The 112,719-nt window shown below is 56.6% G+C and carries 106 protein-coding genes, 4 tRNA genes and 6 pseudogenes (2 of these 116 cut by a window edge); 63 read left to right on the top strand and 53 right to left on the bottom strand.

From position 1 onward, the window contains the following. The 8 genes from QU606_RS13445 to QU606_RS13410 form a co-directional block, all read right to left on the bottom strand. On the bottom strand, positions 1-322 hold the 5' portion of the coding sequence (locus tag QU606_RS13445) for an NAD(P)/FAD-dependent oxidoreductase (protein ID WP_304998432.1). It extends 926 nt beyond the left edge of the window; 322 of the gene's 1,248 nt are visible here — the first part of the coding sequence; it begins with the start codon at positions 320-322; its stop codon lies off the left edge, out of view. Next, entirely contained in the window at positions 319-1,101 is a 783-nt protein-coding gene (locus QU606_RS13440) for an SDR family oxidoreductase (protein WP_069075213.1), read from the bottom strand. The genes QU606_RS13445 and QU606_RS13440 overlap by 4 nt, the downstream gene beginning before the upstream one ends. Next, positions 1,098-1,523, bottom strand: coding sequence for a nuclear transport factor 2 family protein (locus tag QU606_RS13435; protein WP_024073311.1), 426 nt, complete (start codon positions 1,521-1,523; stop codon positions 1,098-1,100). The genes QU606_RS13440 and QU606_RS13435 overlap by 4 nt, the downstream gene beginning before the upstream one ends. Beyond that, entirely contained in the window at positions 1,516-2,961 is a 1,446-nt protein-coding gene (phrB, locus tag QU606_RS13430; RefSeq protein ID WP_304998431.1) for a deoxyribodipyrimidine photo-lyase, read from the bottom strand. The genes QU606_RS13435 and phrB overlap by 8 nt, the downstream gene beginning before the upstream one ends. Beyond that, positions 2,962-3,891, bottom strand: coding sequence for a MerR family transcriptional regulator (locus QU606_RS13425; RefSeq protein WP_304998619.1), 930 nt, complete (start codon positions 3,889-3,891; stop codon positions 2,962-2,964). Between the two features lie 15 nt (positions 3,892-3,906). Next, positions 3,907-4,872, bottom strand: coding sequence for a DUF523 and DUF1722 domain-containing protein (locus QU606_RS13420; protein ID WP_024073314.1), 966 nt, complete (start codon positions 4,870-4,872; stop codon positions 3,907-3,909). 112 nt (positions 4,873-4,984) lie between these two features. Continuing rightward, on the bottom strand, positions 4,985-5,200 hold the full coding sequence (locus QU606_RS13415; RefSeq protein WP_024073315.1) for a TIGR02450 family Trp-rich protein: 216 nt from the start codon (positions 5,198-5,200) through the stop codon (positions 4,985-4,987). Further along, positions 5,197-6,183 carry an NAD(P)/FAD-dependent oxidoreductase gene (locus QU606_RS13410; protein ID WP_069075212.1) on the bottom strand — a complete coding sequence of 329 codons (987 nt, stop codon included), beginning with the start codon at positions 6,181-6,183 and terminating at the stop codon, positions 5,197-5,199. Before QU606_RS13410 ends, QU606_RS13415 begins: the two co-directional genes overlap by 4 nt. A gap of 225 nt (positions 6,184-6,408) precedes the next feature. Here QU606_RS13410 and QU606_RS13405 point away from each other — a divergent pair, with 225 nt between their 5' ends. Both QU606_RS13405 and hemH read left to right on the top strand, forming a co-directional pair. Beyond that, the gene (locus QU606_RS13405; RefSeq protein WP_024073317.1) at positions 6,409-7,308 is read left to right on the top strand and encodes a TIGR01777 family oxidoreductase; all 900 of its coding nucleotides are present in this window, start codon (positions 6,409-6,411) and stop codon (positions 7,306-7,308) included. Between the two features lie 14 nt (positions 7,309-7,322). Next, complete coding sequence (gene hemH / locus QU606_RS13400; RefSeq protein ID WP_150292368.1) at positions 7,323-8,348, top strand: ferrochelatase; 1,026 nt, start codon at positions 7,323-7,325, stop codon at positions 8,346-8,348. Positions 8,349-8,628: 280 nt separating this feature from the next. On the opposite strand, the gene QU606_RS13395 is transcribed toward hemH, so the two are convergent. Both QU606_RS13395 and algW read right to left on the bottom strand, forming a co-directional pair. After that, positions 8,629-10,725: a TonB-dependent siderophore receptor gene (locus QU606_RS13395; protein WP_277379127.1), complete on the bottom strand. Its 2,097-nt coding sequence runs from the start codon at positions 10,723-10,725 to the stop codon at positions 8,629-8,631. 112 nt (positions 10,726-10,837) lie between these two features. Next, entirely contained in the window at positions 10,838-11,992 is a 1,155-nt protein-coding gene (gene algW, locus QU606_RS13390; protein ID WP_024073320.1) for a Do family serine endopeptidase AlgW, read from the bottom strand. A 102-nt stretch (positions 11,993-12,094) separates the two neighbouring features. Here algW and QU606_RS13385 point away from each other — a divergent pair, with 102 nt between their 5' ends. The 3 genes from QU606_RS13385 (at position 12,095) to cysN (ending at position 15,869) form a co-directional block, all read left to right on the top strand. Beyond that, on the top strand, positions 12,095-12,853 hold the full coding sequence (locus QU606_RS13385) for a Nif3-like dinuclear metal center hexameric protein (protein WP_024073321.1): 759 nt from the start codon (positions 12,095-12,097) through the stop codon (positions 12,851-12,853). A 186-nt stretch (positions 12,854-13,039) separates the two neighbouring features. Continuing rightward, positions 13,040-13,957, top strand: coding sequence for a sulfate adenylyltransferase subunit CysD (gene cysD, locus QU606_RS13380; RefSeq protein WP_024073322.1), 918 nt, complete (start codon positions 13,040-13,042; stop codon positions 13,955-13,957). A 13-nt stretch (positions 13,958-13,970) separates the two neighbouring features. Beyond that, complete coding sequence (gene cysN, locus QU606_RS13375) at positions 13,971-15,869, top strand: sulfate adenylyltransferase subunit CysN (RefSeq protein WP_069075209.1); 1,899 nt, start codon at positions 13,971-13,973, stop codon at positions 15,867-15,869. Positions 15,870-15,985: 116 nt separating this feature from the next. Here cysN and QU606_RS13370 read toward each other — a convergent pair whose 3' ends face one another. The 3 genes from QU606_RS13370 to QU606_RS13360 all read right to left on the bottom strand — a co-directional run bounded on the left by QU606_RS13370 (position 15,986) and on the right by QU606_RS13360 (position 19,355). Continuing rightward, positions 15,986-16,885: an acyltransferase gene (locus QU606_RS13370; protein ID WP_168232466.1), complete on the bottom strand. Its 900-nt coding sequence runs from the start codon at positions 16,883-16,885 to the stop codon at positions 15,986-15,988. Beyond that, positions 16,886-18,985 carry a phosphate acetyltransferase gene (gene pta, locus QU606_RS13365; RefSeq protein WP_024073325.1) on the bottom strand — a complete coding sequence of 700 codons (2,100 nt, stop codon included), beginning with the start codon at positions 18,983-18,985 and terminating at the stop codon, positions 16,886-16,888. Positions 18,986-19,064: 79 nt separating this feature from the next. Then, positions 19,065-19,355, bottom strand: a complete 291-nt coding sequence (locus tag QU606_RS13360; protein ID WP_024073326.1) for a DUF3565 domain-containing protein — start codon at positions 19,353-19,355, stop codon at positions 19,065-19,067. Between QU606_RS13360 and QU606_RS13355 the strand changes: the two genes are divergently transcribed. Then, positions 19,354-19,839, top strand: coding sequence for a peptidylprolyl isomerase (locus QU606_RS13355; protein ID WP_012722137.1), 486 nt, complete (start codon positions 19,354-19,356; stop codon positions 19,837-19,839). The two genes, QU606_RS13360 and QU606_RS13355, sit on opposite strands and share 2 nt — an antisense overlap. 205 nt (positions 19,840-20,044) lie before the next feature. Here QU606_RS13355 and rpsT read toward each other — a convergent pair whose 3' ends face one another. After that, on the bottom strand, positions 20,045-20,323 hold the full coding sequence (rpsT, locus tag QU606_RS13350) for a 30S ribosomal protein S20 (RefSeq protein ID WP_016976313.1): 279 nt from the start codon (positions 20,321-20,323) through the stop codon (positions 20,045-20,047). Positions 20,324-20,576: 253 nt separating this feature from the next. Between rpsT and murJ the strand changes: the two genes are divergently transcribed. The 6 genes from murJ (at position 20,577) to ispH (ending at position 28,111) form a co-directional block, all read left to right on the top strand. Continuing rightward, a complete protein-coding gene (gene murJ, locus QU606_RS13345; protein WP_304998430.1) occupies positions 20,577-22,115 on the top strand; it encodes a murein biosynthesis integral membrane protein MurJ in 1,539 nt (512 codons plus the stop codon). Between the two features lie 119 nt (positions 22,116-22,234). Further along, positions 22,235-23,173, top strand: coding sequence for a bifunctional riboflavin kinase/FAD synthetase (ribF, locus tag QU606_RS13340; RefSeq protein WP_024073328.1), 939 nt, complete (start codon positions 22,235-22,237; stop codon positions 23,171-23,173). Between the two features lie 14 nt (positions 23,174-23,187). Continuing rightward, on the top strand, positions 23,188-26,019 hold the full coding sequence (gene ileS, locus QU606_RS13335) for an isoleucine--tRNA ligase (RefSeq protein WP_304998429.1): 2,832 nt from the start codon (positions 23,188-23,190) through the stop codon (positions 26,017-26,019). Beyond that, a complete protein-coding gene (gene lspA, locus QU606_RS13330; protein ID WP_024073330.1) occupies positions 26,012-26,524 on the top strand; it encodes a signal peptidase II in 513 nt (170 codons plus the stop codon). Before ileS ends, lspA begins: the two co-directional genes overlap by 8 nt. 7 nt (positions 26,525-26,531) lie before the next feature. Next, entirely contained in the window at positions 26,532-26,969 is a 438-nt protein-coding gene (fkpB, locus tag QU606_RS13325; protein ID WP_172831370.1) for an FKBP-type peptidyl-prolyl cis-trans isomerase, read from the top strand. Between the two features lie 194 nt (positions 26,970-27,163). Next, positions 27,164-28,111: a 4-hydroxy-3-methylbut-2-enyl diphosphate reductase gene (ispH, locus tag QU606_RS13320; RefSeq protein WP_024073332.1), complete on the top strand. Its 948-nt coding sequence runs from the start codon at positions 27,164-27,166 to the stop codon at positions 28,109-28,111. On the opposite strand, the gene QU606_RS13315 is transcribed toward ispH, so the two are convergent. Next, positions 28,065-28,646, bottom strand: coding sequence for a GspH/FimT family protein (locus tag QU606_RS13315; protein ID WP_024073333.1), 582 nt, complete (start codon positions 28,644-28,646; stop codon positions 28,065-28,067). The genes ispH and QU606_RS13315 overlap by 47 nt on opposite strands. A 204-nt stretch (positions 28,647-28,850) precedes the next feature. Between QU606_RS13315 and pilV the strand changes: the two genes are divergently transcribed. From pilV to thiO, 5 genes are read left to right on the top strand one after another with little or no spacing between them, the layout of a single operon-like run. Beyond that, on the top strand, positions 28,851-29,336 hold the full coding sequence (pilV, locus tag QU606_RS13310; RefSeq protein WP_041160836.1) for a type IV pilus modification protein PilV: 486 nt from the start codon (positions 28,851-28,853) through the stop codon (positions 29,334-29,336). After that, positions 29,333-30,040 (top strand): PilW family protein, encoded by a 708-nt coding sequence (locus QU606_RS13305; RefSeq protein WP_102624663.1) that lies wholly within the window; start codon positions 29,333-29,335, stop codon positions 30,038-30,040. The genes pilV and QU606_RS13305 overlap by 4 nt, the downstream gene beginning before the upstream one ends. Positions 30,041-30,047: 7 nt before the next feature. Then, the gene (locus tag QU606_RS13300) at positions 30,048-30,578 is read left to right on the top strand and encodes a PilX N-terminal domain-containing pilus assembly protein (RefSeq protein ID WP_024073336.1); all 531 of its coding nucleotides are present in this window, start codon (positions 30,048-30,050) and stop codon (positions 30,576-30,578) included. Between the two features lie 11 nt (positions 30,579-30,589). Then, complete coding sequence (locus QU606_RS13295) at positions 30,590-30,991, top strand: type IV pilin protein (RefSeq protein ID WP_024073337.1); 402 nt, start codon at positions 30,590-30,592, stop codon at positions 30,989-30,991. A 56-nt stretch (positions 30,992-31,047) separates the two neighbouring features. Continuing rightward, positions 31,048-32,157, top strand: a complete 1,110-nt coding sequence (gene thiO, locus QU606_RS13290) for a glycine oxidase ThiO (RefSeq protein WP_041161094.1) — start codon at positions 31,048-31,050, stop codon at positions 32,155-32,157. Here thiO and QU606_RS13285 read toward each other — a convergent pair. Both QU606_RS13285 and QU606_RS13280 read right to left on the bottom strand, forming a co-directional pair. Next, entirely contained in the window at positions 32,144-32,377 is a 234-nt protein-coding gene (locus QU606_RS13285) for a PP0621 family protein (protein WP_024073339.1), read from the bottom strand. The two genes, thiO and QU606_RS13285, sit on opposite strands and share 14 nt — an antisense overlap. Positions 32,378-32,504: 127 nt before the next feature. Next, on the bottom strand, positions 32,505-33,530 hold the full coding sequence (locus tag QU606_RS13280; RefSeq protein WP_024073340.1) for an outer membrane protein assembly factor BamD: 1,026 nt from the start codon (positions 33,528-33,530) through the stop codon (positions 32,505-32,507). A 149-nt stretch (positions 33,531-33,679) separates the two neighbouring features. On the opposite strand from QU606_RS13280, the gene rluD reads away from it, so the two are divergent. The 7 genes from rluD (at position 33,680) to QU606_RS13245 (ending at position 38,895) form a co-directional block, all read left to right on the top strand. After that, the gene (gene rluD / locus QU606_RS13275) at positions 33,680-34,642 is read left to right on the top strand and encodes a 23S rRNA pseudouridine(1911/1915/1917) synthase RluD (protein ID WP_024073341.1); all 963 of its coding nucleotides are present in this window, start codon (positions 33,680-33,682) and stop codon (positions 34,640-34,642) included. Next, complete coding sequence (gene pgeF / locus QU606_RS13270; protein ID WP_069075204.1) at positions 34,639-35,364, top strand: peptidoglycan editing factor PgeF; 726 nt, start codon at positions 34,639-34,641, stop codon at positions 35,362-35,364. Before rluD ends, pgeF begins: the two co-directional genes overlap by 4 nt. A gap of 154 nt (positions 35,365-35,518) precedes the next feature. Beyond that, positions 35,519-38,083: an ATP-dependent chaperone ClpB gene (gene clpB / locus QU606_RS13265; protein WP_024073343.1), complete on the top strand. Its 2,565-nt coding sequence runs from the start codon at positions 35,519-35,521 to the stop codon at positions 38,081-38,083. Between the two features lie 303 nt (positions 38,084-38,386). After that, positions 38,387-38,462 (top strand) — tRNA-Asn (locus tag QU606_RS13260). A gap of 10 nt (positions 38,463-38,472) precedes the next feature. Then, positions 38,473-38,549, top strand: a tRNA-Pro gene (locus QU606_RS13255). A gap of 5 nt (positions 38,550-38,554) precedes the next feature. Further along, positions 38,555-38,630, top strand: a tRNA-Lys gene (locus QU606_RS13250). A 188-nt stretch (positions 38,631-38,818) separates the two neighbouring features. Continuing rightward, positions 38,819-38,895, top strand: a tRNA-Pro gene (locus QU606_RS13245). Between the two features lie 169 nt (positions 38,896-39,064). Here the strand turns inward: QU606_RS13245 and xerC are convergent. Then, entirely contained in the window at positions 39,065-40,384 is a 1,320-nt protein-coding gene (gene xerC, locus QU606_RS13240) for a tyrosine recombinase XerC (RefSeq protein WP_008432853.1), read from the bottom strand. Continuing rightward, positions 40,381-42,267, bottom strand: coding sequence for a MobH family relaxase (gene mobH / locus QU606_RS13235; protein WP_008432854.1), 1,887 nt, complete (start codon positions 42,265-42,267; stop codon positions 40,381-40,383). The genes xerC and mobH overlap by 4 nt, the downstream gene beginning before the upstream one ends. Positions 42,268-42,472: 205 nt before the next feature. On the opposite strand from mobH, the gene QU606_RS13230 reads away from it, so the two are divergent. Together QU606_RS13230 and QU606_RS13225 are read left to right on the top strand one after the other, a co-directional pair. Next, positions 42,473-42,961, top strand: coding sequence for a hypothetical protein (locus tag QU606_RS13230; protein WP_019821334.1), 489 nt, complete (start codon positions 42,473-42,475; stop codon positions 42,959-42,961). A 235-nt stretch (positions 42,962-43,196) separates the two neighbouring features. Continuing rightward, positions 43,197-43,520, top strand: a complete 324-nt coding sequence (locus QU606_RS13225; protein WP_008432855.1) for a hypothetical protein — start codon at positions 43,197-43,199, stop codon at positions 43,518-43,520. A 32-nt stretch (positions 43,521-43,552) separates the two neighbouring features. Here QU606_RS13225 and QU606_RS13220 read toward each other — a convergent pair whose 3' ends face one another. The 5 genes from QU606_RS13220 to QU606_RS13200 are packed head-to-tail and all read right to left on the bottom strand — an operon-like array spanning position 43,553 to position 48,201. Next, the gene (locus tag QU606_RS13220; protein WP_008432856.1) at positions 43,553-45,067 is read right to left on the bottom strand and encodes a conjugal transfer protein TraG N-terminal domain-containing protein; all 1,515 of its coding nucleotides are present in this window, start codon (positions 45,065-45,067) and stop codon (positions 43,553-43,555) included. Next, positions 45,064-45,444 carry a hypothetical protein gene (locus QU606_RS13215; protein WP_008432858.1) on the bottom strand — a complete coding sequence of 127 codons (381 nt, stop codon included), beginning with the start codon at positions 45,442-45,444 and terminating at the stop codon, positions 45,064-45,066. Before QU606_RS13215 ends, QU606_RS13220 begins: the two co-directional genes overlap by 4 nt. An 8-nt stretch (positions 45,445-45,452) precedes the next feature. Next, a complete protein-coding gene (locus QU606_RS13210) occupies positions 45,453-46,814 on the bottom strand; it encodes an integrating conjugative element protein (RefSeq protein ID WP_024073345.1) in 1,362 nt (453 codons plus the stop codon). A gap of 20 nt (positions 46,815-46,834) precedes the next feature. Beyond that, on the bottom strand, positions 46,835-47,776 hold the full coding sequence (locus QU606_RS13205; RefSeq protein WP_008432863.1) for a TIGR03756 family integrating conjugative element protein: 942 nt from the start codon (positions 47,774-47,776) through the stop codon (positions 46,835-46,837). Then, entirely contained in the window at positions 47,773-48,201 is a 429-nt protein-coding gene (locus QU606_RS13200; RefSeq protein ID WP_008432865.1) for a TIGR03757 family integrating conjugative element protein, read from the bottom strand. Before QU606_RS13200 ends, QU606_RS13205 begins: the two co-directional genes overlap by 4 nt. 948 nt (positions 48,202-49,149) lie before the next feature. Between QU606_RS13200 and QU606_RS13195 the strand changes: the two genes are divergently transcribed. The 5 genes from QU606_RS13195 (at position 49,150) to QU606_RS13175 (ending at position 52,738) form a co-directional block, all read left to right on the top strand. Next, positions 49,150-49,482: a DUF2790 domain-containing protein gene (locus QU606_RS13195; protein ID WP_008432869.1), complete on the top strand. Its 333-nt coding sequence runs from the start codon at positions 49,150-49,152 to the stop codon at positions 49,480-49,482. 217 nt (positions 49,483-49,699) lie between these two features. Further along, positions 49,700-51,025 (top strand): OprD family porin, encoded by a 1,326-nt coding sequence (locus QU606_RS13190; RefSeq protein ID WP_008432871.1) that lies wholly within the window; start codon positions 49,700-49,702, stop codon positions 51,023-51,025. Between the two features lie 219 nt (positions 51,026-51,244). Further along, complete coding sequence (locus QU606_RS13185) at positions 51,245-51,520, top strand: metal/formaldehyde-sensitive transcriptional repressor (RefSeq protein ID WP_024073346.1); 276 nt, start codon at positions 51,245-51,247, stop codon at positions 51,518-51,520. An 11-nt stretch (positions 51,521-51,531) separates the two neighbouring features. Continuing rightward, positions 51,532-52,497, top strand: coding sequence for a CDF family Co(II)/Ni(II) efflux transporter DmeF (gene dmeF / locus QU606_RS13180; RefSeq protein ID WP_008437453.1), 966 nt, complete (start codon positions 51,532-51,534; stop codon positions 52,495-52,497). Between the two features lie 43 nt (positions 52,498-52,540). Next, positions 52,541-52,738: a DUF1289 domain-containing protein gene (locus QU606_RS13175; protein ID WP_008437450.1), complete on the top strand. Its 198-nt coding sequence runs from the start codon at positions 52,541-52,543 to the stop codon at positions 52,736-52,738. Between the two features lie 303 nt (positions 52,739-53,041). Here QU606_RS13175 and QU606_RS13170 read toward each other — a convergent pair whose 3' ends face one another. From QU606_RS13170 to QU606_RS13150, 5 genes are all read right to left on the bottom strand, one after another. Continuing rightward, positions 53,042-53,509, bottom strand: a complete 468-nt coding sequence (locus tag QU606_RS13170) for a DUF411 domain-containing protein (protein ID WP_008437448.1) — start codon at positions 53,507-53,509, stop codon at positions 53,042-53,044. A 162-nt stretch (positions 53,510-53,671) separates the two neighbouring features. Next, the gene (locus QU606_RS13165) at positions 53,672-54,724 is read right to left on the bottom strand and encodes a copper resistance protein B (RefSeq protein ID WP_008437443.1); all 1,053 of its coding nucleotides are present in this window, start codon (positions 54,722-54,724) and stop codon (positions 53,672-53,674) included. Further along, entirely contained in the window at positions 54,696-54,941 is a 246-nt protein-coding gene (locus QU606_RS13160; RefSeq protein ID WP_024073347.1) for a hypothetical protein, read from the bottom strand. Before QU606_RS13160 ends, QU606_RS13165 begins: the two co-directional genes overlap by 29 nt. 12 nt (positions 54,942-54,953) lie before the next feature. Continuing rightward, positions 54,954-56,858, bottom strand: coding sequence for a copper resistance system multicopper oxidase (locus QU606_RS13155; RefSeq protein WP_008437439.1), 1,905 nt, complete (start codon positions 56,856-56,858; stop codon positions 54,954-54,956). Between the two features lie 177 nt (positions 56,859-57,035). Then, positions 57,036-57,242, bottom strand: coding sequence for a co-regulatory protein PtrA N-terminal domain-containing protein (locus QU606_RS13150; protein ID WP_019821302.1), 207 nt, complete (start codon positions 57,240-57,242; stop codon positions 57,036-57,038). Positions 57,243-57,628: 386 nt separating this feature from the next. Here QU606_RS13150 and flgB point away from each other — a divergent pair, with 386 nt between their 5' ends. Continuing rightward, on the top strand, positions 57,629-58,042 hold the full coding sequence (gene flgB / locus QU606_RS13145) for a flagellar basal body rod protein FlgB (RefSeq protein ID WP_008437437.1): 414 nt from the start codon (positions 57,629-57,631) through the stop codon (positions 58,040-58,042). A gap of 30 nt (positions 58,043-58,072) precedes the next feature. On the opposite strand, the gene QU606_RS13140 is transcribed toward flgB, so the two are convergent. The 5 genes from QU606_RS13140 to QU606_RS13120 form a co-directional block, all read right to left on the bottom strand. Beyond that, entirely contained in the window at positions 58,073-58,273 is a 201-nt protein-coding gene (locus QU606_RS13140) for a heavy-metal-associated domain-containing protein (protein WP_008437435.1), read from the bottom strand. A 111-nt stretch (positions 58,274-58,384) separates the two neighbouring features. Continuing rightward, the gene (locus tag QU606_RS13135; RefSeq protein ID WP_024073349.1) at positions 58,385-60,742 is read right to left on the bottom strand and encodes a heavy metal translocating P-type ATPase; all 2,358 of its coding nucleotides are present in this window, start codon (positions 60,740-60,742) and stop codon (positions 58,385-58,387) included. A 2-nt stretch (positions 60,743-60,744) separates the two neighbouring features. Next, positions 60,745-60,990 (bottom strand): DUF2933 domain-containing protein, encoded by a 246-nt coding sequence (locus tag QU606_RS13130; protein WP_032899631.1) that lies wholly within the window; start codon positions 60,988-60,990, stop codon positions 60,745-60,747. Between the two features lie 94 nt (positions 60,991-61,084). Next, on the bottom strand, positions 61,085-61,621 hold the full coding sequence (locus QU606_RS13125) for a plastocyanin/azurin family copper-binding protein (protein WP_008437431.1): 537 nt from the start codon (positions 61,619-61,621) through the stop codon (positions 61,085-61,087). Positions 61,622-61,786: 165 nt separating this feature from the next. Further along, a complete protein-coding gene (locus QU606_RS13120) occupies positions 61,787-62,140 on the bottom strand; it encodes a co-regulatory protein PtrA N-terminal domain-containing protein (RefSeq protein ID WP_008437430.1) in 354 nt (117 codons plus the stop codon). 205 nt (positions 62,141-62,345) lie between these two features. On the opposite strand from QU606_RS13120, the gene QU606_RS13115 reads away from it, so the two are divergent. From QU606_RS13115 to QU606_RS13080, 8 genes are all read left to right on the top strand, one after another. Next, on the top strand, positions 62,346-63,041 hold the full coding sequence (locus QU606_RS13115; protein ID WP_008437429.1) for a heavy metal response regulator transcription factor: 696 nt from the start codon (positions 62,346-62,348) through the stop codon (positions 63,039-63,041). Continuing rightward, positions 63,038-64,426 (top strand): copper resistance membrane spanning protein CopS, encoded by a 1,389-nt coding sequence (gene copS / locus QU606_RS13110; RefSeq protein ID WP_008437425.1) that lies wholly within the window; start codon positions 63,038-63,040, stop codon positions 64,424-64,426. The genes QU606_RS13115 and copS overlap by 4 nt, the downstream gene beginning before the upstream one ends. Positions 64,427-64,785: 359 nt before the next feature. Further along, positions 64,786-65,169, top strand: coding sequence for a copper homeostasis periplasmic binding protein CopC (gene copC / locus QU606_RS13105; RefSeq protein ID WP_008437424.1), 384 nt, complete (start codon positions 64,786-64,788; stop codon positions 65,167-65,169). Between the two features lie 3 nt (positions 65,170-65,172). After that, positions 65,173-66,111 carry a copper homeostasis membrane protein CopD gene (copD, locus tag QU606_RS13100; RefSeq protein ID WP_008437423.1) on the top strand — a complete coding sequence of 313 codons (939 nt, stop codon included), beginning with the start codon at positions 65,173-65,175 and terminating at the stop codon, positions 66,109-66,111. Between the two features lie 74 nt (positions 66,112-66,185). After that, positions 66,186-66,527: a hypothetical protein gene (locus QU606_RS13095; RefSeq protein WP_073844967.1), complete on the top strand. Its 342-nt coding sequence runs from the start codon at positions 66,186-66,188 to the stop codon at positions 66,525-66,527. A gap of 99 nt (positions 66,528-66,626) precedes the next feature. Beyond that, positions 66,627-67,883, top strand: a complete 1,257-nt coding sequence (locus QU606_RS13090; protein WP_008437421.1) for a TolC family protein — start codon at positions 66,627-66,629, stop codon at positions 67,881-67,883. Then, positions 67,880-69,364: an efflux RND transporter periplasmic adaptor subunit gene (locus tag QU606_RS13085; RefSeq protein ID WP_008437420.1), complete on the top strand. Its 1,485-nt coding sequence runs from the start codon at positions 67,880-67,882 to the stop codon at positions 69,362-69,364. The genes QU606_RS13090 and QU606_RS13085 overlap by 4 nt, the downstream gene beginning before the upstream one ends. Beyond that, entirely contained in the window at positions 69,361-72,519 is a 3,159-nt protein-coding gene (locus QU606_RS13080; RefSeq protein ID WP_008437418.1) for an efflux RND transporter permease subunit, read from the top strand. Before QU606_RS13085 ends, QU606_RS13080 begins: the two co-directional genes overlap by 4 nt. 105 nt (positions 72,520-72,624) lie before the next feature. Here QU606_RS13080 and QU606_RS13075 read toward each other — a convergent pair whose 3' ends face one another. From QU606_RS13075 to QU606_RS13015, 13 genes and pseudogenes are all read right to left on the bottom strand, one after another. Further along, positions 72,625-73,308: a DsbA family protein gene (locus QU606_RS13075; protein ID WP_008437415.1), complete on the bottom strand. Its 684-nt coding sequence runs from the start codon at positions 73,306-73,308 to the stop codon at positions 72,625-72,627. Then, positions 73,305-73,601 (bottom strand): hypothetical protein, encoded by a 297-nt coding sequence (locus tag QU606_RS13070; protein ID WP_008437414.1) that lies wholly within the window; start codon positions 73,599-73,601, stop codon positions 73,305-73,307. Before QU606_RS13070 ends, QU606_RS13075 begins: the two co-directional genes overlap by 4 nt. Further along, entirely contained in the window at positions 73,598-76,561 is a 2,964-nt protein-coding gene (locus QU606_RS13065) for a conjugative transfer ATPase (RefSeq protein WP_057710724.1), read from the bottom strand. Before QU606_RS13065 ends, QU606_RS13070 begins: the two co-directional genes overlap by 4 nt. Continuing rightward, a complete protein-coding gene (locus tag QU606_RS13060; protein ID WP_057710725.1) occupies positions 76,561-76,989 on the bottom strand; it encodes a TIGR03751 family conjugal transfer lipoprotein in 429 nt (142 codons plus the stop codon). The genes QU606_RS13065 and QU606_RS13060 overlap by 1 nt, the downstream gene beginning before the upstream one ends. Continuing rightward, the gene (locus tag QU606_RS13055; protein WP_057710726.1) at positions 76,967-78,457 is read right to left on the bottom strand and encodes a TIGR03752 family integrating conjugative element protein; all 1,491 of its coding nucleotides are present in this window, start codon (positions 78,455-78,457) and stop codon (positions 76,967-76,969) included. Before QU606_RS13055 ends, QU606_RS13060 begins: the two co-directional genes overlap by 23 nt. Next, complete coding sequence (locus QU606_RS13050; RefSeq protein ID WP_057710727.1) at positions 78,447-79,349, bottom strand: TIGR03749 family integrating conjugative element protein; 903 nt, start codon at positions 79,347-79,349, stop codon at positions 78,447-78,449. The genes QU606_RS13055 and QU606_RS13050 overlap by 11 nt, the downstream gene beginning before the upstream one ends. Continuing rightward, positions 79,349-80,002 (bottom strand): PFL_4703 family integrating conjugative element protein, encoded by a 654-nt coding sequence (locus QU606_RS13045; RefSeq protein WP_134939513.1) that lies wholly within the window; start codon positions 80,000-80,002, stop codon positions 79,349-79,351. Before QU606_RS13045 ends, QU606_RS13050 begins: the two co-directional genes overlap by 1 nt. Next, positions 79,999-80,379 (bottom strand): TIGR03750 family conjugal transfer protein, encoded by a 381-nt coding sequence (locus QU606_RS13040; protein WP_008437403.1) that lies wholly within the window; start codon positions 80,377-80,379, stop codon positions 79,999-80,001. Before QU606_RS13040 ends, QU606_RS13045 begins: the two co-directional genes overlap by 4 nt. Positions 80,380-80,392: 13 nt before the next feature. Next, the gene (locus QU606_RS13035) at positions 80,393-80,731 is read right to left on the bottom strand and encodes a TIGR03745 family integrating conjugative element membrane protein (RefSeq protein WP_008437401.1); all 339 of its coding nucleotides are present in this window, start codon (positions 80,729-80,731) and stop codon (positions 80,393-80,395) included. A gap of 18 nt (positions 80,732-80,749) precedes the next feature. Continuing rightward, positions 80,750-80,989 (bottom strand): TIGR03758 family integrating conjugative element protein, encoded by a 240-nt coding sequence (locus QU606_RS13030; protein WP_008437400.1) that lies wholly within the window; start codon positions 80,987-80,989, stop codon positions 80,750-80,752. Next, positions 80,986-81,294: an RAQPRD family integrative conjugative element protein gene (locus QU606_RS13025; protein WP_178110642.1), complete on the bottom strand. Its 309-nt coding sequence runs from the start codon at positions 81,292-81,294 to the stop codon at positions 80,986-80,988. The genes QU606_RS13030 and QU606_RS13025 overlap by 4 nt, the downstream gene beginning before the upstream one ends. Positions 81,295-81,451: 157 nt before the next feature. Continuing rightward, positions 81,452-81,763, bottom strand: a complete 312-nt coding sequence (locus QU606_RS13020) for a hypothetical protein (protein WP_057710729.1) — start codon at positions 81,761-81,763, stop codon at positions 81,452-81,454. Positions 81,764-81,838: 75 nt separating this feature from the next. Further along, positions 81,839-82,717, bottom strand: a pseudogene (locus tag QU606_RS13015) (3'-5' exonuclease); the annotation flags it as partial. A gap of 925 nt (positions 82,718-83,642) precedes the next feature. Between QU606_RS13015 and QU606_RS13010 the strand changes: the two are divergent. From QU606_RS13010 to QU606_RS12935, 16 genes are all read left to right on the top strand, one after another. Next, entirely contained in the window at positions 83,643-84,641 is a 999-nt protein-coding gene (locus QU606_RS13010) for an ATP-grasp domain-containing protein (protein WP_057710730.1), read from the top strand. A 78-nt stretch (positions 84,642-84,719) separates the two neighbouring features. Next, on the top strand, positions 84,720-85,859 hold the full coding sequence (locus QU606_RS13005) for a trypsin-like peptidase domain-containing protein (RefSeq protein ID WP_057710731.1): 1,140 nt from the start codon (positions 84,720-84,722) through the stop codon (positions 85,857-85,859). Positions 85,860-85,932: 73 nt separating this feature from the next. Then, positions 85,933-87,060 carry a phosphoribosyltransferase domain-containing protein gene (locus QU606_RS13000; protein WP_057710732.1) on the top strand — a complete coding sequence of 376 codons (1,128 nt, stop codon included), beginning with the start codon at positions 85,933-85,935 and terminating at the stop codon, positions 87,058-87,060. Beyond that, positions 87,050-87,808, top strand: coding sequence for a hypothetical protein (locus QU606_RS12995; protein WP_057710733.1), 759 nt, complete (start codon positions 87,050-87,052; stop codon positions 87,806-87,808). The genes QU606_RS13000 and QU606_RS12995 overlap by 11 nt, the downstream gene beginning before the upstream one ends. Further along, positions 87,801-88,895: a cysteine protease StiP domain-containing protein gene (locus tag QU606_RS12990; protein WP_057710734.1), complete on the top strand. Its 1,095-nt coding sequence runs from the start codon at positions 87,801-87,803 to the stop codon at positions 88,893-88,895. Before QU606_RS12995 ends, QU606_RS12990 begins: the two co-directional genes overlap by 8 nt. Next, the gene (locus tag QU606_RS12985; protein WP_057710735.1) at positions 88,895-89,845 is read left to right on the top strand and encodes an HpcH/HpaI aldolase/citrate lyase family protein; all 951 of its coding nucleotides are present in this window, start codon (positions 88,895-88,897) and stop codon (positions 89,843-89,845) included. Before QU606_RS12990 ends, QU606_RS12985 begins: the two co-directional genes overlap by 1 nt. After that, positions 89,842-90,600: an HAD family hydrolase gene (locus tag QU606_RS12980; protein WP_057710736.1), complete on the top strand. Its 759-nt coding sequence runs from the start codon at positions 89,842-89,844 to the stop codon at positions 90,598-90,600. The genes QU606_RS12985 and QU606_RS12980 overlap by 4 nt, the downstream gene beginning before the upstream one ends. Before the next feature lie 2 nt (positions 90,601-90,602). Then, on the top strand, positions 90,603-91,190 hold the full coding sequence (locus tag QU606_RS12975; protein ID WP_057710737.1) for a TerD family protein: 588 nt from the start codon (positions 90,603-90,605) through the stop codon (positions 91,188-91,190). Beyond that, entirely contained in the window at positions 91,190-92,359 is a 1,170-nt protein-coding gene (locus QU606_RS12970; RefSeq protein WP_057710738.1) for a TerD family protein, read from the top strand. The genes QU606_RS12975 and QU606_RS12970 overlap by 1 nt, the downstream gene beginning before the upstream one ends. A 45-nt stretch (positions 92,360-92,404) precedes the next feature. Continuing rightward, positions 92,405-92,854: a tellurite resistance TerB family protein gene (locus QU606_RS12965; protein ID WP_057710739.1), complete on the top strand. Its 450-nt coding sequence runs from the start codon at positions 92,405-92,407 to the stop codon at positions 92,852-92,854. Between the two features lie 44 nt (positions 92,855-92,898). Continuing rightward, complete coding sequence (locus QU606_RS12960; protein ID WP_057710783.1) at positions 92,899-93,900, top strand: TerC/Alx family metal homeostasis membrane protein; 1,002 nt, start codon at positions 92,899-92,901, stop codon at positions 93,898-93,900. A gap of 27 nt (positions 93,901-93,927) precedes the next feature. Continuing rightward, a complete protein-coding gene (locus QU606_RS12955; protein ID WP_046071045.1) occupies positions 93,928-94,503 on the top strand; it encodes a TerD family protein in 576 nt (191 codons plus the stop codon). Between the two features lie 82 nt (positions 94,504-94,585). Continuing rightward, entirely contained in the window at positions 94,586-95,164 is a 579-nt protein-coding gene (locus tag QU606_RS12950) for a TerD family protein (protein WP_046071046.1), read from the top strand. A gap of 164 nt (positions 95,165-95,328) precedes the next feature. Continuing rightward, on the top strand, positions 95,329-96,330 hold the full coding sequence (locus QU606_RS12945; RefSeq protein WP_057710740.1) for a hypothetical protein: 1,002 nt from the start codon (positions 95,329-95,331) through the stop codon (positions 96,328-96,330). Between the two features lie 83 nt (positions 96,331-96,413). Beyond that, positions 96,414-97,388 (top strand): lysozyme inhibitor LprI family protein, encoded by a 975-nt coding sequence (locus QU606_RS12940; protein ID WP_057710741.1) that lies wholly within the window; start codon positions 96,414-96,416, stop codon positions 97,386-97,388. A gap of 137 nt (positions 97,389-97,525) precedes the next feature. After that, complete coding sequence (locus QU606_RS12935) at positions 97,526-98,719, top strand: DUF4236 domain-containing protein (RefSeq protein WP_082628817.1); 1,194 nt, start codon at positions 97,526-97,528, stop codon at positions 98,717-98,719. A 51-nt stretch (positions 98,720-98,770) separates the two neighbouring features. Here the strand turns inward: QU606_RS12935 and QU606_RS12930 are convergent, their stop codons facing one another. Then, positions 98,771-100,015, bottom strand: coding sequence for a VWA domain-containing protein (locus tag QU606_RS12930; RefSeq protein WP_134939511.1), 1,245 nt, complete (start codon positions 100,013-100,015; stop codon positions 98,771-98,773). Positions 100,016-100,344: 329 nt separating this feature from the next. Then, positions 100,345-101,598, bottom strand: a complete 1,254-nt coding sequence (locus QU606_RS12925) for a TerD family protein (RefSeq protein WP_057710743.1) — start codon at positions 101,596-101,598, stop codon at positions 100,345-100,347. A 418-nt stretch (positions 101,599-102,016) separates the two neighbouring features. Between QU606_RS12925 and QU606_RS12920 the strand changes: the two genes are divergently transcribed. Genes QU606_RS12920 through QU606_RS12910 form a run of 3 tightly spaced genes read left to right on the top strand, consistent with a single transcriptional unit; the run spans position 102,017 to position 106,097 of the window. Then, positions 102,017-103,276, top strand: coding sequence for a hypothetical protein (locus QU606_RS12920; protein ID WP_057710744.1), 1,260 nt, complete (start codon positions 102,017-102,019; stop codon positions 103,274-103,276). Between the two features lie 22 nt (positions 103,277-103,298). Then, entirely contained in the window at positions 103,299-104,156 is an 858-nt protein-coding gene (locus tag QU606_RS12915; RefSeq protein WP_046071053.1) for an SH3 domain-containing protein, read from the top strand. 9 nt (positions 104,157-104,165) lie between these two features. Beyond that, positions 104,166-106,097, top strand: coding sequence for a hypothetical protein (locus QU606_RS12910; protein WP_304998428.1), 1,932 nt, complete (start codon positions 104,166-104,168; stop codon positions 106,095-106,097). Here the strand turns inward: QU606_RS12910 and QU606_RS12905 are convergent. Beyond that, a complete protein-coding gene (locus QU606_RS12905; RefSeq protein WP_304998427.1) occupies positions 106,094-109,060 on the bottom strand; it encodes a Tn3 family transposase in 2,967 nt (988 codons plus the stop codon). The genes QU606_RS12910 and QU606_RS12905 overlap by 4 nt on opposite strands. A 3-nt stretch (positions 109,061-109,063) precedes the next feature. After that, on the bottom strand, positions 109,064-109,624 hold the full coding sequence (locus QU606_RS12900) for a recombinase family protein (protein WP_134939510.1): 561 nt from the start codon (positions 109,622-109,624) through the stop codon (positions 109,064-109,066). A 254-nt stretch (positions 109,625-109,878) separates the two neighbouring features. Here QU606_RS12900 and QU606_RS12895 point away from each other — a divergent pair. From QU606_RS12895 to QU606_RS12880, 4 pseudogenes are all read left to right on the top strand, one after another. Beyond that, a pseudogene (locus tag QU606_RS12895) lies at positions 109,879-110,152 on the top strand (CopG family ribbon-helix-helix protein). Continuing rightward, a pseudogene (locus QU606_RS32930) lies at positions 110,152-110,322 on the top strand (type II toxin-antitoxin system RelE/ParE family toxin); the annotation flags it as partial. The pseudogenes QU606_RS12895 and QU606_RS32930, both read left to right, overlap by 1 nt. 109 nt (positions 110,323-110,431) lie before the next feature. Beyond that, positions 110,432-111,618, top strand: a pseudogene (locus QU606_RS12885) (IS256 family transposase); the annotation flags it as partial. A 65-nt stretch (positions 111,619-111,683) separates the two neighbouring features. Further along, a pseudogene (locus QU606_RS12880) lies at positions 111,684-111,803 on the top strand (type II toxin-antitoxin system RelE/ParE family toxin); the annotation flags it as partial. Positions 111,804-111,962: 159 nt separating this feature from the next. Here the strand turns inward: QU606_RS12880 and QU606_RS12875 are convergent. Together QU606_RS12875 and QU606_RS12870 are read right to left on the bottom strand one after the other, a co-directional pair. Further along, positions 111,963-112,152, bottom strand: a pseudogene (locus QU606_RS12875) (hypothetical protein); the annotation flags it as partial. Between the two features lie 17 nt (positions 112,153-112,169). Beyond that, positions 112,170-112,719, bottom strand: partial view of a 2-hydroxychromene-2-carboxylate isomerase gene (locus QU606_RS12870; RefSeq protein WP_134939508.1) — the 3' portion only. It continues 53 nt past the right edge of the window; only the last 550 of its 603 coding nucleotides appear in the window; the start codon falls outside the window, past its right edge; its stop codon occupies positions 112,170-112,172.

The following is a 112,719-nucleotide window of genomic DNA, read 5'->3' as shown; positions in this document are numbered from 1 at the left end:
GCTGGGCAAACAGGCTGTTGAGGTTGTTGCCGTTGTACTCGAAATTCGCGCTCTGGTCGCACACCGAAAAACTCATCTCGGTGGGTTTGAATGTCACGCCGATCTGCCCCAGCAGACGCATGAAGTTGGGGTAGGTCCAGTCGTTGAACACGATAAAGCCCGTGTCCACCGCATAACGTTTGCCCTCGACGGTGACGTTGACCGTGTGGGTATGCCCGCCGATGCGATCGCCCGCTTCGAACAGCGTGATGTCGTGGCGACGGCTGAGCAGGTAGGCGCTGGTCAGCCCGGCGATACCGCTGCCGATAATGGCGATTTTCACAGCTCGTCCTTTTTCGGCGGAGGGCTGCGCAGCATGCGTTTACCGATGATCAGTTGCGCGCGATCTGGCAGTTTCGACAGCGGCCAGAGCGTGGCGATGAACAGCGCCGGGAAGGCGATTTCCAGGGGGCGCTTGTCCAGTTTGGCAAAGATATGCCGCGCGGCCTTGTCCGCCGACCAGCTCAGGGGCATCGGAAAGTCGTTGCGCGCGGTCAGCGGCGTGTCGACAAACCCAGGGCTGATCACGGTGACGTCGATATTTTCCGGTGACAGGCTGACGCGCAGGGATTCGAACAGGTAACGCAGGCCGGCCTTGGACGCCCCGTAGGCCTCGGCGCGGGGCATGGGCAGGTAGGTCACGGCACTGGCGACGCCCACCAGGTGCGGCGTGCGCCCGGCGCGCAGCAGGGGCAGTGCGGCTTCGATGCAGTAGCTGCTGGCGAGCAGGTTGGTGCGCACCACATGCTCGACAATCGACGAGTCGAACTGCTGTGCGTCCACGTATTCGCAGGTGCCGGCATTGAGGATCACCGTGTCCAGCGAACCCCAGGTCGCGCTGATGCGTTCGCCGATTTCACGCACGGTCTGACTGTTGGTCAGGTCGCCCGCCACGATCAGCACCTGGCCGGGAAAGCGCTGGGCCAGGGCCTCCAGCGGCCCCTTGGAGCGCGAGCTGAGTGCCACGTGGGCGCCGCTGTTGAGCAGCTCCACGGCGAGGGAAGCGCCGATGCCACTGCTGGCGCCGGTCAGCCAATATCGACGGGGCGGTGTAAGGCTCATCCCATTCTCCTTTTCAGCCAACGGACCACACGGCCGATAATCGGCAAGTGTTCATAAAGCAGCGCGCCCGCATCGAAATAGTCACGATGGCGGTACACCTTGTTCTCGCGCCACATGAGGTGCGAGCAGCCTTCCACCCGGATCACCTTGCCATCGGCCAGGCGCGGGTGGCAAAAACTCATTTTCCAGCGCAGGTAGCCTTCACCGTCGGCCACCTCGTCGACGCCCTGGAAGTCAAAGCGCAGTTGGCTGATGTTGCCGTACAGCTCGGCAAAGTAACGGTGCAGCGCCGGCAGCCCTTGCACGTCGTGCAGCGGGTCAGTGAAGGCGATGTCCTTGCTGTACAGGCTGTCGAGCAACTGCAGGTTGTGCTTGTCCAGCGTGGCAAAGGCCTGGGCGAAACGGCGCAGGAAGTCACTCATGCTCGGCTCCGACTGCCTGGCGCGATGGCAGGCTGCGGAAAGCCGCCAAGGCGCGTTCGCGCGATTGCTTGAGGTCGACGATGGCGCGGGGGTAATCGGCCACGCCGAACAAGCCGCCGACGGCTGCGGGGTTGTGCACTTCCTTTTTATTCAGTGCCGCCAGCTGCGGTAGCCAGTGCTTGATAAAGACGCCTTCGCTGTCGAATTTTTCCGACTGGCTCAGCGGGCTGAAAATCCGGAAGTAGGGTGCCGAATCGGTACCGGTGGACGAACTCCACTGCCAGCCGCCGTTGTTGGCCGCCAGGTCGCCGTCGATCAGGTGGCGCATGAAGAAGCGCTCACCTTCGCGCCAGTCGATCAGCAGGTTCTTGGTCAAGAACATCGCCACCACCATGCGCAGGCGGTTATGCATCCAGCCGGTCTCCAGCAGTTGGCGCATGGCGGCATCGATGATCGGCAGGCCGGTACGCGCTTGCTGCCAGGCGGCGAGATCCTGGGGCGCATCGCGCCAGGCCAGCGCTTCGGTTTCGGGGCGGAAAGCGCGGTGGCGCGACACCCGGGGGTAGCCCACCAGAATGTGTTTGTAGAACTCCCGCCAGAGCAATTCATTGATCCACGTGATCGCGCCGATGTCGCCGCTTTCGAATTCGCCCTGGTTGGTTTGCAGCGCGGCGTGCAGGCATTGGCGCGGCGACACCACGCCGGCCGCGAGGTACGCGGAGAGCTGGCTGGTGCCGGGTTTGGCCGGGAAGTCACGCTCATCCTTGTAGTCGCTGATCTGCTGGTCGGCGAAGGCGTCGAGGCGGCGGCGGGCCTCGTCTTCGCCGGCGGGCCATAGCGCGCGCAGTGTCTCGCTCGGTGGTTCGAACCCTTCGACCTGGTGAGGGACTGGGTCGCTCTTGAGCTTGAGTGCGGCTTGGGCCTTGGGCGTCGCCACTAACCGGGGTAAAGCAGTGTGCAGGCGGCTGTAGCACACCTTGCGGAACTGGCTGAACACCTGGAAGTAGGTGCCAGTCTTGGTCAGTACGCTGCCCGGTTGGAAAAGCAGTTGGTCCAGGTAGCTGTGGAAGGCCACGCCATCGGCGTCCAGGGCCTGGGCGACGGCCGCGTCGCGACGGCTTTCATGGATGCCGTATTCCTCGTTGACGTGCACCGACGTCACCGACAATTCCCGGCACAGTTGCCTCAGCACGGCAGGCGCCTGGTCCCAGGTCTCGGCGTGGCGGATCAGCAACGGAATGTTCAGCGCACCCAGCGCCTGGCTCAAGTGCTGCAGGTTGCGCAGCCAGAAGTCGACTTTGCAGGGCGCGTCATCGTGGGCCAGCCATTGCTGCGGGGTGATCAGGTACACGGCGGCCACCGGGCCCCGCTGGCTCGCGGCGGCCAGGGCGGTGTTGTCGTGCAGGCGCAAGTCGGTGCGCAGCCAGGTCAAATGCATTTAAAGAAGTCCACGCTGGATCAGACGCTGGTGGGCCGACAATGGGTCTTCGGCCACGAACAATTCCGGGGTGTCGCCGATTAATACGGCCAGCTCCGTTTGGTGGATGCATACCGTGGGTCCGACGATCAGTTTTGGGCAACTGACGCCGCCCAAAAGTTTTTCGAATGCCGACCAGTGGAGGGCTTTGCTCGAATAGAGCAACACGGCACGCGGTTGCAGGTGTTCCACCGCCAGGGACAGTTCGCCGGCGGGCAGGGGCCAGTCGAACACCTCCACCGGGCAGTCGGCGCTGCTGGCCAGCCAGGCGCTTAGCCACACATGCGGTTCCAGGGGCAGGTCGGAATGGTTGATCAGCAGCAGTGGCGCGCCATGCAACTGGCGGTTGTTGTGATAGATGCGCGCGCCAAACTTGCTGCGCAGCCAGGACAGGAAAAACACCCGCTCCATCTGCGCGCCAAACTGGCCCTGCCAGCGTTGTTCCAGTTCATTGAGCAGCGGTAGCAGCAATTGCTCGCACAGGGTGCGCGGCGGGTACAGCGCCATGGCCTGGTTAAAGGCGTCGTCTACGCGGCGTTCGGCCAGTTCGCTGATGGCCTTCACCAGGTTCTGGCGCAGGGAATGCCATTCGTTTTCGACCGCCTCGGGGCTGACCTGGGCTGAGTCGATCAGGGTTTTCACCTGGCTGACGGGCACGCCACGGTTGAGCCAGGTAAGGATCGTGTGGATGCGTTGGACATGCTCGGCGCTGAACAACCGGTGCCCCTTGGGCGTGCGTTGCGGCACGATCAGGCCGTAACGGCGTTCCCAGGCGCGCAGGGTGACGGCGTTGACGCCGGTCTGGCGCGCCACTTCGCGGATCGGCAGCCAACCGTTCTCCAGGGCTTGGGCGATATCTTCGCCAGGTTCGTCGAGCAGGACGGCTTTGATGACACTGTTCATGGGTTAGATCGCATTACGCAGGCTGAGATTTTCCGGGTGCGGCTGCAAGTAGGCCTGCTGCGCGATGTAGCGATCCGGATGGAGGCGAAAGTGATGCTTGAGCAGCGTCAACGGCACCACCAGTGGCACGATGCCTTGGCGGTACTGGCCGATGACGGTCTGCATTTCCTGTTTGTCATCGGCACTGATGACCTGCTTGAGGTAACCGCTGATGTGTTGCAGCACATTGGTGTGGCTGCCGCGGGTGGCGCACTTTTTCAGGCCGGTCATCAGGTCACTGAAGTAGCAGGCCGCCAATTCGTCGAGGTTGGCATCCTTGGACATGCTGCCGAGCCGGTGGCCCAGGCTTTTGTAATGCATCAAGCTGTGGGCCATCAGCAAATACTTGTAGCGCGAGTGAAAGGCGAGCAAGCGGTGGCGGGTCAGGCCCTCGGCCAGCAGTCGTTGCCAGCTGGCGTAGACGAAGACGCGCGCCAGGAAGTTTTCCCGCAGGACCGGGTCATTCAGGCGGCCATCTTCTTCCACGGGCAGGTTCGGGTGGCGAGCGCAAAACGCCTGGGCGTAGATGCCGCGGCCGCCGCCGTCCACCGGTGCGCCGTTCTCGCGGTACACCTTGACCCGCTCCAGGCCGCACGAGGGCGACTTCTGCATAAAGATGTAGCCGCACAGGTCAGTGTGTTCGGCGGCCATTTTCCGGCCGTATGCGTCAAGCGGCGCAGTGACGTTCAGTTCGCGGTGCACCGTGCCAACGGCCTGTGGCTGTTCGGCATCGCCCACCAGGCGAATGGTTTCACGGGGAATGCCCAGGCCGATCGCCACTTCCGGGCACAGCGGCACGAAGTCGAAATACTCGGCGAGCACCTCGCTGCACAGATGGGATTGTTTGTGGCCGCCATTGAAGCGTACGGTCTCGCCCAGCAGGCAGGCACTGATGCCAATTTTCGGCTTGAAGGACGGGGTAGTGGGCATGGCCAAACCTCTGCAAAATTCCTGTACAAGGTGTAGAACCTGTACAACTAAATCTCATCATAGGTTTGGCGCTGTACAAGTCAAATTATTTGTACAAGTATTTTTGCGCAGGCTATTTCCAGCCGATGTGCCAATTCTCGGCGTTTTGCAGGGTTTGCCAGGCGAGGCGCTCTGTACGCCGGGTCATCACGGCTTGCAACTCGATGTCCAGCACGGTGCCTTCGTCGTCGCGAAACAGTTCAGTGACGAGGAAGTGCTTTTCCTTGTTGCGCGGGCTTGCTGCTGTCCATTTCGACAGCAGCAATTTGGCAGGATTGACGCGGTTCATCGCAGGTGCTCGATCAAGCGTCGCGCGGCTTCCTGGCCGCTGAGCCAGGCACCTTCCACCCGGCCTGATAGGCACCAGTCACCACACACGTACAAGCCCAGGTCGGCGTCGGCCAGTACGCCGAACTCATGGGCGCTGGACGGTCGTGCGTAGAGCCAACGGTGCGCCAGGCTGAAGGAAGGCGCGGGCATGGCGCTGTGCAGCAGTTCGGCGAAGGCGCCGTGCAGGTGTTCGATCACCGCTTCCTTGGACAGGTCCAGGTGCGCCCTGCTCCAGGCGCTGGTGGCGTGTAATACCCAGGTGTCGAGGGTGGCGTCGCGCCCCGGTTTGCTGCGGTTGCGTGCCAGCCAGTCGAGCGGGCTGTCCTGCACGAAGCAGCCTTCCATCGGCGTATCCAGGGGTTTGTCGAAGGCCAGGGCGATGGCCCAGGTCGGGTCCATTTTCACGCTGGCAGCGACACCCGCCAGCTTGGGCGCGGCGGCCAGCAGGGCGGTGGCTTGGGGGGCGGGCGTGGCGATGATCACGTGGCTGAACGGCCCATGATTGCCGCCGTCGGCATCCAGCAGGTTCCAGTGGTGCTTGCCTTGGAATACCTCGGTGATCCGGCAACCGAACTCCACCGGCAGGTCGTCGAGCAGCGCGCGGGTGATGGCGCTCATGCGCGGTGTGCCGACCCAGCGGGTCTGTTCATCGGGGGAGGGCGTGAGCTGGCCGGATTTGAAGTTATACAGCTGCGGTGTCCACTGCTCGGCCCAGCCGTTGCTTTGCCAGCGCTGCACTTCGTTGACGAAGCGTCGGTCGCGGGCGGTGAAATACTGTGCGCCCATATCCAACGCGCCGGCATCGCTGCGCTGGCTGGACATGCGGCCACCACTGCCGCGGCTTTTATCGAAGAGTTGTACAACGTGCCCGGCGTCTCGTAACGCTCGGGCGGCGGAGAGACCGGCGATGCCGGTACCGATGATCGCGATGGGGACAGTCATGGGAGGCCTCGTTTTACCGTTGGGTACAGACTACGCCGACACCAATAGCTGTACAATATTGTTTTTTGGTATAAGTTTTGGCGTACCTGATCGTTTGGCGTGGCCTATGGTTAAGACTGAGGCTAAACCCGTCTGCTTAAACCAATGTCACGCCCGATTACAAATTGATCCCTGCTTATAAAATAGACCAGTGATCGGCGGCGAACGTTACATGAGGAGCGTCCCATGCATATTTTGCTGACCGGCGGTACCGGCCTGATCGGCCGTCAACTCTGCCAACACTGGCTGGCGCAAGGTCATCACCTGACGGTGTGGAGCCGTCAACCTGCACAAGTCGCCAACGTGTGCGGCGACGCCGTGCGGGGTGTTGCCCGCTTGCAAGAGGTTATCGGCCCGGTGGACGCGGTCATTAATCTCGCCGGCGCGCCCATCGCCGATCGTCCCTGGACGCACAAACGCAAGGCATTGTTGTGGAGCAGCCGCATCAGCCTGACCGAAACCCTGCTGACATGGCTGGAAGGCCTGGCGCACAAGCCGCAGGTGTTGATTTCCGGTTCGGCCGTAGGTTGGTACGGCGATGGTGGTGAGCGCGAATTGACCGAGGCCAGTGGCCCGGTGCAGGACGATTTCCCCAGCCAGCTGTGCATCGCCTGGGAAGAAACCGCCCAGCGTGCCGAGGCGCTGGGCATTCGCGTGGTGCTGGTGCGTACCGGGCTGGTACTGGCGGCTGAGGGCGGCTTTTTGTCGCGGTTGTTGCTGCCGTTCAAACTGGCGCTGGGCGGGCCTATTGGTAATGGTCGGCAGTGGATGCCATGGGTGCACATCAAGGATCAAATCGCCCTGATTGATTTTCTTCTGCACCAGGGGGACGCCAGTGGTCCTTATAATGCCTGCGCGCCGCACCCGGTGCGTAACCGCGAGTTTGCCAAGACGTTGGGCCAGGTGCTGCACCGCCCGGCGTTCATGCCCATGCCAGCCTTCGCATTGAAGGTCGGGTTGGGGGAGTTGTCCGGTTTGTTGCTGGGCGGCCAGAAAGCTTTACCCGAGCGCCTGTTGGCCGCCGGTTTCACTTTCCAGTTCACTGAGTTGAAGGCGGCCTTGGACGACTTGTCCAGCCGCCTCTAGAGATAGGATGTTGCATGACGGATCACGCGTTGTTACTGGTCAACCTGGGGTCACCGGCGTCTACTTCGGTGGCCGATGTGCGCAGCTACCTCAATCAGTTTTTGATGGACCCTTATGTGATCGACCTGCCATGGCCGGTGCGGCGCCTGTTGGTGTCGCTGATCCTGATCAAGCGTCCTGAGCAGTCTGCCCATGCCTATGCCTCGATCTGGTGGGACGAGGGCTCGCCGCTGGTGGTGCTCAGCCGGCGCCTGCAACAGCAGATGACTGCGCAGTGGACCCAGGGTCCGGTGGAGCTGGCGATGCGCTATGGCGAGCCGTCCCTGGAAACCACCCTGACTCGCCTGGCCGCCCAGGGTATTCAGAACGTCACCCTGGCGCCGTTGTACCCGCAGTTTGCCGACAGCACCGTGACCACGGTGATCGAAGAGGCCCGGCGGGTGGTGCGCGATAAGAAGCTCAACGTGCAATTCTCGATCCTGCAACCGTTCTACGATCAGGCGGAATACCTCGACGCGCTGGCGGCCAGTGCTCGCCCTTATATAGAAGAGCACTACGATCACTTGTTGCTGAGTTTCCACGGCCTGCCCGAAGGTCATCTGAAAAAGCTCGACCCTACTGGCGCGCATTGTTTCAAGGATGCCGATTGCTGCAAGAACGCCTCGCCTGAGGTGCTTGCCACCTGCTACCGCGCGCAGTGCTTCAGCGTTGCCCGGGATTTCGCCGAACGCCTGGGCTTGCCGGATGGCAAGTGGTCGGTGGCCTTCCAGTCGCGCCTGGGCCGTGCGAAGTGGATCGAACCCTATACCGAGGCACGCCTTGAGGCGTTGGCCCAGCAAGGGGTGAAAAAGTTGCTGGTGATGTGCCCGGCGTTTGTCGCCGATTGCATCGAGACGCTGGAAGAAATCGGCGATCGCGGCAGCGAGCAGTTCCGCGAAGCGGGGGGCGAGGAGTTGGTGCTGGTGCCGTGCCTGAATGACAGCGAGCAGTGGGCGGTGGCGCTCAATACCCTGTGCGAGCGGGCGCCCGTTGCACTGTAATGTGGGAGAGGGGCAGGCCCTCATGCCAGTTAGTTAAGGAAGAACGCTGTAACTGTGGCTAGCGGGCTTTGCTGTGGCGAGCGGGCTTGCCCCGCGTTGGGCTGCGCAGCAGCCCCAGAACCAGCCGCTGAGGAGTGCCTGATACTCCGCATTCCGATTGATTGGGGCTGCTGCGCAGCCCGACGCGGGGCAAGCCCGCTCGTCACAGGTTGCTGTTTGCTTGTTCTATCTCTTAGCTGACTGGCATTAGGACAAGCTCCCTCCCACAGGCTTGATCGTGTTACAGGTTGAGGGTCAGGCTCACGGTGAAGTTGCGCGGTTCACCCGGATTGACCCAATAGCTGCTGTAGGACCGCTCGTAGTATTTCTCATCAAACAGGTTGTTCAAGTTCAGCCCCACGGTGACGTTGTCCGTGGCCTTGTAATGCGCGAGCAGGTCGACGGTGTGGTAGGCGGGCAGCTCGAAGCGGCCACCGGCTTCACCCGAGCGATCACCCACGTAGGTGAGGGCCGCACCCAGGTCTGAACCGCGCAATGCCCCATCCTGGAATTCATACACGCCCAACAGACTGCCGCTGCGCTTGGCTACGCCGAGCATGCGGCTGCCAGTCGGGATGGTTTTGTCACCCTTTGTCACTTCCGCGTCGATGTAGGCGAGGGCGCCAATCACGCGCACCGCGTCGGTCACCTGCCCGGTCACTTGCAGATCAAAGCCCTGGCTGCGTGCCTTGCCCATGGCGCGGTTGGTGTTGGTGGCCGGGTCCAGGGCCAACACGTTTTCCTTCTCGATATGAAAAGCGGCGAGGGTGGCGCTGAGGCGTTCGTCGAACAGCTCGCTCTTGATCCCCGCTTCATACCCCACACCTTCCTCCGGCTTGAAGGATTTACCGTCGATATCCAGACCGCTGTTGGGCTTGAACGACGTCGAGGCGTTGGCGAACACGCCGAGTTCAGGCGTGAGCTGATAGAGCAGGCCGGCGCGTTGGGTAAGGGCAGTGTGGGTCTGTCGGCTCTTGGTGTGGTTGCGGGTGAAGTCGTCGGTGCTTTGTTCGAAATGCTCCACGCGTGCGCCGATCATGCCGCGCAGGCGGTCGGTGAAGAGGATCTGGTCTTGCAGGTTCAGCGCCTGGCTTTTGGTCTGTTCGAAGAAGTCGGTACCGGAGCGTGCGCCGTTGGGTTTGGGCTGACCGTAGACCGGGTTGTAGAGGTCGATGGTGTAGCGGCTGCCGGCAATTGCGGTCACGCGCTCCTTCTTGCGGTAGTCCTCGTATTCGGTACCGATCAACAATTCATGCTGCCAACTGCCGATATCGAACAATCCCCGGAGCTCAAGCTGGGTAATGCTGTCATGCCAGCCCATGGAGCGTTCGCGGTAGCGGCGATCAACCGTGTGGCCGTCGGTATTCAGCGCACGGTTTTCCGATGCATCGCCCCACAGGCTCCCTTGTTTGTAGTGGCTGGCCAGGCGCAGTTTCCAGGCATCGTTGAGGTGGTGCTCAAGGGTGGCCTGGATGCGGTTGTTGTGGTTATCAATATCGCCGTCGTTGGGTTCGCCGAGGAAGGTGGAGCGCGATACGCCTGGGGCGTCGACGATGCCGCGGTCGAAGGTGGAACTGTGGCGTACGAATTCGCTTTCCACCAGCAAGCGGGTGTCCGGGTCAAGCTGCCAGCTGAATGAGGGCGCGACAAATACGCGCTTGCTCTGGACGTGATCGCGGAAGCTGTGGTTGTCCTCCACCGCCAGGTTGATCCGCGACAGCAGGTTGCCCTCGCTGTCCAGCGGCGTATTGACGTCGACAGCGGTGCGATAACGGTCCCAACTGCCGGCGCTGGTTTGCAGGGTGGTGAAGGCTTCAGGCTGAGGCTTTTTGGTGACGATATTCACAGTGCCGCCGGGATCGCCGCGACCATACAGGCTGGCGGCCGGGCCTTTGAGCACTTCGATACGTTCGATATTGGCCGCGTCCGGTGTGCTTGGGTAGCCCCGGTTGGCGCTGAAGCCGTCCTGGTAGAACTCCGAAGTGGTGAAGCCGCGCACGCTGTATTCGTAGAGCGTAAGGCCGCCAAAGTTGTTCTGCTTGGACACACCGCCGGCAAACTCCAGGGCGCGTTCCACGTTGGTGCTGCCCAGGTCCGTGAGTACCGAGGCGGGAATCACGCTGATGGACTGTGGGATGTCGCGAAGGGCGGTGTCGGTTTTGGTCGCGCTGGCCGAGCGGGTGGCACGGTAGCCTTTGACCGGGCCGGTGGCGGATTCGTAGGCGTCGGTAGTGACGCTGATGGTCTCCAGTTCAACGGTGTTTTCTTCAGCGGCGGCGGGGTCGAGCAGCAAACCCAAGGCCAGGCCAGCCAAGGGGGCAAGTTTTCGAGACGGCATGATAGAGCGTTCCAATAACGATATTGAAACAATATAACATGTCTAATGAGAATGAATTTGCTTTGAAATATGAGCTTACAGGTACCCGCGCACGGGTACCTGGCGCTGTGGTTTATTCCTCTTCTTTCACCGGCGCAGGCGGTGGGCGCAGGCCGATTTCCGCCAGCAGCTTGATCTCTTTACCGTTGCGCATCACCTGGATCGTCACCTTGTCGGTCGGCTTGATCCGCGCCACCTGGTTCATCGACTTGCGACCATCACCGGCCGGTTCGCCATTGATACTGAGGATCACGTCGCCCAATTGCAGGCCGGCTTTCTGCGCCGGGCCGTCGCGGAAGATCCCGGCGACCACGATGCCTGGGCGCCCGGTCAGGCCGAACGACTCAGCCAGTTCCTTGGTCAGCGGTTGCACTTCAATGCCCAGCCAGCCGCGAATCACCTGGCCATGCTCGATGATCGACTTCATCACTTCCATCGCCAGCTTGACCGGTATCGCAAAACCGATGCCCTGAGAGCCGCCCGACTTGGAGAAAATCGCCGTGTTGATACCGGTCAGGTTGCCGTTGGCGTCCACCAGCGCGCCGCCGGAGTTGCCCGGGTTGATCGCCGCATCGGTCTGGATAAAGTCTTCGTAGCTGTTCAGGCCCAGCTGGTTACGCCCGGTGGCGCTGATGATGCCCATGGTGACGGTCTGGCCCACGCCGAACGGGTTGCCGATGGCTAATGCCACGTCGCCCACGCGCAGGCCGTCGGAGCGTCCCAGGGTGATGGACGGCAGGTTCTTGAGGTCGATCTTCAGGACGGCCAGATCGGTTTCCGGATCGCTGCCCACCACGCGGGCCAGGGTTTCACGCCCGTCACGCAGGGCCACCACAATCTGGTCGGCGCCGGTGGTCACGTGGTTGTTGGTGAGGATGTAGCCTTCCGGGCTCATGATCACGCCCGAGCCGAGGCTGGACTCCATGCGCCGTTGCTTGGGCCCGTTGTCGCCGAAATAGCGGCGAAACTGCGGGTCTTCAAATAACGGATGCGCAGGTTTGTTGATGACTTTGGTGGTGTACAGGTTGACCACCGCGGGGGCAGCAATAACCACCGCGTCCGCGTAAGTCACCGGGCCTTGTACTACCGCGCTGGTTTGCGGGGCCTGTTGCAGGTTCACATCAAGGCTGGGCAAGCCCACCCATTCGGGGAAACGCTGAATAATCAGTATTGCGATCAGCACGCCAGCCAGTAATGGCCATCCGAAAAAACGCAGTGCCTTGAGCATCAAGTAAGTCCTGACAGGTTGCAGGGGGCGGGAGAGCGCCCATAATGTCGCGCATTATACGAGGCTGCGAGCGCCTCTGAACGGGATATTTAGGAGTCTTTTATGGCCGTTGCTTTGAGCACCCTCGTCGAGGAAGCGGACCGCTACCTTGGCAGCGCAAGAATTGCCGATTACTGCCCCAATGGCCTGCAGGTAGAGGGGCGTCCGCAAGTGATGCGCATCGTCAGCGGCGTGACCGCCAGCCAGGCATTGCTGGATGCTGCCGTCGAGGCGCAGGCCGACCTGGTGCTGGTGCACCACGGGTATTTCTGGAAGGGCGAGAACCCCTGCGTCACCGGCATGAAGCAACGCCGCCTGAAAACCCTGCTCAAGCACGACATCAGCCTGCTGGCCTATCACCTGCCGCTGGACCTGCACGCAGACGTCGGCAATAACGTGCAACTGGCGCGTCAACTGGACATCACCGTCGAAGGCCCACTGGACCCCGACAACCTCAAGATCGTCGGCCTGGTCGGTTCCCTGGCCGAACCCCTGTCGCCCCGCGATTTCGCCCGACGCGTGCAGGATGTCATGGGCCGTGAGCCCCTGTTGATCGAAGGCAGCGAGATGATCCGCCGCGTCGGTTGGTGCACGGGCGGCGGCCAGGGCTATATCGACCAGGCGATTGCCGCCGGTGTCGACTTGTTCCTGAGCGGCGAAGCCTCCGAGCAGACCTTCCACAGCGCGCGGGAAAACGACATCAGCTTTATCGCGGCCGGCCATCACGCCACCGAGCGCTATGGTGTGCAGGCGCTGGGCGATTACCTGGCGCGGCGTTTCGCCCTGGAGCACCTGTTCATCGATTGCCCCAACCCGATCTGACTAACCCCCATCAACCCGGTGGGAGGTAGGGCGATGTTCATGAGTCGGATGAGTCAAACCTGGGAGTATATTCATATACCGTTTCGATCTAGATCGCTCCCTGAATAGAAGAAGGTGCTGTGCTAGCATGCCCCGCTCGAACACGGCCCGCAGGCCGTCCATAAGATCGTTTTTCCGTGAGTAGCCATGGTCGACAAACTGACGCATCTGAAACAGCTGGAGGCGGAAAGCATCCACATCATCCGCGAGGTCGCCGCCGAGTTCGACAACCCGGTGATGCTCTACTCGATCGGTAAAGACTCCGCCGTGATGCTGCACCTGGCACGCAAGGCGTTCTTCCCGGGCAAGCTGCCGTTCCCGGTGATGCACGTCGACACCCAGTGGAAGTTCCAGGAAATGTACCGGTTCCGCGACCGCATGGTTGAAGAGCTGGGCCTGGAGTTGATCACCCATGTCAACCCGGACGGCGTGGCGCAGGGCATCAACCCGTTTACCCACGGCAGTGCCAAGCACACCGACATCATGAAGACCGAGGGCCTCAAGCAGGCTCTGGACAAATATGGTTTCGACGCAGCCTTTGGCGGTGCCCGTCGCGATGAAGAGAAATCCCGTGCCAAAGAGCGCGTGTACTCGTTCCGTGACAGCAAGCACCGCTGGGACCCGAAGAACCAGCGCCCGGAGTTGTGGAACGTCTACAACGGCAACGTCAACAAGGGCGAGTCGATCCGTGTGTTCCCGCTGTCCAACTGGACCGAGCTGGATATCTGGCAGTACATCTACCTGGAAGGTATCCCGATCGTGCCGCTGTACTTCGCCGCCGAGCGCGACGTGATCGAGAAGAACGGCACGCTGATCATGATCGACGACGACCGCATCCTTGAGCACTTGTCCGACGAAGACAAAGCCCGCATCGTCAAAAAGAAAGTACGTTTCCGTACCCTTGGCTGCTACCCGTTGACGGGCGCGGTGGAGTCCGAAGCCGAGACGCTGACGGACATCATTCAGGAAATGCTCCTGACGCGAACTTCCGAGCGCCAGGGCCGGGTCATCGACCACGATGGCGCAGGCTCGATGGAAGACAAGAAACGTCAGGGTTATTTCTAAGGGGTTGTCACCAATGTCGCATCAATCTGATTTGATCAGCGAGGACATCCTCGCCTACCTGGGCCAGCACGAGCGCAAGGAAATGTTGCGCTTCCTGACCTGCGGCAACGTCGACGACGGCAAGAGCACCCTGATCGGGCGCCTGCTGCACGACTCTAAGATGATCTACGAAGATCACCTGGAAGCCATCACCCGCGATTCGAAGAAGGTCGGCACCACCGGTGACGACATCGACCTGGCCTTGCTGGTCGATGGCCTGCAGGCCGAGCGTGAGCAGGGCATCACCATCGATGTCGCGTACCGCTACTTCTCCACCGCCAAGCGCAAATTCATCATCGCCGACACCCCCGGCCATGAGCAGTACACCCGCAACATGGCCACCGGTGCATCCACCTGTGACCTGGCGATCATCCTGGTGGACGCGCGCTACGGCGTGCAGACCCAGACCCGTCGCCACAGCTTCATTGCCTCGTTGCTGGGCATCAAGCACATCGTGATCGCCATCAACAAGATGGACCTCAACGGCTTCGACGAGCGCGTGTTCGAGCAGATCAAGGCCGACTACCTGAAGTTCGCCGATGGCATCGCCTTCAAGCCGAGCACCATGGCGTTCGTGCCGATGTCGGCCCTCAAGGGCGACAACGTGGTGAACAAGAGCGAGCGCTCGCCTTGGTACACCGGCCAGTCCCTGATGGAGATCCTCGAGACTGTCGAGATCGCCAACGATCGCAACTACACCGACCTGCGTTTCCCGGTGCAGTACGTCAACCGTCCGAACCTGAACTTCCGCGGGTTTGCCGGCACCCTGGCCAGCGGCATTGTGCACAAGGGCGACGAAGTCGTGGTGCTGCCGTCAGGCAAGAGCAGCCGCGTCAAATCCATCGTCACCTTCGAAGGTGAACTGGAACACGCAGGCCCCGGCCAGGCCGTGACCCTGACCATGGAAGACGAGATCGACATCTCCCGTGGCGACTTGCTGGTGCATGCCGATAACGTGCCGCAAGTCACCGACGCTTTTGACGCCATGCTGGTGTGGATGGCTGAAGAGCCGATGCTGCCGGGCAAGAAATACGACATCAAGCGTGCCACCAGCTACGTGCCGGGCTCTATCACCAACATCGTGCACCGTGTGGACGTGAACACCCTGGCCGAAGGCCCGGCAAGTGCTCTGCAATTGAACGAGATTGGCCGGGTCAAGGTCAGCCTTGACGCCGCCATTGCGCTGGACGGCTATGCGAGCAACCGCACCACCGGCGCGTTTATCGTCATCGACCGCTTGACCAACGGCACCGTGGCCGCAGGCATGATCATCGCACCGCCCGTGACCCACGGCAGTGCGGCGCAGCATGGCAAGTTGGCCCACGTGTCCACCGAAGAGCGCGCGCAGCGTTTCGGTCAGCAGCCTGCCACCGTGTTGTTCAGCGGCCTGTCAGGCGCAGGTAAAAGCACCTTGGCCTACGCGGTTGAGCGCAGGCTGTTCGACATGGGCCGTGCAGTGTTCGTACTGGATGGCCAGAACCTGCGTCACGACCTCAACAAAGGCCTGCCGCAGGACCGTGTCGGGCGTACCGAGAACTGGCGTCGTGCGGCGCATGTCGCGCGCCAGTTCAACGAAGCCGGCCTGCTGACCCTGGCCGCGTTCGTTGCACCGGACGCCGAAGGGCGTGAACAGGCCAAGGCGCTGATCGGTGCCGATCGCTTGCTGACGGTCTACGTGCAGGCATCGCCGCTGGTGTGCGCTGAGCGTGATCCGCAAGGGTTGTACGCGGCGGGTGGGGATAATATCCCGGGCGAGTCGTTCCCTTACGACGTGCCGTTGAATGCCGACCTGGTGATCGACACCCAGGCACTGTCCCTGGAAGACAGCGTCAAGCAAGTGCTGGAGCTGTTGCGTCAGCGCGGCGCGATCTAATTCAAGATCGAGCGCGGTCAACTGTGAGAGGGGGCTTGCCCCCGATAGCGGTGGGTCAGTAAAGCATGTACTGACTGACACACTGCCATCGGGGCAAGCCCCCTCCCACATTTTGATCAATGTTTGTCTGGGTATTCGGTGTGGAGCCTGCCCAGCAGCGCATCCTTGTCTTCCCATAGCGTGTTGATCCAACCCTGGAACGCCGTCCTGTACTCCCCATCCTGCTCATAATTCTTGCCAATGAACTCGGCCGGAATCGGCACCTCTTCAAACTGCACCACCACGTCCTGCACATTCCCGCACAGCAAGTCCCAATACCCCGGGCGTCCGGCGGGATAGTGGATGGTCACGTTGACCAGTGACTTCAACTGTTCACCCATGGCATCCAGGACAAATGCGATACCACCGGCCTTGGGCTTGAGCAGGTAGCGAAACGGCGAGTTCTGCTGCGCGTGCTTGCCCGGCGTAAAGCGCGTGCCTTCGGCAAAGTTGAAAATACCTACCGGGTTGTCACGAAACTTCGCGCAGGTCTTGCGGGTGGTTTCCAGGTCTTTGCCTTTCTTCTCCGGGTGTTTTTCCAGGTAGGCCTTGGTGTAGCGCTTCATGAAAGGAAAACCCAGCGCCCACCACGCCAGGCCAATCACCGGCACCCAGATGAGCTCCTGCTTGAGGAAAAACTTGAGCGGGCGAATCCGTCGATTGAGCACGTATTGCAGCACCATGATGTCGACCCAGCTCTGGTGGTTGCTGGTCACCAGGTACGAGTGCTGGTAGTCCAGGCCTTCAAGGCCTTTAAGGTGCCAACGGGTGCGGCGCACCAGGTTCATCCAACCCTTGTTGTTGGTGACCCAGGCTTCATGGGTGTGGTTCATCAGCCACTCGCTGAAGCGCTTGGCGAACGGCAGCGCCTTGAACAGCGCGACGACAAACAGGAACGAACACAACAGGATCGTATTCAGCGCCAACAACAGCGAAGCGATCACCCCGCGCGCGGCGGCAGGTAGAAAATCCAGCATTTAGATATCCATAGGTCGGTTGGCGGCTTGAATCGCCGTCAGGGCGATGGTGTACACGATGTCATCCACTTGGGCGCCGCGCGGCAGGTCATTCACCGGCTTGCGCAGGCCTTGGAGCATCGGCCCCAGGCTGACGCAATCGGCGCTGCGTTGTACCGCCTTGTGGGTGGTGTTGCCGGTGTTCAGGTCGGGGAATACGAACACGGTGGCCTTGCCGGCTACCAGGCTGTCGGGCGCCAGTTGCCGGGCGACGTTTTCGTTGGCGGCGGCGTCGTATTGCAACGGGCCGTCGATCAGCAGCGAGCTTTGCTGTTCGTGGGCGAGCAGGGTGGCTTCGCGGACTTTTTCCACTTCTTCGCCGCTGGCCGAGTCACCGCTGGAATAGCTGATCATCGCCACCCGCGGGGTGATACCGAACGCGGCCGCCGATTCAGCGCTTTGCAGGGCGATTTCCGCCAGCTCGGCAGCGCTTGGGTGCGGGTTCATCACGCAGTCGCCGTACACCAGCACTTGTTCGGGGAACAGCATGAAGAACACTGACGACACCAAGGTGCAGCCCGGCGCGGTCTTGATCAGTTGCAGGGCCGGGCGAATAGTGTTGGCGGTGGAGTGGATAACCCCGGAAACCAGGCCGTCCACTTCGTCCAGGGCCAGCATCATGGTGGCGATTACCACGGTGTCTTCCAGTTGCTGCTCGGCCATCGGTGCGTTGAGGCTTTTGCTCTTGCGCAACGCCACCATCGGCTCGACATAGCGTTGGCGGATCAGGTCCGGGTCGAGAATCTCCAGGCCTTCGGGCAATTCAATGCCTTGGGCGCGGGCGACCGCTTCCACGTCAGCCGGCTTGGCCAGCAGCACACAGCGGGCGATGCCCCGGGCCTGGCAGATGGCGGCGGCTTGGACGGTCAATGGCTCGCTGCCCTCGGGCAGCACAATGCGTTTGTTGGCCGCCTGGGCGCGTTGGATCAGTTGGTAGCGGAACACCGCCGGCGACAGGCGCATCTCCCGTGGCGTGCCGCAACGCTGGTGCAGCCAGCGCGCATCGAGGTGGCTGGCGACGAAATCGGTGATGATCTCCGCGCGCTCGCGGTCATCGATGGGGATTTCCTTGTTGAGGTTGTTGAGCAGGTTGGCGGTTTCGTAGGAACCGGTACTCACCGACAAAACCGGCAGCCCAGCCTGGAACGCGCCGCGGCACAGATCCATGATGCGCGGGTCGGGCAGGGTATCGCTGGTCAGCAGCAGGCCGGCCAGGGGCACGCCGTTGATCGCGGCCAGGCTGACGGCGAGGATGATGTCGTCACGGTCGCCGGGGGTTACCACCAGTACCCCGGGCTTGAGCAGCTCCACGGTGTTACGCATGGTGCGCGCGCAGATGATGATCTTGGTCATGCGCCGGGTTTCGTAGTCGCCGGCATTGAGGATTTGCGCGCCCATCAGGTCGGCCACGTCGCGGGTGCGCGGCGCGTTGAGTTCCGGCTGGTAGGGGATGCAGCCCAGCAGGCGGAAATCGCCGCTGCGCAATAACGGCGAATGTTCTTTCAGGCGGGCCGAGAAGGCCTCCATGCTTTCGTCGGTGCGCACCTTATTCAGGATCACGCCGAGGACTTTCGGGTCTTTCGGGCCACCGAACAACTGGGCCTGCAATTCCACGCGGCCGGAGAGTTCGGTGAGTACTTCATTTTCTGGAGCGGAAACCAGGATCACCTCCGCATCCAGGCTCTTGGCCAGGTGCAGGTTGACCCGGGCCGCGTAGCTGGCGCTGCGGGTCGGCACCATGCCTTCGACGATCAGCACGTCCTTGCCCACGGCAGCCTGTTGGTAAAGGGTGATGATTTCTTCAAGCAACTCGTCGAGCTGGCCATCGCCGAGCATGCGCTCTACGTGGGCCAGGCCGAGAGGTTGGGGCGGTTTCAGGCCGTGGGTGCGGGCCACCAGTTCGGTGGAACGCTCGGGGCCGGTATCGCCGGGGTGCGGCTGGGCAATCGGCTTGAAGAACCCGACTTTCAGTCCGGCCCGCTCAAGGGTACGCACCAGCCCGAGGCTGATGGAGGTCAGACCCACACCAAAATCGGTGGGCGCGATAAAAAAAGTCTGCATGCGAATTCTCTGGAGGTGCATGGCTTCGGTGGCGCTCTATGGTTGAGTGCCTACCGGGAATCAGGCGCCAAGGTTATCGTTATTCGCGCTCCTGCGCACACCAGCCGCAGGCAAAGGGCTGGCCTATTTTTTCAAGGCGTTGCGTGGGCTCCAGCACCCAGACACGAGACTGCCAGGGCGGCTGGTGGCGCAGGTGCTGGGTGTGTCCACAGGACAGCTCGGCAACCCAGTGCAGGTCGTCGTCCTGGTGGAATCCGGTGATGAACGAGGCCGTTGATCGGTCCCGTCCGTCCGGGTTCTGTTCGCTTTCGGGCAAATCCTTGTTTAGACTTGTCCGTTCTTCATTCTTATGCAAAAGGTCTCGCCCCATGACGATCGCCGCTAACAAGGCTGTCTCCATCGACTATACCCTGACCAACGACGCTGGTGAGGTCATCGACAGCTCAGCCGGCGGCGCGCCGCTGGTCTACCTGCAAGGCGCAGGTAATATCATCCCGGGCCTGGAAAAGGCGCTGGAAGGCAAACAGGTTGGTGATGAACTGACCGTGGCCGTAGAGCCTGAAGATGCCTACGGCGAATACTCCGCCGAACTGGTCAGCACCCTGAGCCGCAGCATGTTCGAAGGCGTCGACGAGTTGGAAGTGGGCATGCAGTTCCACGCTTCCGCGCCGGACGGCCAAATGCAGATCGTCACCATCCGTGATCTGGACGGCGACGATGTGACTGTCGACGGTAACCACCCCCTGGCAGGCCAGCGCCTGAACTTCCAAGTGAAGATCGTCGCCATCCGCGACGCTTCCCAGGAAGAAGTGGCTCACGGCCACGTCCACGGTGAAGGCGGTCACCACCACTGATTGATGCACTGATCAGGTGGTAGCAAAAATGCCCCGACTGGTTCGGGGCGTTTTTTTGCCCGGAATTCCCCGTTTTTTTGGCGAGCGGGCTTGCCACAGATCACGGCCAGGACTTTTCAGGCACAAACAAAAATGCCCCGGACCTTTCGGTACGGGGCATTTCTTAACTGTTACGCAACCGGGGTTACGTGGCAGTTCTTACCACTTAGGCTGCTGCTGCAACGCTCAGAGCCTTGATGTGGCCATTCAGGCGGCTCTTATGACGAGCGGCCTTGTTCTTGTGGATGATGCCTTTATCGGCCATACGGTCGATAACCGGCACTGCCAGAACGTAAGCAGCTTGGGCTTTTTCAGCGTCTTTGGTGTCGATGGCTTTAACTACATTCTTGATGTAGGTACGAACCATGGAACGCAGGCTGGCGTTGTGGCTGCGACGCTTCTCAGCCTGTTTTGCACGTTTTTTGGCGGAAGGTGTGTTGGCCACCGTCGAGCTCCTCGAAAGACTTTTTAGGAAATAGCAAACAAAATAGGCCGCGAATCATGCCGATGACTTGATGGGTTGTCAAGGGCGGCTGATGCGAACTGCTGAGTGGTCGATCTGAAGAGGCGGGTGATTTATTTCCGGCGCTTGACCTGTAAACTCGCGAGCTTTGGCTCTGTGCTGTTGCAGGCGCGCAGTATCGCATATGTAGGCGCTTAGTTCGCCTGCTCTTTATCTATAGGCGCAAACTCTTTCAATGAATCTGCTCAAATCGTTGGCCGCCGTCAGCTCTATCACGATGATCTCCCGGGTTTTGGGGTTTGTGCGTGACACCCTGCTGGCGCGCATTTTTGGCGCCAGCATGGCCACGGATGCCTTCTTTATAGCGTTTAAGCTGCCCAACCTGCTGCGGCGAATCTTCGCCGAGGGCGCATTTTCCCAGGCGTTCGTGCCGATCCTGGCTGAATACAAGACCCAGCAGGGCGAAGAGGCGACCCGTACCTTTATTGCCTACGTCTCGGGCCTGCTCACCCTGGTATTGATGCTGGTGACCATCGCCGGCATGCTCGCCGCCCCCTGGGTGATCTGGGCGACGGCGCCCGGTTTCGCCAACACCCCGGAAAAATTCGCGCTGACCACTGATCTGTTGCGCGCGACCTTTCCTTATATATTGCTGATCTCCCTATCCTCCCTGGCCGGGGCGATCCTCAATACCTGGAATCGTTTCTCGGTGCCGGCCTTCGTGCCGACCCTGCTGAACGTCAGCATGATTATCTTCGCGCTGTTCCTTACGCCGTACTTCGATCCGCCGGTCATGGCCCTGGGCTGGGCGGTCCTGGCAGGCGGGCTGGCGCAATTGCTGTACCAACTGCCGCACCTGAAAAAGATCGGCATGCTCGTCCTGCCGCGCCTGAACCTCAAGGACACAGGCGTCTGGCGCGTAATGCGCAACATGTTGCCGGCGATCCTCGGTGTGTCGGTCAGTCAGATTTCCCTGATCATCAACACCGCGTTTGCCTCGCTGCTGGTCTCCGGCTCGGTGTCGTGGATGTACTACGCCGATCGTCTGATGGAACTGCCGTCCGGCGTGCTTGGCGTTGCCCTGGGCACGATTTTGCTGCCGACCCTGGCGCGTACCTACGCCAGCAAGGATCGCCAGGAGTACTCGCGCATTCTCGACTGGGGGCTGCGCCTGTGTTTCGTCCTGGTGTTGCCGTGCTCCCTGGCGCTGGGAATCCTGGCTGAGCCGCTGACGGTGTCGCTGTTCCAGTACGGGCAATTCGATGCACACGACGCCCTGATGACCCAGCATGCGTTGATTGCCTACTCCGTCGGCCTGCTCGGCATTATCGTGATCAAAGTGCTGGCGCCGGGTTTCTACGCCCAGCAAAACATCCGCACGCCGGTGAAGATTGCAATCTTCACGCTGATCGTCACGCAACTGCTCAACCTGGTATTCATCGGCCCGCTGGCCCACGCCGGTCTTGCCTTGGCGATCAGCGCCGGTGCCTGTATCAATGCGGGCCTGCTGTTTTATCAACTGCGTAAGCAGCAGATGTTCCAACCGCAGCCGGGCTGGGGGATGTTTGCGCTCAAGTTGCTGGTAGCGGTGGCGATGATGTCGGCCGTGCTGCTCGGGCTGATGCACATCATGCCCGCCTGGGATCAAGGCCATATGTTGGAGCGCTTCATGCGCCTTGGCGTACTTGTCGTCGCCGGTGTGGTGGTGTACTTCGGGATGTTGCTGCTGCAGGGCTTCCGCCTGCGGGATTTCAATCGCAAGTCGCTGGGATAGAGACTTTGCCGTGATAAAACGATTGTTTTATCGATTCGACCCATTTGGCCTGCGCTGTTGCCTGTGATCCGGGGCCGGGTGTGGTTATAATCGACCACTTTATGAGCAAGAAGCGCGTTATGCAGCTGGTTCGAGGTCTCCACAACCTGCGCCCCCAGCATCGGGGCTGCGTCGCCACTATTGGCAACTTTGACGGTGTTCACCGTGGCCACCAGGCTATCCTGGCAAGGCTGCGCGAGCGTGCGGTCGAGTTGGGCGTGCCCAGCTGCGTGGTGATTTTTGAGCCGCAGCCGCGGGAATACTTTACCCCGGAAACGGCACCGGCCCGTCTGGCCCGCCTTCGGGACAAGCTGCAACTGCTGGCCGACGAAGGTGTGGACCGCGTCCTCTGCCTGGCCTTCAACCAGCGTTTGCAGAGCCTCAGCGCCGCTGAGTTTGTCGACCGTATCCTGGTCGATGGCCTGGGCGTACAGCATTTGGAGGTCGGCGACGACTTCCGTTTCGGTTGTGACCGGGTCGGCGATTTCGATTTCCTGCAACACGCCGGTGTCACCCAGGGGTTTACCGTCGAAGCCGCGCAAACCGTCGAACTGGATGGCCTGCGCGTGAGCAGCACCCAGGTGCGTAATGCCCTGGCCGCTGCCGACTTCGCCTTGGCCGAGCGTCTGCTCGGTCGCCCGTTCCGCATTGCCGGGCGGGTATTGCACGGCCAGAAGCTGGCGCGCCAACTGGGTACGCCAACTGCCAACGTGCAACTCAAGCGCCGTCGTGTGCCGCTGACCGGGGTTTACCTGGTGAGCGTCGATATCGACGGCCAATCGTGGCCGGGAGTCGCCAATATAGGTGTCAGGCCCACGGTTGCAGGTGATGGCAAGGCCCACCTGGAAGTTCACCTTTTGGATTTTGCCGGTGATCTGTATGACCGGCGTTTGACGGTGGTTTTCCACCAGAAGCTGCGTGAAGAGCAGCGTTTCGCCTCCCTGGAGGCGTTGAAAACGGCGATCAATGCGGATGTCGCCGCCGCCCGTGCACTAGCCGCACCTAGCGCCCATCGCTAACCGAAGAGCCTTAAATGACCGACTATAAAGCCACGCTAAACCTTCCGGACACCGCCTTCCCAATGAAGGCCGGCCTGCCACAGCGCGAACCGCAGATCCTGCAGCGCTGGGACAGTATTGGCCTGTACGGAAAGTTGCGCGAAATTGGCAAGGATCGTCCGAAATTCGTTCTGCACGACGGCCCTCCTTACGCCAACGGCACGATTCACATCGGTCATGCGCTGAACAAGATTCTCAAGGACATGATCATCCGTTCGAAAACCCTTTCGGGTTTCGACGCGCCTTATGTTCCGGGTTGGGACTGCCATGGCCTGCCGATCGAACACAAAGTCGAAGTGACCTACGGCAAGAACCTGGGCGCCGACAAGACCCGCGAGCTGTGCCGTGCCTACGCCAGCGAGCAGATCGAAGGGCAGAAGTCCGAATTCATCCGCCTGGGCGTGCTGGGCGATTGGGACAACCCGTACAAGACCATGAACTTCAAGAACGAGGCCGGTGAAATCCGCGCCTTGGCCGAAATCGTCAAGGGCGGTTTCGTGTTCAAGGGCCTCAAGCCCGTGAACTGGTGCTTTGACTGCGGTTCGGCCCTGGCTGAAGCGGAAGTCGAGTACGAAGACAAGAAGTCCTCGACCATCGACGTGGCCTTCCCGGTTGCCGACGACGTCAAGCTCGCCGAGGCCTTCGGCCTGTCGAGCCTGGCCAAGCCTGCCGCCATCGTGATCTGGACCACCACCCCGTGGACCATTCCGGCCAACCAGGCGCTGAACGTGCACCCGGAGTTCACCTACGCCCTGGTGGACGTTGGTGATCGGCTGCTGGTGCTGGCTGAAGAAATGGTCGAGGCCTGCCTGGCTCGCTACGAGCTGCAAGGCTCGGTGATTGCTACCACGACCGGCTCTGCGCTGGAACTGATCAACTTCCGTCATCCGTTCTACGACCGCCTGTCGCCGGTGTACCTGGCTGACTACGTCGAGCTGGGTTCCGGTACCGGCGTGGTTCACTGCTCGCCTGCCTATGGCGTGGACGACTTCGTCATCTGCAAGAAGTACGGCCTGGTGAACGATGACATCATCAACCCGGTGCAAAGCAATGGCGTATATGCGCCTTCGCTGGAGTTCTTCGGTGGCCAGTTCATCTTCAAGGCCGACCAGGCGATCATCGACAAGCTGCGCGAAGTCGGCGCACTCATGCAAACCGCGACTATCCAGCACAGCTATATGCACTGCTGGCGCCACAAGACCCCGCTGATCTACCGCGCCACCGCGCAGTGGTTCATCGGCATGGACAAAGAGCCCGCCAGCGGCGACACCCTGCGTGTGCGCTCGCTCAAAGCCATCGAAGACACCAAGTTCGTCCCGGCCTGGGGCCAGGCGCGCCTGCACTCGATGATCGCCAATCGTCCAGACTGGTGCATCTCCCGCCAGCGCAACTGGGGTGTGCCGATCCCGTTCTTCCTGAACAAGGAAAGCGGCGAACTGCACCCTCGCACTGTCGAACTGATGGAAACCGTGGCTCAACGCGTTGAACAGGAAGGCATCGAAGCCTGGTTCAAGCTGGATGCCGCCGAGCTGCTGGGTGACGAAGCGCCGCTGTACGACAAGATCAGCGACACCCTCGACGTGTGGTTCGACTCCGGTACTACCCACTGGCACGTATTGCGCGGCTCGCACCCGATGGGCCACGAGAACGGCCCACGTGCGGACCTCTACCTGGAAGGCTCGGACCAGCACCGTGGCTGGTTCCACTCCTCGTTGCTGACGGGTTGCGCCATCGACGACCACGCCCCGTACCGCGAACTGCTGACCCACGGTTTCACCGTCGACGAGACGGGCCGCAAGATGTCCAAGTCGCTGAAGAACGTGATCGAACCGAAAAAGATCAACGACACCTTGGGTGCCGACATCATGCGTCTGTGGGTAGCCTCGACCGATTACTCGGGCGAGATCGCCGTGTCGGACCAGATTCTGGCCCGCAGCGCCGATGCCTACCGTCGTATCCGCAATACCGCACGCTTCATGCTGTCGAACCTGACCGGTTTCAACCCGGCCACCGACATCCTGCCGGCCGAGGACATGCTCGCCCTGGACCGTTGGGCCGTGGACCGTACCCTGTTGCTGCAGCGCGAGCTGCAGGAGCACTACGGCGAATACCGCTTCTGGAACGTGTACTCGAAGATCCACAATTTCTGCGTGCAGGAACTGGGTGGTTTCTACCTCGATATCATCAAGGACCGCCAGTACACCACCGGCGCCAACAGCAAGGCGCGCCGTTCGGCGCAGACCGCGCTGTACCACATCAGCGAAGCGCTGGTGCGCTGGATCGCACCGATCCTGGCCTTCACCGCCGACGAACTGTGGGAGTACCTGCCGGGCGAGCGTAACGAGTCCGTGATGCTCAACACCTGGTATGAAGGCCTGACCGAACTGCCGGCCGACTTCGAGCTGGGTCGCGAGTACTGGGAAGGCGTGATGGCCGTGAAGGTCGCGGTGAACAAGGAACTGGAAGTCCAGCGTGCGGCCAAGGCCGTCGGTGGCAACCTGCAGGCCGAAGTCACCCTGTTTGCCGAGGAAAGCCTGACCGCCGACCTGGCCAAGCTGAGCAACGAACTGCGCTTCGTGTTGATCACGTCCACCGCCAGCCTGGCACCCTTTGCCCAGGCTCCAGCGGATGCCGTGGCCACCGAAGTACCGGGCCTCAAGCTCAAAGTGGTCAAGTCGGCGTTCCCTAAGTGCGCCCGTTGCTGGCACTGTCGTGAAGACGTTGGCGTAAACCCCGAGCATCCGGAAATCTGCGGTCGTTGCGTCGACAACATCAGCGGTGCTGGCGAGGTTCGCCACTATGCCTGATGCAGCGGATCGTTTCGGACGCCTGGGCTGGCTCGTACTGAGCGTGCTGGTACTGGTCATCGACCAGGTCAGCAAGGCTCATTTCGAGGGTTCCCTGGAGATGTTCCAGCAGATCGTGGTAATTCCGGATTACTTCAGCTGGACCCTGGCCTACAACACCGGCGCCGCCTTCAGTTTCCTCGCTGACAGCGGTGGCTGGCAGCGCTGGCTGTTCGCCCTGATTGCCGTGGTGGTCAGTGCGGTGCTGGTGGTCTGGCTCAAGCGCCTGGGCCGCGATGACACCTGGCTGGCGATCGCCTTGGCCCTGGTGCTGGGCGGCGCGCTGGGCAACTTGTACGACCGCATTGCCCTGGGCCATGTGATCGACTTCATTCTGGTGCACTGGCAGAACCGCTGGTACTTCCCGGCGTTCAACTTTGCCGACAGCGCCATCACCGTCGGTGCAATCATGCTGGCGCTGGATATGTTCAAGAGTAAGAAAACCGGAGAGACCGTCAATGACTGATCAGGTATTGGCTGAACAACGTATCGGCCAGAACACGGAAGTCACTTTGCATTTCGCACTGCGCCTGGAGAATGGCGACACGGTCGACAGCACGTTCGACAAAGCCCCGGCGACCTTCAAGGTGGGTGATGGCAACCTGCTGCCGGGTTTCGAAGCGGCCCTGTTCGGTTTCAAGGCCGGCGACAAGCGCAACCTGCAGATCCTGCCGGAAAACGCCTTTGGCCAGCCAAACCCGCAAAACGTGCAGATCATCCCGCGTTCGCAGTTCCAGGATATGGAGCTGTCGGAAGGCCTGCTGGTGATCTTCAACGATGCGGCGAACACCGAGTTGCCTGGTGTGGTCAAGGCTTTCGATGATGCGCAGGTAACCATCGACTTCAATCACCCGTTGGCCGGTAAAACCTTGACGTTCGACGTTGAAATCATCGACGTTAAAGCAATCTGATCAACGACACACAATCATGTGTGGAGTGGGCTTGTGTGGGAGGGGGGCTTGCCCCCGATAGCGGTGGTTCAGTCAAAGGTTTGTCTACTGACCCACCGCCATCGGGGGCAAGCCCCCTCCCACCTATGATCTTCATTGTCGTTTGGGTCAGCGTCACGCCTGACCCAAAATAGCCGCAAGACACGAGGCACCGCATGCAAATCAAACTCGCCAACCCCCGTGGCTTCTGCGCTGGCGTGGACCGGGCGATCGAAATCGTCAATCGCGCCCTGGAAGTCTTCGGACCGCCGATTTACGTACGCCATGAAGTGGTCCACAACAAATTCGTGGTCGAAGACCTGCGCGCTCGCGGCGCGATCTTTGTCGAAGAGCTGGACCAGGTGCCGGACGACGTCATCGTCATCTTCAGCGCCCACGGGGTCTCCCAGGCGGTGCGTACTGAAGCTGCCGGGCGTGGCCTGAAAGTCTTCGATGCCACCTGCCCGCTGGTGACCAAGGTTCACATCGAAGTTGCGCGCTACAGCCGCGACGGCCGTGAGTGCATCCTGATCGGCCATGCTGGCCATCCGGAAGTCGAAGGCACCATGGGCCAATACGACGGCAGCAATGGTGGTGCGATCTACCTGGTGGAGGACGAAAAGGACGTCGCCAGCTTGCAGGTGCATAACCCTGAACGCTTGGCCTTCGTGACCCAGACCACCTTGTCCATGGACGACACCAGTCGCGTGATCGATGCCCTGCGCACACGTTTCCCGGCGATTGGCGGTCCACGCAAGGATGACATCTGCTACGCCACTCAAAACCGCCAGGATGCGGTCAAGCAATTGGCTGATGAGTGCGACGTGGTGTTGGTCGTTGGCAGCCCCAACAGCTCCAACTCCAATCGGCTGCGTGAGCTGGCCGAGCGGATGGCGACCCCGGCGTACCTGATCGATGGTGCCGAAGACATGCAGCGCAGTTGGTTCGACGGTGTCGAGCGGATCGGCATCACGGCGGGCGCTTCGGCGCCGGAAGTCCTGGTGCGTGGTGTGATCCAGCAGTTGCAGGCCTGGGGTGCCACGGGTGCCGATGAGCTCGCCGGACGTGAAGAGAACATCACTTTCTCCATGCCCAAGGAGCTGCGGGTTCGCTCGCTGCTCTGAGCCCCAGGGTGGCGGCGTAGCCCCGGCACAAGGCCTGCTCGGTTTTATCGCTGCGCAGGCTGATGCGTCCGCTGGGCGCCAGTACCACCTGGAACAGGCTCTGTGCCTGATCCGTCGCACACACATGGACGGTGCCGGCACGGAATCCCCCGCCTGCAAACACAGGCTCGCCCAACCCGCTGAAGCGTACTTGGTGCTTGACGGGCCCGTTGCCCACGATCGGTACGCGTCCACTGTCCTGGCGCTCCAGTAATACGGGGTTTTTGTTGTCCAGGTGCCCGCGCCCGCTCACGTCCACGATCACCCGCCACCCTCGACTCCAGTCGTCGTCCATCGCATGAATGATCACCGCTCGGTTGCGTGCGATGGCTTCGGTGCGGGCGTAGCGCATGCCGCCGGCCAAGGATTGCGCTGCGCTGTGCCGCTGCTGTGACTCAAGCAACCCCTTGAAACTTGGCACGGCCAGGTGAGCCAGGACGCCACTTATGATCAGCCCGAGTAGCAGCTCGATCAGGGTAAAGCCGCGTTGTGTCATATGCCGTCCCTCCTTGGACGCGGTAGATAATCAGATGGCAGGCTTAGGTATAGCGCCCTGAAGGGGGCGTTGAATGATGGCTTTTATGTCCAAAGTATTTCCCTATGTTCCGGGAGCAGCACGGTCGAAAAACCGCCGCTAGTCTTTGGCCGCACAGCAGGTTTTTCCTGCTTTCCCCGGCCTTCGACATGGATGACGACGGTAATGCTTGCTTGCCCTGACGTTTTTCTAACCCCTGCTGCACCCGAGCACCAAACTGGCATGACGCTGATCGAGGTGTTGGTGGCGGTGTTGATACTCGCCGTTGGCCTGCTCGGCGCAGCGGTGGTCCAGCTCAACGCGCTCAAGTACACCGACAGCGCGCGAATGACCAGCCAGGCCAGCTTTATCGCCTACGACATGCTCGACCGTCTTCGCGCCAACTCGGGCGCCGACTATTCGTGGGGGCTGGCCGAACGTGCCCCTTCCGTCACTGCCGGGGCGAGTGTGCGTGACTTGGACTTGCACGACTTCGAAGCCAATATCGTCGGTTTTGCTGGTGAGAGCGGCCAAGGTTCGGTGGTCATGCGCGGCAATGAGGTGATCGTCAGCATCAGTTGGGACGATGGCCGTGGCGCAAACAGCGGTGGCGCGCGGGAAACCTTCACCCTGACCAGCCGCATCGCCAGCGAGCCGCAGGTGGGGCCATGAACCGCGCGGTACGTGGGTTCAGCCTGCTGGAGTTGTTGTTGGCATTGGCGGTCGGGTTGATGCTGGTACTTGGCGTCAGCCAGGTCGCAATCAGCGCTCGATCGACCCAGGCCACTCAGCAGTCAGCCATGCTGATGCAAGACGATGCGCGATTTGCGCTCGGCAAATTGATTCAGGACATTCGCCTGGCGGGCATGTTTGGTTGCCTGGATGCGGGCTTTATCGAGAATGCGCCGCAGGCCTTTGAGCGGCCGATCAGTTGGGCAGGGGCGGGCAGCTCAAGGTCCCTGACGCTGGTTACGGCGGATATTGGTGAAGGCAGCGGGAAGCCGGACTGGACGGTGTTGTCCGACTGCTCCGGTTCCGCCCAGGCCTATTCGGGCACGCCACCGCCCGCTGCACCGGGGCAGATTCGGTTTGGCATACGCCAGGTCACCTACACCTTTGAGTCGGGCCAGATGAAAGCCAGTACGCCAGCATCCCCGGCCAAGGCGGTGCTGGTGGATGGCGTGCAGGCGTTCGATATCAGTTTTGGCATGGCGGACCGACCGGGTTCGACACGCGTGGTGCGGTATGAGTCCAGCCCGCTCGATGCTTCATTGATCCTCAGTGTCCGCATTCTCCTCACGCTGCACGACCCGACGGAGCGCGTGAAGGCTCAAACCTGGAGCGTCGTTGCCGCACTGCGTAACCGGTTGGGGTAGGGCGCTCATGGGGCTTGATAAGCGTGTCGATCTTCGCCAGGCGGGAATGGTGCTGTTGATCAGCCTGGTATTCCTGCTGTTGTTATCCCTGGTGGGCCTGTCTTCGATGCAGGGGGCCGTGTCCCAGCAGAAGATCGCCGGCAGCTTCTGGCATCGCAATCAGTCGCTGCAAAGTGCTGAAAGCGGCCTTCGGCTGGGGGAGACAGCCCTGCGGCGGGCAGGTGGTGCGTGGCCAACATGCACGTCACTCGTGACCTGTGCACCGCCAGGCGAGGCGTCTTCGGTAACTGGTGCTGGGCTTCATCCCGTGTCCGCAGTGACCTGGGTTGCCATGACGGGTGGCCTTTACGCTATTCAATCCCTCGGCCCAGCTGTGGGGCTGGTTCATCTGCCGCCCGAAACCCCGGCAATGCTGTATCGGGTCACGGCTGTAGGGCTCAGCGGTCAATCACGCACTGTGCTGGAGGTGGTGTATGCGCGGGTCGGCGAAGGCAGTGGGGCGCGGTTTCAGCGAGTGTTGTGGCGGCAACTTTACTGAGGAATGGTGTCATGGGCATGGATAGCCGAGGTTTTACCCTGATTGAGTTGTTGATCGCGGTGGCGATCATCGCGTTGCTGGCTGGTATCGCCTACCCCGGGTATACCGGCCATGTCCAAAAGGTTTATCGCGCGGAAATTGTCGCGCTGTTGACTGAACAGGCCCAGCATCTGGAACGCTATTACACGAGGAACGGCACTTTTATTGACGCAAACGGCATCAGTGCCGGCAATGATCGCTATAGAATCAGCGTGGCATTGAACCCTCAGGCGTTCAGCCTGCTAGCCACGCCGGTCGTCGACTCAGTCATGGCGGGTGATCGTTGCGGCGAATTCAGCCTGACCAGTACCGGCGTGCGCAGTAATCCGGGCGCAGCACCTGACATGTCGCGTACGACGTGCTGGGGGCAATGATGAGAGTGTTCGATTGGGCGCCGGGCGCGCTTTTCCCTTTTTATCGGCTGGATCAAATGATGGCTAAGCAGCAAGTGGTGATTGTCGGTGGTGGAGTAATCGGCTTGTTGACGGCGTTCAACCTGGCTACCCAGGGCCGGGCGGTCGTCCTGTTGGAGCGAGCGGGGCTTGGGCAGGAATCTTCCTGGGCGGGCGGCGGTATTGTTTCGCCATTGTATCCGTGGCGCTACAGCCCGGCGGTCACGGCGTTGGCCCATTGGTCCCAGGATTTTTATCCACAGCTGGCTGAGCGCTTGTTTGCTGATACCGGGGTCGACCCGCAGGTTCACACCACGGGGCTGTACTGGTTGGACTTGGAAGATGAAGCCGAAGCCTTGGCCTGGGCCGCGCGTGAGGGGCGGCCATTGAGCAAGGTGGATGTGTCGGCTGCCCATGATGCGGTCCCGGTGCTGGGTGGCGGCTACTCCCAGGCGATCTACATGGCGAACGTGGCCAATGTGCGTAACCCGCGCTTGATCAAATCGCTCAGGGCCGCGTTGTCGGCGTTGCCTGGGGTGACGATACACGAGCAGTGCGAAGTCGAAGGGTTTGTGCTGGAAGGCGACAAGGTAGTGGGCGTGAACACGGCCGCAGGGCCGATTTTCGGTGAGCAGGTCGTGCTTGCGGCCGGCGCCTGGAGCGGGGAGTTGCTCGGCAAGCTGGGCCTGTCGCTGCCTGTGGAGCCGGTTAAGGGCCAGATGATTTTGTACAAGTGCGCGCCTGACTTTTTATCGCGCATGGTGCTGGCCAAGGGGCGTTATGCGATTCCTCGGCGTGACGGGCATATCCTGATAGGCAGCACCCTGGAGCATGAAGGTTTCGATAAAACCCCAACCGAGTCGGCGTTGGAAAGCCTGAGGGCCTCTGCCGTAGAGCTGATTCCAGCCCTGGCGGAGGCTGAAGTGGTAGGCCATTGGGCGGGTTTGCGGCCTGGTTCGCCGGAAGGGATTCCCTACATCGGCGAAGTACCAGGCTTCAAGGGGCTGTGGCTCAATTGCGGGCATTACCGCAATGGCCTGGTGTTGGCGCCGGCGTCCTGTCAGTTGTTTGCCGACTTGCTGCTCAAGCGCACGCCGATCATTGACCCAGCGCCTTACTCCCCAGCAGGTCGGATCAACGCTGGATAGACTTGGGGCCTTGCTCCAGATGCGCCTGGGTGCAGTACCACATCTGTCCGGTGCTCAACGCGCGATCCTTTGGCAAGTGCACGCCGCAGTGAGCGCAACGCACCATCAAGGCTGCATCGGGTTCGCCGGCCCGTTGCTGTCTGGCTGCGGGGCTTTTGAATTTGCGCCAGAACCATACCGCGGCAGCAATGACGGCAATCCAGAACAGTAGACGAAGCATGATGGGCAGTTTCTCGACAAGGAATGTGGCAGTTTAGCCAAGGACGTGGCGGGCGCACAGCGTAATAAATACGCGCCCATAAAAAAGGGAGCCACCAAGGGCTCCCTTTTTGCGTCGTGTCGAACGGTCAGTCGAACACGCCGAAGGTCATGTAGCTGAACCACGAACGATCCTGGTTGTTGCCCAAGGCTTGTGGCGTTTCTTCTTCGATCACATCACCATTTTCGTCATGCGGCTTGAGGTCCGAAGGAATCGCTTCCTTGGCGTCCTGGAACTGCTTCATCACGTCCTGGTTGGCGCGGGTTTCGCCCGGCGGCAGCGGTGGACGGGACTCGATCAGGCCCAAGGTGTACTTGCTCAGCCACGAACGGTTGTCTGCTTCGGCCACTTGAGGCACGAACTGGCCGTCTTTCAGGCTTGGGTGGTCCGGGTAGTTGAGCTTCAGGGTTTCCAGGCTGGTGGCCGCCAGGGCGTCCAGGTGCAGGCGCTGGTAAGCCTCGGTCATCACTGCCAGGCCATCACCCACCGAAGGGGTTTCCTGGAAGTTCTCCACTACATAGCGACCACGGTTGGCGGCGGCAACATAGGCCTGACGGGTCAGGTAGTAGTGGGCAACGTGGATTTCGTAGGAAGCCAGCAGGTTGCGCAGGTAGATCATGCGCTGCTTGGCGTCCGGCGCGTAGCGGCTGTTAGGGTAGCGGCTGGTCAACTGGGCGAACTCGTTGTAGGAGTCGCGGGCAGCGCCAGGGTCACGCTTGGTCATGTCCAGCGGCAGGAAGCGCGCCAGCAGGCCAACGTCCTGGTCGAACGAGGTCAGGCCCTTCATGTAGTAGGCGTAGTCGACGTTCGGGTGCTGGGGGTGCAGGCGGATAAAACGCTCGGCGGCGGACTTGGCGGCTTCCGGCTCGGCGTTCTTGTAGTTGGCGTAGATCAGCTCGAGCTGGGCCTGGTCGGCGTAGCGTCCGAACGGATAGCGCGACTCCAGGGCCTTCAGCTTCGCTGTGGCGCTGGTGTAGCTATTATTGTCCAAGTCTTTTTGAGCTAATTGATACAGCTCGACTTCGCTCAGGTTTTCGTCGACGACTTCCTTTGTTGACGAGCAAGCAGCAGTCATGGCGAGGATGGCGATCAGCAGCAGGTGTTTCACTTGCATGGCGGCTTGCGTCCCTATGACGGCCGCTGTCTTGGGCGGGGCCGTCCTGTTATGATGAGCGCCCCGTTGAAAGCCTCGGGGCAAAAGACGCCGTATTTAACCACAAGCGCGCAGCCGAAACCAAAGGCTGTGCCACGCCTAGTCTGAGCATGTCCGATAAAATTGAACTTCGCGCAGAGGTGCCGTCCGAATTGGGCGGCCAACGCCTCGATCAAGTCGCCGCACAATTATTCGCTGAGCACTCGCGCTCGCGCCTTTCCGCCTGGATCAAAGACGGCCGCCTGACTGTGGATGGAGCGGTTATCCGCCCGCGAGACATAGTGCATGGTGGTGCGATTCTTGAGCTGACTGCCGAGCAGGAAGCCCAGGGAGAATGGGTCGCCCAGGACATCGAGCTGGACATCGTCTATGAAGACGACGACATCCTGGTCATCAACAAACCCGCAGGCCTGGTGGTTCACCCGGCGGCTGGGCACGCTGATGGCACCTTGCTCAATGCCCTGTTGCACCACGTGCCGGACATCATCAACGTCCCGCGCTGTGGCATCGTGCACCGTCTGGACAAGGACACCACCGGCTTGATGGTGGTGGCCAAGACCATTCAGGCGCAAACGCAACTGGTTACACAGTTGCAGAGCCGCAGCGTCAGCCGCATCTACGAATGCATCGTGATCGGCGTCGTGGTGGCGGGTGGCAAGATCAACGCACCCATTGGCCGTCACGGCCAGCAGCGCCAGCGCATGGCGGTGATGGAGGGTGGCAAGCAGGCCGTGAGCCACTACCGTGTGCTGGAGCGTTTCCGCTCCCACACCCATGTGCGGGTCAAGCTGGAAACCGGCCGTACCCACCAGATTCGTGTGCACATGGCCCACATCAACTTCCCGTTGGTCGGCGATCCGGCCTACGGTGGTCGCTTCCGCATTCCGCCAGCGGCCAGTGCCACCATGGTTGAGTCGCTCAAGTCATTCCCGCGCCAGGCGCTGCATGCACGCTTCCTGGAACTGGATCATCCGACGAGCGGTAAGCGGATGAGCTGGGAATCGCCTCTTCCAGACGATCTGGTGTGGCTGTTGTCGCTGCTCAAGCAGGATCGCGAGGCGTTTATCGGATGAGTGACTGGCTGATTCCTGACTGGCCCGCGCCGGCTCAGGTCAAGGCCTGCGTCACCACCCGTGCGGGCGGCGTCAGCCTGGCGCCGTTCGACAGCCTCAACCTGGGCGATCATGTCGAGGACAGCCCTGAGGCGGTGCTCGAAAACCGTCGTCGCCTGACTGAAGCCTTTCATATCCAGCCGGCCTGGCTGCGTCAGGTCCACGGGGTGGTGGTGGTCGAGGCTGACCCGAGCCGTATTGCCGAAGCTGATGGCAGTTGGACCAGTACCCCGGGTATCGCCTGTACGTCCATGACGGCCGATTGTCTGCCCGCGCTGTTCTGCAACCGTGCCGGTACCCGCGTCGCCGCTGCCCATGCCGGCTGGCGTGGCTTGGCGGCGGGCATCCTGGAGGCGGCTGTCGAAAGCCTGGAAACCGAGCCTGCCGATATCCTGGTGTGGCTGGGCCCCGCGATTGGCCCGCAAGCCTTTGAGGTTGGCCCGGAAGTGCGCGAAGCCTTCATGCAACAGCTACCGGGTACCGCCGAAGCATTTGTGCCGAGCCGCAACCCTGGCAAGTTCATGGCCGATATCTACCAATTGGCCCGTTTGCGCCTTGCCGCACGCGGTGTCACTGCCATCTACGGTGGCGATTTCTGCACCGTGACCGATCCCCGCTTCTTTTCCTACCGGCGCAATCCGCGCACCGGTCGATTTGCCTCCCTTATTTGGCTGGAGCGCTAGACTCTTCTGATCTGCGTCAATTGGCCATAGCTTGAATCTCCCAGAATCGGCCACATCTATAAGGCTATCTGGCAGGTTTCTTCATTCAGGATGTGTTACTCGCGAGCATGCTCGCTCATACATAGCTCCGGCCTGCTCAAAAGGAAGGTGACTAATGCGTATTGATCGTTTAACCAGCAAATTGCAGTTGGCCTTATCGGACTCCCAATCCTTGGCGGTCGGTCTCGACCATCCGGCGATTGAGCCTGCGCACTTGATGCAGGCGCTTCTGGAACAGCAAGGTGGTTCTATCAAGCCGCTGCTGATGCAAGTGGGCTTTGACGTCAACAGCCTGCGCAAGGAGTTGAGCAAAGAGCTCGACCAACTGCCGAAAATCCAAAATCCTACCGGCGACGTGAATATGTCGCAGGACTTGGCACGCCTGCTCAACCAGGCTGACCGCCTGGCGCAGCAGAAAGGTGACCAGTTCATCTCCAGCGAGCTGGTGTTGCTCGCCGCGATGGACGAGAACAGCAAGCTCGGCAAGTTGTTGCTGGGTCAGGGCGTGAGCAAGAAAGCCCTGGAAAACGCCATCAACAACCTGCGCGGTGGCGACGCGGTGAACGACCCCAACCATGAGGAGTCGCGCCAGGCACTGGACAAGTACACCGTCGACCTGACCAAGCGTGCCGAAGAGGGCAAGCTGGATCCGGTGATTGGCCGTGACGACGAAATTCGTCGCACCATCCAGGTTCTGCAGCGCCGCACCAAGAACAACCCGGTGCTGATCGGTGAGCCTGGCGTGGGTAAGACCGCGATTGCCGAAGGCCTGGCCCAGCGCATCATCAATGGTGAAGTGCCAGACGGCCTGAAGGGCAAGCGTCTGCTGTCCCTGGACATGGGGTCGTTGATTGCCGGTGCCAAGTTCCGTGGCGAGTTCGAAGAGCGCCTCAAATCCCTGCTGAACGAGCTGTCGAAGCAGGAAGGGCAGATCATTCTGTTCATCGACGAGTTGCACACCATGGTCGGCGCCGGTAAAGGCGAAGGCTCCATGGACGCTGGCAATATGCTCAAGCCCGCGTTGGCCCGGGGTGAGCTGCATTGCGTCGGTGCGACCACGCTTAACGAGTATCGCCAGTACATTGAGAAAGATGCGGCCCTTGAGCGTCGCTTCCAGAAAGTGCTGGTGGAAGAGCCGAGCGAAGAAGACACCATCGCGATCCTGCGTGGCCTGAAAGAACGCTATGAGGTCCACCACAAGGTAGCGATTACCGACGGCGCGATCATTGCGGCGGCCAAATTGAGTCATCGCTATATCACCGACCGTCAGTTGCCGGACAAAGCCATCGACTTGATCGACGAAGCGGCCAGCCGCATTCGCATGGAGATCGACTCCAAGCCGGAAGTACTCGATCGTCTGGATCGGCGCCTGATTCAACTGAAGGTCGAATCCCAGGCCCTGAAAAAGGAAGAAGACGAGGCCGCGAAGAAACGCCTGGAAAAACTCCAGGAAGAAATCCAGCGTCTGGAACGTGAGTATTCGGACCTCGAAGAAATCTGGACCTCGGAAAAAGCCGAAGTGCAGGGGTCTGCGCAGATCCAGCAAAAAATCGAGCAGTCGCGCCAGGAGCTGGAAGCGGCACGCCGCAAGGGCGACCTGAACCGCATGGCGGAGTTGCAGTACGGGGTGATCCCCGACCTGGAGCGCAGCCTGCAAATGGTCGACCAGCACGGCAAGAGCGAAAACCAGTTGCTGCGCAGCAAGGTGACCGAGGAAGAAATTGCCGAAGTCGTCTCGAAGTGGACCGGTATCCCTGTGTCGAAAATGCTCGAAGGCGAGCGCGACAAGCTGATGAAGATGGAAAGCCTGTTGCACCAGCGCGTCATCGGTCAGGAAGAGGCGGTGGTGGCGGTGTCCAACGCGGTACGACGTTCCCGGGCTGGCTTGTCCGACCCGAACCGTCCGAGTGGCTCGTTCATGTTCCTCGGCCCGACCGGTGTGGGTAAGACTGAGCTGTGCAAAGCCCTGGCCGAGTTCCTTTTCGATACCGAAGAGGCCATGGTGCGCATCGATATGTCCGAGTTCATGGAGAAACACTCCGTGGCTCGGCTGATTGGGGCTCCACCAGGCTATGTAGGCTACGAAGAGGGCGGTTACCTGACCGAAGCAGTGCGGCGCAAGCCTTACTCGGTGATCCTGCTGGATGAGGTCGAGAAGGCCCACCCGGATGTGTTCAACATCCTGCTGCAAGTGTTGGAAGATGGCCGCCTGACGGACAGCCACGGGCGTACCGTGGATTTCCGTAATACGGTGATCGTGATGACCTCCAACCTGGGGTCGGTACAGATCCAGGAACTGGTGGGTGATCGCGAAGCCCAGCGCGCTGCGGTGATGGATGCGTTGACCTCGCACTTCCGCCCGGAATTCATCAACCGGGTCGACGAAGTGGTGATCTTCGAGCCTTTGGCGCGGGATCAGATTGCGGGTATCACCGAGATCCAGCTGGGACGCCTGCGCAGCCGCCTGGCCGAGCGCGAGTTGTCGCTGGAGCTGAGCCGCGAGGCGTTGGACAAATTGATCGCGGTCGGTTACGACCCGGTGTATGGCGCACGGCCATTGAAACGTGCGATCCAGCGCTGGATCGAGAACCCACTGGCGCAATTGATCCTGTCGGGCAGCTTCATGCCAGGGACCAGCGTCACGGCGACCGTGGAAAACGACGAAATCGTCTTCCACTGAGCCTTGCCTGTATGGCGATAAGAGGAGGCCCCGCATTGCGGGGCCTTTTTTTTCGTTAGGGCGTTGAACTGTAAGGCAAAGGCTTGTAAAGTGCGCCCCGCAGCAACGTCAGCCCACGGGTTTCTTCTCCCCAAGGAGAAATCAGAAAGAAGCGCAAATCATTGTCTTAAAAGCAATTTAAAGGGTTGACAGGGGTTTTTAAGATTGTAGAATAGCGCGCCTCAGAGACACGAACGTAGCGATACGGACGGATCGAAGAGAAGGTTGTATCGCAGTAAAAGTTGTAAATTTGAAATGTGTAGTTCCGTGATAGCTCAGTCGGTAGAGCAAATGACTGTTAATCATTGGGTCCCAGGTTCGAGTCCTGGTCACGGAGCCAATTTCAAAACCGGGGTATAGCGCAGTCCGGTAGCGCGCCTGCTTTGGGAGCAGGATGTCAGGAGTTCGAATCCCCTTACCCCGACCATTTTTGGGTCGTTAGCTCAGTTGGTAGAGCAGTTGGCTTTTAACCAATTGGTCGTAGGTTCGAATCCCACACGACCCACCATTTTTGAGACCAGTTGACGCTGGAATCAAATCTTAGAATCAGAGGTTCTAGCTCTGATAGAGGCGGTTTTACGGTTTTGGAAAGTGTTACAGCACTTAGATATCGCCGTAGACATGCAGCCGTCTGAGGCGAACAGTAGTTTCGGTTCGTCATGATGTCAATGTGCATAGGCTTTGCGATGCGCATTCCGGGGTATAGCGCAGTCCGGTAGCGCGCCTGCTTTGGGAGCAGGATGTCGGGAGTTCGAATCCCCCTACCCCGACCATATTTAATGAAAAAGGCGTCTTTATGACGCCTTTTTTTGTGCCTTGAGCAAAGTCGTACCGTTCGTCTGGAAAAAATCCGGATTTCGACCTGGTTCTTTATTCCGGGCATGCGAAAGCCTCTGGCCAACCAGAATTCCCTATAGCCAGTGCGCTTTGATTATGAGCGTACTAGGGCGATGCTCTGGAAAATGATGAGCTTCGCATTGAATGCTCAGTTGAGGTGCGTTTCCTGAATGTGCCGACACCAAGCCCGCTCGCCATTAGCGTCAATAGTAGACTCTGCTCTACTTGATCTACTGGTGGGTCCATAGAGCATGTCATTGACTCGCGATGCAGTTGCGCAGATGCGAGCTCGAGAGCCTTCTGTAGCGCGCTTCGGCCAGTCGACTTGGTCCGCCGATCAATACTGACCTCTGTGCTGCTAGATTGTTGTGGAGCTGGCAGCTTCTTGGGCTCTGGTTGAGCGGTTTCCTGTGAATGCACACCTATTTTGGCGGGTAAGGGGGCAGAGGGTTTGCCACTTGGATCAACCCGTGTCACTCGGCTCAGAGCGCCCTGAGCCCGACTCCGCTCATGTAGAACAGCACGCATATGGTCGTAGTCCGCCTCTATGTAATTCATCGTTGTCGCTAGATTCGAATGATTCAGCAGGCTTTTCGTGAGATGAATGTTTCGCTCAGGCTGCTTCATCAAGTCTGTTGCTAATGTGTGCCTGAAGCGGTGAGGGGTCATGCGCACGCCGATCTTATCGGTGAGCTTGCCGTACATTGACTCCACCTGGTCGATGTTCATTTCCTTGCCATGGAAGTGACGAGAGAATCTGTTGACGTTGAACAGCTGATCGTCTGGTGAAAAACCGATTTTCTCGGCCTCCCCCAAGATCCTGGATAAGTGTGGAGCGAGTCCTTCCATAATGGGGAGGAAAAACTCCCGATGGGTCTTCTCTGTTTCACCGCGGACCAAGATCATCTGGCTGTCCCAGTCGATATCTTTGTAACGCAGGCACAGCAGGGCATTCAGACGTATGCCTGTGTAATAAAACATCTCGAAGACGCTGAGCCAGAACCAGGCAGGTGTGATCTGGCTACGTTCATGCGTACAACGTTCTTGGCCTACAAGGGATATGAGCCAGTTGCGTGCTCGTTGGATGGCGTCTCCATTGATTGTCTTGCTGGCTCGCTTTGGTGGGATAACGCTGGTTTTCTTGAATGGGTTGATCGTGGTATGGGTCATCAGGCCGTGTTCTATGGCGTAGCCCCAAACAGTTCGAAGGTGATTTGAATAGGTGTTCCAGCTGCGTTTGGATAATCCGTTCTCAAGGACTTTTTTTCGCCATGTCAGAACCGCACGATGATCGATCTCCTCAACTGAGGCCGTTCGGAAATGCTTGAGTAGTGCTTTGGTCGAGGCGCGATAGATCTTTGCACTGGCAGGCCGCAGATCATGGGCAAAGATGTATTCCTCCGTCAGATTCGAGGGCGTCGTCATTGTGGCGGCTCCGTTGCTTCTGACTTCAAGGACAGGCTGATATTGTCGAAAGGGACCTCAGAGAAGATTGTTCGCGGGTCTAGTAGTAAGTACCCCTTGAGCTGCTTGGATTTTCGAGGTCCAACAACGTCACAGGTCCAAATATTCAAACTCTTATGCGTTTTTCGATGAAGTTTCTGTTTCTCGAAACTACGTTGAACCAGCTGCCAGGCGCTGACTTGCTGTACTTTGGCTTGCTGTTCGATATGGGGGAATTCAAGGACGTAGCGTTTGAAAATTCCAGGCGTTACCAGCATAGCGGTCCCTGCTACGGTATGAACCAGCGCTTTGGTATCGTTGATAATGATGGTCCGGGATGCGATGCCTTTCTTAAGCCATTCAACAAATCCCTGACCGATCTCGGTGTTATTGCTAGGCATCGGAGTGACTTCTTCGATTATTGCTAAAGGCGCACCTCCTTGATTGGAGGTTTGGGAAGGCTGGATTTCATCCAGTTTCGGAGGCGCGGTATGTGCCGCTGAGACCGCTTTGTTTTTGGTGTCTTCTGATGGCTCATTGATGTTACCAAGGAGCGCCAGTAGCTCGTCAAATTCATCTGTACTGCTCGAGGAATGCTGAGGTAGTTCGAACGGTGATGGCTGTGCCGGTGCTAAAGGCGCCGGCACAGGGCTGGATTGAATTTCCGAAGGCAACTTTTTGGCCGGTGTGGCGACGGTATTTTCAGCTGCAGAGTCTTCTACCGGGTTGCCAGCTTCTACCTCAAGAGTCCCAGCGTAAGCTGTGGGCCGATCACTTGGATCATTCCAGATCAGTGCCGGTGAGAGCTTCAGCAGGGTGAAGGTGTTTCGCCAGCCACGACCATTGTCTATCGTGGCTTTCCAGATTGCCTTGTCTTGGGCATTGGTTTGGATTACCCCCTGATCTTGCAGCATGTTGAAGAAAGGCGCATTCGTACTGGGTACACCTTCAACGCCTTTGGTCAGCAAATAGGCTCGCAATTGATCAGCAATAGGCTTGCTAACCAGCCAAAGAGCATCCTGTGTCAGCCATCCATCTGACGGTCCATCGGGTTGATTCAGTTTGAATGTATCTCGGACCAGGTGACGCAACCCATCTGCTAATTGACGCTGCAAAGACTGTTTGGGCGCGGACAGCGCGCGGGCTGGATTTCCACCGAGCTCCTGTGCGACGGACGCCTGATCGGCCTTGACCACGATCTCTCCCAAAATGCCGGCATGTTCGTACTGACCAGCCAAAATGAAGATTAACTGCGACCACACTTCGGGGAAATTACTGAGCCAATCTAAGATTTCTGAGGAGAGGATCTGCGCGTAGATCAGTGCGGCAGCGGCTCCGTGAAGTTGGTAGTTGCGTCCTTTCACGTAACGGAATCGATAGGGACGATCGATTGGGCCGTGCCACGGGTGCCAGGTTTTACCTCCTGCCAGCTCGACGTGCACGTCGACGGCGATCTTGCCGAGGTCGTGTATCAGAGCGCCGTAAGCCGCGGCGGCAGTCCAGGCCTCAGCCTGTGCTGATTGAGACTCCGGCGGTGCGCCTATAGGAAGCAGGTAGCTCTGTCGAATTTTCAAGGCATAGGCGACGATTTCAAGCCCGTGATCCAGCATGCCGCCAGGGTGTGCATGATGGTGGTTTTGCGAAGCAGGGAGCTGCTGGACCAACTCCGCGTAGCGCTCAAGTGGACGCCTATAGAGCTCGACAAACTGTGAGCGAGATAACGATGCGCGCTGCCAAATGTTCTCCAGTAGTTTCTGACGGCGCGGCGATGCCAGTAGTGCTTGGCTAGAGGCCGGCTGTATAAAACCGTTAGGGGAGGGGCTTTGGGCGGGTAGCGCTTTATTGCGGCGGAAAATAGAGAACATCGCCTGCTCCGTAAATGATTCATGGGGCAGGCTTTTCTCCTATCAAAGGGGGGGCGAGCAAGGGGAAAGGATCACTGGTTGCCTCGGGTATTTCTTTTGGCGAAGAGCCATCTTTCTATGGTGGTGACGGAGAAAGGAATGCAGAATTATCGTCGTTTCGGTCTAAGGGCACGGGGCCGCAGATCGACTATGTGAGGAAAAAATGATGGTTTCACTTCGCTACGCTACGAAATCAACCTCAGATAATGTTTGGGCACTTTGTGATTTGATACGTGACAATAAGTGTGATGAGATCATTCTTTTTGCTAGTGTAGGGAATGATCTTGATGATGAGGAAGCAAGGTGGGACAACAACCTTCCTCTGGTTGTCGCCTTAGCTAAATATATTATTCCTCACGTTGATAGCGTCTTGGTCATTTTTGATGGAGTGTTTCTAACCGCTGCGCGTTCCGCTCGTTATGGTGAAGTACGTGAACTGCTGGATGTAGCTATTGCGTCTGACAAGGTTTATTACTCTGGGCAGAGAGCCCCACTTACTAGCGAAATGACTCCTGACGAGGCTGTTTCAACTCTTATTAATTTAGGTTCTATCCAACCGTTGACGGTTGAGTCCAGAGCTGAATACTTTTCTTTGCTTAGTAATTTTACAGAAGACGAGTTAGTTGAAGTTTATTCGACTCGCGAGATGCGTTGATGAGATTGGACCTTTTTCCCGCTGAAAGCGGCCCTTTCGGGTAAGGCTTTTACCCTTGTGAACCATTCCATTCGCTTCTACAAAACCTTTTACCTTTTGGGCCATTTTTGTTGTGAAAGGGGGGCATCTGGTGCTGAAGGCAAAGGCCGTTTGTCTCATGATCTTGCAGCATAGAAAAATCGGTATTATAAGTAATGTCAAATCGCCCCTAGACCGGGTAAGAAGGAGACGCACCATGACCGCACAGACCTCTCAGGGAGTAGCAAGTCGCTTAGGCTATGGCCTGGGTCAGGCTGCGCGCCTCGTTTGGTGCAGTCAGAACCGTACCCTGCGTTGGGTCAAGCGTCTGGTTGTGGCTGCCGTACTCCTATATTTTTCTGCAGACATTTTCAGCGGGATTATCAGCGTTGCAGTATTTACCTTGGTTTTGGGTGGAGGGCTCTGGGCGTTGAATCACAGACCTACGCCTCGCAGAAACCAGATAGAGTATGGTCAATGCTATGGCCCCGATGGCTATGGGTACTATGTTGCTGGTCAACGTGTAGACGACGATGATTAAGGGTCTCATATCAATGATATGAGACCCTTACGTTACATAACGCTACGTTTGACAGTATTCACCCCTTCCTGACCTGCCTTTTGAACATCTTTTGTTCCGCTGGTAAGGCCTTCCAATGCTTTTCCTGCGCTCACCCCTGCCCATCCCAGCGCGCCCATCCAAAACACTGGCAGGATGATGAACATCGAGCCCATCACGAAGTTTAAGATTGCGTCCTGGGTGGCAGTGTTCAAACCCATCACAGGATCAAATGATAAATGCGGAGAACCGGCTCCATATAAAGCGTCCAATATCGTGGTATCGACCCATCTAGCCAGTTGAAACCAAAAGTCCACGAATATCAGAGCGAAAAAAACAACGGACATAGTCATGGCCACTTTTAGTTGGTAAGCCCCGACGATTAGCACCAAGGGAATGCAAATCACCATCGCCATTTTCAAGAACGCCATGACCATCGGTAGCGCCTGGCGAACCATGTCCATCGCTGGAAAATAGGCCATAGATCCTAATGCAACCCCGAGAGTCCCCGCTGCCCGGGCTGCACCATTCCACACAGTTCCGTCGATTTGTCCCCCGTAGTCCGTATAAACATCCCCTTTCACCTGGTTCGACGGCGAGACCAGTTGCCGGACAAGCGAGTCAGTGACTTCGTCCGGGGACAACCACTTTGCCCAGCCGAGCATTTTGGTCATGAGGTCCGGCGACACTTGAGCCTTGATACGGTCCCGCAGTCCCACTCCGCTATCTGACCACCATTGTTTGCAAGTTGGATAGCCCCCACCTCCACCCACTTGTGGTAAACCCACATCACGAGATGCGTTATAGGGCCATGATGCCCTTGGAGTTTTGGAGTAGTCCGTGTCGTAATAACCCGAGGTGTTCAATAAATAGTGCGAACCAATCCAGCTGAGTTCCTGCGCAAAACGAGGGTCATTCCCTTGCGCTCCCAATTCGGGTTGGCGCATGAATAATCTGGCACGGGAGGGTCCATAGCAATCGTGCGTAAAGTCGCCAATTTCCTGAGCCAATAGCGGGTTGTTGATCTTGGTGTTGCTAACTTCCATGCGTACTTGCCGTAAATCAGTCCCGCAGGGAATTGCTGCTACAGCGCCATTGGTTAATCCCTTTGATAATGCATGCATTAATGCCCACCACATGGGCATCTGGGCACTCTTTCCTGCCAGTGAGCTGAATGTTGTGTTCCAGCCTGTGTCTGTGGGTTTAGGTAAGTTGTATTGACATTGCTGAGCTCTACTCTGGTCAAATGCCAAGGTATCAAAACTCACATTGACGGCTGGTACAGCGAAGAATGCGACTACGATGTAGCCAACGTAGATATTGGTTTCGATACGTGCCAGTGAGAGAACGCCTTTGTTGCCCTCATCGGCCCCCTCACCACGGACTTTCAGCCACTCTCGAATAACGATGATGCAGAAGGGGAGGGCGAATAGACCGGTATCTGAAATCATCGCCCAGATACCATTGTTGATGATCCAACCGACCAACGTCAGGTAGTACTCTAAATAGTCATTGGTGTAGAGCGTCACAGAACACCCCCTGCCTGATACAGCACCTTGCTCAGTTCAACCATCAGAAATAATAAGATCACCATTATCTCGATCTTCAACAGGCCTTTGCGCCGTTTCGAGCGTTCTGAGTTCGATAACCGTACCTTGAATTTGAACCAGGCAACGGTCAGTGCGATATAAAGCATTAGGCGCCAGGTAAAGAGCGGCCAATAGTGGTCGGTGCGCCAGGCTTGCCATTGCTCGGCGCTGTCGAACATGTTCATCAGGACAGCGCTGAGTAGGACTACGAGGGCGGCAGTCGCGAGCAAAACACCCAGAACAAGCAGAATGCTCCTCCCGGTTCGTCGAACCAGCGAACGGTTGGGAGCGGCGACAGGCTCCTGTATTTCGGTCATGGCCTTTCTCACTGTTTGTTCTGGGCGGGTGACTGCAACTGGTCCAATCGATTCGTTTCTGGGGCTCCCGGGGACACGCCACGAGAGTCTTCTGCCCGTGCTTTGCTGCGTTCAATGATGGTCAGAGGCGAGTTCTTCGCGAGCTGCTGACGCATGTCCAGTTCCATTTTGAGGTTGCCGATCTCCTGTTGCAGCGAGGAGCTCTGCTGGCCGACTGCCTGGACGGCGAGGTCATTAGCCGCGACGTTCGGTTCCCGACTGCCTGCCATCAAGGTGCGCTGTAGGGTCAGAGCTTTCTCCAACACATCGGACAACGCGACTTCGGAGGCAAGCCGGCGAGCGAGTACGTCCTGGTCGCGCTCATCCTTGAGTGCTGCTACAACGCCTCGGGTGATGGGTAACGAGTTGCTGCTCGCTGCTTCCAGGTTTTCTAGCGACAGCGTTTTGCTTCCGCTCAGCAGTTCCTGCAGGGCCTTCAGCTTGGTGTCGTACGTTTCCTGGATCAGCGGCGTGAGGCCGACGCCTGCGGCTGTCACCGTTTTAGGGCAACTGTCACAGGTCTGCTGTTGTTGTTCACCCAGGACACGATTGGCAAAGGTGGTGGCTTCCTGGGGCGATGACCAGACATTGCACACCATGCCGTTGTTGCAGTTCGCTTTACTGATGGATGCGGTGTCGCCGGCCGCGCGCTTGTTCAGAAGGTTGTAGCCCGCCTTGGTGACGTCGCCTACGATACGAATTGGCTTCTGACCGGAACCACCTGCTCTATCACCACCAACCCAAGTGACGCCATCGTTTCCACCTTTCTTTTCGACTTGTTCCACCGCCGACACTGCGTCTGTGTTGGATGTTAGCGCCTGACTCATAGCCTGACCTTCAGCAAGCTTGCCCCAGCCCATTTGGTTACCGGCGATATCCGCCATCTTTTCGCCAATGGCGCGGCAGGTGCCTTTGGAGCGGTCGAAGTCCAGGCGGGCCTGCAAAATGCCGTTGGTGATGAGGTTGTATAGCGCCGGGTTCGCACGTTGAAGAATCAGTGCCGGCAGCGAAGCCACGGCGCTGGTGGCGCTCTGTACCACCGAGCTCATGATGTTTTTGAAGCCGGAAGTGGCACCATTCAATTGGTTTTCAAGGGTTGTGCTCAGGCTCATGTTTCCGCAGATTAGATTGGTATTCCAACCGCCTCCCACAGAAATACTATCCATGTTGCCTGCGCTCCCCATGGTGACTGCGTTGCCGCCGCCAATGCTATACAGCACGTTGTCCCCAATGACGCTTCCGGAGGAGGAGACGTTGATTGGATCAGCAGAGAGCGCTATTGCACTGCTGAGGCTGCAGGCGAGCCCTATCGCCAAGGTAGTGAGTTTCATGCTTTGCTCCGATCGCTGTTTCATTGGAAGTCCGTACTGCCGAGGAAGGTCTGTCCTCGACGCTGGCAACACGAATAAGGGCGCCAGAGTGCCCAGGCGTAGCCGCCATCCTGCGCATCGATGTTCGGATCGATGGTGGGAAAGGTTGCGCAAGTCGGGTTGAGGACTGGGGTGAGCTCTTGCCACTTACCAGTGGAGGCGTCACCTTCGCGTAGCGGCCCTGCGGGCCAGTAACCGGGGTAGGGAAGGGCGAGCATCGGCAAGTAGACATGGACCTGGCCTGGGCGGGTAACCACGTCGCCGGCACGCTGCGCAATAACTGCGCCCGTTTTGTAGTCGTCAGTCTGGTTAAGGAAGCCGCTACGCGGGTAGACGTTCCCCCAGCTGCTTGCTGAGAGCAGGCTACCGACTTCGCGCATGCCCGGAATGAGTGCTTCGGGGTATACGGATTCCGGGACGCCGTATCGCCAAGCAATGGGGTCAAGGGTGCTCAGAAAGTAAGGCACAAGCGGTAAGGTTGCGCCTTTGCATACATAGCCCGAGGCGCTGGCAAACTGACTCAACGCCGCACCACCTGGATGGCCGATGACATCGGCTTCCTTAAATTTGATGATGTTGTTCTCTGCAACGTGATTGGTAGTGCCGTCGTTGCCCGCTTGGGCCATCGGATTCGGGGTGCCAAGAGGTGACATCTCTATCCAAGGGTTCATCCCGGTATTCGCATATGCAGACACCACAGCGTCCGGTACGTAGTGACGAACCTTGGTCGAGGTTTTGACTTTGCATCCGAATGGCGTGCAGAGCAGCCAATAGCAGATGCCGACCACTTTGTACTCCAGGCAGGTTGGTGACAGGGTCGAGGCAATAATCGCTGCCGAGTTGATCGCAGCCGATGCACTGAATGACAGGCTGAAAGTGATAGCCAGCGACAAAGGCCGGATCGCAAAACGTGAGCGTCTCATCGTGACAGGCTCCGTGCTCGTTCAATCAACGCGACGGCTTTAGCTGCGTCAGGCTCGCCGTACACGACGTAGCGACGATCTACGACCACGGCTGGGAGTTTTTCGACTCGCAGGCTCCAGGCGTCTATGACGCCCTGCTGGGCTTGGGCCAACTCGTTTTGCAGATGCTTCCCTGCAGGGCTGACAAGGTAGCGTTGAATGGCCGCTTCTGCCTGGCGTGGATCGGCGGGTAGTTGGTTGGAAAGTTGTTCTTCAAGGCGCTGCTGATCATCCAGGAAGATGACGCGAGCGCCAGAAGGTGCGGATACTGGATGTGCTCGGTTTGTAATGACCCACGTCTCCGCGTGGGACGCAGTTGACAAGAACAGTAGCAGTGAAAACAGCCAGCGCCGCGTTTCGCTAATGTGGGTAAGGATCTGGAGCATGGCACCGTACCTGATATGGATTCAGGTACAGAAGACCGGATGGCTGTCTTGAGCGCAGTAAGAAATAGGAATTTGGAAGCTTTGGGTATTTGAGAGCGACGAATTCGTGTGGGTTGGATTAGAGATGGCACTTGGTCGGCTCAAATTGACGACGCAGTGAGTACGCAGTTAACTGGCTATCCACACAGCAAGAGTTCAAGCCAAGTTTATGAGGCGACCCTTCTTGGCCCCATCGCCGCCGATGGTCCACAGTACGCCAGTCGGACGAGTCTCGCCACCGCCCCACGACATAACGAAAAATCACTTCTATTGAAGCTTCGGGCGACATCAACGGCAAAATGCTCGCCCTGCCGATATCGTCAGCGGGTTTGGTCGTGCTGGAGAAAACAACCTCAAGATTCGAAGGCTTTATCTTTATCCTTGGGCAGGCAGTAGTTTGTGCTGTCCTGCTTGAGATCCTTCACGATCAAATGTTGCAAACGGAGCGCCTGCTGCACAGCTTCAATGTCATCTTCGATGACGTTAAGGATAAGATAAAAACCTATCCTCCGAGACCGTATTGCTGTTAAAGACCATCCTGCCGATTGCGTTTTCGGTGCTCTACGTAGTGCCTAATTTCCGCAGCCCATGAGGCTTTTGTGACACGTTCGTAGTCTCATTTAGCTACGCCCAAACGATTCATCCGCCTGTAGCGGTCAAAGCCGCTTTTCATAATAGGAAGATATGCATTTTTATAAAAAATCTCTAGATGCTCCAGGTGGGATACGAGTTGATTTCTGATGGTCGTATGATGCATTCAGCGTGCTCTGCCAATAAAGCTAAACTTTAAATAGTTGAACTCACGAGCTCTACGAGAGGCCTTACAGATATGTAATATTCGCGGCAGCTTCCTGAAAGGCATCACTGGTTATCCTCTAGTCAGAAGTAAGTGAGCACTAGGAGAAAATCATGAAATTATTAAAAGTTGTTTTTGCCGCTTCCATCTTGACCATGTCTTCTTTGGCCATGGCTGAAGGAGGTGGTGACCGTGTTTATGGTCGAATGATGCAAGAGAACCAGAAGGCGATGGAGCAGTACGCCTTAGAAAACGGAAAGGCGACACCTGAAGTTGTTCATTATGAATACGGAATGAACCTCGATGTCCAGAAGGTAATCAGTACCACTCAAGCCAATAAAACCTGTGGCGTAGCCCCTTCGCGCATGACCTATGAAGATTCGGCGGGCAAGCTCAACACCTTGGAATACAAGGTTATGGGTACTAACTGCCCTCACGGAAGTTAATTAGCGTTAGCCCTGACTGCGCAAGGTTGTTCGGTATGTTTTGAGCCTGCTTGCTGTTCGCTGACACAGAAGTAATTTTCAGGTCACGCTGGAGTTATCTATTGTATGAAATTATGTCTGCCGGCACGTAGGAGAAATCCTCACGTGCTGGTGGCTTTTATAATTATAAAAAATATTTCATAAAGAAACTCTGCCAAGCTAAAGCCTGGAGTGTTAAATGAACAATAAAAGCATTTATGGTCTTTCTCTCATTTCCCTTGGCATGAGCATGGGGCAAGTTGCAGTAGCTGTGGAGCAAAAGCCTGAAGGGTTCATTGAGGGGAGCACCTTTAGTATTCTCAATCGGAATCTCTATCTCAATCGTGATTATCGAAAGGGTCAATCAAGCCCCACGGGCAATGGTTACTCAGCCGAATGGGCTCATGGCATCATTGGCCGATTCGAATCAGGCTTTACTCAAGGTACCGTAGGCTTCGGCATTGATGCGTTTGCAATGGAAGGCCTCAAGCTCGATTCAGGTGATGGTCGCTCGGGAGCCCGTAGCTCAGTCGATGTCTTGCCGCACAATAGCAAAGGCCAACCTGAAGACTCCTACTCAAAAGTAGGCGGGGCCGCAAAAGTGCGTTTCCTGGATACAGTCGTCAAGGTAGGCGACGTATTTCCATCGACGCCTGTCGTTGCCTATGGGGATTCCCGACTTCTCCCGGAGAGTTTCCGGGGTGCAACGTTCACTAATACCAGCATCAAAGGCCTGACCCTTCAGGGGGGCCGGCTGCATGCGATGAGCCAACCCAATTCCAGTAGCATGCGTGACGGCTTTTCAACTTTTTACGCCGGTGTAGTAGATGCTCCATGGATCGCTTATCTAGGGGGCGATTACACGGTCAATGAACACGTAGGTGTGAGTCTTTACACCAGCCAATTCAAGGATGTGTGGAACCAATACTACGCGGGCACCACATTGAGCTATCCACTCTCAGAAAGCGTATCGCTAATTGGCGGCTTTAATTACTACCGAGCGGTTGATGAGGGTGAAAAACTTCTGGGAAGCTTCGATAACAAGATCTGGAGCGGCAAGACCGGGGTCAAATTCGGAGCGCACGCCGTGACCGTTGGTTACCAGCGCAATAATGGTAACGACGACTTTGACTACCTTCGCCAGTCCGACTCAATTTTTTTGGATAACTCCATTCAGTACAGCGATTTCAACTCACCGAAAGAGCAATCCTTGCAGCTGCGCTACGATCTAGATATGCAGGCTTTCGGCATCCCCGGTCTGAGCTTCATGACCCGCTACGCTAAGGGTTGGGATGCGGACTATTCCAACGCAAACAGCGTGTACATGCGTCGCGGAGCGGACGGTGCCCCATTGCAGGACCAAAAGCGTTGGGAGCGAGACATCGAGGCTAAGTATGTCATCCAGTCAGGCTCACTGAAGGACATGTCTTTACGTGTCCGCCAAGCAACGACACGAGCTACCGATTTCGAATCTGATTTGGACGAGGTCAGACTGATTGTTGAATATCCACTGCAACTCCTTTAACGGGCATTAGCCATCGGCATCAACTGTCCGGTATCCCCGATACACCCCGTCTCCTTGTTTCTCCTTTGGTTTGGAGACGGCTTAGGCGCCCTAGTGGCGCCTTTTTTTGTGGATTGAAGAAACTGTTGGTATATCCATCCCGGCGGCGAGCGTCCCTGGGGTTGTATGGCTGATTGGAACGTGTGAACATACTCTCAATATAGGTAGGGGGGGTATGGTATGGGTCATATGAGATCAAGCAAAGACAATCTTCTTAAGCGTGTAAAGCGAATCGCTGGGCAAGTCCAGGCGATTGAGCGAGCACTCGACTCTGATGATGACTGCTCGAAAACCCTGCTTTTGGTCGCTTCTGCCCGTGGCGCTATCAATGGGCTGATGGATGAAATTATCGAAGACCACGCTCGTGAACACGTTGCGAATCCGACACTCAGCAACGAAGAAAGAGCGAAAGGCGTCGATGAGCTTCTCGAAGCCATTCGCCGCTATTCCAAATAGGATTTGCCCAGATGAGTAATTCGTACACCGACTATTCCCACGACCATATGTTCCTGGGGAAATCACATGAAGAAAACGCCAAGCGAACCTTGTGGGTAGTGGCTCTGACCGTCGTAATGATGGTTGCTGAAATCACCGCAGGTTATCTCACTGGCTCAATGGCGTTGCTTGCTGATGGATTTCACATGGCAACACACGCTGGAGCACTTGGCATAGCCGCAGCTGCTTACGGTTACGCAAAAAGACATGCCTCAAATGCTCGCTACAGTTTTGGAACTGGCAAGGTTGGAGACTTGGGTGGCTTCGCATCTGCTCTGATTTTGGGACTGGTCTCTTTGGGAATTGCCGGAGAGTCGCTATTTCGTCTCTTTCAACCGACTCAAGTGCAATTCGGGACAGCGACTCTTATCGCAATTGTCGGATTAGCAGTGAATGTGGTGAGCGCGCTTTTGCTGTCTGGCGGTCATAATCATCACCATGGGCATGACCACGGCCAAGATGAATCTCACCATGCACATGGTCATGACAATAATCTGCGCTCTGCTTATATTCACGTCATTGCAGATGCACTGACTTCGGTTCTGGCCATCGCAGCACTGCTTGCTGGTCGTTACCTTGGTTGGGTCTGGCTCGACCCTGCAATGGGGATTGTGGGTGCAGTTGTCATCGCACGCTGGGCTTGGTCGTTGATGCGGGTGACTGCGAGTGTATTGCTAGACCAGACAGATGATCATGTCGCTGAAGAGATTCGTGAACTGGTTGAGCGACAGGGAGATGCTTCGATCATAGATCTTCATGTCTGGCAGGTAGGGCCGCAAGCCCGCGCCGCTATTGTGAGTGTTCTAGGCAGCCCAGCAGTGAATGCACAAAACATACGAGAACGGCTTGCGACAGTTCATGAGATCACTCATCTGACAGTTGAGTACCGCACGAAGCCGGGCGCTGTTTCACCCGATCAGGTCGCCGTTCAGGCTTAGCAATGAGCCCGTAGTTCGCATAAGTTCGCCGAGGAATTGACCAATGGCCAAGGACATCGAGAATCCGTGTACTTCTGTCTGCCAGTTGAACAGCGAACTGTGCGTCAGCTGCGGTCGCACCAAGGAAGACATCAGAAAATGGAAACGAATGAAGCGTCCAGAAAAAATGGCCGCTGTACAACGCGCGACCCTGCGTCTGAAAAGCCTGCAAAAAAAGAACTCTCAAACCACTGTAATTTAACTTTTCTACGCTTTCAGCCGAGACAGATGTCCAGATTCGGAAAGGCAAGCTGAGTGGCAACGCCACCCGAACTTAGCACTATCGTGGTCAGATGCGCAGTGCTTGTCAGCAGACGGAGCATGGCGTCATCTCAAATTGTTATTGAGGACAGCGGTACGGGGTTATCCGATTCGGCGCAGGCGCGCCTTTACAGCTTGTTGCTGATCGTCCTTTGCGTATTGCTTGAGAATGAAATCAACATAGCATGTCCCGCTGCATGGCCATGAGCTGGGACCATGCTGTGGCCGAATGGATGAGGTGGGATTAGTTTGCGGGGTATTCAGCAATGACCTGATCTACGCCGGCTTTGGTCAGGCCGATTATTTGGTAGGTCTCATGTACTCCGTCGACTTCCATTCCTGGAGAACCTGCTGGCATTCCAGGAGCAGCGATCCCGAGAAGGTCGTCACGCTTACTCATCGCAATTATTTGCTCAACTGGCACATGACCTTCAACAAACTTCCCGTTGATCATCGCAGTGTGACAAGACGAGAGTCGTGGAGCGACACCTAGATCTTGTTTGACAGCACTCATGTTGGTTTCTACATGATCAATGACGGTGAAGCCATTGGCCTCAAGATGCTGAATCCATTTTTTGCAGCATCCGCAGTTTGCATCTCGATGCACATCGATGGTCAGGGCCTGCGCCGCTTGAGCCGTTGAGCCGATGAACAGCGCAGCGAATGTTGCAATACGCAGAAATCGACTTGAAAGTCGGAAGCTACCTGTCATGAATATTTCCTTTTCCCTTGGAGACGGCGAGATGTTCTACGAAGCAATAGAACCCCACTCAAGCGTTCATGCCGCTGCAAAGGTTACATTGAAGGATCTACTTTAGAGTCGGGGAGCCAACTCCCCGATCATTTGAATTCGTAGGGCTAGTGCTCAAATCGCTCAGAACCACATCCGAATACCAGCTACAAACCGGGCCTCGTTTGTCTTTTCCCCTTCATCGCTGGCTAGGTCAGCCGTCTTACCATATGAGCGATTCCAGCTAACACCAATGTAGGGTGCGAATTGACGAGTAATTTCGTAGCGCAACCGCAGGCCTAGTTCGGTGTTGGCCAATCCAGATCCTATGCCGCGCTGAGGATCATTTTTCCCGTACAAGTTTACTTCGGCGGTCGGCTGCAAGATCAGGCGATTGGTCAACAGGATGTCGTAATCGCCTTCAAACCGAGCTGCGGTTTGACCGTTCTCACCAATATAAGCAGTCGCTTCAGCTTCAAAGTTATAGAGGGCCATGCCCTGAATACCGAGCGCTCCCCATGTTTGAGGTGACCCAGGTTTGAAGTCTTGTCGAATGCCGGTGACGACATCCCACCAAGGACCGATGGCGTGTCCCCACAGAGCCTGAAGTTCAGCGTTCTCGGTTACGCCATTGGTACGTTCGCCTTCCGAACGCAACCATAGGCGATCGACGTCACCGCCGATCCACCCTTTTGCATCCCAAGCCAGCGCACTACCGTTGTCAGCGTCTTGGTACTCAAATTTATCCAGGAGGATGAACGAGTTAATTTTTTTATCGTGCACACCATGGCCTGGTAAGTCTGGAAAAGCGGCGGCCCGGTCAGCGTCGGTAAGTACGGGGATTGGGGTTCGGCTTGTGGTAGTCGCCCCTCCATCCATGCTTTCCATACCGTCCATTTGCCCGTTATCGCTGTGATCCATAGCCCCCATCTTGCTATGGTCCATGGCTCCCATTGAGCCGTGGTCCATCTTGGAGTGATCCATCGCGGCATCTTTCGGTTTGGCGGGTTTGGATTTTTGTGCAGTTGAAGACTTTGCGTCCGCACTTGATGGCATCGCCATCGACGGATCCATCTCTTCAGCGGCTTGAGCCATGAAAAAGAATGCTGGACCGGTAGAGACTGCAAGTGCCATCAGCGTTGGGCGTAAAAACTTACTGGTCATGATCTCAATCTGCCTTTTTGGTTTTTTGGTCATGATCCATCGACTCATGGCTCATCTGGCTATGGTCCATCGCCCCGTGATCTAGCTTCGAATCGTTTGCCGTTGCTGGCTTGTCCGTTGCTGTAACAGGAACAGTGGTTGAATGGTCGCTGCCATTTTCCTCTGCCAGCACCGTGGACGAGAGTCCACCCAGCAGGACAGCGGCAAAGAGGCAACCCACGAGGGAATTACGATTTCGGTATGTGCTCACAGATCGTCTCCTTTACTCATCAACCCGTACTTCACGGAACATGCCCATTTCCATATGGAAAAGCAGGTGACAGTGATATGCCCAACGGCCTAAGGCATCAGCGGTGACTCGATAGCTGCGTTTGGTACCTGGTGGCATATCGATCGTGTGCTTGCGCACCATGAACTTGCCGTTCTCGTCCTCAAGGTCACTCCACATGCCGTGAAGGTGGATGGGGTGTGTCATCATGGTGTCGTTCACCAAGGTGATGCGCAGACGCTCGCCATACTTCAGGCGCAGCGGTTCGGCGTCAGAGAATTTGATGCCGTTGAACGACCACGAAAACTTCTCCATGTGACCGGTCAAATGAAGCTCGATGGTACGATTTGGCTCGCGGCCGTCAGGGTCTTGGAAAGTGCTTTTCAAGTCGGAGTAAGTGAGCACTCGACGACCATTGTTCCGCAAGCCTATGCCCGGATCACTTAGCTTTGGCGTTGGATTCATGGCTTGCATATCAACCAGGGGATTGTTGGTTTCAGAGGCAGGGTGTGTCTGCATTTCTCCACCCATACCACCCATGCCAGCCATCCCTGACATATCACCATTGCCCATCCCAGCCATCTTGCTGTGATCCATGCCCGCCATGTTAGTCATGTCACCGCTGTCCATGCCGGTCATCCCGGTCATGTCACTTTGGTCCATACCGGTCATCTTGCTGTGGTCCATGCCCGCCATGCCCGCCATGCCGGACATGTCACCTGGTGTCTTCTCTGCGCCGCCCATACCAGCCATGCTGCCATGGTCCATACCAGCCATACCGCCCATCCCCATGTCATCCATAGTGACGATTGGACGTGGATCTATAGCAGGTACCTGAGCAACTAGCCCTTCACGAAGAGCGAGGGTTCCGCGTGCATAACCCGTCCGATCCATAGACTGGGCGAAGATGGTGTAAGCCTCTTCACTGGCAGGCTCTACGATCACGTCATACGTTTCAGCTACGGCGATGCGGAATTCGTCAACACTCACTGGGTTGACGTGTTGGCCGTCGGCGGCCACAACGGTCATTTTCAAACCAGGAATGCGGACGTCGAAATAGCTCATCGCCGAGCCGTTGATAAAGCGTAGTCGTAGCTTCTCACCCGGCTTGAAAATACCGGTCCAGTTACCGTTTGGCGCCTGGCCATTCATGAGATAGGTGTAAGTATCTGCGCTGACGTCTCCAAGGTCGGTTGGGCTCATGTTCATTTCAGCCCACATCTTCCTGTCAGCTACTGTAGCTGACCAACCTTGCTTACTGACATCGTCGATAAAATCACCAACGGTGCGTTTATGGTGGTTGTAGTAGCCCGACTGTTTCTTAAGCTTGGCCATGACGCGACTAGGATCTTCATCGGTCCAATCAGTCAACATCACCACATAGTCGCGGTTGTATTGAAAAGGTTCAGGCTCTTTCGAGTCGATAACGATTGGCCCGTAAACCCCTGCCTGCTCCTGTAAGCCCGAGTGGCTGTGGTACCAGTACGTACCATTCTGATGAACCTTGAACTTGTACTCGTACATGCCGTCGGGTGCGATGCCATGGAAACTCAAGCCAGGTACACCGTCCATATTGGCCGGCAGAATGATCCCGTGCCAATGGATTGAGGTGTCTTGGTCCAGGCGGTTTTTTACACGCAGGGTGACTGTCTCTCCTTCGCGCCAACGCAGCAAAGGTCCTGGCAATGATCCATTGATGGTCATGGCTGTTCGCGGCGAGCCGGTAATGTTTACAGGTGTTTCACCAATAAACAGATCAAATTCATTGCCGGTGAGTACGCTCGGCAGACCTGGACTTGTCACCGCCCATACTGGAGTGCGCCAAAGGCCAAAGCCGCCGAGAATGCCACCAGCGGCCAAGCCTTTTACGAATGTCCGTCTAGAGGTTTTGGAATGCATGCCGTTTATTTCCAATCAGTCAAAAGGGAAGCCGTGCGAAACAACCGATCATGAGTTGCCCGGATCAGCTTTGCCCACCGTCACAAAAGACAAACTCTTACGGCAAGCGAGCTCAGAAATTGCCACATTTAAACCACCGCAGTGATTACATTTCTGTCAGCTTGGAGGGCTAGCTATTTAGCAATTCTTGTGATCCATCGCCTTGGCTTTGCTTTCAGCGACGGGATGTTGGGCATTTTGCGTTTGAGCTACTCGGTACGATTCCATCGAATTATTCCTGGCCACTTCCATGCGTGCGAAAGTCCGGTCACCACCCCCTTCAGCCATAGCCAAAGAAGAGACGGTCAGAGCCGCGATGACGAACAAGGTTTTGATAGGGTTCATTTGGGGGGCCTCGGATGATTATTGGTGACCCCTGAATCCACATCAGTCGTTGACTCTAGGGGGTGAGCTTGAGGCTCAATAGGACTATAAGACTCATCCCCTGTCAGGAAGCTTAGGCCAATATTACAGTTGTGTCAGGTTGCGATATTTCTCTTGAGATGCAGAGTGATTAGTCCGTAAGGTCTAAGCTATCCAACGACACATAACCTCCATCCACCATCTAAAATTTACCTGTGCGGCGTTGTAAGTTTCCGGTCACTGCACGATGGCGTGGCGTTTTTTGAGTTTTTCGCTGAAATCATACATCGGCTCGGACGCACTACGTTAAGCACTTGAGTGTTCGATAGGTGGGAATTAAATGGCAGCGTAACTAAAGGTGGCCACCGGTGAGTATTAATTTTGACAAAGCGCTTGGCTCCGCAGAAAGAGCATTACGTTTTCGCAGCCAACGAGCTGAGGTACTTAGCAATAATATCGCTAATGCCGACACTCCTAACTTTAAGGCCAGGGACTTGGACTTTTCTGCTGTACTGGCTAGCCAAACAAAAGGAGGTTTGGCTACTCCGTTCTCTTTAAAAACAACAAACCCAAAACATATTGCCGTAAACGAATTAGTAAGTGATATTCACGGCGGTGCTTTGCTTTACAGTACGCCGAACCAACCTTCCATTGATCAAAATACTGTGGATCAACAGGTCGAGGTCGCAAAGTATACGGAAAATGAAATTCATTTCGAAACCGCCTTTACTAGATTAAATGGAGCATTTAAGGGGCTACTTAAAGCTCTGCGAGGTGAATAATAAACTTTACCCAGCGAGGGAATCAGCGCCTCAGGCGCTGATTTGGGAAGGGAAACCGAGTGCTTCGACAGTTTTACGGACTTGCTCTGGGTTTTCACTGCTTTCAACGCTTACCTTACCTGCTGCGCGATCCACGGAAATCATAGCCTCGCTGTCCAGTGACTGAATTGCTTTGGTGATTTTGCTGACGCAGCTACCGCAACCAATGCCTGATACGTTTAAGACGAACATGGTTATTCCTCTTGTGCTGAGCAGTCTATTTTCACCGCAACAACAAGATCAACGTTGACACCACGGTAAGGTCAAGAGTTATGTATAGCGGGCTGTGAGCATCGGTTACGCTCATTCAATTCGGGTATTCCTCAGCCTCAAAGCATTGAAAACTACAGACGCAGAACTGACGCTCATGGCTAACGCAGCAATCATTGGAGACAGAAGGTGCCCCGTCAGTGGATAGAGCAGGCCTGCGGCGAGGGGAATACCCATTGAGTTGTAAAGGAAGGCGAACCCCAAGTTTTGCCGCATGTTTTTTACCGTTGCAACCGAAAGTGCCCGTGCCCGTAAAATCCCCATCAGGTCGCCTTTTACCAGCGTGAGCTGCGCGCTATTCATCGCGACGTCAGTCCCTGTACCCATGGCAATGCCCACATCTGCTCGCGCCAAGGCCGGTGCGTCGTTGATACCGTCGCCGGCCATGGCAACCTTTCGACCGGATTGCTGGAGGTCCGCCACCAGGCGCTCCTTGTCCTGAGGTTTCACTTCACCATGAACCTCTTCAATACCCATCTCCTTGGCGACAGCACGTGCGGTGGTGAGCCCGTCTCCCGTGGCCATGATGATTTTTACGTTATCAGCCTTAAGCTTGGTGACTGCTTCTTTAGAGGTCGGTTTTATCGGGTCTGAGACCGCTAGTAATCCTGCCAAGACCCCGTCAACTGCTAGATAGATGATGCTGATGCCTTCAAGGCGCAACAACTCTGCACGTTCTTGTAAGACCTTTGTGCTCACGCCGGCAGCTTCCATCAGTGCAGTGTTGCCCAGCTGTACTTTCTTGCCATCAACGAGACCACTCACCCCAATCCCTGAGCCGGACTCAAACGATTCAGGCTTGGTGAGCGCAATATTTTCAGTTCGGGCGTGATCGACGATGGCGTGTGCCAAAGGATGTTCGCTGCCTTGATCAAGGCTAGCGGCCAGTTGAAGCACATCGCGTGGGTTGAAATCTGGTGTGGCCTCCACACTGTGAAATACCGGCCGTCCCTCTGTCAGGGTTCCCGTTTTATCGACAATCAGTGTGTCGATCTTGCAAAGGTTTTCGATGGCACTGGCATCTCTGAACAGCACACCCATACTGGCGGCTTTACCCGTCGAAACCATGATCGACATGGGCGTTGCCAGACCCAGAGCACAGGGACAAGCGATGATAAGCACGGCGACAGCGTTGATCAGGCCGAAGACCCAGCTGGGTTCCGGGCCGAACAGTCCCCAACCTATGAGGGTCAGCAACGCAATCGCGATAACCGCCATCACAAAGTAGCCGGCGATCGAGTCGGCCATTCGTTGCATGGGCGCTTTGGAGCGTTGGGCTAGTGCGACCATTTGTACTATCTGCGACAGCATGGTGTCAGCGCCGACCTTTCGCGCCTCCATCACCAAGCTTCCATGAGTATTAAGCGTGGCACCGATCAGACTATCCCCTGCTCTTTTCATGACCGGCACAGGTTCACCAGTGAGCATGGATTCATCCACCGCACTTTCTCCCTCGAGTACAGAGCCATCAACTGGCACTTTTTCACCAGGTCTGACCCGCAAATGGTCTCCCAAGTGAACATGGGTAAGAGGAATGTCTTCCTCCTGACCATCGGCGTTGATCCTGCGTGCAGTCTTGGGAGATAGGCCAAGAAGGGACTTAATGGCGGCGGAGGTTTGTGACCGTGCTTTGAGCTCAAGAATCTGCCCAAGCAAGGTGAGCGAGATGATGACCGCAGCGGCTTCGAAGTAGACGCCGATGCGTCCATCTTGCATGAAGGTGGTGGGAAAACTTTGGGGAAATAGGGTTGCCGCGACGCTGTAAAGATAGGCTGCGGCAGTACCTAAACCAATCAGAGTCCACATGTTTGGACTGCGATTTCTAACGGATGCTATGCCTCTTACAAAAAAGGGCCAACCTGCCCATAAGGTGACCGGAGTGGCAAGAGCGAACTCGATCCAGTTTTGAACCGAACCATGGAAGATTTGTAATGAGTGACCCGCCATGGCTAGAAGGGCCACCATTACGGTTAAAGGCAGCGACCACCAAAAGCGGCGGGTGAAATCCAGGAGCTCGGGTTTGTCATCGTCATCAAGCGCGGGCATGACGGGCTCTAATGTCATGCCACATTTAGGGCAATTGCCGGGCCCTGGCTGTCTTATTTCCGGGTGCATAGGACAGGTAAACTCAGTGGCTACCTGTAGCGTGGGCTCTATAGCGGCGCTGCTGGGTTCAGCGCTGGGATGATTACCAATGTAGCGTTCTGGATCTGCCCGAAATTTCTCTTGGCATTTCTGGCTACAAAATTGATACGTCTGTCCTTGGTAAGACTCGCCAAATTTACTTGGAGGTATAACCGCCATACCGCACACCGGGTCGCGTAGACCACCGTCATTGGGTGAGGCAGCGTGGGCGGGACCGTGATCGTGGTGGCTCGGTGGAGTGGGCATAGCTATTTCTCTTCCTTGTTGGTTCCTGCCTGATCGCCATGGTCATGTCCGCCATGTCCATGTCCAAAAAAATGCATCAATGGACAGATCAACAGGATGAGGTAGGGCAAATACGGATAAACGTGGGTGAAATGTTCCCGCACCCCGTAAAAGGCACCGATCGCAATGAGCATGATCAGTACAACGCCTGTTTTGCGCCTCCAAAATGGTGGGGAGGTGCTTCCAGCCGGATGCTGATGCTTATCCATGATCTAGACCCCGTGTGTGAGCGTGTTGCTCTGATCTCTGCCTCAGAGCATAGCGAACTCTTGCGTCGACGCGGTTTTAGCGGTCGGTTCAGGCTTACTTCAAGTCAAATTGACCGACCATCCCCGACTGGTAATGACCTGGCACGTTGCAGGCAAATTGAAGTCCAGTTGTGTTGTTGAAGGTCCAGATCAACTCCTTGGTTGCCCCTGGCTCGATCAGCACGCTATTCGGGTCGTTGTGTTCCATTCCAACCATCTTCATGCCTCCCATGCTATGGCCCATGTTGCCCCACATTTTTCCAGTTCCGGTGGGTGTAAGCGTTCCATTCTGGAACATGCTCGCCATTTCTTTTTGGTGCGCCGCGTGAGCAGCGGCTTGGCCGATATTGAACTCGTGCAGCAACGCCCCTTTGTTGTGAAGTACAAAGCGAACCGTTTCACCGGGCTTTACGTCGATGCTTTTAGTTTTGAAGAAAATATCACCCATCTCTACATCAACCGTGCGAGTGACCTCTGAGGCGACTCCAGGCTGACCGATATCCTCTTTCCCATGACCTACGCTGGCCATCGCCGTAGCGCCGAGGAGTAGGGTGATTGCCGCAATAACTGGAGTAATGAGCTTAGTTTTCATGGTGACCTCGAGAGCCAGTGGAAAATACTAGCTATGCTAAAGGGATAGAGCTGAGCGTTAACTGACTTGAACACTACATTTCTGTCAGTTTTCCTGAGAAAACACGGCGCCCAGATGACGCCGTGTCTAGTGGGCGGTTCAGAGAGCCCCGTAGGAGTTATTCGGTTACTGATGGTTCTCAGAAAGCATCAGTTTGTGCTCGCGCTGCATTTGGTTCAAAACGTCATCAACCATGGCGTCGTGTTTTTCCATCCAGGCGAGATGTTCCTGAGGTGACATTGATGCTTTTGGATGATCTAGATGAAGCTGGCCCATGATCTCGCCCAGTATTTTCATATGCTCGGCCATGTGAACATGGCGCTGCCCTTCAGGAGCTTTTTCAGCTTGTACCAAGGTCGCTTCGGCTTTATCGCGCAGGCTTTCCATGCGCTCCATAATCCGATCTGCACCACCTTCAGCCAACGCAGATGCTGAGATGAGTATCGAACTAGCAAAGAATAGGACTTTTAAACGGTTCATGAGGAAGCTCCTTTTTGATTTGTTTTCCGGCTCCTCTAGCTTTCATGGTTAAGAGTCGGTCGAGCACCAGAAAGTACTCATGCTCGAACCCTAGACAGCACTCGCTGACATCTACCTGAAGCCAATATTACTTTTCTGTCAGTTGCTGGTTGGCAGAGGCATTTCATTGCAGACTCAGCCTCACAATTATTCGAGAGCCATCCCCATGAGACTTCTGGTTGCGGAAGACGAACCCAAAATAGGTATTTATTTGCAGCAAGGACTCACCGAGGCGGGGTTCAATGTTGATCGTTTTACCAATGGCAAAGACGCGCTTCAGCACGCCTTGAGCGAGGCGTATGACCTGCTGATTCTCGATGTGATGATGCCTGGGCTGGATGGCTGGGAAGTACTTCAGAAAGTGAGAGCATCCGGAAAAAATGTCCCTGTGCTTTTCCTCACGGCGCGAGACCGAGTTGAGGATCGGGTAAAAGGACTTGAGCTGGGGGCTGACGATTACCTGATCAAACCCTTCGCATTTTCTGAATTGCTGGCTCGCGTCAGAACGCTGCTGCGTAGAGGTACCACTGCCCCCTCCCAAACCCATATGAAATTGGCTGATTTGGAGGTGGACCTCCTCAAACGCAGGGTTATCCGCGCAGGCAAACGTATAGATCTAACGGCCAAAGAGTTTGCGTTGCTCGAATTGCTGCTCCGTCGTCGAGGTGAGGTTCTGCCCAAGTCGCTTATTGCTTCCCAGGTCTGGGACATGAACTTTGACAGCGATACTAACGTCATCGAGGTTGCTGTCAGGAGGCTCAGAGCAAAGATTGATGATGATTTTGAGGTCAAGCTTATCCACACCTCTCGAGGCATGGGGTACATGCTGGATGCGCCGGATTCGGGGACGGGGTCGGAATGAAGCGAATGTCCCTGACTACGCGCATGAGCCTGATGTTCATGCTAGCTGTAACGGCTGTGCTCACCGTCGCTGGACTCAGTTTTAACAACCTCAGCCGGCATCATTTCAAGATGCTGGATCAGCAGGCGCTGAACGAAAAGCTTCACTCGACGCAAAGAATTTTGACTGGGTTGAACAGCATTGATCAATTCAGTGATGTTAAGCCTGAGCTGGAGGCACTGCTTGGTGCTCATCGTGATTTGACAGCTCTTATCATCGATGGTGACGGTAAGCTCCTGTTTGCTGACCCAGGTCCGATCGTAGTTCCTGAAGACTTCCGAACGGTCACAAACAGCAATGTCTGGGAGTGGCGAGACCAGGAGCAGATATTTCGAGGCGTGACGGCGCAAGCCATAGTGACGGGGCAGGACAAGCCATTGACAGTGATGTTGATCTTTGATGTTACTCAACATATGGCCTTCTTCGAGACGCTTGAACGATGGTTTTGGATAGGACTGGTGATAAGCGCGCTGGTCAGTGCTGCACTGGGCTGGATGGTAGCGCGTAGTGGACTACGACCTATTCGCCTAGTCACTCAGGTAGCAGCTTCGATGTCAGCTAAATCGCTCAAAGAGCGTATTCCATTAGGTCCCGTTCCCCAAGAGCTCCAGCAGATGGTGCTCTCGTTCAACGCAATGTTATCTAGACTGGACGATGCGTTTGTTCGTTTATCGAACTTCTCTGCGGACATTGCTCACGAATTACGGACACCCGTTAGCAATTTGATGACTCACACTGAAGTGATTTTATCTAGAAAAAGAAATATTGAGGACTACGAGGACAATCTGTACTCAAATCTTGATGACTTGAAACGTATGGGACGTATGATTGATGACATGCTTTTTCTAGCGAAATCAGATAACGGTCTAATTACACATGAAAACAAACCGATTGACCTGGTAGCAGTAGTAGAGAAATTACTCGAGTACTACCGTTTGCTGGCTGATGAGCGAGGGATCGACCTGAAGGTCACAGGCAGGGGTAGCGTCCGAGGTGACGTACTCATGCTCGACAGGGCCATCTCTAATCTGCTCTCAAATGCGCTCCGGTACACCCCCGAAGGAAAGTGTATTACTGTCGATATTCGGCAGAAAGGAACTTCAATATCAGTCTCTGTGGAGAACCCGGGAGAGCCCATTGCGTCCGAGCATCTTGAAAAGCTGTTTGATCGATTTTATCGCGTGGACCCAGCTCGCAGAGAAGGAAGTCCAAGTAATGCAGGGCTAGGTTTATCGATTACTCGATCTATCATTGAAGCGCATGACGGAAAAATATGGTGTACGTCGTTAAACGGAATAACAGCCTTTCATATTGAACTCCCATGTGCTGATGCAAGAAAGGTCTAAGACACCTTGTTCATATGTATGCAGGCAACATGTGGTTAGCTCAATAGGATCGTTTTTGGATGAGAGAAAACTCTTGGAGCGTTCCAAAGAAAGTCGCGTATTTGGCGCCGTATCCGGGCAGATCAGTGCCAAAAACCCGCCCCAAGCTGACTGAAATGTAATCGAACAGTTTGCGTTCATGTGGCATCGTGTACTCGCACTGTGACGTTGGAAATCTTGTGATTCCTCCCTGTCCAGCCGGCCCTAGAACACGGAATTTGCTAGGTATTCGTCAGTGGTTTTAACGAGCGTCAAAAAGTAAAAAACTAGATATTCCCTAAAAACCTAGAACCAACAGCTTTTGCTGTCAGGAGTCTTGCATGTCATTCCTTAAAACTACCACCGTAGCTGTTGCGCTGACTGCGGGTTTGCTTCTGAGTGCAGTTGCTCAGGCGCATCCAAAGCTGGTTTCTTCTACTCCCGCTGAAGGATCGGATGCGGCGGCTCCGTCTAAAATCGAACTGCACTTTTCTGAGAATCTAACGACTCAGTTCTCTGGTGCAAAGCTGATTATGACCGATATGCCTGGTATGCCGAATTCACCTATGGGCGTAAAAGCTAACGTGGCAGGTGGCGGTGATCCGAAGACGATGGTTATTACACCCGCATCGCCATTGACCACGGGTACTTACAAAGTCGAATGGCGTGCCGTTTCCTCGGACACTCACCCGATTACCGGCAACTTTTCTTTCAAAGTGAAATGATTCATGAGCGACTCATTAAATATCGTTGTTCGCTTTGCTCTTTATTTCGACCTGATGCTGTTATTTGGACTGGCAATTTTTGGTCTTTATAGCCTCAGGGGAAAAGAAAGAATATCGGGAACAGTTTTGAATTTTGAGTCGCTTCTTTACAGTACTTCTGCTGTAGGTGTAGCTCTGTCCCTTGCCGCCATGTTGTTACTTGCGAAAGCAATGAGTGGCGTGTCGGGTTTCATGGAGCTACATCACCATATCTTTCAAATGGTTCTCATGGGGACTGACGTCGGTTTGACCTGGATGGTCCGAATAGGGGCGTTGGTGACGGCCATTATTGGCGTTTCCCTGAACAAGCGCTTTCCAACACTGAGTCTTTGGATTGTCACTGTCTGTGGCGCGATTGCGCTAGCGACGCTGGCATGGACAGGGCACGGAGCAATGGACGAGGGGAGCCGTCGCTACTGGCACTTTATTAGCGATATCTTCCATCTTTTGGCCGCAGGCGGTTGGTTGGGTGCGCTAGCGGCATTTGCCCTGCTGCTGCGTTTGAAATCACTGAAAGGTGAGCGAGAAGCACGAATTCTTGCTCGGGTACTGACAGGGTTTGAATCGGCCGGCGCGGTGATTGTAGTGATCATCAGCATTACGGGAGTGGCGAACTACCTATTTATCGTTGGGCCAAATCTGGATGAGGTGATGCTCAGCACTTATGGCGAGTTGCTATTTTTGAAGGTCCTGCTCTTTGCCGGGATGATCGTATTAGCGACGCTCAACCGTTTTCACCTAAGCCCGCTCTTGGAACGTTCTGTTCGAAATGGAGACTATGCTGTCGCGGTCAATGCCTTGCGCCGTAGCATGAAGCTCGAATTTTCAATGGCAGTCATCATTATTTGTCTAGTCGCATGGTTAGGTACTTTAAGCCCGGTCATGGAAATGAGCGCGGCATAGCGGTTGGTGATGGCCGACTAAGGAGTCTCAAGGGTGAATTGTAAGGGCCATTTGCACCGTCTACACTCCAGCTCATGAAACGCTACCTGCGGTTTTGCCTAATTTTCCTGATTAGCTTGGCGCTTCCCCTCAGCGGGATGGCGGGTGTTCAGACATCGATTGAACCATGCCCGATGAAAACCATGGGCATGGCGATGATGGATGGTATGGGGCAAGACTGCTGCCACGACATGAAAAGTCCCACCGAGCATGGCAAACCTTGTAAGCCCGGTCAGGAATGCAAAACTGGCGGCATGTTGCAAGTATCGATCATCAAGCCTCCTATCACCCTGTCCAGTCCTCTCATTCTATCATTCTCCAGCCATTTCCCGCTCGTACAAACCTCTTCAGGGGTATGGCGACCCCCACGTACTTGATTCCTGTACCACACTGAGCCTCATTCCGCGTTAGCGGGATGGCATATCTGCGCGCATGTCTTATGAAGCGCGCGGTGGATCATCACAGGAATCGTGAACATGAACTCCAAGTGCTGTTGCACAGGTTGGTCCTTCCTGGCCGGCCTGGCGGCAAGCGTACTTGCATTGCCGAGCTTCGCTAGCGCATTGACATTCGATGAAGCGCTGCGTCTGGCCGAAAACAATGCACCATCGTTGACCGCACAAGACGCCAAAATTCAAGCAGCCACTAGCGCGGCCATTCCCGCCGGCGAACTACCCGATCCCAAGCTACTGCTGGGCGTGCAGAACTACCCCATTGGTGGACCCGACAGATGGAGCATCGACCAGGACTTCATGACCATGCAAGTGGTCGGGATTAGGCAGGAGATGCCCAACAGCGACAAGCGCAAAGCACGTATCGAGGTCGCGGATGCGGCTGTTGATCGAGCGTCAGCCGAGCGTCGAGTGGCGCGTCTGAACGTCCGACAGTCCACGGCATTAGCCTGGATCAGAAGCTACTCGGTTGAGCGTAAAGATGCGTTGTTCCAGGACTTCTACAAAGAAAACCGTCTTCTGACCGATACCGTCAGAGCTCAGATTGCGGGTGGCCGAGCCCAACCCGCCGATGCGGTGACACCTAAACAGGAAGCTGCTCAACTGGCTGAGCAGCAGGATGATTTAGTTCGTCAACGTGCACAGGCCCGGGCCGCCCTCAAGCGCTGGATTGGCCCTGCCGCCGATGACAAACCGGTAGGCGGTTTGCCTGATTGGCCTATTGAGACCTCAGGTTACTCCCATAAGCTGCAACATCACCCCGAATTAGCGGCTTTTGTGCCGATGACCCGTGAAGCACAAGCCAAGATCCGTGAAGCTGAGGCGGAAAAGCAGTCTGACTGGAGCTGGGAATTCGATTATCAGCACCGAGGCCAACAATTCGGTGACATGGTCAGCGTGCAGTTTTCATGGGATCTCCCGCTGTTCCCTAACTCTCGGCAAAACCCCAAGATTGCGGCCAAGCACGCCGAACTAAACCAGCTTGAGGCTGAGCGCGAAGCCCTGTCACGCGAGCATACCCAGCAACTGGAGGATGAGTTGGCTGACTACGAGCGCCTCAATCGTGCAGTCAGCCGTAATCAGGAAAGCTTGTTGCCGTTGGCTAAAGAAAAGGTCGAACTCACGATGGCCAGCTACCGCTCCGGCAAGGGTGATTTGAACTCGGTTGTTGCCGCCCGACGCGAACTCATCGAAGCCCGTCTCAAGCAGGTTGACGTTGAAGAGCAACGTGCCCTGACCAGCGCTCGCCTGTATTTCTCTTACGGGGAGTCCGCTCAATGATTTTTAAATTATGGAAAGGGACTTTAATCATCGGCATCTCGATTGCCTTGGGTGTTGCCGGGGGTTACTGGTTAGCCCAACCGCGAATGAGCGGAGTAGCTGGTGTCGTACCGGATCATGAACCCAAAGCCTCTGCCGATCGAAAAGTTCTGTATTGGTATGATCCCATGTACCCACAACAGAAATTCGATAAACCGGGTAAGTCACCCTTCATGGACATGCAGATGATCCCTCAATACGCAGATACCAAGGGGGACAGCGCTGCCATTCGAATTGATCCAAGCCTGACTCAGAACCTTGGTGTGCGACTGGCTAGTGTCAGTCGAGGCGTATTTGCCTCGACACTGAACGTGGTAGGTGTGCTGGCCTTCAACGAACGGGACGTTGCAGTCATTCAGGCCCGTACAGCGGGTTTTGTCGAGCGTGTGTATGCCCACGCACCTGGTGATGTGCTGAAAGCGAATGCCGCCTTGGCAGATATCTTGGTGCCGGAGTGGGCAGCTGCTCAGGAGGAATTTCTCGCCCTCAAGCGTAGTGGCGATGCTGGCTTGCTGACAGCGGCCCGGCAGCGACTGCGGCTAACCGGAATGCCACTTACGTTAATTGCTCAAGTTGAGCGCACTGGCAAAGTTCAATCGAACCTGACGCTGACCAGCCCTATTGGTGGTGTGCTTCAAGAGCTGAGTGTGCGTGAAGGTATGACGGTGGCCGCAGGCGAGACGTTGGCTCGTGTTAATGGTTTGAGCAGTGTCTGGCTGGCCGTGGCTGTACCAGAGGCGGAAGCTGGGTCAATCGTAGTAGGGCAAGCAGCTGAAGCGCGTTTATCCGCATTCCCTGGAGTTGTGCTCAAGGGCGTCGTCAGTGCGATTCTTCCGGAAACCAGTTCGGACAGTCGCACACTTCGCGTTCGAGTTGAGTTACCCAATCCAGATGGCCGACTCAGACCAGGTTTGACCGCACAGGTAAGCCTCAATCGTTCAACGGAGCAAAGTGTTCTGTGGGTGCCGAGCGAGGCCGTCATTCGTACCGGTCGACGTGCGTTGGTCATGCTCTCTGAAGACGCTGGTCGATATCGCCCGGTGGAGGTGCAGCTAGGCCAGGATAACGATGGCAAGACGGCGATATTGAAAGGCTTGGAAGAGGGGCAGAAAGTGGTGACCTCTGGCCAGTTCCTGCTCGACTCGGAGGCCAGTCTCAAGGGCGTTGTCGCAAGCTCATTGGACGTTTCGCCATCTACTATGCCCGTTGGCGCTTTGCATGAGGCCGATGGTCAGATCGTTGAGATCAACGACAAAGAAGTCACGCTCGCCCACGGTCCCTTCAAGACATTGGGTATGCCAGGCATGACGATGACTTTCCCTCTCGCCACTCCTGCTCTGATGAAGGGCCTAAAAACGGGCGACAAGGTTCGGATCGCTGTTAGCCAGACGGACGATGGTCTGCGTGTTGAACGTCTGGAACGCTCTGGGGGCCAGCCATGATTGCGGCCCTTATTCGCTGGTCGGTGGCCAACCGCTTTCTTGTGTTGCTGGCGACGCTGTTCGTCACGGCATGGGGGATCTGGGCGGTTCAAAGTACGCCCATCGATGCATTGCCAGACCTGTCGGATGTTCAGGTAATTATCCGTACACCTTACCCAGGCCAAGCCCCACAGATCGTCGAAAACCAGGTGACCTATCCACTGGCAACCACCATGCTCTCGGTACCTGGGGCCAAGACTGTGCGCGGTTACTCCTTCTTTGGCGACAGCTTCGTTTATGTGCTGTTCGAAGACGGAACTGACTTGTACTGGGCCCGCTCGCGGGTGTTGGAATACCTGAGCCAGATACAAAGCCGCCTACCAGCCAGTGCTAAGCCAGCCTTAGGACCTGATGCCACTGGCGTTGGCTGGATTTTCCAGTACGCGTTGGTTGATCGCAGCGGTGGGCACGATCTGGCGCAACTGCGAGCCCTACAGGACTGGTTTCTCAAATTCGAGCTCAAGACGCTGCCGAACGTTGCGGAAGTTGCCACCGTAGGTGGCATGGTCAAACAGTATCAGGTCCAGCTCGATCCGCTAAAGTTGGCGAACTTGGGTATCACGCAGTCTGAGGTGACCGAGGCGATCGGCAAAGCCAATCAGGAAACCGGTGGAGCCGTGCTGGAAATGGCGGAGACAGAGTTCATCGTACGAGCTTCCGGCTACCTAAAGACGCTCAATGACTTTCGCGCCATCCCGCTCAAACTGGGCGCGGGCAGTGTGCCGGTCACGTTGGGCGATGTTGCCACGATTCAGTTAGGGCCTGAGATGCGTCGAGGCATTACCGAACTCGACGGTGAAGGTGAGACCGTCGGCGGCGTGGTGATTCTGCGCAGCGGGAAGAATGCTCGTGAAACCATTGCGGCGGTCAAAACCAAACTCGACGAGCTGAAAAGCAGTCTGCCGGCGGGGGTTGAAATCGTCACCACCTACGACCGCAGCAAGTTGATTGATCGTGCCGTGGAAAACCTCAGCCACAAGCTGATCGAAGAGTTCATCGTCGTCGCGTTGGTCTGCGGAATCTTTCTCTGGCACCTGCGTTCATCTCTGGTGGCAATCATTTCCCTGCCGGTTGGGGTGCTGATCGCCTTCATCGTGATGCGCTATCAGGGTATCAACGCCAACATCATGTCCCTTGGCGGGATTGCCATCGCCATCGGCGCTATGGTCGACGCTGCCGTGGTGATGATTGAAAATGCCCACAAGAAGGTCGAGGCTTGGCACGTGGCCAATCCTGGGGAGGAACTGAAAGGTGAACGTCATTGGCACGTGATGACTGAAGCGGCTGCCGAGGTAGGACCTGCATTGTTCTTCTGTCTGCTGATCATCACCCTGTCGTTCATTCCGGTGTTCACGCTGGAGGCTCAGGAAGGACGTCTATTCGGTCCATTGGCGTTCACCAAAACCTACGCTATGGCCGCAGCGGCTGGACTGTCGGTAACTCTCGTACCGGTGTTGATGGGGTATTGGATTCGTGGACGAATTCCCAATGAGCAGCAGAATCCGCTAAATCGCTGGTTGATCCGGATCTACGAACCCGCTCTGGACGCCGTATTACATCGACCTAAAATAACGCTGCTGGTTGCGTTGCTAGTCTTTGTCAGCGCGTTGTGGCCGATCTCTCGTCTGGGTGGTGAGTTTCTTCCCCCGCTGGACGAAGGGGACCTGCTCTATATGCCATCAGCTCTGCCTGGATTATCGGCGCAGAAGGCCGCGCAACTGCTTCAACAGACTGACCGTCTGATAAAGACAGTTCCAGAGGTCGAACACGTTTTCGGCAAAGCCGGCCGCGCTGAAACCGCGACTGACCCAGCACCTTTGGAAATGTTCGAAACCACCATCCAATTCAAACCACACGAACAGTGGCGCCCAGGCATGACCCAGGAAAAGCTCGTTGAGGAGCTAGACCAAGCGGTGCGTGTCCCAGGATTGACCAACATCTGGATACCGCCGATTCGTAACCGCATCGACATGCTGGCCACTGGCATAAAAAGCCCTATTGGTGTGAAGGTTGCCGGTACCAACCTGACGGAGATCGATGCCGTCACCCAAGCCATCGAACGTGTTGCCAAGGATGTCTCAGGTGTGAGTTCAGCGTTGGCCGAACGACTGACCGGTGGCCGCTATATTGATGTGGATATCGATCGTAAAGCTGCGGCCCGCTATGGGTTAAATATTGCCGATGTGCAATCGATCGTGGCCGGCGCAATCGGCGGTGAAAACGTCGGGGAGACGATTGAAGGGTTGGCTCGTTTCCCAATTAACGTACGTTACCCTCGTGAGTGGCGGGATTCACTCGGCGCTCTGGAGCAGTTACCTATCTATACCCCTCTAGGCAGCCAGATCACTCTTGGCACCGTTGCGAAGATCAAGGTCAGCGATGGTCCGCCGATGCTTAAGAGTGAGAACGCCCGACCTTCAGGCTGGGTGTATATCGACGTGCGGGGACGGGATATTGCTTCGGTAGTCGCCGATCTACGACGGGTCGTCAGCGAGCAGGTTAAGTTGCAGCCTGGTATGAGCCTGAGCTACGCAGGACAGTTCGAATTTCTCGAAAGGGCCAACGCACGACTCAAGCTGGTGGTGCCTGCCACGCTGTTGATCATCTTCGTGCTGCTTTATTTAACCTTTGCTCGCTTCGATGAGGCCTTGCTGATCATGGCCACTCTGCCATTCGCACTGACTGGTGGGGTATGGTTTCTCTATCTATTGGGATTCAACCTGTCGGTCGCCACTGGTGTCGGCTTTATCGCTTTGGCCGGTGTTTCTGCCGAATTTGGCGTAATTATGCTGCTTTATCTGAAGAACGCCTGGGCTGAGCGTGAAGACCTCGGCGATAGGACCGAGCACGGGCTGATGGCCGCGATTCGTGAAGGCGCTGTCCAGCGCGTTCGGCCCAAAGCCATGACTGTGGCTGTCATCATTGCTGGCTTGTTACCCATTTTGCTGGGCAGCGGGACCGGCAGCGAGGTGATGAGCCGAATTGCGGCACCCATGGTTGGAGGCATGATTACCGCGCCCTTGCTGTCGCTGTTTGTCATTCCGGCAGCCTATCGACTGATGCGTCGCCGGCACCTCTCAGTTGAGCCCATCAATCCTCAAGAAAAAGTCGTATGAAACTGACCCTGATTGCAGTTGCAAACACCGTATTTGCGCTGTCTCTTTCGGCCCACGCGTAGGACATGCCGGGCATGAAAATGTATGAATGGAATGCAAGCTCATTTAATGACAATGGCTAAGTGATTTAACGTTCGACTTTTGCAGAGCGTCGCAGCTCTTTTTTTGAGCCAGCCAATCACGAGCTGATAATAACAATACCCCGTCAGCTGGTCCCTCAAGCTTTACGGAGCTGCCAGTCGTGTTGTCTTTAATTATCACAGTAGGAGTTGCCGTAATGCCCGCTTTGAGGGCCTCCTCGACCTGTTGGCCAACATGCCGGGCGATCACTTTGTCGGTAGCTGCACAGGACAATAAGTCCTGGTAAGTAACATCAACGACGTTCAGATGCCCATTGAAACCCTCACCGTTGCTACGGGTCCGGTCAAAAATCTGGTCAATGGCTTGCCAGAAGGCAGGTGCGCCACCAAGCGCCCCCGCACATTCAGCGAGCTTGGCTTCGTGTAATGCGGTCGGACCGTGCACATCCAGTGGCAGATGATGCCACTGCAGGTTTACATCCTTCTGCTGCTGTATCCAGGTTTTCAACGCAGGTGTGTACGTCTTGCAGTAGGGGCACTCCAGATCCGCGAACTCAGTCACAGTCCAGCGTGCTTTGGAAGGACCAAACAACCACGGGCCTGTGTTGTGCGGGGATGGTATCTCACTTCGAGTGAGGGCTAAGCAGGCCATCGATGTGCCTGCCAAAACGCACCCCAGCATCAACCAATATTTGCGAAGGCCTATCATGCCCGAGCCTCTGCTGGCTTCGATGAAAGCAGCGCTTGTTTACGAAGGGCCTCAAGAAGAGCGTTCTCAGCATTCTCGGGTTGTGGGTGCTGTAGCAGCCAATTGGCTAACACCGCGTGAAGTTGGGACTCGATGTCACGACGATCCACCGCACGAACCAAAACCTGTTGCAGTTGCTCTATCAAAACGGGGGCACACACCTCAAGGGTTTGAAGGGCGTCTTCACCCGGTTGTTCAAGCAGCTGGGTCAGACTTTCTATAAGGTTCTGGGTCAGGGAATTCAATGCTCTCATGCTTGGCGCTCCAAGGCCGTGACTTGCTCGGGGAAAGTAATGATGTGAGGTTCGATACCGCGATAGCGGTCAAGCGTTGCAGCAACTTCAATGGCCGCATCCAGCTCGCTGCAGCCTTTGGCTTGCATGATGTCGAAGCGTTGCTTTTTCTCTTCCGGCTCGGTCATGGCCAGGGCCAGATACAAACTCGGTGGTACCGCCCGGAATAACATTTCCATGCTTTTGGACAACACGACGCCCTCGGTGAATTTGCCGCTTTCTTTACGCGCTGACAGCATCATCGACTTCTGTGCAGGAGTCAGTTCACGAAACCGCGCGATCTTCTCCACCTCATCAGGCGGCATGTTTAAGCACATCCACCACTCGATCATGTTGAGCAGGGCTGAGGCCTCTGGCGGCACGTCGTCAACGTTCTGGGTGGCCATCCAGAACCAGGCGCCGAGCTTTCGCCACATTTTGGTAATCTTGACGGAGTAGGGGGATAGGAGTGGGACCTTCAACTGGATGTGGCCTTCGTCGGTGAAGCAGATCAGCGGACGGCCTTTAAACTGGTCACGCTCGGCAATGTTGTTGACCGTGTTGAGCAGGGAAATATAAGCGATGGCCATCTGTGCGCTATAGCCTTCTCGCGCATAGGTGGCAAGGTCGACAATGGTAATGTCCGCTTCTGGCCATGGGGTGCCAGGACGGTTGAACATGTCGCCTTCGGTGCCCATACAGAACATGGACAAGGCTTCCGCCATCTCCAAGAATCGTGAGCTTCGGGCGTCTGGAATACCGGGCTCGAGTCCCATTTCTCGCAGCGCTTCACGGATATCTTCCGGCAGAACGATACGTTGCTCCGTCACGCATTTTTTCGCTGCATTCAGTATGCATTGGCGGATGGCGCTACGGTCGGCACGAGTAAGACGGGCATCCTCTTTTTCTTCACCACCGGTGATCATCAGCCTGGCCGCAATTTCCATCTCGCCCAGGATGTCGCGTTGTTCATCCTCGGTCTGGCTAGTCAGATGTTCGTCCGACGCCTCAAGATCATCAGCTTGGATAATCTTCACGTTTTGGCTGGGTTCGATGAGCTTCACGGCATCAGCGAATGGCGCGAGGCTGACACCCGATCCAGGTGCAAGTCGAACCCGGTTTACCGTCAAACCCAACTTTTTGGCGAAATCACCGAGTAAGCCGAAGCTGTTGCCAGCCTCCACAATGAATAGACGTGGCCGATAGATGGCGATGATTTGGCTAAGGATGTTTGTCGCGCTGGCCGATTTACCTGAACCCGTAGGCCCGAAAATGAACAAATGCGCGTTCATCTGCCGGTCCAGCTTGTTCAGCGGGTCGAAGGTTATCGGCGCTCCCCCACGGTTAAACAGGGTAATACCCGGGTGCCCGGTTCCGGTCGACCTACCCCAGACGGGGGCCAGGTTCGCAATGTGTTGGGCGAACATCAGTTGTGCGTACCACTCCAGTGCTTTGCGCGCATTGGGGTCGAAGTTGCCGGGTAGCCATCTAAGATAGGAGTTCAGCGGTGCCACTTCATCCCGAGGTTCCACCGGCTCCATGCCCGCACCCAGCAATGCGCTGCTGAGTTGCAAACTGCGTTCGTGCAGTTGGGCATCGTCTTTACCCCGCAGGTAAAACGCTACGCTACCTCGGTACAGCTTGTGCTTGCGCCCGAGCAACTGACGGGCGGTGGCGACGTCTTCGCGTGTCAGGATCGAGGCCTGAGTGTCTCCAACTGCCTTGCGTGAAAGCTGTTCCAGATGCCCTTCGAGAATGTCCTGCGGGGTGATCACGAGAGTGATACAGAGAATGGTGTCCTCTGGCATTTTGTCGAACAGCGCGTTGAGCGCATCACCACCCTTTCGGGTTTCACCGGTTAAGTGCCCGGTCTTGGGAGCATCCCTCAAGCGGTCAAGCATCACCACCTGATGAGGAAGGCCGTCGAAATACCACAGACCTTTCTCTATATCTGACAGTGGTTCGCGATAAAACAGGTTTTGCGAGAAGTCAGTGCCGCTGGCGAGCGGCAGCTCGCCCTCTGCAGCACCAGGTATTTGCTTGCATACCAATTCGTAGAAGCGGCGAATATCTGCATCGGCAGGGCCAAGATGATCGGGACGTGGATTGAACCAATGAATCAGCCAATGGCGAATGGCGTGGCCATCCATGCGATGGGTTTTAATGCCGGCGTTCGCCAAGCCGCCCACCAAGCGATCACAAATGATTTTCAGGTAAGGACCTGGCGCCTGGCCTCGCACATCCGCTTGCGCGCCTTGGGTACGGCGGTAGACAACAACACGGACGCGGCGCTGCTGGCCCCTCCAGGGCAGTTGGCTGACCTTGGTGTCTTCAAACAGCCCGCCTGGTTTGGAGATGGATTCCAGGTGTTGCTTCATCAGCTTCAAATAAAGCTCGGTGAATGCACTGCCTTGTGCGCGTGGTTGAACGTAGTCATGCAGTTGCTGAAGGTAATCGTCCCAGCTGGTTTCGTCCTGGGCATAGAGCTGAACCACCCAGGGTGAGGTTTCAAGCTCGTCGAAGGAGTCCTGAAGGGCGTTTTCCAGGGCGTCGCGGGCCTTGCGTAACCATTCGGGATCCCGACCTTCGGTACCAATCGGTGTCAGCTCAAAAAAGGCAGCGCGTGACACGCCGTCTTCCAATAGCATGGCTTTTTCTGCAGGCAGGTAATCCACCCAGGGCAGTAGGTCTACGAAGGAGGGGTTGACGTCGTATAGACGGTCAGCATCAGCGGTTGTGGCTGGCTTTTTCTTTGGGTTACGCCAATCGCTCGGCGATGGAATACCCATGGCAGCAAGGCGTTCGTAGTAACGCTCTGTCGCAGCCTCAAACGTCTCGGTGGCTGGTCCCTGCACATCGTCAGATAACGGCGAACCTGGTGTTACGCCAGGTTCCACACGCTCTGTCGCCCGTCGCGTTTTGAATCGTTCAAAAAAACCCATCAATATGCCTCCGTGCGTTCGCCAGGCATGGCGTATTGCACCCGCTGATACAGCGGAAACACCGTGGTGTAGCCTGGGATCGGTGCCGGGTCTGAACCCGCTAAATGAGGAAAGACGTACATCACCAGGTCGGGATTGGGTAGGCGTTTAAATTGGCTGTAGATCTCGTTTTGTGCGGTACGTGTGAACATGGTGCTGTCTGTTTCCCTCGTCTCCAGAGGCCGACGAAGATCTTGGCGTGCATCGAGCAATTGGCGGCTGCTCGAGCTGCTTGAGCCGCTGGAACCTTGATCCCAAACGTCCATCATTGTGCGGTCCCCATGGGGGAGCAATTCGTCTTTGTTGGTGGAACAGGCCGAGGCGAGTAGGGCGATGGCCAGGTATGCACCTAGTTTTAAGCCATGATTAGTCAAGCGCAGTCGAAACATGACGGGCTCCTGAGCGATAGTTGACCTTGCGGCCATTGAGTTCGTAATCGATGGTCAGTTGCTGGTCCAGGTGCACAGCTATCTTTGCCCCGGGTTGTACATACACCGCTGCGAAGGCTTGCCCGTAGAGTTTGTTGACCCAGCTGGAGACGTCATTGACGCCCTGGCCAATGATTTTGCCCATGGCTTCACTGCCCGAGCCGCCGACAGAACCGATGGTCCCGGACTGAGGGTTTATAAAAGAGCCGCTGTTTCCATCTGACTTGATGAGGGAGGCAGCACCTGCGCCGGCGGCGGTAATCAGTACCTGCGAGCCAATGTATTGCGAGGCGTTGCTTTTGCGGTCGCCACTGATACAAGGAATGCCATAGGCATCGCTTATCCAGCCCAGGCCACCCTGAATGGTGGTTTGGTTGCCATTGTTCTGGTTGTTACTATTTTGACTGCTATTCGTTTCTTCTTGAGGTTGTGGCAGCGTGCGCACAGTGCCGTCATTGAAGACGAACGTCAGGCTTTTTATCTGACCGCGTACGCAAGACAGGGTCCAATCGCCGGAAGCCGTTCCGCTGGCCACCGCGCCGGCGACGTCGGGCAAGTCGATGCCGTTGGCCGTGAGATTGTCCGGCCCAATCAATACCTTGAACGGGTAGGGGTCGTTGACAGTGCCGTCAATGGGCACCCGGCCGATCAGCGCGGACATAGCCACCGAACCCATCAATGTCGAGTTCTGCGGCAAGGTATAGACCTTACGCACCTGTTTGCGGGCCTCCTGTGGCGAGATTTCATTCGCAACACTTTGAGCGCCCGTGCGCAGTGCATTTTGTCCTCGGTCCACGGACTCGCCAAAAGAGGTCGGGAAGTTGAAGCCGCTTGCCGTTTGATTTGACCCGGCAGCGATGGGCTTGCCGTTGACATCGACCGGCGTTGCGTCCTGCGGCTCTATCCAAACAACGTCCGCGCCGGGTCCGCCTTTGAAGCCTTGACCGTCACCTGGCTGAACGCCGAAGCCGATCGGCAAATCAGATCCAGACTCATTGCCACTGCCCGATTTGCTGCTCAGGGTATTGTACTGCTGCTGCAGTGTGTCCAAGAGGGTTTGGCTCTGTTGTTGCGCCTCCTGCTTCATCGTTTGCTGAACGTTCTGCAGTTTGTTATCGACGTTGAGGTCGATGTTCTGCAGGCGTTTTTGCAGCTCGATGTTCTGTTGCTTTAGCTCGTCATTGTTCTTCAAAGCATTGGAGACTTGGTCCTTGAGTTGTCTGCTTTCCACGACAATGGTGCGCAATGTGTCGCTGGGTGTATCTCCGTCAACCCCAAGCTTTTTAGCCTCCTTGGTACTAAGTACAACCTTTTCCGGCGCATGAACCTGTTGATCGGCACTTTCGCGATTGAATAATTTGACCACTACGTATATCGCCAGGATCGCGAACGGTATGACCAGGTATTTAACAAGTGGATTACTCTTCACGACGGCCTCCCTTCGGATCGATCTGGCTGATGGCGGCCGGCAATAACGATTCGGCTAGACCATGGCCGCGGGTCACTAGGTAGACCGTCGAGGTGTCGCTAGAATCACCTTTGGCGCCAAGGTAGGGATGCTGAAAAGTCGCGGTGACAAAGTCACCCATCAGGTCACGCGGATCCAATGTGAGGTTTTGGGCGCTTGTGTTACGTAGCTTCACCGCCGTGACCCAATACTCGTCTAACCGCCACGACCCCAACGCAGAGGCTTCGACCGGCAATGTCGGCATTAGGGTGGTGAGGTCCAAACCGCGCTTCAGATTGATCTGAGCAATCCCCTCCACGGGCTCAACGGTGCGTAGGGGCGCGTAAAGCATCTGTGCGGCATAGCGCGTCATGACCACCGGAAGTGGGGTCTCACGACGCGGTTTCGGCGCGTCCTCATCCTCTTCGGCTTGAGCGCTGGCTTGGGCCGTGGAAGAAGTTGCATGGTTGCTTGTAGGTTTGGCGTTGACTTGGCCGTAACGCGGGGCGGGACTGTCCCCGGCTACAATTTTAGCCGGCTCGGATGCGACCTGATTCGGTTTCCCTACCGTTGCGATGATATCCACGAGCATGATCTCACCGGAGTTCATGTTCTGCAGCTGTAAGCGAGTCGGTTCAATCGGCTCTTTCGCCAACAGGTAGAGGGCACCACCGGTGCTCTGCACGCGCAGTTTGTCGACGAGGTTACGAGGCAGACCCACCCGTACGTTTTGGTCCACAAAGACAATACGCTCCTGACCCACGATCAAGGGCAGTGCTATAGGGATACGATCCCAGCGCAGGATTTCGACGGCGTTGGCCAACCCGCAGAAGTGAAGGGCTAAGAGCCCGATGATCAGTAGGCGGCGTGTCATCATTTGCCTCCTGCTCTGGTCGTTTCTGCGGAGACTTCGATGCGTTGTGGATTACTGCTATAACAGTCCCAGGCCAGGCCGAATGGGTTTTTTTCGGGATCGACGTCAGATCGGATAATTCGTAATGGATAGCGAGCAAATGCCCGCTTTACGCGCTCCCCGCCGTAGTGCTCGTCAGCGGTGATATCCAGGTTGACGGTCCAGTCATTGATGCTGTGCTGCTCAATATGTTGCTCAGACTTATCGTCGATGCCTCTGCCTGGAATTTCAAATACACCCCGCTCACGTTTGCGCAGTTCCCCGCTATTGCGGCGTAGCTCGAAATCTTTCTGCAAGTAGGCTTTGCAGCTGGGAGTCAGGTAGCTTTCCAAGCGGGTAATGTTGTCCTCGTAGTCGGTTTCACCGTCAACGGGCCAACGGTTCATCTGCTGAAAAATGTACAGACCGAAGGCGTATACCGACTCCGGTGGAATATCCCACCACTTACGGGTGCTACCTGAACGTAGATCTGGAGGTACATGAACAGTTAGGTCACGCGGTGCGCTCTGCCAGCCATAAGCCATGTACAGACCCAGGGCAATGAGAAAACCAATGACCATGCGCAGGCTGTTAATGTGGGCCAGTTGGGCGTCTACTTTTTTACGGTAAGTCATTGAACCTCCGTTCGATGACAGGTCCACGCACCTGTACGAGTAATCAGCAGGGCTTTATTCCAGGTAGGAAAGAACCGCGCGATGTTCAATTGCATCTGGCGGTATAGCCATGTATCAGGTCGGCCGCGTTTCCACCGACGCAAGAAACGACTGGCAAGAAACAGCCCTAGGACAGCACAGAGCATGGCGGCGCCGATGATAAGTGCCCAAATCTGGGTCAATATCGCGGCCGGAATACCGATAACCAGCCCTGCGCCGGTGCTCAACGCCAAGGTGGCCCACATTTCGTCAGCGGTAAGGCCGCCCATGATGACTGGCTGATTGTTCAATCGCACAGGGAGGAAAATCAGGGTCCCATCGTCTGAGAGTTCTGTCATGGCCACGGCTCTTTTAAAGAATATTTGAAGCCTTGGTGACCAGAAAAATGGCGACACCGAGGATGGCGACGCCAACGGCGGCTGTCGCCCCCAGATCTCCCCATTTTTTCTTGCCAAGTTGAATTTCGTGGTAGGTGCCGAAGGCATGCCAAGCAACGCCACTGAAAATGACTGCGCAGATGATGAGGCCAAGCAAAGTAAAACCGTCAAAGGCGTAGTTCTGCATGGTTTGCATCAGGTTAGAGCCTTCCCCCCGGGTAGGAGGCTGAGACTGCGGAAGAGCCGCCATGGCCAGTTGGGGGAGAGCAAGCAACCCGATCAGCATGCGGCCCGGTTTTAAGAATGAAGTCATGGTGTATCTCCCATAGGGTCAACTAAGAACAAATGTGGTGAGGATCATGCAAAGCAGTAGGATGCGGACGAGCGAGGTCGAGGCAATCGTTCGATCAAGGTTGCCAGTGGCCCATCCTCGGTAGCAGCTCCAGATAGCCCAGGCGCCCCACATAAAGATGATGGCTACAGCGACGCCGACGAAAAACAGGTAGCTCGTCGAGGCAGGAAATCCTCCTGCCGCTTGAAACGCAGCAGCCTGAGCGCCGCTCATGCTCATGGCTTGCGTCCTTCGGTCGTGTATTGGCCTGACAGCTCAACAGGATCACGAGGCTGGGCTCGGGTTGGGGTTAAATAGCCCTCCAACCCATGACGAATTCGAGCGATATCACCTGCTAGACGCTGGTAATCGAAGAAGTAACGCTTGCCAGGTTCGTCGGCCACTTGAGCGCTACGACGTGCGGTGTCCTCAAGGGCATTTAACTGGCGGATCATCACGTCCAGGTTGGCCTGTTCGGAGGCTGAAGCAGCGGTCGCATGAGAGACAGGCAGGCCGCATCCAAAAAGTGCGATGAGGCCTGGCAAGGCAAGTCGGCAAGTGAGTGCAGTGAGACGCGGGTACTGGATCACGGCTGGGCTCTAGTCATTCCTGATGCCGTCAGCTTGCCGTGATCAAGCTATGGTCGCCGCAAGAAAACCATATTCAGGACTGTAAGGATTTCTTCTGAAGGTACCGACACCATCAATCACAGTGGATAGGGCGTTTGAAGAACAGCAGATAGCCGGTGGGCAAGGCGAATCCGTAAGCCCAGCCTTGGGCGTTTTGATTGCCAACCTTGACTTCTCCTTTGACCACGGGCTGGACGCTGACCAGCTCCCAGCCTTCGCTGCCTAATTGAGCAAGGCGGTTTTGACGTTCAGAATCTTCCAGAAAACCCTGGGTGTCGGGTTCAGTGGTGGGCTCTTCGGACTTGAACATGAAGAGCTTTTTGGTTTTGACAACGTACTGAAAGGGAGAGAATTCAGTGTAGTATTCAAATTTCTGACGGCCCATGGCGACGTCCTCAATGTGCAGAGCTACCAGGGTTTCAATAATGAGCGCGTGCCAGCAATCTGAAATAGTTTGCTGCTAAGCGCGTGATTTCTGAGGTTGGAGAGCAGAGGTCCGAGCATCGACATAGCGCTGCATGATAGAAAGCACCATTGAGTTCAACGCTAGGATCTTCATCCCTCGCGTCACCGCCACGTACAGCAAATTCAACTCGTCATCTTTACGACCTTGATCGATATCGGGTGAAAGCGGATCAGCGCTAAAGTCGTCATACAGGCTGACAAAGTCCCACTCCAGCCCCTTGGCTTTGTGCCCAGTCGTGAGTGTCACGGTGGCGTCTAGCTCGTTATCTACCGAGCGGGAACGTAAGGTTTGGATCCGCTGGGGCAGGTCCGGATAGGCTGTAATAATCTTGATCGATCGCAACATCTCCGTATCCTGGCTTACCTCGGCTATTTCCACGTACTGTGAAAAGTCCCGGTAATCTCGCAACAGTCTGCGGTTCTGCACGTCCTGGTTACGGTTGCGGCTGAATAGGTATAAATCTTCTAGGTCGCGTAACGAGTAGCTGTCGATACCGCCGACCCAGAAAATCTTGGGGTTTCTTGCGACCAGCTGCAGGGCGTTCTCGATGACGCCGATCACGGTACGATGGATAAACGTGCGATGCGGTAGCTCTTCAGGCAGAGCCCGTTTAACCAGGGTGTTGCAACCTAACCCCTGCAGCTTTCGTGTCTCACCCTTGTAAAAAAGAATGATGTTGGCCACATGCGCGACGGCAGGGCCGAAGCGAAAGCTTTGGGTCAGGTAGTGACGTTCAGCGTCGGCCATCCGGTCGCTGTTGAGCGCATCTTCTGCGCCGCGGAAGCGATAGATCTGCTGGTGGGGATCGCCGACTGCCACCTTGCGGACACGTTGTATTTTTACTATGTCGGCAATAACTTGGTTCACGTCGCGTCTAACCGACGGTGCAACGATCCAGTATGTGAACGAGCCCCATGAAAGACAGGACACCGTTTCCCCTTTACGTGTTGCCGCTGACCGAAAACTGACCCCGGCAGCAAGGCTTGCTTGGATCAGTCGTACTAGCTCGTCATGCAAATTGGGGAGTGTTACGTGCTGGTTGTACGAAACCTTGCTTGGAAAACGACGCATTCGATCCCGCGCTCTCAATTGATGTCGGATAAACGTTGAAATTCGAGAAGTAGGAAATGATCCTCTTGCTCGAACGGTAATTCCGGGTAAGCGCCATTTCTCTTATCGGGATTCCAACCTCGGCACGAAAATCAGCCACCGGAACTGCGTAGCTACCGAGGGAGCCGCAGATAGTTTGGTTTGGATCGCCGACGATGAAGGTCTTCGTTCGCCCCGCTCCGGCACGCAAAATAGTGGTAAGAAGGCCATACTGAATTGCTTCGTGTCCTGACACTCGTTTACCAGGACATATGAGAAAACCGGAGCGAGAGCTTCAGTTGCCCTGCAGCTTCATACGCTGAAATAGAATGTCTGTGGACGATTTACTTGATGTCGCTGCAAAATTGTTAGAAAAATGTCGCGATCGGTGCGCATTCTTAACTGGACTCGACTCGAAAATGACGATGCTGTTTGTTTTTCTCCGGCTAATCCCGCCTAGTTTTGCCTCACCACCACCGTCCCGAATTATTTTACGAGCGCAGGAACCACATGCAAGTGGTCCAGTTTAAAACCTGAAAACCGATTGTGGATGGGAGCTTGTCTCGTGATGACGCTATCCTGGAACAACGCGCTGCATTGCCTTGACGCTACGGCCGGACTCGTTATGTTCCGGTTGAACTTATCGGATGCTGTCTGTCCCCTTCATCGGGTTTGACTGTCAGTGCACATCTACAAGTGAGGTTAAAACATGATTTGGTTTCTCGAAGGGCAGTCTAGCCAGCGCGACATTATTCAAGGTGCGCGTGATGCGCTGCCACCTGAAGTGAAAATTTTCGCCTCGCATCGCGACGATCGCCCTGAAATCACGGCCGGTGCAGATATGAGTTTCATTGAGCCTCGTGGTTCTGAAGATCGGATCTCGTGGGTGATTTCAACTGCGCGAACCTATGGCATTAAAGTAATCCTGGCAGGTCGATTGGGGGGGGTATTTGAGCAGGCTCGGGCTCGATTCGAGGAAGCTGGCCTGGTGCTGGTAACCGGTGGGACATCGATGCGTACCTTCGACCTCGTTGATGACAAGAGCAGGTTTACTGCTGAGGCAGAGCGTGCTGGCTTGGCTTGCGTGCCGGCGATTACTGCTACGAATACTGAGGAAATGTTTGCTGCTTACCAAACTCTTTTGGCATCGGGTGAGGTGTGCGTAAAACCTTCAATCGGCATCTATGGTCAAGGCTTTTGGCGTTTCAAAGAGGGAACTGATTCCTTTCGCTGCTTCGCTGATCCCGATGCACGGGTTGCGAATTTCGCAACATACATGCGTGCTTACAGCGAAATCGCATCGCCGCCAGCGATGCTTGTAATGCCTTACATGCCCGGGAGCGAGTGTTCGGTCGATATGGTCTGCGAAGCTGGCCGAGCGATCGCGTTCGTGGCCCGGAGGAAGACCGGCGTCCATCAGATTTTTGAAAACGCTGGTGCAGCGGTTGAGCTTGCACTCAAAGCGGCCGAGCATTTCCAGTGTGACGGCATTGTGAATGTTCAGACAAAGGATGATGCGCAGTGTATACCCCACTTGTTGGAAATTAACCCGCGCTACTCTGGTGGCGTTGGTTATACCCGGGAGGCTGGCGTCAATTTGGCGGGTATATTTGCTACGCGCCGCCTGAATCTCCCTGAGCCAGCTACCGTTTGGCGGCCAGACGTACGTGTGAAAGGGGTCACCGTTGCAGCTGTAGTGCCAAAATGACATCCTGAGGCATTGAGAAACCTGAAGTTTGGTACCATTGCAGCGCGGTGATTTTAGCACTTAAGGAGTAATCAAGGAATGATGGTGCTCGCGCCAGGCGCAAACACTGCGGTATCAAGTGCACGGAGTGAATGGACTCTGGAATGCGGGAACTCCTCGGCTTTCGGGGAGTACGCTGCGATTGCCATACTGCCGGTAAATGACAAACGCCAACCCACTGGTGAGGCTGCCCTATTTCAGACGTCACAGTCTTGGATGGAGTGGAGCGGCGACCAAGCAAAGGTTGGTTGTAAATTGAACTTGTCAGCCCTCCCGTCCGGTAGCGATCGGCTACTTCTCATCGCATACTCTTTTTCTGCAGCAGGACCGGTAAGCGATCTTCGTTCGTTGCACCTACTTGTTGACGAACAGATTGAATATAGGTTGGACCTTCGCGATAACGGTGAAGCGGCGATCATTATCGGCGAATTCTACATCCGCAATCAGCAATGGAAGTTTCGCGCACTGGCTGAGGGTTCGGCTTATGGTTTAGCCGCTCTAGGCCGCCGCATCGGGATCGATATTAATGACGCTCATCCAAAAGGGCGCAGTAGCTCTGCGGAGGCTGACCGCGCACGTACGGGCGCAACCGGCACTGGTTTCGCTGTTTCCCAGCACCATGTGCTCACCTGTGCTCATGTAATCGAGGGCATGAGTGACATATTCATTTCCTCCTTTGAAGGTCGTTATCGTGCAGAGCCGGTCGTCGTTGATCAGCGTAATGACATCGCTCTCCTCAGAGTGATGGAGTCCCCTGTCCTCAGATCTGTCTCTTTTAAGGACGGCTCCGGCTGCGACTTGGGCGAATCTGTAGTCGCGCTGGGTTTCCCTATGTCGGGTTTCGCCGGCGGTGGTGTCCACGTGACCCAGGGCGGCGTGTCGGCGTTGTTTGGCCTGCATAACGATTCTAGCCTTCTACAATTTACTGCGGCTATTCAACCTGGCTCTAGCGGATCTCCTTTATTTGATTCGACAGGCGCTGTTATCGGTTTGGTAACTTCTACAATGCCTGATGCTCAAAATATGAACTTTGCCGTTAAAGCGTCTTTGCTCCTCTCCTTTCTGGATGCGTGCCGCGTTGATGCAGTTCAAGCATCCAGCAGCAGGACGTTCACAACTGCTGAATTAGCACGTTCGGCCCAAGCATCTATGTGGCGCGTCGAAGCCAAGAATTTTTAGCCCCTATTTTGACTTGAAAGCTGCGGAAGAGACGTTAGGTTATCGACCTCACGCTACCCTAGGAATTTGTTTCATGGAATGTAACGCAGTTAAACAAGCTCTAAGCGCACAACTGATGCGCGGGCGTCTCGATGTCACTGTCGATGCCACACATATCGACCCGGACTCCTTGTTCGGTTTTGCCGAGCGCCGTAATCCAAAGCGTGCGTTTCTTTTCGTGTCCAAAGTACTTGGTCGCCACATACCTGTGCGGCCTTCGATCATGAATTCAAGCTTCAATAGCCTCGCAGCACAAATTCCTGACGATCTGCCTGGGCCCGTACTCGTTATCGGCATGGCTGAAACAGCAGTTGGCCTGGGTGCTGGTGTGCATCGCGCATACAGCGCGACGCGGCCGGACACGGTTTATATGGTCAGCACACGCCACCCTACTGGCAATGACCTGTTCACCCGTTTTGAAGAAGAACATAGCCACGCCAGTGCGCACCTCATTCATTTGCCGATCGATGCCGACGTTCGGGAAATGATGTTGAAGGCCCGTTCGCTAGTGCTGGTCGACGACGAAGCCTCGACGGGCAAAACCTTCATCAATCTTCACCGTGCGCTGGTCGATGCCGGCCTGACTTGGGTCGAGCGCGTGGTGACGTGCGTACTGACGGATTGGTCCGGCGATGCGGTGCGCAAAACCATCGGTGACTCTGCGCATCAGGTTTCGCTGTTGCAGGGGTCGTATACCTTCCACGAGGACGCTGATGCGCCGCTGCCGGAAATGCCGGCCGTGGGCAGCATCGAGCCCGGAGAGTGGCCGTTGTCGGCGGAAAGCGATTGGGGGCGCCATGGTATTCGCTGTGTAGAAGACACTTTGGCTCTCGATCTGAAAGTCAAAGCGGGTGAGCGCGTACTCGTGGTTGGTACCAGCGAATTCGTCTGGCGTCCGTTTTTGCTCGCCGAGCGCTTGGAGCGTGCTGGTGCTGATGTGCATTTCAGTTCGACTAGTCGCTCACCAATCGCACTGGGCCATGCCATCGGTCACGCGTTGTCGTTCGCGGACAACTACGGTCTCGGTATCCCCAACTTCCTCTACAATGTCAGACCAGGGCAATTTGATCGTGTCCTTATTTGCTCGGAAACACCTGAGCAGGCTGTGTCCGTCGCGCTGATTGAATCCCTGAGCGCGGAGGTGATTGTCGATGGTCAATAATCGCCCCCTCGCCCTGGTCGATCTCGACGACACCCTGTTCCAGACTGCTCGCAAAATGCCAGAAGGTTCTCAGCGGATTACTGCGACTCTCGATATCGAGGGTCAGCCCAATGGCTACATGAGTACGGTCCAACACTCCCTCGCCCAGTGGCTCCTGTCTACGACTGACGTGGTCCCAGTTACAGCGCGCAGCGTTGAAGCATTTAGTCGTGTGCAACTGCCTTTTATGCACGGTGCCGTCTGCTCCCATGGCGGCGTGATCCTTGGTGCTGATGGAAAGCTTGACGAGGAATGGCAAGCACGCATGAGCGATGTTCTTGCTGACTATCAGGCTCGCTTGCCAGGCCTCAGTGAAGCAACCCTCGCCATTGGCAAGGAACTGGGCATTTCCTTGCGCGGATGGGTTGTCGAGGAAGAAGGCCTGCGCCACTACGTAGTGACCAAGCACAACGAATCCAATGATGAAGTCCTGCAGACGGTTCTCGCTGAAGTACAGGCCCGCGGTTTATTGGAAGGCATGCACATCCACGGAAATTCCAACAACCTCGCGTTCTTGCCGCTGGGCCTGTCGAAGGTAGTGGCTGTTCAAGAATTGTTGCGCCGTGATCGTGAGGCCAATGGTGAGCGTCCGGTGCTGGGCTTTGGGGACAGCATCACTGACCTCGGTTTCATGCAGGAGTGCCATATGTGGGCGACCCCAGCGCGTAGCCAATTGGCCAAGCTCGTTGGAGGGAAGGTCCATGACTAAGGCCATTGCGGGTCTGGTTACCGTGGGGAGCGGCAGCTATGCAGCAGATGATGTTCAGTTCCTGCTGCAGGCCGTTCAGATGGAGACCACTGATGTCTTGGAGAAGGAGCGTCTGATTCAGTCGAAGCAGAAGCACTACTCCGAAATGATCAGCCTTGAGAGTGCGCCGACTGACGTGCACAAAGCCCTCTACGAGCGCGCACTCGAACAAAACGGTACCCGCATGGCCATGGACGTTCAGTCCCTGGCGCTGGCGCTGAGCGAGGCATGCACGGGCCCGTCTATTGTGCTTGTGTCGTTCGTTCGTGCTGGCTTGCCGCTCGGCGTGTTATTGCGACGGGCCCTGCTAGATATGGGTCGAGATGCGCACCACTACGGAATCAGCATTGTCCGAGATCGAGGGATCGACAAAGTTGCCCTCGAGGCCATCATTCAGGGACATGGTTCCGAGAACGTCGTCTTCGTCGATGGCTGGACAGGGAAGGGCGCAATCTCTGGCGAGATTCAGCGCAGCCTCAATGGCGACTCGCGCTTCCCTGAGGAACCCCGGCTTGTAGTGCTGGCAGATCCCTGCGGCCGGGCGTGGTTGTCCGCGTCGGCTGAAGACTGGGTTATCCCCTCCGGCATCCTTGGTGCGACGGTGTCTGGTCTGGTTTCGCGCTCCATATGGCCCGCAGATGGGGGCCTGCATGGTTGTGTGGTTTATGACCATCTGCGTGCGCACGATGTCACCCGCGAGTTCATCGAGCAGATCGAGGAGAAGCGAAAGGCGCTGGGGACGGTTCCTCAAGCCTCTCCATGGACCGATACCCAGCGCTTTGAACTGCAGGGTGCAGCTTCGCACGTAGTCAAATCGCTGGCCTCCCAGTTAGGCATTACCAATCACAATCGAGTTAAGCCTGGTATTGCCGAAGCAACCCGCGCGGTACTGCGTCGTGTACCGGATCACGTCTTGGTCCGCAGCCGTAGCGACAGTGATGTTCAGTTGCTCATGCACCTGACTGAGGGCGCTGGGGTCGCTGTGGAAGAGGTGGGGGCTGCATTGGGCCCTTACCGGGCGGTAACTATCATTCGGAGTGTGAGCTGATGAAAGTCCTTTCTCCTTATGCCCTGGGGGCAACGCTCTACATGCCGGCCACACGTCCGGATCTTCTGGATGTGGTTTTCCGCACAAAACTGCCAGAACTGCGTTCTTTGGTCGTGTGCCTTGAGGATGCGGTCGCGGAGATTGACGTCGACACGGCTTTGAGAAATCTGCATGGCCTGCTGACCGCAATCAACGAGCGCGGTGGGCGTCCGTCCGATGGTCCACTGCTGTTTGTTCGTCCCCGAGACTCGGTGATGGCTGCAGTGCTGAATGATTGGTCGTTGATGGCCCACGTTGATGGGTTCGTTGTGCCGAAATTGACCCTGCGCAACCTCGGGGAATGGGAACAGGCCGTTACAAACCCGGCGCTGTACCTTATGCCGACGCTGGAAACCACAGAGGTGTTCAACCCTGGTGCAATGGTCGAGTTGGGCCAGGCGCTGAAGGCGAACCTAAATCAGCGGATTATCGCCCTACGTATCGGTGGGAACGACCTGATGGGAAGTCTTGGACTTCGTCGGAATCCTGCAACAACGCTCTATAGCACCCCAATGGGCTACGTGATCCCAATGTTGGCAGGCGTCATGGGGTCCCAAGGTTTCGCACTGACGGCACCAGTGTTCGAGCAACTCGCGACACCGCATTTGCTGATGGAGGAGCTTGAACTCGACATCGCCCATGGCTTGGTAGGGAAGACGGCGATTCATCCATCGCAGATCAGCATGATCCAAGACACGTTGCGCGTAAGCCTCGAAGACCTCAACTGCGCGAAGATGATTGTCAGTGACGCTGCTCCGGCAGTGTTCAAGCACAACGATGCCATGTGCGAACCTGCGACCCATTACAAGTGGGCGGTCAACATCCTTGAACGAGCGAAGTGGCACGGGGTTCGGCAACCAGATGTAGGACCCATTGAGGCCCCTATCCGTTTGGCAGAGGCCGCGGGATGACAATGGAATATGACGATGCTGGCGGGCAAAGGCGTCATGTGCTGTCGGTTTTTGACTTCGACGGCACGCTGACCCGGCACGATAGCTTCGTTCCATTCCTGAAGTTTGCCTTTGGAACCCGGGAATTCAATCGACGTATTTTGCGGCTTGCCCTGCCAAGCGTTCGATACCTGGCTCGGCGTTTGAATCGTGATGAGTTGAAAGCACAGCTGATCAGCACGTTTCTTACAGGCGTAGAAACGAAATGGGTGCAGGAGCAGGCCGTGAAACTCTGCGGGTTATTTTGGGAACAGCTCATGCGCCCTTCAGGTTTAAAATCTGTCGCCGCCGAAGTAGAGGCGGGAGCAGTAGTTACTCTCTGCTCCGCGTCCCCAGCGTTGGTTCTCCAGCCGTTTGCGGATCGACTTGGCATCAGGTTGATCGGCACCGAGCTTGAGGTAGTAGACGGTCTGTTGACCGGGCGCATGACTGGCAACAACTGCAGATGCGAGAACAAAGTACTCAGGCTTGAGGCTGTGTACGGGCCACTGGACCTGTTCCGGGTTAAAGCATGGGGTGATACCCGCGGCGATTTCGAGTTGTTGGCTGCGGCCCAAGAAGCACACTGGCGACACTTTCATCCCGCATGGCGTCGTCTAGGCCTGCGGGCAAATAGAAGCGGGAATTCGGGTGTGCGCAATGTCGCGCAAGCCAACCTGCAAGTGACGATCAACCCTGATCGACACGCGAACACTGATGACCAACAAGGAGCGTAACCATGGCACTTACCCTGCAAAAACAGCAATCCATCTCCCTGGCTAAAACGGCCGGCAGTTCGCTGACCAGCATCAGCCTTGGTTTGGGTTGGGACCCAGTCAAGGCGGGCGGTTTCCTCGGCAAGATGTTTGGTGGCGGTGCCGAGATCGACCTCGACGCTTCCTGCATTTTGCTGAACAGCGATTATCAAAAAATCGACCTGGTGTGGTTTCGCCAACTGAAGTCTCAGGACGGTTCGATCAAACATTCCGGTGACAATCGTACCGGCGAAGGCGATGGTGATGACGAGACCATTAATGTCGACCTGCAGCGCTTGCCTGCCTCCGTCAAGTATCTGATTTTTACGGTAAACTCATTTACGGGACAGACTTTTGAGAAAGTCGAAAAGGCCTACTGCCGTATTGTGAATGGCAGCAACAACAATGAGCTTGCACGCTTCAACCTATCGGACAAAGGTGGGCACACCGGAATCGTCATGGCGAGCCTGACCCGCGAGAATGGCGACTGGGAATTCAAGGCAATCGGTACGACCACGAATGGCCGAACTGCCGACGACCTGATCACTCTGGCCGTTCAGGCGCTGCGCTAATGGCGAATCTCGTACCTGGTGGTAATGCGGCTGTTGCCAGCGGCCAGCTTCGCGTTGATATCAATTACTCGCCAATCCCGGGGGCCGACATTGACGTCTCGGCCTTCGCACTGGGCGCCTCGGCCAAAGTCCGAGGCGATGGCGACATGTGTTTCTATGGCCAGCCTCAAATTCTGGGTGGCGCCGTTCAACTGACCGAGTCCTCGGCCGGGCGCGCAGTGTTTTCCCTCGATACGAGTCGTCTTGAGTCTTCAGTTGAGAAAGTGGCCCTTACCGCCACTATCTACGAAAACAAGGCAAGCTTTGAACGTGTGTCACAACTTTCGGTTGTGGTGACAGGTGGAATCGAAGCTCAAATCCCTACTGGCGGCATGAAGGAAACAGCACTCATCCTCGGCGAATTTTATCGCCGAAATGGTGACTGGAAATTCCGCTGTGTGGCCCAGGGCTTCAATGGTGGACTTGAGCCGTTGGCCAAGCACTTCGGTGTAGATGTCGCCGCACCAGCGCCGGCCCCTGCCCCAGTGGTACAAACGCCGCCGCCTGCTCCGGCCGCGCCCCCTAAATCTACGATTAGTCTGAACAAGGTCACCCTCGATAAAACACGATCGTCTATCAGTCTTGAAAAGACGGCAGCCGGTTTCGGCGAAATCAAGGTGAACTTGAACTGGAACAAAGGCAGCTCGGGCGGGTTCTTCAAGCGAAGCCAATCCGTCGACCTGGACGTTGGTTGCCTGTACGAACTGCAGGACGGCGAGAAAGGAGTTGTTCAAGCCCTCGGTAAATCGTTCGGTAGTCTTACACGTGAGCCTTTCATTCAGTTGATGGGTGACGACCGTACTGGCTCTGTCGCTGGTGGTGAGTGGATGCACATCAACGGGACCAAGTGGAGTGAAATCCGCCGGATCTTGGTCTTCGCCTTTATCTACGAGGGTGCTCCGAACTGGAGAGAAACCGATGGTGTTGTGACCATTCTCATCCCAGGCCAACCTGAAATTGAGGTGCGTCTCAATGAAGAGGGTGGTCGTGACGCAATGTGTGCCATTGCGATGCTTGAAAATGTGAACGGCGCCGTTAAGGTCTCTCGGCGTGTGGACTTCCATCGAGGTCACGCAGTAATGGACAAAGCTTACGGCTGGGGCATGAACTGGCGCGCAGGCTCCAAATAGAAAATCTGGCGGGGTCTGTCGACCCGGCCCTTGGGGGAACACAACATGTTTGCATGGCTTAAACAAAACGCTGTTGCAGCGCGTGAAGCACTGTCTACTGAAGTTTCAAAGTTCAAGAACCAGAAATTTCTTGATGCGATGACTGCGAATTGCGCGCTCATCTCGGCTGCGTCAGGTGGTATCTCTTCTGAAGAAAAACAGAAGATGACCGGTTTCATTCAAAACTCGCCTGAGTTGAATGTGTTCGACATGGGCGACGTAATCAAGGCGTTCAACGCACACTGCGAAAAGTTCGAGTTCGACTTTCAGATTGGCCAGGCCGAAGCACTGAAGGTGATCGGCAAGATCAAGAACGATGCTGGCGCTGCCCGGCTCTTGGTTCGAGTCGGCTGCGCCATTGGTGCGTCTGACGGCGATTTCGATGACAAAGAAAAAGCGGCGTGCCGCTTGGTCTGCCTTGAGCTGGGCCTTAACCCAGCTGACTTTGAACTTTAAGGAGCGGTACTTTGGACACTCACATCGGTTTCCCTCCGCTGACCATGGCGGTATTCGTGGGGATCGCGCTCGGCGCGCTTCTCCTCGACATGGTCACTCACCGCGGTGACAAGCCAATTTCCCTGGCTAAGGCTTCGATTTGGTCGATCTTCTGGATCGCTATCTCGTTGGCGTTCGCCGGCTTCTTATACGTACAGCACGGCCCGGAGGTCGCCAGCCTGTTTGTAACTGGCTACGCCCTCGAAAAAGTTCTCAGCGTCGACAACCTGTTTGTGTTCATGGCGATTTTCGCATGGTTCAAAGTGCCGGATGGCATGCGTCACCGCGTGCTGTACTGGGGCATCATTGGCGCGATCGTGTTCCGCGGCATCTTCGTTGCCATTGGTACCGGTCTGCTGGCTTTCGGTCCATGGGTCGAAATCGTGTTCGCCGTGATCGTTGCGTGGACCGCAGTTATGATGCTGCGCGCCGGCGGCGATGATGAAGAGGAAGAGGACTACTCCAAGCACATGGCTTACCGCTTCGCACAGAAGTTGTTCCCTGTGTGGCCGAAACTTCACGGCCATAATTTCTTCGTCAGCCGTAAGCAGCTAGAGGTGGAACTCCAGAAGCCTGAGAACAAAGGCATGACCCTGGCAGCAAAAGGAACAGTTTTTGCGACCCCGCTGTTCCTCTGCCTTGTAGTGGCCGAAGTTTCTGACGTGTTGTTCGCGTTCGACTCTGTGCCAGCGGTGATCGCCGTTAGCCGTGAGCCCCTGATCGTCTACTCTGCCATGCTGTTTGCGATCCTGGGACTGCGTACCATGTACTTCGTGCTCGAAGCGCTGAAACGCTACCTGGTTCACCTTGAAAAATCTGTAGTCGCCCTGCTGTTCTTCATCGCCATTAAACTCGGCCTGAACGCTACCGACCACATGTTTCACCATGGCTACACAATCGATGCAAACACCAGCCTGCTAATCGTTATGGTTGTACTGGCGATTGGTGTAGTTGCAAGCCTTGTCTTTCCAGGCAAGGAAGAAGCTCAAACTGAAACCGCTGAGTAATAGCCCATACCACAAGGAGTAATACCCATGGCGTTGACCCTACAGAAAGGTGGCAATCTTTCGTTGACCAAAACCGACCCGAGCCTGACCAAAATTTTGGTAGGCCTGGGCTGGGACCCGCGTGCTACTGATGGTGCTGAGTTCGACCTGGACGCCAGTGCGCTACTGCTGGGCGCAAATGGCAAAGTACGCGGGGAAGCCGACTTCATTTTCTACAACCAGCTGAAAAGCGTTGACGGTTCGGTTGAGCACACTGGCGACAACCGCACTGGTGCGGGCGACGGCGACGACGAAGTAATCAAGGTAGACCTGAGCCGCATCCCGGCCGACGTGGACAAAGTGGTCTTCATCGTTACCATCCACGATGCAGAAGTACGCAAGCAAAGCTTCGGTCAGGTCGGCGGCTCCTTCATTCGCATCGTTAACGATACGACCAATGCGGAAGTCGTTCGTTACGACCTGGCAGAAGACGCATCGACTGAAACTGCGATGGTGTTCGCTGAGTTGTACCGCAACGGCGGCGAGTGGAAATTCCGGGCTGTTGGTCAGGGTTATGCCGGCGGCCTGAAAGCTCTGGCCAATAACTATGGCATGAATTTTTAACGTCTAAGCCGTTAATCTAATTATCTTTTTTTACCTGGCCTTGATCTAAAGGCCTGGTCTACCTTACTTAAAGGAATCGAAAATGGCCGTATCTCTGCAGAAAGGCGGGAACGTTAGTTTGTCTAAAGAGGCCCCAGGCCTGACCGAAGTCACTGTAGGTCTGGGTTGGGACGCACGAGTTACCGATGGTTCGAAATTCGACCTCGACGCGTCGATCTTCATCCTGGGTGAAAGCGGCCAAGTCCTCGACGACGCCAGCTTCATTTTCTACAACAACAAGAAATCGGTTGATGGTTCTGTTGAACACATGGGCGACAACCAGTCCGGCGAAGGCGAAGGTGATGACGAGCAAGCCACCGTCAAGTTGAACGGTCTGGCTGCCGCTGTGAAGAAGCTGGTTTTCGCAGTGACCATTCACGACGCTGAAGCGCGCAAGCAGAGCTTCGGCCAGGTTGCCAATGCATACATCCGTGTAGTGAACAAGGCTGACGGCAAAGAACTGGCGCGCTACGACCTGAGCGAAGACGCTTCGACTGAAACCGCCATGATCTTCGGCGAGCTGTACCGTAATGGCGACGAGTTCAAGTTCAAGGCGATTGGCCAAGGTTTTGCTGGTGGCCTGGCGCCTCTGGCTAAATCGATGGGCGTGAACATCGGCTAACGCGCAAGGGGTGAGAAAGCCCCCGCGAAACGGGGGCTTTTTCTTGCCTACTGAAAGTCCACGGAGTTGGTCCTGTAGGCGGTTTTGACGAATTCATCACTAGGAGCGACTGCTGGCGATCGCCACGGCAGTCTACCGGTTCTCGGGTTTAAAAGGATATTTGGATGAGCATGTTTCGTGGGGTTGTAGCTGCGGGTGTTTTGGTGTCTATGTCAGGCTGCGGAGCCTACAACGACTTCCAGGCAAACAATGCAGTTCAAGAATACAGGCAGGCATGCCTTGGAAATTATACGAACGAGTGTGAAAGCAAACTGGTCGACACGAACATTGTCATGCTCGAGCTCGCACGAAGCAACATCGAGCGGGAGAAGGACTCGATCGTGCAAGTCGTCGGCAAAGATGGATTTGATCGTTTCTCAAAAACTGCCAATGAGCTAATTGACCACTTGGTCGATCAACAGGAAAACAAGCGTCCAGGTTTTTTTGCACGATGGTTCCTGGGTGAAGGTCAACCGTTCGGCAACACACGCAACCAACTTTTTGACATTGCGGACATGCAAGAATTACGCGCTGCAGTGCTTCAAAACATCAGCGCCGGTGTCCACGCGAGCAAAGCATCTGCTAAGCCTAATGAACCAATGACTGAGACTGAGGCAATCTTGTTAGGCAAGGTACCTCAGGCACCGATTCAGGCTCAGGTCACCCAGACTGCCCGGCCGGCGGAACCAGCAGCACAGGCCGTCGAATCGACTGTTCAGGCATTAGTGCCATCCAACCTTGCTGCATCTGCAGATCGGATGATCGCGAGTGAAATCGCCCAGGATGGCGGGGATGAATACAAGGAGGGCCGTCAGGTTATTTTTGCTGACCTGAATAACGACGGCATCAAGGATGCCGTGTTGCTTTACACGATCGAAGGTCAAGGTGGCGGTAATGGCTACTTCCAAACCCTTGCCGCGTTCATTGGCAACTCGGCAGGTTGGGACTTCCGTGGAAAAGCTGTAGTCGGCAATGGTGTCCAGGACATTCAGGTAGTTGATCCCCAAACCGTCAGACTGACGGTTCTCTCCGTCGGTCCGGATGATGCGGATTGCTGCCCGAGTGTTCAGAGCACCGAAAACTACAAGTGGGACGGCACGACCTTTCTTCAAGCCCCAACGTCGTAAGTAAGAGCCAGGCTTCAGGCACCTAGCCGTGTGCATACGAGCGCGGTTAGGCAGGGCTCTGACGAAACGCTGGAGTAAACAAAATGAAGGAAAAATCGAATATGTCGCGATTCAACATCGGCTCTGGCCTTTTCGTCATGTTGCTCACCCTGGTATCAGCCCACTCCAATGCCACCAGCTTTGATTGCACCAAAGCTGCAAGCTTTGCTGAGAAATCGATTTGCACAGATTCTGCACTCAGTCGTCTGGATGAGCAGATGAACTCCGAATATGTCCGCGCTTTAGACGCAGCGCCGAACAAGGCCCAGGTCCGTCAAGATCAACGAGACTGGTTGCGTCTGCGCGACAACTGCAAGACCGCCAGTTGCTTAACCGCTTCGATGACTGATCGGCTCAGTGTTCTATTACGCACCAAGGTGGATCAGCCATCTAAAGCGCCAACCTCCGTTGCCGCTACCCGGGTTGATCAATCTGAAACGAATGTGATTTCAAAGGCCGCTACTTCTCCAATGGTCCCCGCCGTGGTGAAGCCGGCAGCCCCGCGAAATGCCACGGATGATCATCAAGCGATCCTGAACTTGAAGATTGGCCTGTTCGTGATGGCAATGTTGCTGCTGGTCTGCATTTACCTGCACCGTCGGGGGACCATTACGATCTATCAGGACTACACCGACGCGCTTTGGACAACCTTGACTCCGATCTTGGGGATTGGGGCGTATTTCGCCGCGAGCGCCTGGCTGGAGGTACCACGCAACTACTCCATCATTGCTGCCTGTGTCCTTGGTGGTCTTATGTCATTGCAGGTGCTTATCCAAACGTACAGAAGCAACAGCATCTGGTTTTTCCTTTTATCCCTCTTCGCAAAGGTCACTCTGCTGACTTTCTACCTCCTGATGATGGCCCTCCTGCTGTGCGGCGGTGCGCGAACCAAAAGTGAGGCCCGGCGGCGGCGCGGCTGGGCAGTGCTTGCCACGACTGTATTCGTATTCCTCTCAGGCTGGATGTGTCGGCATCGGCAATTCAGTTCGATCGACGATTACATAGCCGGACGGGCATAAGTGACATATCGGAGGTTGCGCTATTGCCACATGCGCGGCCACCGATGTAAATGGACGTCGGGCCAGTCTAAGGGGCCCGACCGAAGCCGGCATTTTCAAACAACAAAGAATCCAGGAAGAAGGATCAAGGAGTAGTCATGGGATTTCGTTTCAGCAAGCGAATCACGATTGTGCCTGGCGTACGCCTTAACATTAGCGGCAAAGGGGTAAGTACTTCGATAGGGCCTCGTGGTCTGAGTATGACGATGGGTCGCAATGGCACCTATCTCAATGCGGGCTTACCCGGTACTGGTCTTTCATATCGTGAAAGGATCGACCGGCCCAGTAGATCGAGTAGCTCCCAACCAGGACCTGCCGGAAGCGAATACTCTGGCCAGGTAAAGGTGAAAGTAAACGACGATGGCACGTTGTTGATTACGGATATAGATGACATCGAGTTGCCGACTGCTGTCATCAAACGCGTCAAATCCGAGATGGCCGATTCCATTCAGGACTTGCTGACTCAAGCAGCTGATAAGGTCAATCAGGATCTCGAATCCTGCCTTGGTGTGCACCTACTGACGCCGCGGCCGGGGGCCATGCCGTTGATCCCAGCTCCATTCGCCATTGAAGAACCCACGAGGCCCACTCAGCAGACGCCAGGTTTGATGGATCGAATGCTGCTGCGCATCGCTAAGATTGAGCGTGAGGCTGAGTCGGCGGAAGAGCAGTATCGACAAGACCTCGCGAACTGGCAGGCCACGCGTGACGCGCATGAACTTGAACGCACCGAAATCGAGAAAGCATTCCGGCTGGCGGCAAAGGGCTTCAGTGCTCAGATGGAACGTGCCCTGGACTATGTGTTGAGCGGCATTGCCTGGCCAAAAGAAACCCAGGTGGACTATGAGTTCTCACAAGACGTTACCGGCGTCGCGCTCGATGTTGATTTACCTGATGAGGGCGATATCCCGCAGCGCAGCGCTGAAGCCCGTGGCAACGGCAAACTAACCTTCAAAAATCGTTCGGATGCCCAGGTACGTAGAGACTTTGTCGCGCTGTGCTATGGATCTCTGTTTCGAGTTGTAGGGGAGGTGTTCGCTCTACTGCCGGCGATCCAGAAGATTCTAGTGTCGGGTTATATCCAGCGTGACAACCCCGCTACCGGGACAGTGGAGGATCAATACGTGCTCTCGGTCTTGGTAACGCGAGATCAGTGGGATGCGATTGATTTCAATCGTCTGGATGCGATCGATCCTGCAGCGACCCTGAACGCGTGTGGCGCAGTGGTAAAGCTGGACCGCTCTGCGCGTTTTGTTGAGGTGACGCCGATGGATATGTCGGTCTTGAACTGAAGACAACCGCGGCGGCTAGAGCCGCCGCGGTGTGGGGAGGGCAGGAGAGGGTTAGCGAATGATTCCTTCGCGCTTTGCCTCCAAGATCCACATCGGAAACTCCTGCATCAGCCGTTCGTACAACTGCTCTTCCGTCATGTCGTGCAGGTCATCCAGGGCAAAGAATCCGCAGTTGTCCACGACTCTCCCGGGCATGGTGTCCAGTTTTTCCAGAATGCCGTAATTCCGGCCTGCTAAACCAATGTATTGCCAGAAGATTCCCAGCTTCGCTGCATCCACCATAAGTTGCGTGATCTTGCGGTTTTCAGACACGCCACCGTCGCTGATGAAAACCACAAACATTGGGGTTTTGTCTTTGGAAGCTTGGAAGGACTCGATCACTTTTTGGATCGCCTTCGGCTCATCATTGTAGCGCCGACCGACGTCCCACTTTTTCCAGCCGCTGTTGTCGGATTCGACAAAGTTCTGGTAGTTGTTCAGTGTCACAGGTGAGAGTCGCAATGGCCGTTCGGCAAATGTCCAGCACTCAAGTTCGGCGTCTGTATCTAGGGCGACGGCGATTGGCACAAGTCGATTGAGTACTTCCTGCACCCGGCCGGTTTTGTATTGATTTCTCATTGAGTCGGTGACGTCGAGCACGAGCAAAACGCGAGCTTTCATTCCAACCAGGCAGGCTTTCTCGAGGCTAACCTGTGCCTTCTTGGCCAGACTGACCAGTTCCGGCGCGACAGCAGCTACACGCTTCTCCAGAGAGATTGTGGAGGGAGATGGGGCCGGTGCAGCCTCTTCAGTAACTTCGCCGCCAAAATACCTCACGAGAGCGTCCAAGCCCTCGGCAAACCCCTGAAGGTTTGAGGCCAACCGCCACTCCCGATTCTTACGGTAAAGCTCAACGATCATTACCGCTTTCTCGGTTGTGAATGTGAGCCCTGAGAATGCGCAGGTCGCTCCTATCTCACCAGATGGGCTGATTACTTTGAAGTTGCCATTCTGGATGTCATTCATCGCCCCGGCACCGTCGATGGAGGCTGTAAAGATCAAGCGATCGATAGAGGCGGGCAGGGTGGCTAGATTAATTTCAAACTGGCCACCGGGGGCGAGAACCAAACTGCCGCAAGGCGTGAAAGGCTGATTGAAGAAGACCATGTAGCGATCATCAGAAAGCTTGCCATGTTCGTCGACACCGAAACATACGAAATCGATTGCGCTGGGGCTCTCAATGTTGACCGAGAGAGTGAATGAGAGACCGGGAAGAATATTTGCCAGAGGCATACGCTGGCCTTGGGTGATCTGCATGCATGGTTCCTTGTGACGATTAGAGCGCCTAATTATGAAACGGCCAAGGTGATACAGCCATTTTCACAGGAGTGGCTGGTATATCCGTAGGCTTAAACTTAACGGCGCTCGATGTTTCTGCAAGTCTTATACGGCCAATGAGGTCGCAGCGGGAAATTCCTATGGGAAGAACTGTTCATTCTCTCGAGGACACGGGGCAATTCATCATGGGTTGACGAGGCCGATGATGCTTGCATACAACCAAAATAGAAATCCCGCGGCGGCCGTGTGCCGTCGCGGGATTACTTGTCAAGCATGAATCTGCTGAAAGCGCCTGCTAGCACGAAAGCTTAGACATACTGTTTTTTGCCGCTCCTTTCGATTGGGTGGCCTTTAAATACGTGTGGGCCGTCCATGGTCAGCTCAATTTTGTCTCCCTTTCGAGTCAGCCACGGGGTGGCTTCGCTGCCGGCTTTGGAGGTAACTCCGGACGGGCTAAGCAGGACAAAGTCCTGGGAAATTTCGATCTGCCCGATCACATAGGTATACACCATTGAGCTAAAAAACCCGGATTTGAACTCGAATGCGCATTCCACGACCTGGTCGCCATACTCCATCCGCATCTTAGGTTTCAGCGATGCCACCGAAACCGCACCGTTATCTACTGCTGAATAAACGCTGCAGACCAGCGCTACCTTGCCGCCCATGAGCTGCGAGATTGCTGGGTTAATTTCGACGGTTTCAATACCAGGAGCTGAGGTGCTGGCGCTGACCACGTCACCGGTATGGAAAACGAAGGGATCGACGTCAAAAGCCCCACGCTTGTCAGGTGCCTGGATGATGGACATTCGCCCATCAGGGCGAAGGATGCCGATTCGCAGATCGAGGTCGTCGTTGTCAGATCCGTCGCCGTTATCAACCCACGTAGCGCTGACGCGAATTACCTTTGGAGCTGACGGCCCTTTTTCGAGTGACACCTTGTGGCTGCTGCCAGGCTTGTCCAGTTTTACCACGGTCTTAGCGATGTTGACGGGCTTCGGAGGCGGCGCAGGTGTTACCGCCTGCCCGGAGGATGCATCGTCTTCAACTTCGATGCCATAAAACCCGCAAAGTCCGGCAAGACCTGAGGCGAAACCTTGCCATACAGATCGCGCTTTGAGCTGGCCGTTCCGGACGTACAACTCAAGCACGATGATGCCCGTCTCTTGTGAGAAGGGCTCAGGTGCCAGTTCCAGGGTTTGGTCCCCGGCAATGACGATAGCGCGTAGGTCTTTGACTGCTTCGAAGCCGCCGGCGCTGCCGTCTTGCGTCAAAGTAATAGCGATCTTCGTTATGTTGGCAGGCAGTCGAGACGAGTCGAAGCTGATGCTGTGACTCACCGTGTCGCCACGAGCGACCGGGGGCGCGAATGTCGCCGCGCCTGAAGAGTGCTCGGGTGCATTGAAGAAAACCATGCCGCTGTCATCCACTACCTTGCCAGTGTCGGTGACCAAAAACGCAGTAAGGTTCACGTCTAGGTTGTTACCTGCCGCATGGGTAACTTCCACCCAACCTTGGGAGGAAAAGATCGTTGTGTTCTCGCCGGGTTTGAGTGACTGATTCAATTCATGCCGCCTATTCCATGGGTTTTCGTAACGCATTGTTCATGCGCTGCGCTTTTGTTGTTTGAGCGCGAAGGCCGGCCAATGGGGAAACATCCCTCATTGGTGCTGATCGCATTGATGCAGTTTAACGGCTTGGCCGCCGGCGACCGCCGAGACATCCATTCTCCATTTACACACCGTCTGAAACCCAAGTTTGGAACGTACGAGAGGGAATGTTGTGCGCGACATTGAAAGTCCTCTCAGTCCCGTTAAGTTCTGTTCGTAGGAAACAAAAACATCTGCCCGGCGTTCTGCACCGGAATTCGACAAGGCATTTTAAGTGGTGCGGTCTCCTCCTAGATGGCAATATGCTACATCTATTTGCGCTCCCCCTCATCATCCAGGGTCTGGCGTTTAATTTCTGACAAGGACCCGTTGGATGCTAATCGCACTTGTGGTTTTGAACGCCCTTTATTTGATCTGCAGTCTGCTGTTCAACGCCGAGCTGCTCAACATGGCTGGCGCTGATATCCCCCTCCGAAAACTCGAAGTCCTTGAGACCTATAGCCAGATCCTGGCGGCGACGAGTATGTGCTTGCTGGTATGGCGAATCTGTTATCGACGATACCAAGGCAAGGGGAGGGTGCTGTGGGTTTGGCTCGGAGCATCGGCACTTGTCGTTACGCCGTTAACGTGGTGGTTTCAGGGTGCGGCACCGGATTGGATCGCAGAGCAGTTCCCCGGCTCGCTACGGGTCAGTAGCCTCTACGCATACGTCACCAAAAAGGGATTGCTCTATGACTCCCTGACTATTCCGCAGATCCCCTATAAGGCTTACAAGGATCAGGGAGAGGGGAAGGCTTTTATAGCAAACCTCGGCGTTCTGATGAGTGTTCAAGGCTCTTACGTCGAGCGCATCGACAGGAACTTCCAAGGCTTTTCAGCTGCTGTTTTTCGTGGCTACACCGTCCGTAATGGAGACGCGTTATACGAGCGCTTGCAAGAAACTGTCGTGCCCTCAGTCAGTGACATCAGCAGGGCGTATGCACAGCTTGAAGGTTTTCGTGCGGGAGGCATCTCGGGGAGTGAGTGGCGACCGATCAAATGGCCGAATGCAGGGGAAGATCTGGGATACCAGCCGACCATTGACGAGTACGCCCGGTCAATCAATCCCGGTGTGCGGACACGAGATGCTCTGGCCAACACCACCGAGGTTCGCCACATGGCGAAGACCAAACTCGGTCCTCTCTATGTGAAGGGCATGAACCTTCTGGCTACGCGAGAGCAGTACCAGGCTTATCTGCCTGGCATTGCCGACAACATGGCCTATGACGTCGCTCACACCGACATCCACGGGGCTGAAGGTTTGAACGTCCTCAAGAATATGTGGTTTATCCCCTTCTCCCTTCTTAGTGGGTTGTTCTTCGGCGGCATCAGTCTTGTGGTCTTGATCATCTCGGGTGTTGAGGCGCTTCGAAGCCTCCCCGGGCGAATTCGCTTCGTTCGACCGGTCGCCGTGATTTCGATCGTTATGCTGCCTCTCGTTGTTGGCAACGCAATTGTCGATAGCCCCGGTTATAGAGATGCGTTCAGGAGCTTGGGCAAACAGCCAGTTGTGCTTGCCACCGTTTTCCATTGGGCCATGTCCTCAGAAGCAATGCTTTACAACATTACAAGGCCTCTGCTGAAAGCAGAGTGACCTACACAAAGGGAGAGTCACCGTGCGTAAAAAGTTTCTCGTTTCAGTACTGGCATTGACCATCGCAGCATCAACCTCTGGCTGCGCTGAGTTGGGTATCAACAAGCAACAGGCTGGCACCGCAGTGGGTGTCGTTGCTGGCGCTGTCATCGGGCAGTTCATCGGGAAAGGCAACGGACGGATCGTGGCAACCCTGGTCGGCGGTGCACTGGGCGGTTACATCGGTAACAAAATCGGTGCAAAACTGGATGAGCAGGATCAGCAGGCCCTAGCACAACGCACGCAAGATGCATTGAACGCGTCGCCGAGCGGGTCCAGTCTGCCCGTGTCCTGGACATCGGCCCATTCTGGCGCGTCGGCGGAGATCGTTCAGGGCAAAGAGTTCACCCAAACCAAAACGGTTGAAGTGAAACGTGCTCCGAAGATCGTCGCCGTCCCTTCGATGAAGCTCATCAATGAACAGTACGTCACCAAAAGTAGTTCGAATGTGCGCGCCGCGCCTGAAAAAGGCGCAGACAAAGTGGGTGGTTTGAAACCTGGCACCGAGTTTACTGCCGTTGGTTCGACAGGCGACTGGATTCTTGTCGGCCGCAAGGGTGTAACTGTCGGCTACGTCCACAAAGATTTGGTTGAACCAAAATCAGTAGCCGTTGCGAAGCGTGTGAAGTCCGCGGCCAACCTGGACGAGATGAACGTCGCTGCCGACAAGGAAACAAGGGCCTTCGATCTCGATTCGATCCCGACGTTGCCAACTCAGCAGGTCGCTGCTGAAACGTCTTGCCGGCCGGTGACCGTGAGCCTCAAAGCGGCCGACGGAAACACTGTGCAGGAGAAGAACACCTTCTGCAAACAAGCCAACGGCACCTGGGAACTCATCTAAGGAATCTTCATGAAAAACCGCGCACTCGCTCTCGTTGTAGTGGGTGCTTGCGGCATCGCGCCGCAAGCCTGGGCTCACCAGCTCGCCTACTCGAAGACAGAACAGATCCAGGTGAACGTTGATGGTGAGGCGACATCCTGGTGCAAACCAGAAGTGGCCATCACCATGCAGCGCCCAACTTGGGATGACCAGAAGCCGCTGAACACGCTTCTATCGAAGCTCCCGTATATTCTCGGCCAGGAATGCCCGACGGCCCAGGTCACCTGGAAAGCAGTCGACGCAAAGGGGGCGGTTTACGCCACCGGCGCGGGCAATGCGAGCAATCTGGGCCTGGCCACGCTGACTTCACCGACTGCCGCTACGGCCGCTGCCGCGCCCGCTGTTTCGGTAGCCCCCGTGGCTTCTCCTCCTACTCCACCAGCAGCTGTGGCGGCTGCATCTGTACTACCAGCCGCCGCTGCGCCTACTGAGCCTGCCGGTGCAGCGCCTGTGGTTGCTGCACCGGCCCCAGCGCCTGTAACGGCACCTGTGATACCACAACCAGCACCAGAGGCTTCACCCGTGCCAGTGCAACCGGTGCCGGTGGCTAAAGTACCTGTGACGGTTGCCCCTGTAGCTGCAGTGGCCACAGTATCTGTGGAGGCAACTCCAGCCGCCGCCCCTAAGCCTGCCGCTCCAGCTGAAGCGCCGGCCGCTGTTGCTGCCGTTCCTACTGGTGACTTCGGTCGCTCATTGGTGCTGGCCAACCAGAACCTGATGGGGATTACCGACGGAAGCGGATGCAAATGGGTTATCAGTAAGTCGGTAACTGATGGGTCCGATCCAAGTCTGTCCTTTGCGTCGACACCCGCCATGCCTTGCACTGCATCAGGCTATGCCGAGGGGTCCTATGACAAGTTGCGTTGGGCGGTACCGAACACCTATCGCGGTGATACCTGGTCAAAAACAACCGTGCACCCAAGCGGTCTGATGTTCAACCAGGCACTGGTCCAAGCGGTGAAAGGCAAGGCGCTTTCTTTCCTGAATAGCCGGGCAGACCAAGCACTCTTTCAGGTGGGTGAACTGCCTGCGCGTAACATGAAGGTGTATTTGGCCTTTGAGCGCCCCAACTACCGTGTTCTGTCGCCGTTCTCCAGTGATCCGTATTATGTAGTGATCACTGCAGATGAGGCATTTGCGCTTGATGCGGTTGAGTTGAAGCGCGCTGTGGTTGAGGTCTACCAACTGGTGAAGGCAACGTCGCCAACGACCGTCGGCCTGTCGAACCTCTTCTTCGCCAAGAACTTCGAAGCCCTTTACCCCGAGGGATACGCGTCGGAAACCAAAGACAGCATTCTCAAAACGCGTATGGGCGAGAACCGTGGTGAGTTTTACTTCGATGCTCGCCAAGGCAATAACTTCGCCCTGCGTCGCGAGGAGATCCGCCTGAGAGAAGTACGTCGTCTGCAGCAGCAAATGGCTGAGCTGCACACACGCGTCTTGGCGCGTTACGAACAACTCAAATCCGGGATGAAGGAATTCGAAGGTCGGGAGGCTGAAGCGCTGGCGCAGATGGCCGGCATCAAAGTCACCTTCCCATCGCCGATCGCAATGCAGGACCCGAACTCTTCAAAGTCCGCTGTGCCGATGATGATTCACGTCACTGGAAAGAGCGGCGACTACTACGAGGTCGATTTCCCACGTAAGGGGCGTGTACAGACTGATGCTGAACTGGAGAGCCAGTGGTACGTGCTGCCGGCGGCAAACATGACACCCTTCCTGCCGCTCGAAGACGGTCGCGCCGTTCCTACGTATCGCGTGTATACCGCTGGCGCGGCTGAGGTCTGCAAGCAAGACCACTGTGCTGACAGAGTGTCATTTGGTGCCGTACTGGCCAAGGAATTTCCTGGCGCCGGGATCGACTTGGGGCGAATAGAGAAAACGGAAAAAATCGTACGCTAAGGTTTTCCGGGCAGCCTTAGCGGCCGAAACTTCCCGTCCTCCAGCCTGCGGCTCTGCCGCCAGACATAATCGCCGGTCAGGTTGATGTGCTCCCATCCCAGCGGCGACAGGTACTGCAGCAGCTCGCCATCCACCGACTTCCCCGCTTCGCCCATCGCCTGGGTGGCGCGTTCCAAGTACACCGTGTTCCACAGCACGATGGCGGCCGTCACCAGGTTGAGACCGCTGGCCCGGTAGCGCTGCTGCTCGAAGCTCCGATCCCTGATTTCGCCGAGGCGGTTGAAGAACACCGCCCTGGCCAGGGAGTTGCGCGCCTCGCCCTTGTTCAGTCCGGCATGCACGCGGCGACGTAGCTCTACGCTTTGCAGCCAGTCGAGGATGAACAGTGTGCGCTCAATCCGGCCCAGTTCGCGCAAGGCCACGGCCAGACCGTTCTGGCGCGGGTAGCTGCCGAGCTTGCGCAGCATCAGCGAGGCAGTGACGGTGCCCTGCTTGATCGAGCTGGCCAGGCGCAGGATGTCGTCCCAGTGGGCGCGGACATGCTTGATGTTCAGGGTGCCGCCAACCATTGGGCGCAATGTTGGGTAGTCCTGGACGCTATTCGGAACATACAGCTTGGTTTCGCCGAGGTCGCGGATGCGCGGTGCGAAGCGGAAGCCCAGCAGGTGCATCAGGGCGAAGACGTGATCGGTGAAGCCAGCCGTGTCGGTGTAGTGCTCCTCAATCCGTAGGTCGGACTCGTGGTACAGCAAGCCGTCGAGCACATAGGTGGAATCGCGCACGCCGACATTCACCACGCAGGTGCTGAACGGTGCGTACTGGTCGCAGATATGGGTGTAGAACAGCCGCCCCGGCTCGCTGCCGTACTTCGGGTTGACGTGCCCGGTGCTTTCGCCCCGACCGCCCGCCCGGAAGCGCTGGCCATCGGAAGAAGAGGTCGTGCCGTCGCCCCAGTGAGCGGCGAAGGTATGACGGTACTGGTGGTTGACCAGCTCGGCTAGGGCCGCCGAGTAGGTTTCGTCTCGGATGTGCCAGGCTTGCAGCCAGGACAGCTTGGCGTAGGTCAGGCCGGGGCTCGACTCGGCCATCTTGGTCAGCCCGAGGTTGATCGCGTCGCCCAGGATCGCTGACAGCAGCAATGTCCGGTCTTTGGCCTCGGCACCGTCCTTCAGGTGGGTGAAGTGGCGGCTGAAGCCCGTCCAGTCGTCCACGTCCATCAGCAGTTCGGTGATCTTGATGCGCGGCAGCAACTGGCTGGTCTGGTCGATCAGCGCCTGCGCGGTATTGGGCACCGCGGAATCCAGTGGGGTGATCTTCAGCCCCGACTCGGTGAGGATGGCATCGGGCAGCTCGTTGTCCTTGGCCAGGCGGGTGACGGTGGCCAGCTGCTCGTCCAGCAGCTGCAAGCGCTCTTCCAGGTACTGGTTGCTGTTCGGGTTGATCGCCAGGGGCAGAGCCTGCGCATGCTTGAGCGCGGCGAACCTCTCTGCCGGCAGCAGGTAGTCGTCGAAGTCGCGGAACTGCCGCGAGCCCTTGACCCAGATGTCGCCGGAGCGCAGCGCGTTCTTCAGCTCTGACAGGGCGCAGATTTCGTAGAAGCGCCGGTCGAGGCCTTCCGGGGTTATCACTAGCGGCTTCCAGCGCGGCTTGATGAAGGCGGTGGGCGCATCGGCCGGCACCTTGCGCAGGTTGTCGGCGTTCATCTCGCGCAGGGTCTGCACGGCCGCCAGCACGCCTTGCGCAGCCGGGGCGGCGCGCAGTTCCAGCACCTCCAACAAGGCCGGCGTATAGCGGCGCAGGGTGGCGAAGTTCTCGCCAACCAGGTGCAGATGGTCGAAGCCCTCCGGCCGGGCCAGCAGCTCGGCCTCGCTGACGCTCTCGGTGAACTCGTCCCAGGGAATCACCGCCTCGATGGCGGCGTAGGGATCGCTGCCGCTTTCCTTGGCCTCCAGCAGGGCCTGGCCGATCTTGGAGTACAGGCGCACCTTGTCGTTGATCGCCTTGCCTTGCTTCTGGAACTGCTGCTGATGCTTGTGCTTCGCGCCGCTGAACAGCTTGACCAGGATGCGGTCGTGCAGATCGACCAGCTCATCAATCACGGTCGCCGTACTCTCCAGCACCACGGCGGCCAGGGTCGCGTAGCGCCGCTGCGGCTCGAACTTACCGAGGTCTTTGGGCGTCATCTGCCCACCCTCGCGGGCCAGCTTGAGCAGGCGGTTCTGGTGGATGTGCCGGCCCAGAGCTTCGGGCAAATCCACCAGCTGAAATGTCTTCAGCCGCTCGATGTGTTCGAGCATGTGCCGGGAGTTCGGTTTTAGTGGGGCCTGCCGCAACCAGGTCAACCAGGTGATGCTACTGCCGGCCTTGAGCTTCAACAGCTCGTCCAGCTTGGCCCGATGCGAGTCCGTGAGTGGTTCGACCAGGGCGCGGTAGACCCGGCGATTGGCCCGCGCAATGGCTTCCGAGCAGGCCCGGTCAATCACGCTCAGCGCCGGCAGGATGCGCCGCTTCTGCCGCAGACTCTCCAGCGCCTGGCCGGCCAGCAGCAAACCCTTGTCGGTCTGCTGGGCCAACTCGGTCAGCTCGCGCACCAGGGCGCGGAAGTCGGACAGGCCGAACGGGGCCAGTTGTAGGTAGGTGCGCAGTTCCTGGGCGTGCTCGCGGCGAGTCACGTCGCGTTCGCCGTATTTCGCCCAACTCGTTGGGTCGGCCTGAACTTGCTTGGCCACCCACTGGATGACCGGCTCGGGCAACTCGCTGTCGCTGCCCAGCGCATAGCCTGGATATCGCAGCAGGCTGAGCTGCACCGCGAAGCCCAGGCGGTTGGCGTCGCCGCGCCGCTGGCGGATCAGCGACAGGTCGGAGTCGTTGAAGGTATAGTAGCGGATCAGGTCATCCTGGCTTTCCGGCAACGCGAGCAGGGTATCCCGCTCCGTAGCCGAGAGGATCAAGCGACGCGGCATGTATCAATCGTCCGTGCGTAGGTACTGGTAGAGAGTTTCCCGGCTGATGTTGAACTCGCGGGCAAGCTGCGCTTTGGGCTCGCCGGCCGACGCCCGCTGTCGCAGGGTAGCAGCCTGCTCGTCGGACAGGGCCTTCTTGCGGCCCCGGTACGCGCCGCGCTGCTTGGCCAGGGCGATGCCCTCCCGTTGCCGCTCACGGATCAGGGCGCGCTCGAACTCGGCGAAGGCCCCCATCACCGACAGCATCAGGTTGGCCATCGGCGAGTCATCGCCGGTGAACACCAGGCCCTCTTTCAGGAACTCGATACGCACGCCGCGCTGGGTCAGCTTCTGCACCAGGCGTCGCAAGTCATCGAGGTTACGGGCCAGGCGATCCATGCTGTGCACCACAACGGTGTCGCCCTCGCGGACGAAGCCGAGCATGGCCTCCAGCTGGGGACGCTGGGTGTCCTTGCCCGAGGCTTTGTCGGTGAACAGCTTGCCGACCTCGACTTGCTCAAGTTGCCGTTCCGGATTCTGATCGTAACTGCTGACCCGGACATAACCGATGCGTTGTCCCTGCAAGATGCCTCCATGGGCTGTAGGGCTTACGTTGGTTTTTGGTTCCATTGCGCCCGAAGCCTTGAATTTGTCAGGCTGAAATCTATGACCTTGGCAAGCATGTGTCAAAGAATGTGAATGCGGATTCTATTCTGACGGCGCGGTGCGGCCTTGCCTGACATCCAGTTAGGGTATAGCCCAACCTGACGGCGTTTGACGACGCATAACTAATCACTATGATTAACTTTGAATCAATACACAATTAGGAGTATCTCATCATGGCAACTACCGCAAAAACCCGATTTGTCACGGCTCACGTCCTTGTGCAACTTGCCGAAAAGGTCGATTTGATGGCAGAGCGTCTGGAACGCTCCAAAAAACTGGATCGTCAAACAGGCTCTGTCCGCTTGGATCGACCAGGAAGTGGAACGTAGTCGCCTGACCCGCGAAGCCTTAGCTGATGTTGATGCTGTCTGAGTAATTGACCACCACGCCGTGCAGGCCTGGGCTGATAGCCTTAGCACCGACACACCGTTGCCGGTACCGCGCTGATGGAATTGAAGTGGACAAGAAGCAAGGCGCTGTCCGACATTGCACGGCTGTACGAGTTTCTGGCAGCGGTGAATCAACCTGCCGCTGCACGAGCCCTACAGCAACTCACAGCAGCGCCGAATACGCTGTTGGCCAGCCCGGGCATCGGCGAGCGCCTGGAAGGATTTGATCGTGTCCCAGGAAGTGGTGTAACTGAACCAGCCGAAGGCGCCCTGCGGGCGAAAGAGGATGGCCATCGTGGTTCTTGGCGAAGACCTAACACTCACCAAGGAAACCACGATGACCAAGCCCACTATCGCAATGACCGAGTTGGTTGAGAAAGGGGCAGACGCCGATCTGCTCAAGCAATGATCCAGTTCGTTGCCCAGTGCATGATGGAGTTCGATGTCGAAGGCATGTGCGGCGCCGGTTTCGATGTCAAAAGCCCAGACCGGACGAATAGCCGCAACGGCTACCGTGATCGCCTCTGGCAAACCCGCGCCGGTGACGTTGACCTGAAGATCCCGAAATTACGGCAAGGCAGCTACTTTCCTGGCTTTCTTGAACCTCGACGTACCGCCGAGAAGGCGATGGCAGCGGTGATCCAGGAAGCCTACATTCAAGGTGTTTCAACGCGCTCAATGGACGAGCTGGTCAAAGCCATGGGCATGACGGGCATCTCCAAGAGCCAGGTGTCACGGCTGGCTGGCGAGATCGATGAACGTGTCCACGCCTTCCTTGACCGCCCACTGGAAGGCGATTGGCCTTACCTTTGGATCGACGCCACTTACGTCAAGGTGCGGGAGGCCAGGCGTATCGTGTCGGTCGCCGTCATAATCGCCGTGGCGGTAAATACTGATGGTGGTCGGGAAGTCTTGGGCATGCGCGTTGGCCCTTCAGAAGCAGAGCCGTTCAGGACGGATTTCCTGCGAAGCCTGATGCGGCGCGGACTGCGTGGCGTGAAGCTGATCATCACCGACGCCCACGAAGGGCTCAAGGCAGCAGTTTCCAAGGTCTTCAACGCGACCTGGCAGCGCTACCGCGTGCATTTCATGCGCAACGCCATGGCCCATGTCGGCAAGGGCCAGCGCACCATGGTGGCGGCGCTTCTGCGCACGGTCTTCGCCCAAGACAGCCGCGCTGAATGCCACCAGCAGTGGCGCCTGGTTGCTCACCAACTGCGCTAAAAGTACCCGAAAATCGCGACGCTCATGGACGGCTGCGAGGATGAAGTCCTGGCGCACATGGAGTTTCCCAAAGCGCATCGACAGCAATTGCACAGCACGAACCCGCTGGAGCGGCTCAATGTTGAGATCAAACGTCGCACCGATGTCGTGGGCATCTTTCCCAACGACCCTACAATCACGCGGCTGGTAGGGGCGATGCTGCTGGAGAAGAACGACGAGTGCTGCCTGCAACGGCGCTATATGCAGTTGGAGGCATTTGAATTCGTCAGCGATAATCCACAGGCCAAACTGTCGGCCGTGATCAACGAAGCGGCGAATTCAATGGCCAGAGCCATGATGAGTTACACCACTTCCTGGGACCCGATCAAGAATTTGAGCCGAGGGATGTGAGTCGAAATCAGATCGGCCAGTACGAGATGCGTTACGAGATAGTGAATTCCACCATCTATCTGCTGTGCCTGTGGCACTCCCGCGAGGATCGATAGAATTGTGAAAGCAGCGCAACTGACGTTTGCGCTTGGCTAAGACCGATCTAAAAACCTTAGGGAAGGCCTGAAGTATCCACCGATTTTTGATACCTTCTGCTGCCTGACTAAGTCGCTCGAAAAGAGACCTTTCCTATCTTAATTCATGCTGTTTTTCTCTCATCGCTGTACTTCAGGGCGATCAGCCCGCATTACAGGTGCACTTCCCCACGCAATCAACAAGCGTTTTCGCACCATCCACAGGTTCGACAAAGCAAATAAAGTCGTACGCTGTGCGATGTTTTTTCGACAAACCACAAAAGTGTACTTTTGTGTAGCCAAACTGGCTCTTGACTACGGGGAAGGGATGTTAAACCGCGAGTTTCCTTAGTTACTCTCCGTATCAAAGGCGCACGCGAGTGCATTCTCGAGCATAAATAAGCGGTCATTCCCCCACCACATTTCGTCGCCAAAAAAAATCGTAGGTACACCGAAAACTTTACGCTCGATGGCTGCCTCCGTTTGCTCGTCGTATCTACCTACTGCAATGTGGCTGGTGAGAAATTTCTCGAATGCGATGCGATCCCAGGCTAACTTCCCGGATACTAGGGTAACCAGGCTTTCCGAATCTGGAGCCATGCCTTCCCCCCAAACCGCATTGAACACTATATTCACGTAGGCGGCAGTCTCCCCCAGGTCACTTGGGTAATACACTCCAACATTCATCTTTCGACTGTTATAGTTAGCTGGAAACACAAGTGGTATTCCATAAAGCTCGGCCCACCGTTGCAAATCAACCGTCAAATAGTCCAATTTGACTTTAAGGTCGCGATTAGAGGGTCCAACATTGCCAATGGCTATTTTGGCCCGCGCCAAATCAATCGAATGATATCGAATGGAAAAGCTATATTCTTGCGCTAGCTTTGCCAACCGATGG

Origin of the sequence: Pseudomonas sp. OVF7 (assembly GCF_030644265.1) — a bacterium.
In the GTDB taxonomy this organism is placed as follows: Bacteria; Pseudomonadota; Gammaproteobacteria; order Pseudomonadales; family Pseudomonadaceae; genus Aquipseudomonas; species Aquipseudomonas gorinensis.
This window is presented reverse-complemented; position numbering and strand designations above follow the sequence as displayed.

Excerpts from the sequence above, each read along its gene's own strand:
- QU606_RS13440 (WP_069075213.1), bottom strand. The coding sequence starts at position 1,101 with ATGAGCCTTACACCGCCCCGTCGATATTGGCTGACCGGCGCCAGCAGT.
- QU606_RS13435 (WP_024073311.1), bottom strand. The coding sequence starts at position 1,523 with ATGAGTGACTTCCTGCGCCGTTTCGCCCAGGCCTTTGCCACGCTGGAC.
- phrB (WP_304998431.1), bottom strand. The coding sequence starts at position 2,961 with ATGCATTTGACCTGGCTGCGCACCGACTTGCGCCTGCACGACAACACC.
- QU606_RS13420 (WP_024073314.1), bottom strand. The coding sequence starts at position 4,872 with ATGCCCACTACCCCGTCCTTCAAGCCGAAAATTGGCATCAGTGCCTGC.
- QU606_RS13415 (WP_024073315.1), bottom strand. The coding sequence starts at position 5,200 with ATGAACCGCGTCAATCCTGCCAAATTGCTGCTGTCGAAATGGACAGCA.
- QU606_RS13410 (WP_069075212.1), bottom strand. The coding sequence starts at position 6,183 with ATGACTGTCCCCATCGCGATCATCGGTACCGGCATCGCCGGTCTCTCC.
- QU606_RS13405 (WP_024073317.1), top strand. The coding sequence starts at position 6,409 with ATGCATATTTTGCTGACCGGCGGTACCGGCCTGATCGGCCGTCAACTC.
- hemH (WP_150292368.1), top strand. The coding sequence starts at position 7,323 with ATGACGGATCACGCGTTGTTACTGGTCAACCTGGGGTCACCGGCGTCT.
- QU606_RS13395 (WP_277379127.1), bottom strand. The coding sequence starts at position 10,725 with ATGCCGTCTCGAAAACTTGCCCCCTTGGCTGGCCTGGCCTTGGGTTTG.
- algW (WP_024073320.1), bottom strand. The coding sequence starts at position 11,992 with ATGCTCAAGGCACTGCGTTTTTTCGGATGGCCATTACTGGCTGGCGTG.
- QU606_RS13385 (WP_024073321.1), top strand. The coding sequence starts at position 12,095 with ATGGCCGTTGCTTTGAGCACCCTCGTCGAGGAAGCGGACCGCTACCTT.
- cysD (WP_024073322.1), top strand. The coding sequence starts at position 13,040 with ATGGTCGACAAACTGACGCATCTGAAACAGCTGGAGGCGGAAAGCATC.
- cysN (WP_069075209.1), top strand. The coding sequence starts at position 13,971 with ATGTCGCATCAATCTGATTTGATCAGCGAGGACATCCTCGCCTACCTG.
- QU606_RS13370 (WP_168232466.1), bottom strand. The coding sequence starts at position 16,885 with ATGCTGGATTTTCTACCTGCCGCCGCGCGCGGGGTGATCGCTTCGCTG.
- pta (WP_024073325.1), bottom strand. The coding sequence starts at position 18,985 with ATGCAGACTTTTTTTATCGCGCCCACCGATTTTGGTGTGGGTCTGACC.
- QU606_RS13355 (WP_012722137.1), top strand. The coding sequence starts at position 19,354 with ATGACGATCGCCGCTAACAAGGCTGTCTCCATCGACTATACCCTGACC.
- QU606_RS13360 (WP_024073326.1), bottom strand. The coding sequence starts at position 19,355 with ATGGGGCGAGACCTTTTGCATAAGAATGAAGAACGGACAAGTCTAAAC.
- murJ (WP_304998430.1), top strand. The coding sequence starts at position 20,577 with ATGAATCTGCTCAAATCGTTGGCCGCCGTCAGCTCTATCACGATGATC.
- ribF (WP_024073328.1), top strand. The coding sequence starts at position 22,235 with ATGCAGCTGGTTCGAGGTCTCCACAACCTGCGCCCCCAGCATCGGGGC.
- ileS (WP_304998429.1), top strand. The coding sequence starts at position 23,188 with ATGACCGACTATAAAGCCACGCTAAACCTTCCGGACACCGCCTTCCCA.
- lspA (WP_024073330.1), top strand. The coding sequence starts at position 26,012 with ATGCCTGATGCAGCGGATCGTTTCGGACGCCTGGGCTGGCTCGTACTG.
- ispH (WP_024073332.1), top strand. The coding sequence starts at position 27,164 with ATGCAAATCAAACTCGCCAACCCCCGTGGCTTCTGCGCTGGCGTGGAC.
- QU606_RS13315 (WP_024073333.1), bottom strand. The coding sequence starts at position 28,646 with ATGACACAACGCGGCTTTACCCTGATCGAGCTGCTACTCGGGCTGATC.
- pilV (WP_041160836.1), top strand. The coding sequence starts at position 28,851 with ATGCTTGCTTGCCCTGACGTTTTTCTAACCCCTGCTGCACCCGAGCAC.
- QU606_RS13305 (WP_102624663.1), top strand. The coding sequence starts at position 29,333 with ATGAACCGCGCGGTACGTGGGTTCAGCCTGCTGGAGTTGTTGTTGGCA.
- QU606_RS13300 (WP_024073336.1), top strand. The coding sequence starts at position 30,048 with ATGGGGCTTGATAAGCGTGTCGATCTTCGCCAGGCGGGAATGGTGCTG.
- QU606_RS13295 (WP_024073337.1), top strand. The coding sequence starts at position 30,590 with ATGGGCATGGATAGCCGAGGTTTTACCCTGATTGAGTTGTTGATCGCG.
- thiO (WP_041161094.1), top strand. The coding sequence starts at position 31,048 with ATGATGGCTAAGCAGCAAGTGGTGATTGTCGGTGGTGGAGTAATCGGC.
- QU606_RS13285 (WP_024073339.1), bottom strand. The coding sequence starts at position 32,377 with ATGCTTCGTCTACTGTTCTGGATTGCCGTCATTGCTGCCGCGGTATGG.
- QU606_RS13280 (WP_024073340.1), bottom strand. The coding sequence starts at position 33,530 with ATGCAAGTGAAACACCTGCTGCTGATCGCCATCCTCGCCATGACTGCT.
- rluD (WP_024073341.1), top strand. The coding sequence starts at position 33,680 with ATGTCCGATAAAATTGAACTTCGCGCAGAGGTGCCGTCCGAATTGGGC.
- pgeF (WP_069075204.1), top strand. The coding sequence starts at position 34,639 with ATGAGTGACTGGCTGATTCCTGACTGGCCCGCGCCGGCTCAGGTCAAG.
- clpB (WP_024073343.1), top strand. The coding sequence starts at position 35,519 with ATGCGTATTGATCGTTTAACCAGCAAATTGCAGTTGGCCTTATCGGAC.
- xerC (WP_008432853.1), bottom strand. The coding sequence starts at position 40,384 with ATGACGACGCCCTCGAATCTGACGGAGGAATACATCTTTGCCCATGAT.
- mobH (WP_008432854.1), bottom strand. The coding sequence starts at position 42,267 with ATGTTCTCTATTTTCCGCCGCAATAAAGCGCTACCCGCCCAAAGCCCC.
- QU606_RS13230 (WP_019821334.1), top strand. The coding sequence starts at position 42,473 with ATGGTTTCACTTCGCTACGCTACGAAATCAACCTCAGATAATGTTTGG.
- QU606_RS13225 (WP_008432855.1), top strand. The coding sequence starts at position 43,197 with ATGACCGCACAGACCTCTCAGGGAGTAGCAAGTCGCTTAGGCTATGGC.
- QU606_RS13215 (WP_008432858.1), bottom strand. The coding sequence starts at position 45,444 with ATGACCGAAATACAGGAGCCTGTCGCCGCTCCCAACCGTTCGCTGGTT.
- QU606_RS13210 (WP_024073345.1), bottom strand. The coding sequence starts at position 46,814 with ATGAAACTCACTACCTTGGCGATAGGGCTCGCCTGCAGCCTCAGCAGT.
- QU606_RS13205 (WP_008432863.1), bottom strand. The coding sequence starts at position 47,776 with ATGAGACGCTCACGTTTTGCGATCCGGCCTTTGTCGCTGGCTATCACT.
- QU606_RS13200 (WP_008432865.1), bottom strand. The coding sequence starts at position 48,201 with ATGCTCCAGATCCTTACCCACATTAGCGAAACGCGGCGCTGGCTGTTT.
- QU606_RS13195 (WP_008432869.1), top strand. The coding sequence starts at position 49,150 with ATGAAATTATTAAAAGTTGTTTTTGCCGCTTCCATCTTGACCATGTCT.
- QU606_RS13190 (WP_008432871.1), top strand. The coding sequence starts at position 49,700 with ATGAACAATAAAAGCATTTATGGTCTTTCTCTCATTTCCCTTGGCATG.
- QU606_RS13185 (WP_024073346.1), top strand. The coding sequence starts at position 51,245 with ATGGGTCATATGAGATCAAGCAAAGACAATCTTCTTAAGCGTGTAAAG.
- dmeF (WP_008437453.1), top strand. The coding sequence starts at position 51,532 with ATGAGTAATTCGTACACCGACTATTCCCACGACCATATGTTCCTGGGG.
- QU606_RS13175 (WP_008437450.1), top strand. The coding sequence starts at position 52,541 with ATGGCCAAGGACATCGAGAATCCGTGTACTTCTGTCTGCCAGTTGAAC.
- QU606_RS13170 (WP_008437448.1), bottom strand. The coding sequence starts at position 53,509 with ATGACAGGTAGCTTCCGACTTTCAAGTCGATTTCTGCGTATTGCAACA.
- QU606_RS13165 (WP_008437443.1), bottom strand. The coding sequence starts at position 54,724 with ATGACCAAAAAACCAAAAAGGCAGATTGAGATCATGACCAGTAAGTTT.
- QU606_RS13155 (WP_008437439.1), bottom strand. The coding sequence starts at position 56,858 with ATGCATTCCAAAACCTCTAGACGGACATTCGTAAAAGGCTTGGCCGCT.
- QU606_RS13150 (WP_019821302.1), bottom strand. The coding sequence starts at position 57,242 with ATGAACCCTATCAAAACCTTGTTCGTCATCGCGGCTCTGACCGTCTCT.
- QU606_RS13140 (WP_008437435.1), bottom strand. The coding sequence starts at position 58,273 with ATGTTCGTCTTAAACGTATCAGGCATTGGTTGCGGTAGCTGCGTCAGC.
- QU606_RS13135 (WP_024073349.1), bottom strand. The coding sequence starts at position 60,742 with ATGCCCACTCCACCGAGCCACCACGATCACGGTCCCGCCCACGCTGCC.
- QU606_RS13130 (WP_032899631.1), bottom strand. The coding sequence starts at position 60,990 with ATGGATAAGCATCAGCATCCGGCTGGAAGCACCTCCCCACCATTTTGG.
- QU606_RS13125 (WP_008437431.1), bottom strand. The coding sequence starts at position 61,621 with ATGAAAACTAAGCTCATTACTCCAGTTATTGCGGCAATCACCCTACTC.
- QU606_RS13120 (WP_008437430.1), bottom strand. The coding sequence starts at position 62,140 with ATGAACCGTTTAAAAGTCCTATTCTTTGCTAGTTCGATACTCATCTCA.
- QU606_RS13115 (WP_008437429.1), top strand. The coding sequence starts at position 62,346 with ATGAGACTTCTGGTTGCGGAAGACGAACCCAAAATAGGTATTTATTTG.
- copS (WP_008437425.1), top strand. The coding sequence starts at position 63,038 with ATGAAGCGAATGTCCCTGACTACGCGCATGAGCCTGATGTTCATGCTA.
- copC (WP_008437424.1), top strand. The coding sequence starts at position 64,786 with ATGTCATTCCTTAAAACTACCACCGTAGCTGTTGCGCTGACTGCGGGT.
- copD (WP_008437423.1), top strand. The coding sequence starts at position 65,173 with ATGAGCGACTCATTAAATATCGTTGTTCGCTTTGCTCTTTATTTCGAC.
- QU606_RS13095 (WP_073844967.1), top strand. The coding sequence starts at position 66,186 with ATGAAACGCTACCTGCGGTTTTGCCTAATTTTCCTGATTAGCTTGGCG.
- QU606_RS13090 (WP_008437421.1), top strand. The coding sequence starts at position 66,627 with ATGAACTCCAAGTGCTGTTGCACAGGTTGGTCCTTCCTGGCCGGCCTG.
- QU606_RS13085 (WP_008437420.1), top strand. The coding sequence starts at position 67,880 with ATGATTTTTAAATTATGGAAAGGGACTTTAATCATCGGCATCTCGATT.
- QU606_RS13080 (WP_008437418.1), top strand. The coding sequence starts at position 69,361 with ATGATTGCGGCCCTTATTCGCTGGTCGGTGGCCAACCGCTTTCTTGTG.
- QU606_RS13075 (WP_008437415.1), bottom strand. The coding sequence starts at position 73,308 with ATGATAGGCCTTCGCAAATATTGGTTGATGCTGGGGTGCGTTTTGGCA.
- QU606_RS13070 (WP_008437414.1), bottom strand. The coding sequence starts at position 73,601 with ATGAGAGCATTGAATTCCCTGACCCAGAACCTTATAGAAAGTCTGACC.
- QU606_RS13065 (WP_057710724.1), bottom strand. The coding sequence starts at position 76,561 with ATGGGTTTTTTTGAACGATTCAAAACGCGACGGGCGACAGAGCGTGTG.
- QU606_RS13060 (WP_057710725.1), bottom strand. The coding sequence starts at position 76,989 with ATGTTTCGACTGCGCTTGACTAATCATGGCTTAAAACTAGGTGCATAC.
- QU606_RS13050 (WP_057710727.1), bottom strand. The coding sequence starts at position 79,349 with ATGACACGCCGCCTACTGATCATCGGGCTCTTAGCCCTTCACTTCTGC.
- QU606_RS13045 (WP_134939513.1), bottom strand. The coding sequence starts at position 80,002 with ATGACTTACCGTAAAAAAGTAGACGCCCAACTGGCCCACATTAACAGC.
- QU606_RS13040 (WP_008437403.1), bottom strand. The coding sequence starts at position 80,379 with ATGACAGAACTCTCAGACGATGGGACCCTGATTTTCCTCCCTGTGCGA.
- QU606_RS13035 (WP_008437401.1), bottom strand. The coding sequence starts at position 80,731 with ATGACTTCATTCTTAAAACCGGGCCGCATGCTGATCGGGTTGCTTGCT.
- QU606_RS13030 (WP_008437400.1), bottom strand. The coding sequence starts at position 80,989 with ATGAGCATGAGCGGCGCTCAGGCTGCTGCGTTTCAAGCGGCAGGAGGA.
- QU606_RS13020 (WP_057710729.1), bottom strand. The coding sequence starts at position 81,763 with ATGGGCCGTCAGAAATTTGAATACTACACTGAATTCTCTCCCTTTCAG.
- QU606_RS13010 (WP_057710730.1), top strand. The coding sequence starts at position 83,643 with ATGATTTGGTTTCTCGAAGGGCAGTCTAGCCAGCGCGACATTATTCAA.
- QU606_RS13005 (WP_057710731.1), top strand. The coding sequence starts at position 84,720 with ATGATGGTGCTCGCGCCAGGCGCAAACACTGCGGTATCAAGTGCACGG.
- QU606_RS13000 (WP_057710732.1), top strand. The coding sequence starts at position 85,933 with ATGGAATGTAACGCAGTTAAACAAGCTCTAAGCGCACAACTGATGCGC.
- QU606_RS12995 (WP_057710733.1), top strand. The coding sequence starts at position 87,050 with ATGGTCAATAATCGCCCCCTCGCCCTGGTCGATCTCGACGACACCCTG.
- QU606_RS12990 (WP_057710734.1), top strand. The coding sequence starts at position 87,801 with ATGACTAAGGCCATTGCGGGTCTGGTTACCGTGGGGAGCGGCAGCTAT.
- QU606_RS12985 (WP_057710735.1), top strand. The coding sequence starts at position 88,895 with ATGAAAGTCCTTTCTCCTTATGCCCTGGGGGCAACGCTCTACATGCCG.
- QU606_RS12980 (WP_057710736.1), top strand. The coding sequence starts at position 89,842 with ATGACAATGGAATATGACGATGCTGGCGGGCAAAGGCGTCATGTGCTG.
- QU606_RS12975 (WP_057710737.1), top strand. The coding sequence starts at position 90,603 with ATGGCACTTACCCTGCAAAAACAGCAATCCATCTCCCTGGCTAAAACG.
- QU606_RS12970 (WP_057710738.1), top strand. The coding sequence starts at position 91,190 with ATGGCGAATCTCGTACCTGGTGGTAATGCGGCTGTTGCCAGCGGCCAG.
- QU606_RS12965 (WP_057710739.1), top strand. The coding sequence starts at position 92,405 with ATGTTTGCATGGCTTAAACAAAACGCTGTTGCAGCGCGTGAAGCACTG.
- QU606_RS12960 (WP_057710783.1), top strand. The coding sequence starts at position 92,899 with ATGGCGGTATTCGTGGGGATCGCGCTCGGCGCGCTTCTCCTCGACATG.
- QU606_RS12955 (WP_046071045.1), top strand. The coding sequence starts at position 93,928 with ATGGCGTTGACCCTACAGAAAGGTGGCAATCTTTCGTTGACCAAAACC.
- QU606_RS12950 (WP_046071046.1), top strand. The coding sequence starts at position 94,586 with ATGGCCGTATCTCTGCAGAAAGGCGGGAACGTTAGTTTGTCTAAAGAG.
- QU606_RS12945 (WP_057710740.1), top strand. The coding sequence starts at position 95,329 with ATGAGCATGTTTCGTGGGGTTGTAGCTGCGGGTGTTTTGGTGTCTATG.
- QU606_RS12940 (WP_057710741.1), top strand. The coding sequence starts at position 96,414 with ATGAAGGAAAAATCGAATATGTCGCGATTCAACATCGGCTCTGGCCTT.
- QU606_RS12935 (WP_082628817.1), top strand. The coding sequence starts at position 97,526 with ATGGGATTTCGTTTCAGCAAGCGAATCACGATTGTGCCTGGCGTACGC.
- QU606_RS12930 (WP_134939511.1), bottom strand. The coding sequence starts at position 100,015 with ATGCAGATCACCCAAGGCCAGCGTATGCCTCTGGCAAATATTCTTCCC.
- QU606_RS12920 (WP_057710744.1), top strand. The coding sequence starts at position 102,017 with ATGCTAATCGCACTTGTGGTTTTGAACGCCCTTTATTTGATCTGCAGT.
- QU606_RS12910 (WP_304998428.1), top strand. The coding sequence starts at position 104,166 with ATGAAAAACCGCGCACTCGCTCTCGTTGTAGTGGGTGCTTGCGGCATC.
- QU606_RS12905 (WP_304998427.1), bottom strand. The coding sequence starts at position 109,060 with ATGCCGCGTCGCTTGATCCTCTCGGCTACGGAGCGGGATACCCTGCTC.